The organism is Halobaculum sp. CBA1158 (genome assembly GCF_021431925.1).
GTDB lineage: Archaea > Halobacteriota > Halobacteria > Halobacteriales > Haloferacaceae > Halobaculum.
Genome location: NZ_CP090371.1, coordinates 2,596,689 through 2,706,523 on the forward strand (window position 1 = coordinate 2,596,689; position 109,835 = coordinate 2,706,523).

At 69.7% G+C, this 109,835-nt stretch carries 114 protein-coding genes and 1 tRNA gene (1 of these 115 only partly in view); 38 read left to right on the top strand and 77 right to left on the bottom strand.

The window, feature by feature from the left end; all coding sequences use genetic code 11:
- Nucleotides 1–18: 18 nt before the first annotated feature.
- Together Hbl1158_RS13565 and Hbl1158_RS13570 are read right to left on the bottom strand one after the other, a co-directional pair.
- A complete protein-coding gene (locus Hbl1158_RS13565; protein ID WP_234297783.1) occupies nt 19–204 on the bottom strand; it encodes a hypothetical protein in 186 nt (61 codons plus the stop codon).
- 36 nt (nt 205–240) lie between these two features.
- Nucleotides 241–426, bottom strand: a complete 186-nt coding sequence (locus Hbl1158_RS13570; protein ID WP_234297784.1) for a hypothetical protein — start codon at nt 424–426, stop codon at nt 241–243.
- A gap of 94 nt (nt 427–520) precedes the next feature.
- Between Hbl1158_RS13570 and Hbl1158_RS13575 the strand changes: the two genes are divergently transcribed.
- The gene (locus tag Hbl1158_RS13575) at nt 521–925 is read left to right on the top strand and encodes a hypothetical protein (protein ID WP_234297785.1); all 405 of its coding nucleotides are present in this window, start codon (nt 521–523) and stop codon (nt 923–925) included.
- 57 nt (nt 926–982) lie between these two features.
- On the opposite strand, the gene Hbl1158_RS13580 is transcribed toward Hbl1158_RS13575, so the two are convergent.
- The 5 genes from Hbl1158_RS13580 to Hbl1158_RS13600 form a co-directional block, all read right to left on the bottom strand.
- Nucleotides 983–1,411, bottom strand: coding sequence for a hypothetical protein (locus Hbl1158_RS13580; protein ID WP_234297786.1), 429 nt, complete (start codon nt 1,409–1,411; stop codon nt 983–985).
- Between the two features lie 251 nt (nt 1,412–1,662).
- Entirely contained in the window at nt 1,663–2,670 is a 1,008-nt protein-coding gene (locus Hbl1158_RS13585) for a cytochrome b/b6 domain-containing protein (protein ID WP_234297787.1), read from the bottom strand.
- Nucleotides 2,667–3,110, bottom strand: a complete 444-nt coding sequence (locus Hbl1158_RS13590; protein ID WP_234297788.1) for a hypothetical protein — start codon at nt 3,108–3,110, stop codon at nt 2,667–2,669. Before Hbl1158_RS13590 ends, Hbl1158_RS13585 begins: the two co-directional genes overlap by 4 nt.
- A complete protein-coding gene (locus Hbl1158_RS13595) occupies nt 3,107–3,799 on the bottom strand; it encodes a 4Fe-4S dicluster domain-containing protein (RefSeq protein WP_234297789.1) in 693 nt (230 codons plus the stop codon). Before Hbl1158_RS13595 ends, Hbl1158_RS13590 begins: the two co-directional genes overlap by 4 nt.
- A 6-nt stretch (nt 3,800–3,805) precedes the next feature.
- A complete protein-coding gene (locus Hbl1158_RS13600) occupies nt 3,806–7,030 on the bottom strand; it encodes a molybdopterin-dependent oxidoreductase (RefSeq protein ID WP_234297790.1) in 3,225 nt (1,074 codons plus the stop codon).
- Nucleotides 7,031–7,271: 241 nt separating this feature from the next.
- Between Hbl1158_RS13600 and Hbl1158_RS13605 the strand changes: the two genes are divergently transcribed.
- Nucleotides 7,272–9,422, top strand: coding sequence for a hydrogenase iron-sulfur subunit (locus tag Hbl1158_RS13605; protein WP_234297791.1), 2,151 nt, complete (start codon nt 7,272–7,274; stop codon nt 9,420–9,422).
- A 49-nt stretch (nt 9,423–9,471) separates the two neighbouring features.
- Entirely contained in the window at nt 9,472–10,104 is a 633-nt protein-coding gene (locus tag Hbl1158_RS13610; protein WP_234297792.1) for a molecular chaperone TorD family protein, read from the top strand.
- A gap of 61 nt (nt 10,105–10,165) precedes the next feature.
- On the opposite strand, the gene Hbl1158_RS13615 is transcribed toward Hbl1158_RS13610, so the two are convergent.
- From Hbl1158_RS13615 to Hbl1158_RS13625, 3 genes are read right to left on the bottom strand one after another with little or no spacing between them, the layout of a single operon-like run.
- Entirely contained in the window at nt 10,166–10,459 is a 294-nt protein-coding gene (locus Hbl1158_RS13615) for a hypothetical protein (RefSeq protein WP_234297793.1), read from the bottom strand.
- Nucleotides 10,452–10,772 (bottom strand): hypothetical protein, encoded by a 321-nt coding sequence (locus Hbl1158_RS13620; protein ID WP_234297794.1) that lies wholly within the window; start codon nt 10,770–10,772, stop codon nt 10,452–10,454. Before Hbl1158_RS13620 ends, Hbl1158_RS13615 begins: the two co-directional genes overlap by 8 nt.
- Nucleotides 10,765–10,968 carry a hypothetical protein gene (locus Hbl1158_RS13625; RefSeq protein WP_234297795.1) on the bottom strand — a complete coding sequence of 68 codons (204 nt, stop codon included), beginning with the start codon at nt 10,966–10,968 and terminating at the stop codon, nt 10,765–10,767. Before Hbl1158_RS13625 ends, Hbl1158_RS13620 begins: the two co-directional genes overlap by 8 nt.
- Nucleotides 10,969–11,090: 122 nt before the next feature.
- Here Hbl1158_RS13625 and Hbl1158_RS13630 point away from each other — a divergent pair, with 122 nt between their 5' ends.
- Entirely contained in the window at nt 11,091–12,284 is a 1,194-nt protein-coding gene (locus Hbl1158_RS13630) for a Dyp-type peroxidase (protein ID WP_234297796.1), read from the top strand.
- Nucleotides 12,285–12,346: 62 nt separating this feature from the next.
- Here Hbl1158_RS13630 and Hbl1158_RS13635 read toward each other — a convergent pair whose 3' ends face one another.
- The 7 genes from Hbl1158_RS13635 to Hbl1158_RS13665 form a co-directional block, all read right to left on the bottom strand.
- The gene (locus tag Hbl1158_RS13635) at nt 12,347–12,505 is read right to left on the bottom strand and encodes a hypothetical protein (protein ID WP_234297797.1); all 159 of its coding nucleotides are present in this window, start codon (nt 12,503–12,505) and stop codon (nt 12,347–12,349) included.
- 107 nt (nt 12,506–12,612) lie between these two features.
- Entirely contained in the window at nt 12,613–12,774 is a 162-nt protein-coding gene (locus Hbl1158_RS13640; RefSeq protein ID WP_234297798.1) for a hypothetical protein, read from the bottom strand.
- Nucleotides 12,775–12,892: 118 nt separating this feature from the next.
- Complete coding sequence (locus Hbl1158_RS13645) at nt 12,893–13,240, bottom strand: hypothetical protein (protein WP_234297799.1); 348 nt, start codon at nt 13,238–13,240, stop codon at nt 12,893–12,895.
- Nucleotides 13,240–13,377, bottom strand: coding sequence for a hypothetical protein (locus tag Hbl1158_RS13650; protein WP_234297800.1), 138 nt, complete (start codon nt 13,375–13,377; stop codon nt 13,240–13,242). The genes Hbl1158_RS13645 and Hbl1158_RS13650 overlap by 1 nt, the downstream gene beginning before the upstream one ends.
- Nucleotides 13,378–13,475: 98 nt before the next feature.
- Entirely contained in the window at nt 13,476–13,742 is a 267-nt protein-coding gene (locus tag Hbl1158_RS13655) for a hypothetical protein (RefSeq protein WP_234297801.1), read from the bottom strand.
- Nucleotides 13,743–13,793: 51 nt separating this feature from the next.
- On the bottom strand, nt 13,794–14,744 hold the full coding sequence (locus Hbl1158_RS13660) for a hypothetical protein (RefSeq protein ID WP_234297802.1): 951 nt from the start codon (nt 14,742–14,744) through the stop codon (nt 13,794–13,796).
- A 1-nt stretch (nt 14,745) separates the two neighbouring features.
- Entirely contained in the window at nt 14,746–16,509 is a 1,764-nt protein-coding gene (locus Hbl1158_RS13665) for an aldehyde ferredoxin oxidoreductase C-terminal domain-containing protein (protein ID WP_234297803.1), read from the bottom strand.
- 227 nt (nt 16,510–16,736) lie between these two features.
- Here Hbl1158_RS13665 and Hbl1158_RS13670 point away from each other — a divergent pair, with 227 nt between their 5' ends.
- Nucleotides 16,737–17,408 (top strand): molybdenum cofactor guanylyltransferase, encoded by a 672-nt coding sequence (locus tag Hbl1158_RS13670; protein WP_234297804.1) that lies wholly within the window; start codon nt 16,737–16,739, stop codon nt 17,406–17,408.
- A gap of 3 nt (nt 17,409–17,411) precedes the next feature.
- Here the strand turns inward: Hbl1158_RS13670 and yqeC are convergent, their stop codons facing one another.
- The 5 genes from yqeC to Hbl1158_RS13695 form a co-directional block, all read right to left on the bottom strand.
- Nucleotides 17,412–18,170, bottom strand: coding sequence for a selenium cofactor biosynthesis protein YqeC (yqeC, locus tag Hbl1158_RS13675; RefSeq protein ID WP_234297805.1), 759 nt, complete (start codon nt 18,168–18,170; stop codon nt 17,412–17,414).
- On the bottom strand, nt 18,167–18,637 hold the full coding sequence (locus tag Hbl1158_RS13680; protein WP_234297806.1) for a hypothetical protein: 471 nt from the start codon (nt 18,635–18,637) through the stop codon (nt 18,167–18,169). The genes yqeC and Hbl1158_RS13680 overlap by 4 nt, the downstream gene beginning before the upstream one ends.
- Before the next feature lie 111 nt (nt 18,638–18,748).
- Complete coding sequence (locus Hbl1158_RS13685; RefSeq protein ID WP_234297807.1) at nt 18,749–19,270, bottom strand: redoxin domain-containing protein; 522 nt, start codon at nt 19,268–19,270, stop codon at nt 18,749–18,751.
- A gap of 93 nt (nt 19,271–19,363) precedes the next feature.
- Nucleotides 19,364–20,386, bottom strand: a complete 1,023-nt coding sequence (locus tag Hbl1158_RS13690; protein ID WP_234297808.1) for a PAS domain-containing sensor histidine kinase — start codon at nt 20,384–20,386, stop codon at nt 19,364–19,366.
- Nucleotides 20,387–20,526: 140 nt separating this feature from the next.
- Complete coding sequence (locus Hbl1158_RS13695; protein WP_234297809.1) at nt 20,527–21,204, bottom strand: winged helix-turn-helix domain-containing protein; 678 nt, start codon at nt 21,202–21,204, stop codon at nt 20,527–20,529.
- A 93-nt stretch (nt 21,205–21,297) separates the two neighbouring features.
- Between Hbl1158_RS13695 and Hbl1158_RS13700 the strand changes: the two genes are divergently transcribed.
- Both Hbl1158_RS13700 and Hbl1158_RS13705 read left to right on the top strand, forming a co-directional pair.
- Nucleotides 21,298–22,674 (top strand): response regulator, encoded by a 1,377-nt coding sequence (locus Hbl1158_RS13700; RefSeq protein WP_234297810.1) that lies wholly within the window; start codon nt 21,298–21,300, stop codon nt 22,672–22,674.
- The gene (locus tag Hbl1158_RS13705; protein ID WP_234297811.1) at nt 22,671–22,886 is read left to right on the top strand and encodes a HalOD1 output domain-containing protein; all 216 of its coding nucleotides are present in this window, start codon (nt 22,671–22,673) and stop codon (nt 22,884–22,886) included. Before Hbl1158_RS13700 ends, Hbl1158_RS13705 begins: the two co-directional genes overlap by 4 nt.
- A 199-nt stretch (nt 22,887–23,085) precedes the next feature.
- Here Hbl1158_RS13705 and Hbl1158_RS13710 read toward each other — a convergent pair whose 3' ends face one another.
- Entirely contained in the window at nt 23,086–24,879 is a 1,794-nt protein-coding gene (locus Hbl1158_RS13710) for a hydantoinase B/oxoprolinase family protein (RefSeq protein WP_234297812.1), read from the bottom strand.
- Nucleotides 24,876–26,987, bottom strand: coding sequence for a hydantoinase/oxoprolinase family protein (locus Hbl1158_RS13715; RefSeq protein ID WP_234297813.1), 2,112 nt, complete (start codon nt 26,985–26,987; stop codon nt 24,876–24,878). Before Hbl1158_RS13715 ends, Hbl1158_RS13710 begins: the two co-directional genes overlap by 4 nt.
- A 175-nt stretch (nt 26,988–27,162) precedes the next feature.
- Between Hbl1158_RS13715 and Hbl1158_RS13720 the strand changes: the two genes are divergently transcribed.
- Nucleotides 27,163–28,602 (top strand): amidase family protein, encoded by a 1,440-nt coding sequence (locus Hbl1158_RS13720; protein WP_234297814.1) that lies wholly within the window; start codon nt 27,163–27,165, stop codon nt 28,600–28,602.
- Between the two features lie 15 nt (nt 28,603–28,617).
- On the opposite strand, the gene arcS is transcribed toward Hbl1158_RS13720, so the two are convergent.
- The 6 genes from arcS to Hbl1158_RS13750 all read right to left on the bottom strand — a co-directional run bounded on the left by arcS (nt 28,618) and on the right by Hbl1158_RS13750 (nt 36,009).
- Nucleotides 28,618–30,396: an archaeosine synthase subunit alpha gene (gene arcS, locus Hbl1158_RS13725; RefSeq protein WP_234297815.1), complete on the bottom strand. Its 1,779-nt coding sequence runs from the start codon at nt 30,394–30,396 to the stop codon at nt 28,618–28,620.
- Nucleotides 30,397–30,420: 24 nt separating this feature from the next.
- Nucleotides 30,421–31,944 carry a tRNA guanosine(15) transglycosylase TgtA gene (tgtA, locus tag Hbl1158_RS13730; protein WP_234297816.1) on the bottom strand — a complete coding sequence of 508 codons (1,524 nt, stop codon included), beginning with the start codon at nt 31,942–31,944 and terminating at the stop codon, nt 30,421–30,423.
- Between the two features lie 258 nt (nt 31,945–32,202).
- Nucleotides 32,203–33,042 (bottom strand): type II CAAX endopeptidase family protein, encoded by an 840-nt coding sequence (locus Hbl1158_RS13735; protein WP_234297817.1) that lies wholly within the window; start codon nt 33,040–33,042, stop codon nt 32,203–32,205.
- Between the two features lie 39 nt (nt 33,043–33,081).
- Nucleotides 33,082–33,666, bottom strand: coding sequence for an NUDIX hydrolase (locus Hbl1158_RS13740; protein ID WP_234297818.1), 585 nt, complete (start codon nt 33,664–33,666; stop codon nt 33,082–33,084).
- 237 nt (nt 33,667–33,903) lie between these two features.
- Complete coding sequence (locus Hbl1158_RS13745; RefSeq protein ID WP_234297819.1) at nt 33,904–35,334, bottom strand: arylsulfotransferase family protein; 1,431 nt, start codon at nt 35,332–35,334, stop codon at nt 33,904–33,906.
- 177 nt (nt 35,335–35,511) lie between these two features.
- Nucleotides 35,512–36,009 carry an AAA family ATPase gene (locus tag Hbl1158_RS13750; protein ID WP_234297820.1) on the bottom strand — a complete coding sequence of 166 codons (498 nt, stop codon included), beginning with the start codon at nt 36,007–36,009 and terminating at the stop codon, nt 35,512–35,514.
- A gap of 106 nt (nt 36,010–36,115) precedes the next feature.
- Here Hbl1158_RS13750 and Hbl1158_RS13755 point away from each other — a divergent pair, with 106 nt between their 5' ends.
- Nucleotides 36,116–37,183 carry a hypothetical protein gene (locus Hbl1158_RS13755; protein ID WP_234297821.1) on the top strand — a complete coding sequence of 356 codons (1,068 nt, stop codon included), beginning with the start codon at nt 36,116–36,118 and terminating at the stop codon, nt 37,181–37,183.
- Nucleotides 37,184–37,643: 460 nt separating this feature from the next.
- Here the strand turns inward: Hbl1158_RS13755 and Hbl1158_RS13760 are convergent, their stop codons facing one another.
- The 8 genes from Hbl1158_RS13760 to trmY all read right to left on the bottom strand — a co-directional run bounded on the left by Hbl1158_RS13760 (nt 37,644) and on the right by trmY (nt 42,140).
- Nucleotides 37,644–38,243: a hypothetical protein gene (locus Hbl1158_RS13760; protein WP_234297822.1), complete on the bottom strand. Its 600-nt coding sequence runs from the start codon at nt 38,241–38,243 to the stop codon at nt 37,644–37,646.
- On the bottom strand, nt 38,240–39,568 hold the full coding sequence (locus tag Hbl1158_RS13765) for an AAA family ATPase (RefSeq protein ID WP_234297823.1): 1,329 nt from the start codon (nt 39,566–39,568) through the stop codon (nt 38,240–38,242). Before Hbl1158_RS13765 ends, Hbl1158_RS13760 begins: the two co-directional genes overlap by 4 nt.
- 258 nt (nt 39,569–39,826) lie before the next feature.
- Nucleotides 39,827–40,219, bottom strand: a complete 393-nt coding sequence (locus Hbl1158_RS13770) for a PIN domain-containing protein (RefSeq protein ID WP_234297824.1) — start codon at nt 40,217–40,219, stop codon at nt 39,827–39,829.
- Complete coding sequence (locus tag Hbl1158_RS13775) at nt 40,216–40,413, bottom strand: antitoxin VapB family protein (RefSeq protein WP_073307201.1); 198 nt, start codon at nt 40,411–40,413, stop codon at nt 40,216–40,218. Before Hbl1158_RS13775 ends, Hbl1158_RS13770 begins: the two co-directional genes overlap by 4 nt.
- A 74-nt stretch (nt 40,414–40,487) precedes the next feature.
- The gene (locus Hbl1158_RS13780; protein ID WP_234297825.1) at nt 40,488–40,874 is read right to left on the bottom strand and encodes a PIN domain-containing protein; all 387 of its coding nucleotides are present in this window, start codon (nt 40,872–40,874) and stop codon (nt 40,488–40,490) included.
- Nucleotides 40,871–41,104 carry an antitoxin VapB family protein gene (locus Hbl1158_RS13785; RefSeq protein ID WP_234297826.1) on the bottom strand — a complete coding sequence of 78 codons (234 nt, stop codon included), beginning with the start codon at nt 41,102–41,104 and terminating at the stop codon, nt 40,871–40,873. Before Hbl1158_RS13785 ends, Hbl1158_RS13780 begins: the two co-directional genes overlap by 4 nt.
- A 269-nt stretch (nt 41,105–41,373) precedes the next feature.
- Nucleotides 41,374–41,446, bottom strand: a tRNA-Pro gene (locus tag Hbl1158_RS13790).
- A gap of 103 nt (nt 41,447–41,549) precedes the next feature.
- On the bottom strand, nt 41,550–42,140 hold the full coding sequence (gene trmY / locus Hbl1158_RS13795; RefSeq protein ID WP_234297827.1) for a tRNA (pseudouridine(54)-N(1))-methyltransferase TrmY: 591 nt from the start codon (nt 42,138–42,140) through the stop codon (nt 41,550–41,552).
- Between the two features lie 190 nt (nt 42,141–42,330).
- Here trmY and Hbl1158_RS13800 point away from each other — a divergent pair, with 190 nt between their 5' ends.
- From Hbl1158_RS13800 to Hbl1158_RS13820, 5 genes are all read left to right on the top strand, one after another.
- Nucleotides 42,331–44,031 carry an ABC transporter substrate-binding protein gene (locus tag Hbl1158_RS13800; RefSeq protein ID WP_234297828.1) on the top strand — a complete coding sequence of 567 codons (1,701 nt, stop codon included), beginning with the start codon at nt 42,331–42,333 and terminating at the stop codon, nt 44,029–44,031.
- A 106-nt stretch (nt 44,032–44,137) separates the two neighbouring features.
- Nucleotides 44,138–45,133, top strand: coding sequence for an ABC transporter permease (locus Hbl1158_RS13805; RefSeq protein ID WP_234297829.1), 996 nt, complete (start codon nt 44,138–44,140; stop codon nt 45,131–45,133).
- On the top strand, nt 45,133–46,137 hold the full coding sequence (locus Hbl1158_RS13810) for an ABC transporter permease (protein WP_234297830.1): 1,005 nt from the start codon (nt 45,133–45,135) through the stop codon (nt 46,135–46,137). The genes Hbl1158_RS13805 and Hbl1158_RS13810 overlap by 1 nt, the downstream gene beginning before the upstream one ends.
- The gene (locus tag Hbl1158_RS13815) at nt 46,137–47,294 is read left to right on the top strand and encodes an ABC transporter ATP-binding protein (protein WP_234297831.1); all 1,158 of its coding nucleotides are present in this window, start codon (nt 46,137–46,139) and stop codon (nt 47,292–47,294) included. The genes Hbl1158_RS13810 and Hbl1158_RS13815 overlap by 1 nt, the downstream gene beginning before the upstream one ends.
- On the top strand, nt 47,287–48,591 hold the full coding sequence (locus tag Hbl1158_RS13820; protein ID WP_234297832.1) for an oligopeptide/dipeptide ABC transporter ATP-binding protein: 1,305 nt from the start codon (nt 47,287–47,289) through the stop codon (nt 48,589–48,591). Before Hbl1158_RS13815 ends, Hbl1158_RS13820 begins: the two co-directional genes overlap by 8 nt.
- A gap of 25 nt (nt 48,592–48,616) precedes the next feature.
- Here Hbl1158_RS13820 and Hbl1158_RS13825 read toward each other — a convergent pair whose 3' ends face one another.
- Together Hbl1158_RS13825 and ggt are read right to left on the bottom strand one after the other, a co-directional pair.
- On the bottom strand, nt 48,617–49,108 hold the full coding sequence (locus Hbl1158_RS13825) for a hypothetical protein (protein WP_234297833.1): 492 nt from the start codon (nt 49,106–49,108) through the stop codon (nt 48,617–48,619).
- A gap of 116 nt (nt 49,109–49,224) precedes the next feature.
- Nucleotides 49,225–50,862 carry a gamma-glutamyltransferase gene (gene ggt, locus Hbl1158_RS13830; RefSeq protein ID WP_234297834.1) on the bottom strand — a complete coding sequence of 546 codons (1,638 nt, stop codon included), beginning with the start codon at nt 50,860–50,862 and terminating at the stop codon, nt 49,225–49,227.
- Nucleotides 50,863–51,072: 210 nt separating this feature from the next.
- Between ggt and Hbl1158_RS13835 the strand changes: the two genes are divergently transcribed.
- Complete coding sequence (locus Hbl1158_RS13835; protein ID WP_234297835.1) at nt 51,073–51,801, top strand: helix-turn-helix domain-containing protein; 729 nt, start codon at nt 51,073–51,075, stop codon at nt 51,799–51,801.
- Between the two features lie 17 nt (nt 51,802–51,818).
- Here Hbl1158_RS13835 and Hbl1158_RS13840 read toward each other — a convergent pair whose 3' ends face one another.
- Nucleotides 51,819–53,165, bottom strand: coding sequence for a M28 family metallopeptidase (locus Hbl1158_RS13840; protein WP_234297836.1), 1,347 nt, complete (start codon nt 53,163–53,165; stop codon nt 51,819–51,821).
- Nucleotides 53,166–53,300: 135 nt separating this feature from the next.
- On the opposite strand from Hbl1158_RS13840, the gene Hbl1158_RS13845 reads away from it, so the two are divergent.
- Nucleotides 53,301–53,606: a DUF2250 domain-containing protein gene (locus tag Hbl1158_RS13845; protein ID WP_234297837.1), complete on the top strand. Its 306-nt coding sequence runs from the start codon at nt 53,301–53,303 to the stop codon at nt 53,604–53,606.
- A gap of 97 nt (nt 53,607–53,703) precedes the next feature.
- On the opposite strand, the gene Hbl1158_RS13850 is transcribed toward Hbl1158_RS13845, so the two are convergent.
- Nucleotides 53,704–55,053, bottom strand: coding sequence for an MFS transporter (locus Hbl1158_RS13850; protein ID WP_234297838.1), 1,350 nt, complete (start codon nt 55,051–55,053; stop codon nt 53,704–53,706).
- A 243-nt stretch (nt 55,054–55,296) separates the two neighbouring features.
- Nucleotides 55,297–56,508, bottom strand: a complete 1,212-nt coding sequence (locus Hbl1158_RS13855; RefSeq protein ID WP_234297839.1) for an amidohydrolase family protein — start codon at nt 56,506–56,508, stop codon at nt 55,297–55,299.
- Between the two features lie 195 nt (nt 56,509–56,703).
- Here Hbl1158_RS13855 and Hbl1158_RS13860 point away from each other — a divergent pair, with 195 nt between their 5' ends.
- From Hbl1158_RS13860 to rnhB, 4 genes are all read left to right on the top strand, one after another.
- Nucleotides 56,704–56,901, top strand: coding sequence for a hypothetical protein (locus tag Hbl1158_RS13860; protein ID WP_234297840.1), 198 nt, complete (start codon nt 56,704–56,706; stop codon nt 56,899–56,901).
- A 190-nt stretch (nt 56,902–57,091) separates the two neighbouring features.
- Nucleotides 57,092–57,394: a hypothetical protein gene (locus Hbl1158_RS13865; RefSeq protein ID WP_234297841.1), complete on the top strand. Its 303-nt coding sequence runs from the start codon at nt 57,092–57,094 to the stop codon at nt 57,392–57,394.
- A 74-nt stretch (nt 57,395–57,468) separates the two neighbouring features.
- Complete coding sequence (locus Hbl1158_RS13870) at nt 57,469–58,896, top strand: tRNA pseudouridine(54/55) synthase Pus10 (RefSeq protein WP_234297842.1); 1,428 nt, start codon at nt 57,469–57,471, stop codon at nt 58,894–58,896.
- A 60-nt stretch (nt 58,897–58,956) separates the two neighbouring features.
- Nucleotides 58,957–59,646, top strand: coding sequence for a ribonuclease HII (gene rnhB / locus Hbl1158_RS13875; RefSeq protein ID WP_234297843.1), 690 nt, complete (start codon nt 58,957–58,959; stop codon nt 59,644–59,646).
- Nucleotides 59,647–59,676: 30 nt separating this feature from the next.
- On the opposite strand, the gene Hbl1158_RS17200 is transcribed toward rnhB, so the two are convergent.
- The 4 genes from Hbl1158_RS17200 to secF all read right to left on the bottom strand — a co-directional run bounded on the left by Hbl1158_RS17200 (nt 59,677) and on the right by secF (nt 62,707).
- The gene (locus Hbl1158_RS17200) at nt 59,677–59,808 is read right to left on the bottom strand and encodes a hypothetical protein (RefSeq protein ID WP_255764103.1); all 132 of its coding nucleotides are present in this window, start codon (nt 59,806–59,808) and stop codon (nt 59,677–59,679) included.
- A gap of 58 nt (nt 59,809–59,866) precedes the next feature.
- A complete protein-coding gene (locus Hbl1158_RS13880) occupies nt 59,867–60,187 on the bottom strand; it encodes a hypothetical protein (RefSeq protein ID WP_234297844.1) in 321 nt (106 codons plus the stop codon).
- A gap of 76 nt (nt 60,188–60,263) precedes the next feature.
- Nucleotides 60,264–61,832, bottom strand: coding sequence for a preprotein translocase subunit SecD (locus tag Hbl1158_RS13885; RefSeq protein WP_234297845.1), 1,569 nt, complete (start codon nt 61,830–61,832; stop codon nt 60,264–60,266).
- On the bottom strand, nt 61,829–62,707 hold the full coding sequence (secF, locus tag Hbl1158_RS13890) for a protein translocase subunit SecF (protein WP_234297846.1): 879 nt from the start codon (nt 62,705–62,707) through the stop codon (nt 61,829–61,831). The genes Hbl1158_RS13885 and secF overlap by 4 nt, the downstream gene beginning before the upstream one ends.
- A gap of 425 nt (nt 62,708–63,132) precedes the next feature.
- Here secF and Hbl1158_RS13895 point away from each other — a divergent pair, with 425 nt between their 5' ends.
- From Hbl1158_RS13895 to Hbl1158_RS13905, 3 genes are read left to right on the top strand one after another with little or no spacing between them, the layout of a single operon-like run.
- The gene (locus Hbl1158_RS13895) at nt 63,133–63,444 is read left to right on the top strand and encodes a hypothetical protein (protein WP_234297847.1); all 312 of its coding nucleotides are present in this window, start codon (nt 63,133–63,135) and stop codon (nt 63,442–63,444) included.
- 60 nt (nt 63,445–63,504) lie between these two features.
- Nucleotides 63,505–63,690 (top strand): DUF4177 domain-containing protein, encoded by a 186-nt coding sequence (locus Hbl1158_RS13900; RefSeq protein WP_234297848.1) that lies wholly within the window; start codon nt 63,505–63,507, stop codon nt 63,688–63,690.
- The gene (locus Hbl1158_RS13905; RefSeq protein WP_234297849.1) at nt 63,687–64,757 is read left to right on the top strand and encodes a hypothetical protein; all 1,071 of its coding nucleotides are present in this window, start codon (nt 63,687–63,689) and stop codon (nt 64,755–64,757) included. The genes Hbl1158_RS13900 and Hbl1158_RS13905 overlap by 4 nt, the downstream gene beginning before the upstream one ends.
- A gap of 120 nt (nt 64,758–64,877) precedes the next feature.
- Here Hbl1158_RS13905 and Hbl1158_RS13910 read toward each other — a convergent pair whose 3' ends face one another.
- On the bottom strand, nt 64,878–65,411 hold the full coding sequence (locus Hbl1158_RS13910; protein WP_234299542.1) for a DUF5812 family protein: 534 nt from the start codon (nt 65,409–65,411) through the stop codon (nt 64,878–64,880).
- 184 nt (nt 65,412–65,595) lie between these two features.
- A complete protein-coding gene (locus Hbl1158_RS13915) occupies nt 65,596–66,174 on the bottom strand; it encodes a hypothetical protein (RefSeq protein ID WP_234297850.1) in 579 nt (192 codons plus the stop codon).
- 209 nt (nt 66,175–66,383) lie between these two features.
- On the opposite strand from Hbl1158_RS13915, the gene Hbl1158_RS13920 reads away from it, so the two are divergent.
- A complete protein-coding gene (locus Hbl1158_RS13920; protein WP_234297851.1) occupies nt 66,384–67,670 on the top strand; it encodes a glucose-6-phosphate isomerase in 1,287 nt (428 codons plus the stop codon).
- Nucleotide 67,671: 1 nt separating this feature from the next.
- Nucleotides 67,672–68,415: a CPBP family intramembrane glutamic endopeptidase gene (locus tag Hbl1158_RS13925; protein ID WP_234297852.1), complete on the top strand. Its 744-nt coding sequence runs from the start codon at nt 67,672–67,674 to the stop codon at nt 68,413–68,415.
- Between the two features lie 260 nt (nt 68,416–68,675).
- Here Hbl1158_RS13925 and Hbl1158_RS13930 read toward each other — a convergent pair whose 3' ends face one another.
- Nucleotides 68,676–69,134 carry an NOB1 family endonuclease gene (locus Hbl1158_RS13930; RefSeq protein ID WP_234297853.1) on the bottom strand — a complete coding sequence of 153 codons (459 nt, stop codon included), beginning with the start codon at nt 69,132–69,134 and terminating at the stop codon, nt 68,676–68,678.
- Entirely contained in the window at nt 69,134–69,379 is a 246-nt protein-coding gene (locus Hbl1158_RS13935; protein ID WP_234297854.1) for a PRC-barrel domain-containing protein, read from the bottom strand. The genes Hbl1158_RS13930 and Hbl1158_RS13935 overlap by 1 nt, the downstream gene beginning before the upstream one ends.
- Before the next feature lie 157 nt (nt 69,380–69,536).
- Here Hbl1158_RS13935 and Hbl1158_RS13940 point away from each other — a divergent pair, with 157 nt between their 5' ends.
- Together Hbl1158_RS13940 and infB are read left to right on the top strand one after the other, a co-directional pair.
- Entirely contained in the window at nt 69,537–70,697 is a 1,161-nt protein-coding gene (locus Hbl1158_RS13940) for a HAMP domain-containing sensor histidine kinase (protein ID WP_234297855.1), read from the top strand.
- A 159-nt stretch (nt 70,698–70,856) separates the two neighbouring features.
- Nucleotides 70,857–72,680, top strand: coding sequence for a translation initiation factor IF-2 (gene infB / locus Hbl1158_RS13945; RefSeq protein ID WP_234297856.1), 1,824 nt, complete (start codon nt 70,857–70,859; stop codon nt 72,678–72,680).
- Between the two features lie 116 nt (nt 72,681–72,796).
- Here the strand turns inward: infB and Hbl1158_RS13950 are convergent, their stop codons facing one another.
- From Hbl1158_RS13950 to pepF, 5 genes are all read right to left on the bottom strand, one after another.
- Nucleotides 72,797–73,177 (bottom strand): DUF5811 family protein, encoded by a 381-nt coding sequence (locus tag Hbl1158_RS13950; RefSeq protein ID WP_234297857.1) that lies wholly within the window; start codon nt 73,175–73,177, stop codon nt 72,797–72,799.
- 127 nt (nt 73,178–73,304) lie between these two features.
- Complete coding sequence (locus Hbl1158_RS13955; protein ID WP_234297858.1) at nt 73,305–74,351, bottom strand: DUF4352 domain-containing protein; 1,047 nt, start codon at nt 74,349–74,351, stop codon at nt 73,305–73,307.
- 55 nt (nt 74,352–74,406) lie between these two features.
- On the bottom strand, nt 74,407–74,889 hold the full coding sequence (locus tag Hbl1158_RS13960; protein WP_234297859.1) for a pyruvoyl-dependent arginine decarboxylase: 483 nt from the start codon (nt 74,887–74,889) through the stop codon (nt 74,407–74,409).
- 190 nt (nt 74,890–75,079) lie between these two features.
- The gene (locus Hbl1158_RS13965; RefSeq protein WP_234297860.1) at nt 75,080–76,315 is read right to left on the bottom strand and encodes a proteasome-activating nucleotidase; all 1,236 of its coding nucleotides are present in this window, start codon (nt 76,313–76,315) and stop codon (nt 75,080–75,082) included.
- Between the two features lie 119 nt (nt 76,316–76,434).
- A complete protein-coding gene (gene pepF, locus Hbl1158_RS13970) occupies nt 76,435–78,237 on the bottom strand; it encodes an oligoendopeptidase F (RefSeq protein WP_234297861.1) in 1,803 nt (600 codons plus the stop codon).
- A 356-nt stretch (nt 78,238–78,593) separates the two neighbouring features.
- Between pepF and Hbl1158_RS13975 the strand changes: the two genes are divergently transcribed.
- Complete coding sequence (locus tag Hbl1158_RS13975; RefSeq protein ID WP_234297862.1) at nt 78,594–79,922, top strand: M28 family metallopeptidase; 1,329 nt, start codon at nt 78,594–78,596, stop codon at nt 79,920–79,922.
- Nucleotides 79,923–79,929: 7 nt separating this feature from the next.
- Here Hbl1158_RS13975 and Hbl1158_RS13980 read toward each other — a convergent pair whose 3' ends face one another.
- The 7 genes from Hbl1158_RS13980 to Hbl1158_RS14010 form a co-directional block, all read right to left on the bottom strand.
- Nucleotides 79,930–80,829: a tRNA pseudouridine(38-40) synthase TruA gene (locus Hbl1158_RS13980; protein WP_234297863.1), complete on the bottom strand. Its 900-nt coding sequence runs from the start codon at nt 80,827–80,829 to the stop codon at nt 79,930–79,932.
- Nucleotides 80,829–82,145, bottom strand: a complete 1,317-nt coding sequence (hisS, locus tag Hbl1158_RS13985; protein WP_234297864.1) for a histidine--tRNA ligase — start codon at nt 82,143–82,145, stop codon at nt 80,829–80,831. The genes Hbl1158_RS13980 and hisS overlap by 1 nt, the downstream gene beginning before the upstream one ends.
- Before the next feature lie 74 nt (nt 82,146–82,219).
- A complete protein-coding gene (locus Hbl1158_RS13990; protein WP_234297865.1) occupies nt 82,220–83,110 on the bottom strand; it encodes an EamA family transporter in 891 nt (296 codons plus the stop codon).
- Nucleotides 83,111–83,216: 106 nt separating this feature from the next.
- Nucleotides 83,217–83,807 (bottom strand): alpha hydrolase, encoded by a 591-nt coding sequence (locus tag Hbl1158_RS13995; RefSeq protein ID WP_234297866.1) that lies wholly within the window; start codon nt 83,805–83,807, stop codon nt 83,217–83,219.
- A gap of 7 nt (nt 83,808–83,814) precedes the next feature.
- Complete coding sequence (locus Hbl1158_RS14000) at nt 83,815–84,168, bottom strand: DNA-binding protein (RefSeq protein ID WP_234297867.1); 354 nt, start codon at nt 84,166–84,168, stop codon at nt 83,815–83,817.
- Nucleotides 84,169–84,302: 134 nt separating this feature from the next.
- Nucleotides 84,303–84,758: a 30S ribosomal protein S19e gene (locus tag Hbl1158_RS14005; RefSeq protein ID WP_234297868.1), complete on the bottom strand. Its 456-nt coding sequence runs from the start codon at nt 84,756–84,758 to the stop codon at nt 84,303–84,305.
- A gap of 132 nt (nt 84,759–84,890) precedes the next feature.
- On the bottom strand, nt 84,891–85,919 hold the full coding sequence (locus Hbl1158_RS14010) for a lysylphosphatidylglycerol synthase transmembrane domain-containing protein (RefSeq protein ID WP_234297869.1): 1,029 nt from the start codon (nt 85,917–85,919) through the stop codon (nt 84,891–84,893).
- A 110-nt stretch (nt 85,920–86,029) separates the two neighbouring features.
- Between Hbl1158_RS14010 and thiL the strand changes: the two genes are divergently transcribed.
- The gene (gene thiL, locus Hbl1158_RS14015; RefSeq protein ID WP_234297870.1) at nt 86,030–86,917 is read left to right on the top strand and encodes a thiamine-phosphate kinase; all 888 of its coding nucleotides are present in this window, start codon (nt 86,030–86,032) and stop codon (nt 86,915–86,917) included.
- Nucleotides 86,918–87,052: 135 nt separating this feature from the next.
- Here the strand turns inward: thiL and Hbl1158_RS14020 are convergent, their stop codons facing one another.
- From Hbl1158_RS14020 to Hbl1158_RS14030, 3 genes are all read right to left on the bottom strand, one after another.
- Nucleotides 87,053–88,177: a site-2 protease family protein gene (locus Hbl1158_RS14020; protein ID WP_234297871.1), complete on the bottom strand. Its 1,125-nt coding sequence runs from the start codon at nt 88,175–88,177 to the stop codon at nt 87,053–87,055.
- Nucleotides 88,178–88,325: 148 nt separating this feature from the next.
- Complete coding sequence (locus Hbl1158_RS14025; protein ID WP_234297872.1) at nt 88,326–88,607, bottom strand: hypothetical protein; 282 nt, start codon at nt 88,605–88,607, stop codon at nt 88,326–88,328.
- A gap of 342 nt (nt 88,608–88,949) precedes the next feature.
- Nucleotides 88,950–89,798, bottom strand: coding sequence for a molybdopterin synthase (locus Hbl1158_RS14030; RefSeq protein WP_234297873.1), 849 nt, complete (start codon nt 89,796–89,798; stop codon nt 88,950–88,952).
- 257 nt (nt 89,799–90,055) lie between these two features.
- Here Hbl1158_RS14030 and pyrH point away from each other — a divergent pair, with 257 nt between their 5' ends.
- From pyrH to Hbl1158_RS14045, 3 genes are all read left to right on the top strand, one after another.
- Nucleotides 90,056–90,772: a UMP kinase gene (pyrH, locus tag Hbl1158_RS14035; protein ID WP_234297874.1), complete on the top strand. Its 717-nt coding sequence runs from the start codon at nt 90,056–90,058 to the stop codon at nt 90,770–90,772.
- A complete protein-coding gene (lysS, locus tag Hbl1158_RS14040) occupies nt 90,769–92,448 on the top strand; it encodes a lysine--tRNA ligase (RefSeq protein ID WP_234297875.1) in 1,680 nt (559 codons plus the stop codon). The genes pyrH and lysS overlap by 4 nt, the downstream gene beginning before the upstream one ends.
- A 174-nt stretch (nt 92,449–92,622) precedes the next feature.
- Entirely contained in the window at nt 92,623–93,207 is a 585-nt protein-coding gene (locus tag Hbl1158_RS14045; protein WP_234297876.1) for a PadR family transcriptional regulator, read from the top strand.
- Nucleotides 93,208–93,260: 53 nt separating this feature from the next.
- Here the strand turns inward: Hbl1158_RS14045 and Hbl1158_RS14050 are convergent, their stop codons facing one another.
- Together Hbl1158_RS14050 and Hbl1158_RS14055 are read right to left on the bottom strand one after the other, a co-directional pair.
- Nucleotides 93,261–95,048, bottom strand: coding sequence for a site-2 protease family protein (locus tag Hbl1158_RS14050; RefSeq protein WP_234297877.1), 1,788 nt, complete (start codon nt 95,046–95,048; stop codon nt 93,261–93,263).
- 102 nt (nt 95,049–95,150) lie between these two features.
- A complete protein-coding gene (locus Hbl1158_RS14055; protein WP_234297878.1) occupies nt 95,151–95,675 on the bottom strand; it encodes a GNAT family N-acetyltransferase in 525 nt (174 codons plus the stop codon).
- 120 nt (nt 95,676–95,795) lie between these two features.
- Here Hbl1158_RS14055 and Hbl1158_RS14060 point away from each other — a divergent pair, with 120 nt between their 5' ends.
- Complete coding sequence (locus Hbl1158_RS14060; RefSeq protein WP_234297879.1) at nt 95,796–97,391, top strand: heme-binding protein; 1,596 nt, start codon at nt 95,796–95,798, stop codon at nt 97,389–97,391.
- A gap of 140 nt (nt 97,392–97,531) precedes the next feature.
- Nucleotides 97,532–99,166 carry a GAF domain-containing sensor histidine kinase gene (locus Hbl1158_RS14065; RefSeq protein ID WP_234297880.1) on the top strand — a complete coding sequence of 545 codons (1,635 nt, stop codon included), beginning with the start codon at nt 97,532–97,534 and terminating at the stop codon, nt 99,164–99,166.
- A gap of 132 nt (nt 99,167–99,298) precedes the next feature.
- On the opposite strand, the gene Hbl1158_RS14070 is transcribed toward Hbl1158_RS14065, so the two are convergent.
- Together Hbl1158_RS14070 and Hbl1158_RS14075 are read right to left on the bottom strand one after the other, a co-directional pair.
- Nucleotides 99,299–99,493 carry a hypothetical protein gene (locus Hbl1158_RS14070; RefSeq protein WP_234297881.1) on the bottom strand — a complete coding sequence of 65 codons (195 nt, stop codon included), beginning with the start codon at nt 99,491–99,493 and terminating at the stop codon, nt 99,299–99,301.
- 9 nt (nt 99,494–99,502) lie between these two features.
- Nucleotides 99,503–100,570 (bottom strand): aldo/keto reductase, encoded by a 1,068-nt coding sequence (locus tag Hbl1158_RS14075; protein WP_234297882.1) that lies wholly within the window; start codon nt 100,568–100,570, stop codon nt 99,503–99,505.
- 147 nt (nt 100,571–100,717) lie between these two features.
- Between Hbl1158_RS14075 and Hbl1158_RS14080 the strand changes: the two genes are divergently transcribed.
- Complete coding sequence (locus tag Hbl1158_RS14080) at nt 100,718–101,641, top strand: acyltransferase (RefSeq protein WP_234297883.1); 924 nt, start codon at nt 100,718–100,720, stop codon at nt 101,639–101,641.
- Nucleotides 101,642–101,648: 7 nt separating this feature from the next.
- Here the strand turns inward: Hbl1158_RS14080 and Hbl1158_RS14085 are convergent, their stop codons facing one another.
- The 5 genes from Hbl1158_RS14085 to Hbl1158_RS14105 form a co-directional block, all read right to left on the bottom strand.
- Entirely contained in the window at nt 101,649–102,314 is a 666-nt protein-coding gene (locus Hbl1158_RS14085) for a hypothetical protein (protein ID WP_234297884.1), read from the bottom strand.
- Between the two features lie 44 nt (nt 102,315–102,358).
- Nucleotides 102,359–103,459 (bottom strand): putative sulfate/molybdate transporter, encoded by a 1,101-nt coding sequence (locus tag Hbl1158_RS14090; RefSeq protein ID WP_234297885.1) that lies wholly within the window; start codon nt 103,457–103,459, stop codon nt 102,359–102,361.
- Nucleotides 103,460–103,599: 140 nt separating this feature from the next.
- Nucleotides 103,600–104,364, bottom strand: coding sequence for a phosphate ABC transporter ATP-binding protein (locus Hbl1158_RS14095; RefSeq protein WP_234297886.1), 765 nt, complete (start codon nt 104,362–104,364; stop codon nt 103,600–103,602).
- Nucleotides 104,361–105,080: an ABC transporter permease gene (locus tag Hbl1158_RS14100; RefSeq protein WP_234297887.1), complete on the bottom strand. Its 720-nt coding sequence runs from the start codon at nt 105,078–105,080 to the stop codon at nt 104,361–104,363. The genes Hbl1158_RS14095 and Hbl1158_RS14100 overlap by 4 nt, the downstream gene beginning before the upstream one ends.
- A gap of 2 nt (nt 105,081–105,082) precedes the next feature.
- Nucleotides 105,083–106,042, bottom strand: coding sequence for a substrate-binding domain-containing protein (locus tag Hbl1158_RS14105; protein WP_234297888.1), 960 nt, complete (start codon nt 106,040–106,042; stop codon nt 105,083–105,085).
- 169 nt (nt 106,043–106,211) lie between these two features.
- On the opposite strand from Hbl1158_RS14105, the gene Hbl1158_RS14110 reads away from it, so the two are divergent.
- A complete protein-coding gene (locus tag Hbl1158_RS14110) occupies nt 106,212–106,982 on the top strand; it encodes a TOBE domain-containing protein (protein ID WP_234297889.1) in 771 nt (256 codons plus the stop codon).
- On the opposite strand, the gene Hbl1158_RS14115 is transcribed toward Hbl1158_RS14110, so the two are convergent.
- Nucleotides 106,964–107,842 carry a dihydrodipicolinate synthase family protein gene (locus tag Hbl1158_RS14115; RefSeq protein ID WP_234297890.1) on the bottom strand — a complete coding sequence of 293 codons (879 nt, stop codon included), beginning with the start codon at nt 107,840–107,842 and terminating at the stop codon, nt 106,964–106,966. The genes Hbl1158_RS14110 and Hbl1158_RS14115 overlap by 19 nt on opposite strands.
- 332 nt (nt 107,843–108,174) lie before the next feature.
- On the bottom strand, nt 108,175–108,834 hold the full coding sequence (locus tag Hbl1158_RS14120; protein ID WP_234297891.1) for a TrkA family potassium uptake protein: 660 nt from the start codon (nt 108,832–108,834) through the stop codon (nt 108,175–108,177).
- Nucleotides 108,835–108,964: 130 nt separating this feature from the next.
- On the opposite strand from Hbl1158_RS14120, the gene Hbl1158_RS14125 reads away from it, so the two are divergent.
- Entirely contained in the window at nt 108,965–109,591 is a 627-nt protein-coding gene (locus Hbl1158_RS14125) for a metal-dependent hydrolase (RefSeq protein ID WP_234297892.1), read from the top strand.
- 82 nt (nt 109,592–109,673) lie between these two features.
- On the top strand, nt 109,674–109,835 hold the 5' end (the start) of the coding sequence (locus tag Hbl1158_RS14130; RefSeq protein ID WP_234297893.1) for an ATP-binding protein. It continues 864 nt past the right edge of the window; the window shows 162 of its 1,026 coding nt (coding positions 1–162); the start codon lies at nt 109,674–109,676; its stop codon lies beyond the right edge, outside the window.

Genomic DNA, 109,835 nt, shown 5'->3' on the forward strand with positions numbered 1-109,835 from the left:
GGCCGTCGAGAGACCTCGTTACGGTCCGTCCGAGGACGCCGCCATCGACGATCCGTCGAGAAACGCCGAGAGGTCGCGGGCGCACGACCGACACAGTAGCACCCGGAGGTCGCCGTCGGGCGCGATCCCGTCGATCGCGGCGTACTCGTCGCCCGGGCGGATGCTCGCCCCGCAGCGGTCGCAGTCGTGAGCGCGTCTGAGCACGGTCGCCTCACCGGATGGCCGGGCGACGCCGGACGATCAGATGTACCCCAGCGTGCTCGCCACCAGGCCGATGACGAACAGCGCGACCGCGACCGTCGTCAGTTCCATTCTGATCGTCCCGTCGCTCCCCTCGCCGCTGGCGCGGAGCACGACGACCAGGCCGACGAGCGCGACGATCAACACGACGGCGCTGTACACCGTGTTCAGTAGCGCAGATACCATGCCCCGTGGGTCACACCGACGGCTAATAAACGTCGGTGTCGTCGGCGCTTCCGCGGGAGGAATCTATATCCGGCCGGGACGCCGACGGCGGGGTATGCGAATGGAACTGCGGGTCTGCAAGCACTGTCTCGCCGGCGAGCACGGCAACCCCTCGAAGACGAAGGTCTCCAACGACATGGTGGAGTGCGCCGAGACGGTCCGGGAGTACAAGGACCTCATCGGCCTCGACGCCATCTACATCACGAAGGTCACAGAAGGCGACAGCGGCGCGGCCCAGGCCCTGCCGGCGGTCGTCGCCAGCATCGAGGGCAACCAGATCCAGCTGTCGGACACCCAACTGGTCATGGAGGACGACGACGGCAACATGCTGGTGTACCCTGAGCCGAAGGATATCCTCGAGGTGCTCACGCGCAACGTCGAGCAGGTCAACACCCACACGGACAACGACGTGACCGTCGACCTCAGCGAGGAGGCCCTGAGCCTCGGCGTCGAGGCGTAATCGACTCCGGCCCAGCACGCCCCGGACGCAGCACGCTCCGACCGCTCGAACGGGCGCTCAGACCGGTATCGACACGTCCCGCTTCCCGATCCAGTACTCCCCGGCCGCGAGCGCCGCGTACGCGGGGACGTAGACGGGAGCGAACACGAACACGAAGAGGAACCCCGGGGAGTCGCCCTGTCCCGACCCGATCGGCGGGAACTCAACCAACACGTGCCAGAACAGGAGGATCGCGGCCAACAGCACGGCCGGACTCCTCAGGTTCGCCCGAAGCCACAGGAAGACGGGGACGCCGACCGTCCCGAGGGCGAACGCCGACTGGATCGCGATCGCGTGCCACAGCGTCCCGGAGATCGAGACGCCCGACGACGGGAGCAGGCTGTAGCCGAACACGACGAGCGTGTAGGCGACGCTGACCGCGCTGGCGACGAGGACGGCGCGGACCGTGCGCTGTTGGACCGGCACGCCGCGATGGAGGGCGCGCATGCGTCGTGACTCGTCGGCGAGGTTGTAAGTCTGATCGTCGCCGAGAACGGGGGAACCCCTGTTCGTCGCCGGCAACGGGAGAGCCGTCGCCCGCGATCGCGTGAGTCGAGGAAGAACGCGGTGACGGCGCGAGCACGGACGCGCCGCCGTCGGTCCGAGCCGGCTTCGCCGGCTCGCCGTGTTCGTTGGCGGCGGACCCCGAGGAGTCCGCCGCCGTTACTCCGAGACGCTCGCTTCGCTCGCGTCTCGCCTCAGTCGTCGGATTCGACGTGCCCGCCGTCGGCGGCGGTCGTCGGCTCCGAGGCCTCCTGTTCGAGCTGCTTCTGCCAGCGGACGCGCAGGAGGTTGCCGTACATCTGCAGCACCATGCCCAGCAGCAGCACGAACATCCCGGCGTTGATCCCGACGGTCAGCAGGATGTCCGTCGGACCCCCGCCGATCGCGATGTCGCGCGGCACGGGATAGCCCTCGTCGAACAGGCTACCCAGCAGCACCGAGACGATGCCGATCACCGTCAGCGCGCCGATGACGGTCGACGCCATGTTCCAGGAGGGAGCCAGCTCGAGCCGCTCGATGCCGGTCCCCTCGGCGTCGTCGTCGTGCTGTTCGGGGATCATCGACTTCGGGATGAACGCCTTGACCTCCACCGGGTACAGCGCCGGGTGGAAGCCGTGCTCGAAGATGTGGAACATCACGCCCATCAGCATGATGACGCCCAGCAGGCCGTGGAACGTGACGAACGCCGCGGCGGCGGTCTTCGTCGCCAACAGCCCCATCACGCCGGTCTTCGACCAGATGAGGATCCCCGAGATCGAAAGCAGCGTCAGCTCGATCGCGAAGATGAACACGACGCCCTTCCCGATGTAGGTGAGAAGCGGGATCTCGTCGGCCGTGCCGCCCGCGAACTGGCGGGCGTTCGGGTGGCGCTCGTCCGAGTTCCCCAACAGGAACTGCACGTCCTGGATGAACGCGTCGAAGTCGCTCTTCGACGGCAGGATCTCGCGGAAGTTCCCGCGGCCGGTGTCGGTCGTGATCATCATCAGCATCCAGAAGACGATGAGCGCGAGCAGGCCCGCGCCGGCGACTCGGTGGACCGCGGAGACGCCGGTCGCGCCGCCCATGAGGCCGACCATCCACCACAGTTCGTCGTTGAACATGAGGCTGTAGCCCGAGAAGAACAGGACGAACACGTCCAACGCCAGCAGCGTGTGGAACGTGGTCGTCATCTTGCTGAACTTCCCGTGGTCGAGTTGCGTCATGGGGCCTCACCTCCGTCGGTCGCGGCGTCGCCGTCGGCCTGTCCGTCCGCGTCGCCCGCGACGTGGCCGCCGTCGGCGGCGACGGCGCTCGACTCCGAGTCACCGGGCTGGCGCATCCGCGCGGCGAGCCGGCGGAACGCTCCCCAATGGAGGAACACCATGAACAGGATGAACACGCCCATGATCACGTCGGCCGCGTGCGTGATCGCGATGAGGAAGTCGAGCCAGGCGATCTGGTTCCCGGAGGTCCAGTCGGAGCCGACGCCCGCGTTCGCGCCCTCGGCGACGGGCTGGATGCGGAACAGCTCCTCGTAGAAGATCGCGAAGTCCGACGCCCACCACAGGATCAGCGCCGTCACCGCGACGGCGATCGCGGCGTTGATCGCGATCGCGGCGCGCGGGTACCCCTTCGTCTCCGGGAGGTGGTCGCGGTAGCTCATGCGTTACTCCCCTCGAACTCCTCGGCGTCCTCGCCGAAGATGATATCCATGGCGACGCTGTTGAAGAAGTGATCCGAGCCGCGGTTCTCGAGTTCGTTCGAGATCTCCTCGGCGTCGCCGACCAGCAGCGCGTCGGTCGCGCACTCCTCGGCGCAGGCGGGACCCTTGCCGATGTCCTGGCGCTCCTCGCACATCGTACACTTGTCCATCGTCCCGCCGTTGCCGAACAGCCGCGCGGCACCGTCGTCGGAGCCGGGGAACTGGGGTGCGCCGAACGGACACGCCGACAGGCAGTACTGGCAGCCGACGCAGAGGTTGTCGCGAACGTCGACGAAGCCGTTGTCCTTCTTGATCAGCGAGTCGGTCGGACACACCGACACGCAGGGGGCCTCCTCGCAGTGGTAACACTGCATCGGAATGGCCGTCTCGCCGGGCGAAGAGTCCTCCTGCCCGAGCGCGCCGCCGCTGTTGGTGTTGTACCGCTCCATCGGCTCGGCCGCCTGTCCCTCCAGCATCGTCGAGATGCTGATGCGCTGTTCGTCCCTGGGCACGTCCCACGTGCGTTTGCACGCGACGACGCACCCGCCGCAGTCGATGCAGGCTTCGACATCGGGGAAGATCCGAGCATCGTCGCCGGTGCTCATCACTCCCTGCCCCATCACCTGCTCGCTCGTTTCGTTAGTTGCCATTGGGGATCACTGAACCGTGCTGTTGTCGCGCACGTCGAAGTCCTTCTGCCGGCCGAAGCCGTCGCGGTCCTGCGGGAACTCGTACGACTCGATGTCGACGACGTTCTCCGAGAGGCCGTCCTCCTCGACGGGGCGCATCGACAGCTCCTCGACCACCTCCGGGGTGGCCGGCTGGAGCCGGACCATCGACGCTTTGGTCTCTTGCATCTGCGTCTCCACGTCGTACCCACGGGAGGTGATCGCGTTCACCGGTTCCCCGATGGCGTACGGCACCGTTCCCTCGGGGTAGCGGTCCTCCAGGGACTCGCCCTTGAACATCCCGCCCCAGTGGAACGGGAAGAACGTCTCGCTGTCGTTCGGGCGGTGGGTGACGCGCGCCTTCACGAGGATCGACCCGCGGTCGGTCGTGGACGCGACCACGAGGTCGCCGCCGTCGACGCCCAGCCGCTCGGCCATGTCGGGGTTGATCTCCACGTACATGTGCGGCTGGAGGTCGGCGGTGTGCTTGTTCGAGCGGGTCTCGGAGCCGCCGCCCTGGTGTTCGACCTGGCGGCCGCTCGTCAGGATCGTCCACTCGGCGTCGCCCGACTGTTCGTCGAACGCGCCGGCGTCGGTGAGCCGCTGCATGGACTCCTCCTGGGTGACGCTGTTGTTCTGGTCGAGGCGGTAGAAGTTCCGCTGCTGGCCGTTCGACGGCCACTGTTCGACCAGGTCCGGCCGCGGGCTCTCGATCGGCTCGCGGTGGACGGGCGTCGTGTCGAGGAAGCTCCAGACGACCCCGCGGGCGCGACCGCGCCCGGTCGGCGCGTCCGGCTGCGGGTTGTCGAACTGGCCGTAGAAGTCCATGTCGTAGTCCGCCCAGTCGTACTTCTGGTTCATCGCCTCGGCGGCGTCCGCGACCGACGTGTCCTCGCGGAGCGCGTACTCGTACGGGACCGTCAGCGCGTCCGCGTTCGAGGGGTCGTCCGGCATCGTCGTCGCGAAGCCGGGGTACTGCGGGACGCCCTCGATCGTGCCGTCCCACCACTCCGGTTCGTAGGAGTCACGCAGCAGGCTGAGGCCCTCCTCGCCCTGCTGGTCGTACGTCGTCTGCATCGGGTACGGCTCGTCGGTCGCCATCTCCTCCCACTCCTCGGGGGTGGGCGCTTGCACGCCCCACCGGGTGCGGAAGTCCTGCCCCCCGTCGCGGGGGTCCATGTCGTCGTTCCAGAGGATCGGCGTCCCCGGATGCCCCTCGCCCCAGCACGGCCACGGGAGCATCCAGTACTCGCCGTCGACGGGCGTGCCGGGTGCGTCCGCCTTCGTGTCCTCGGTGGAGAAGGCGTAGTCGTACTCCAGGTGCTGCTGGAGTCGTTCGGGGTCCTGACAGTACCCGATGGTCCGCATGCCGAGGTTGAACTCCCGGATGACGGCCTCGTACGTCGACTTGCCGTTGTACAGGTCCGGACCCGAGCCCCAGTCGAAGTGCTCGCCCATGCCGAGGTGGCCGGCGAGCTCCTGCATGATCTGCAGGTCGGGACGCGAGTTGTGACCCGGCGAGCGAACCGGCTCGGACCACTGGGTCGCGCGGTGGGAGTTCGTCAGCGAGCGGTAGTGCTCGTACTGACTGGAGGCCGCGAGCAGCACGACCTCCGTGTCGGACTGGTCCACGTCGGCCAGCACCGACGCCACCGACGGGAACACGTCCACCACGACCAGCAGGTCGAGGTTCTCGATGGCCTTGCGCTGTTTCTCCATCTCGGAGATGGAGTTGAGCGAGTGCCCCCACACGATCGCCGCCTTCAGCTCGTTCGGCTGGTAGATCGGCGTCTCGTTGAGCCGCTCCTCCTGCGGGAGCGCGGCGTCGAACCAGCGGGCCACCGTCAGGCCCTTCTGGAACATCATCGAGTTCTCCGCCGGGAACGACTCGTCGATCTCGTCGGCGTTCTCGGTGTTCGTGGACTGCCGGACGTACTTCTCCGGCGGCATCTCACCGTACTCCTCGATGAGGTCCTCGAACTCGATGGTGCCGGACGTCTGTGGCGTGCGCGACCAGACGTCACACCAGTACTGCCACGAACCGGGCGAGCCGACCGAGTAGTAGCCCGGCAGGATGTGGCTCGCGACCGCCAGGTCCGTCGCGCCCTGCACGTTCGCGTGCCCGCGCATGACCTGCAGGCCGCCACCCGACTGGGCCGCCGCGCCGGCACCCAGCGAGAGCATCGCGTACGAGCGGATGTTCTGGGTCCCGTTGTTGTGCTGGGTCCCGCCCATCGCCCACTCGATCTGCATCTTCGGCTTATTCTCGACGATGAGGTCCGTCAGCTCCTCGATCTCGTCGGTCGAGAGCCACGTGATGTCCGACACCGTCTCGATGTCGTAGTCGTCGAGGTCGTTCTCGACGTCGGGCCACGCCTGTACGCGACCCTCGAGCATGTCGTCGTCCAGCTCGCCGCGGTCGCGGAGCTGTTTGATGACCCCCATCATGAGGGCCACGTCCGTGCCGGGACGCAGGCGGTAGAAGTAGTCGGCGTGGGCCGCGGTCTTCGTGAACCGCGGCTCGACGACGACGATGTCCCCGCCACGCTTCTGGCCCTCGAGGATGTGCTGCATCGCGATCGGGTGGGCCTCGGCGGGGTTCTGCCCGATTATCAGATTCATATCGAAGTTCCGATAATCGTTGATCGAGTTCGTCATCGCCCCGTAGCCCCACGTGTTCGCGAGGCCGGCGACCGTCGTCGAGTGGCAGATGCGCGCCTGGTGGTCGCAGTTGTTCGTCCCCCACAGCGACGCGAGCTTCCGGAACGCGTACGACTCCTCGTTGGAGTGGTGCGCGCTCCCGAGCCACATCGTGCTGTCGGCACCGTACTCGTCTTTGATCCGGGTCAGCTCGTCCGCGACCGTGGAGTACGCCTCGTCCCACGAGAGCTTCTCCCAGCCGCCGTCGACCTTCCGCATCGGCGACTTCAGCCGCTTCTCGGAGTGCTCCGTCTCGTAGATGCCCGCGCCCTTGGAGCAGAGCGACCCGTTGTTGACCGGGTGGTCCTCCCACGGCTCCATTCCGACGAACGCGTCGCCCTTCTTCTCGCCGTGGAAGCCACAGCCGACCGAACAGTAGTTGCAGATCGTCTTCGTCAGCTCGTTGTGATCTGTGTCTGTCCCGTCCTCTTCCCCGTCGTCGCTCTGCGCAAGCGCCTGTCCGGCGCCGCCGCCACCGAGGGCGACCGCGCCGGCCAACGCGCTCGCCTTCATGAACGACCGCCTGTCTAGGTCCAGGGAAACTGGTTCCGTGCTCATTGTTTCATGTTGACATTCACCACTAGTTGATACGCTATCGTAAACCCACCACGAGATCATTTCCCTTTAATCTTCGCCCCTCACGCGCTTGGAATTTTTTGGAGAGCCTAAACCTACCGGAAAGATCACCCGGAAGTTCGCCGTCGTGCGGTTCACCGACGCAAGGTATATACCCGTGAGGGAGTTGGCTCCGACGATGAACGTCGGGGCATTCGTCTGTTCGTGCGGGGGAACCTGCGACGTGGACCTGGAGTCGGTCCGCGACGGGGTCCGCGACGTCGACGTGGTCGCGTCCTCGGAGCAGTTGTGCCGGGACGCGCTTCCGGCCGTCGACGGACTGATCGACGAGTACGACCTCGACCAGTTGATCGTGGGTGCCTGCGACGACGGCTGTAAGTCGAAGCTGGACGACCTGGTCGAGCGCAAGGGGCTCCACCCGGACGCGGCCGCCTACGTCGACCACCGCGAACGGGCCGGCTGGGTCCACGAGCGCGACGACGCGACCGACAAGACGGCGCGGCTGATCAACGCCCGCCGAACCGGCATCGAGTACGAGGCGGCCACGCGCACAGTCTCCCGGGAGGCCGGCGAGGAGGTCCTCGTCGTCGGCGACGCCGAAACCGCGGCCGCGCTCGCCGACACCGCCGACGTGACCCTGCTCGCGGACGGCGCGGAGTACGCGGACGCCGACGCGGATCTCTCGGACGTGAGCGTCGAGCGCGGCCGCCTCGCCGCCGTCGAAGGGCGGTTCGGCGAGTTCGAGGTGCAGGTGGAGGCGCGCGTCACCGAGGACTGTATCTCCTGTATGAAGTGCGTGAAGGAGGGCCCGGACGGGATGGTGACGCGCCGCCCAGTCGACATCCACCCGGACGCCCCGGAGGGCGAGTGGACCGACTGCTGTCCGACCGACGCGATCGATCTGTCGGGCGTCACGAGCACCCTCGACGCGGATCAGGTCGTGGACCCGGCGGGCACGTCGACCGCACGAGGTGGCCGAATCGGCTACTACACCGGCCCGGTCGACGCCGGCACGATCGCGTCGGTCGAGTCGCTGTTGGGCGGGGTCGAGAAGCCGAAGTACCTCGATCTGGAGATGGACGTGTGCGCCGCGGGCGACTCGGGCCAGCAGGGCTGTACCGCCTGCGTCGACGCCTGTCCCCACGACGCCGTCGACCGTCCCGCCGTCGACGAGGTCGAGTTCGACCTGACCGCCTGCGAGAACTGCGGCGCGTGCACCTCCTCGTGCCCGACGGGCGCGACGTCGCTGCGGGAGCCGTCGAACGAGCGGATCGCCCGCGAGGTCGAGGCGCTGCTCAGCCGCGAGACCGACGAGGGCGGCATCTGGCCGTTCACCGGCGGCGACGACGGCATCGAGACGCCCGTCGTCGCGTTCACCTGCGACGAGCGCGCCGCCGACGCGCTCGACGAGTACGGCCGCCGCGCGGCCGCCGGCGAGGACATCACCTACCCGCCGGTGCTCCCGGTCGAGGTGAACTGCACCGACACCGTCGGCGAGGCGCACGTCATGCACGCGCTCGCCGCCGGCGCGGCCGGCGTCGCCATCGTCGGCTGCGGGGGCTCGTGTCTCCACTCCGGCCCGGACCCGAAGGCCGAACTCGTCGAGCGGCTCAACCGCGCGACGACGGACCTGGGCCTGGGCGAGCGCGTCGGCTTCTTCGCGCCCGACCCCCGCGAACCCGCCGCGTTCGCCGAGGATATCAGCCGGTTCACCGAACTGACGCTGGACCCGACGCCCGTCCCCGAGGGCGAGCATCGTTCGACGGGCGTCGTCCGCGAGGACAAGCCCAACCCCGCGTTCAACAGCCACGACTGGACGCTCGAGTCGGTGCGCCGGATCCTCGAGTTCACCGAGCCCGAGCGCGACACGATCCGGGGGCTGAAGGACTTCGGCGTGATGTCCGTCTCCGACGCCTGCAACCTCACGCCGACGTGTTCGACGCTGTGTCCGACGGACGCCATCCGCCGGACGAACGACGGGAACCTCCAGTTCAACCACGAGGACTGCGTCAACTGCGAGCTCTGCGAGGAGGGCTGTCCCGAGACCGCCATCACGATGGAGCAGGGATTAGACCTCTCACGACTGCCGGAGAACCGGACGGCCGGAGAGGGTGCCGTCGACGCCGACGACCCCCGCTGGGAGACCGTCCACGACGGGGAAATGCTGGAGTGCGCCCGCTGTGGCGACCCGTTCACCTCCGCGGCCTCGGCCGAGCACATCCAGTCGGAGGTCGGCGACCTCGTCGAGGGGATCGCGCCCGACTCCGACCACAGCGTCTTCGAGTACTGCGGCGACTGCCGCGCGCAGTTGCTGTTCGACAACCGATGACCGCCGTCACGTCCGACCCGCCACAGCCGCCACAACTCACACAGACACCATGAGCAACGACGAACTCGCCGTCTACGACGCCCGGATCGAACTGATCGACTTCTGTATCGAGGTGTTCCACGACGCGCCGACCGAGGAGTTCCTCTCGCATCTCCTCTCGGGCGACATGCGCACCCCGGAGGACAGCGTCAACGACCACCTCGACGCCGGCTTCGAGCACGTTCGGGCGTTCGTCGACGCCCACGAGGGCGACGACGTCGAGGAGCTCCACACCGAGCTCCGCCGGAAGTACACCGAGGTGTTCGTCGGCCCGCGCCCGCCGGTCCTCATGCACGAGACACACTACCGTGAGGACACGGAGTTCATCGGCGAGGGCCTCGCAGAAGTCGAGGCCAGCTACGGTGCCGCCGGGTGGACGCCGCCGGAGGAGTACCCCGAAGAGGACGACTTCGTCGCCGTCGAGTTGGCGTTCCTGCGGTGGCTCGTCACCAAGCAGCGCGAGGGACGGGACGAGACGTTCGGCTACGAACGCGTGTTCCTCGACAACCACCTCATGACGTGGGTCGACGACGCCGTCGCCGACATCCGCGAGGAGACGGACGAACCGCTGTTCCTGGCGGCCGCGGAGATCCTGGCGGGCCTCGTCGAGTTCGAGGACGAGATCGTCGCACAGATGGCCTAAGAGGGGTCGGAGTCGGCGCACGACGCGGTTCTCGGTTCTCCGGTCTCGCGCCCGCGCAGCCTCAGTCGTCCGAGGGGCGTCCCGTCGACGCGCCGTTCGAGGCGGCGTCCGACGCGTCCGTCGTGTACACGATCGCGAACCCGCCCAGCACCGACAGACCGGCGAAGGTGACGGCGACGGGGGTGCCGATCGCCATCGCCTGTTCCATCGCGAAGTACGCGCCCCACGTCTTCCGCCCGATCGACTCGGCGGCGATCGCCATCGCCGCGACGCCGGCGACCGACAGGACGAGCCCGAGCACCGACAGCCCCGCGAACGCCCGAGCGAGCCACGCGCCGGAGAGGCGATCAGACATCGTACACCACCCGCGCGCTCAGCGAGACGAGGAGCAGCGGGACCAACAGCGCGAGCAGCCCCCCCATCAGGATGCCCATGTAGCTGATCGTCGACTCGAGGTGGATCGCCCAGTGCCAGGTGCCCTTGACCTCCGCGATGACGGCCACGGTGCCCACCATGAGCAGCGAGAGCGCGAGCAGCGACGCGAGCGTGTACGTGCCGACCCGTACCCAGTACAGCGCGCCGGCGAGTCGGCCCCGCTCGTCGCCGGAGCCGTCGGCGACCTCCCCCGAACGGGTGCCGCCCTCGGCGGGCGCGGTCGGACTACTCATCGACGCCGCCCCCCGACGTGTCGTTGACGCCCCCCGTCGTGCCGCCGACCTCCCCGGCCGCGCCGTCGACGGCGTCCGCCGCGTCGTACGATCGGTACGCGTCGTACGTCGCCAGCGCGAGGACGAGCACGCCGACGCCGAGCACGACGAACGCGGGACCGAGCGCGAGCGGGAGGTTCGCGTGTGTTCCGCCCATGATAGAGGATCGCTCGGTCCGCGGACTCAAAGCGTTTGTGTCGGGACGGCCCGTGCCGCGACGGCCCGTCGGTCGGCGGCGACCGAACGCTTTTGCCCGCGTGAGCCGTGATACGTGTTAGAATGCCGTCCCGACGGAGCATGCTGGGGAGGCTCGCGGTCGCGGCCGGGATCGGCGTCGCCGGCTGTACGACCGGCGCGCCGCCCGGGCTCCCGCTCGACGCCAACCCGCACTCGGTCCCGAGCAGACAGTTCGCGCAGAACGACCGGCTCCGACGCGACGCCGACGGAAACGAGCTCCAGGCGCGCCACAGACGCATCCTCCTGTTGGATCTGAAGCGCGACCCCTCCGGGGAGGCCGCCGAGACCGTCGAGCGCGCGCTCCGGTCCCTCGAGGCGGCGTACGACTGGGCCCCCGACGGACTGTTTCACGCCCTCGCGTGGGGGTCGAAGTACTTCGACGACAACGACGCGCTCGGGCGTGTCCCCATCGAGCACCCCGAGGTCCTCACCCGCACCGACGACGAGGACCTCCAGCGCTTCGACGCGATGCTCGTGCTGGAGTCCGACGTGGAGTCGCACCTCCCGGCCGCCGAGAGCGCGCTGTTCGGGTCGCGCGACGATCTGAACGGCGAACCGGTCGAGCACACGCTGGAGGGCGTGTTCCGCCGCCGCGACCGTCGCACGGGGTTCCTCGGCGAGGGGCTCCCCGCCGAGCACGTCGACGTGGAGGGGCTGGAGGCGGATGCACCGATGTTCTCGGGGTTCTTTTCGGGCCGGGAAGGGTCGCAGGCGAGCGAGGACCGCGTCGCCATCGAGGACGGCCCGCTGGCCGGCGGCACCACAGCGCACCTCTCGCACATCACGTTCGACCTTCCGAACTGGTTCTCCTTCGACGAGGAGAGCCGGATCGGGAAGATGTTCTCGCCCGACTTCACCGGCGAGGACGTGGCGGACCTCGGGACGGACGTGCCGTTCGCCGACGCGGTGCGCGAACACGCTCGCGACCACGGCAGCGTCGGCCACCACGAGAAGGTCGCGCGCGTCCGCCGAGACGGCGAGCCGCTCATGCTCCGACGCGACTTCAACACCGTCGACCACGGCCGGACGGGCGTCCACTTCCTCAGCTACCAGCGCAAGCTCGCGCACTTCCGGCGGACGCGGAAGTCGATGAACGGCTGGTACCTCCGTGACGACCACCCGGACATCACCGACCGCGAGAACAACGGGATCCTCAACTTCATCAGTACCCAGTCGCGGGCAAACTTCGTCGTCCCGCCGCGGGAGAAGCGAGCGTTCCCGCTCACGATCACCTGATCGGCGGGAAAAAAGCGCGAGCGGTGCGACGGGACGGTCCGACGGAGCCGGTCGCTCGGTTGCTACTCGTCGTCCTCGGCGACAGCGCCGTCGATATCGACCTCGCCCTCGCTCTCGCGACGGTTCTCCTCGTGCGGGCCGCTCTCGTACTCCCAGACCTCGTGCCCCTTGTACTCCTCTACTGCGCCCTTCGGTCGCCAGCCGGTGTCCTCCGTTGCCATGTGTCCGGAAACAGGATTCGAGAAGTTAACTGTTGTCCCGATGCGACCTGATACCGCGTCGTCGTGTCGGCCGGTGAACGTGCCGACCGGTCACGTGCGGATCGTTCTCACAGTAGCGCCGGGAGAACCCCCGCGAGGAACGTGAGCGCCGCGACGCCGAGCGCGACGTGCCCGACGATCCCCGCCGCGAGGAGAGCGCCGACGATCGCCTCAGTCTCGATTCCGATCTCGTCCAATCGAGCGAGCGGCTCGGTCGTGGTTGCCGACATCCGTCTTCACCCACGTGATCCTACGGCAGACGGTGAAAAACCGGGGCAGGGTGGTTCCCGACGATCGGGAACCGGCGAAGGCGTTCGCGCGACATCGTGGCCGCGCGGGTGCGGGCCGTCACTCGGTCGGCGGCGCGTTCGGCGGCCGCTCGGCGTCCTCGTCGAGGAACACGTTCGCGAACAGGTCGACGTGCAGTCGCAGCAGCCGTTCGACCGACAGCCCGGACTCCTCGGCCTGCCGCTCGAGAAACGTCTCGAGGTCGTCGCTGGGCGAGAACCGGACGCGCTCGCCGCCGTCCTCGAGTTCGAAGGTGACCTCCGTGCCGCCGGAGACGAGGTGTTCGATCTCCAACAGCGCCTGTTCGACCTTCACCTCCAGCGCCCGCTCGTCCTCCATCATGCGCTGGTCGGCCCACTCACCCGCGGCCTCGCGGAGGCGGTCGCTCGGCTCGAAGGAGACGGCCATCAGAACGACACCCCCTCGCCCTCGAACGCGGGTTCCCACTCGGTCACGACCTCACACACCGGACACTCCCGTCGCACGTCGCCGGAGACGGGACCGATTCGGGTCATCGTTCCGCAGTCGACGCACTCGTACTGCATGGGCGGGTACAGGGTATCCCGGCTGTTAGCCTTGTCCCTCGCGGCGACGCGGCGGCGGTTCCCGCCTCGTCACGGGATCGGTTCCGCTCGACGGGCACTCACTCCTCGGGCGGCCAGGCCTCCGGGCTGGGGTCGGACTCGCCGAGTTCGCCCAGGAGGACGAACAGCAGCGCCACGAACGCGACGAGCACGGCCACGCCGACGAGGCCGCCGACGGCGTTGGTCCCGACGTACGAGCCGTCGAACGCCCAGATGTTCTCGCTGAGGGCGAACGCCTGGACGGCGTGGTAGCCGGCCCACAGCGCGAACGCGGTCGCCATGGTTGTCAGCACCCAGCTTTGCGAAACGGCGGTTCGAAGTCCCATAGGGGTATCACGCACGGCCCGCGTCAAAAATGTACCTGCGATCCCGTGCGGTCAGTCACCGTCGCCGTCGACGGTGTCGTCGGCGTCGCCGTCGGCAGTCGACTCCGGCGCGTCGGCGTCCGCGTCGTCGACATCGTCGGCGAGCGCCCAGCCCGAGGCCTCCGCGGCCTCCGCCAGCGGAACGAACTCCCACCCGGCTCGCTCGGCCCACGCGCGCTCACCGTTCGACTCGACGCCGACCAGCACCATCCGGTCGGCGTAGAACATCGAGTTCGGACCGACCTCCTCCAGGCGCTCGCCCGGGCCGGTGCCGGTCCCGTTGAAGAAGTCCAGGTCCAGCTTGTTGTCGCGTTGGAACTTGTTGATCACGTGAGCGTCCACGTCGCCGACGATGCCGACGTAGTCGGTCCACGTCTCGGCGTCGGCCAGGGCGGCGTGGAGGTTCGCGAGCGACCGGATCGCGGCGTACGACACCGCCATCGTCATCTCGCTTTTTGTCTCGCCGTGCGGGCCGGTCGCCTCCGGCTGCTCTTGGGTCTCGGACTCGCGCGCGTCGGCGGGGACGCCGCCCCCGCCCCCGCCCTCGCGGGGAATACCGACGGGCCTGTCGTCGTCGGCGTACGGGACCCGCGGCGTCGACGACTCCAGGTCCGCGCCGAGGTCGTCGTCGTACTCCGGCGGGTCGGGTTCGTCCGCGCCCAGCTCGTCGGCGCGGGCCGCGCCCGAACGCCAGCCGTCTGTGCCGGCGTCGCTGCCGGCGGTGTCGGCGGTGTCGGCGGTGTCGGCGGCATCGATGGCATCAGCGGCGTCGGCGGCGGTATCGCCAACCGAGTCGGCGTCCTCGCCGGCGTCGAGGTCGTCGCGCTCGGAGTCGTCGGGAGTTCCGTCGGCGTCGAGGTCGTCGCTCTCGGAGTCGTCGCCCCAGAACCAGTCGCCGCGGTTCGGTCGCTCCTCGTCGTCGGGCTGTACGTCCAGTTCGTCGAGGTCGATCTTGTCGGGCATGTCAGTCGTCGGCCCGTGAGGGCTCGGGGTGTCCGTCGAGCACGTCGGTCGGCAGGTCCAGCGATCGGCACCGCTCGGGCGTCGGGAGGCCGTCGTCGTCCCACTCGCGGGCGGCGTAGTAGGCGTCGAGCAGGCGCGCGAACGCCGCGGGGTCGACGGCGCGGCCCGCCGCGGGGGCGTCGCCCTCGGGCAGCGGGTCGGCGAACCGCGGCGGGAGCTCGTCGTCCGCGCGGTCGAACCCCTCGCGGGCGTTGAACAGCCGCACGAGCGTCCAGATCCGCTCTCCGGTACGGGCGAGGTCGTCGTGGGCGACGCCGAGCGCGTCGAGCCACTCCGCGCCCAGATCGCCCCACAGCGTCTCGCCGGCGAAGTCGTCGACGACGAGGCTCCACAGCACAGCGCGGGCGTTCTGCGCGCCCACGACGGCGGCGACCCGGCGGGCGGTGTCCCAGTCCTCGCGGAACACCTCCTCCTCGATGGGTCGCGCGCGGCGGTGACAGCCGCCGCGGTCGCTGGTCGCGTACGCGAGCGCCATCCCGAGCGCGCCGCGGGGGTCGTAGGCGGGCAGCTCCATCGACTTCACCGTCGGCACGAGGTCGTCGCCGCCGCGACGCTCGGCGGCGGCGTCGACGCCCTCCGCGAGCGCGTCCGCGAGCGCGTCGCCGTCCGCCCGGCGGGCGATCCGCTCGATCAGCCCGCGCGCGCCGTCCTCGTCGCCGAAGTCGAACTCGACCTCGTCGGCGCGCACGGCCCACGCGACGGCGTTGCCGGCGGTGATCACGTCGACGCCGAGGCGGTCGCACGCCTCGCCCAGCGCCGCGACCGCGTCGAAGTCGTCCATCCCCAGCCCCGCGCCGAGCGTCATCGGGGCGGCCCCGCGGGGCACCGTCTCGCCGTCGTCGGTCTCCACGCGGAAGCCGCCGGGCACGTCGTCTTCGGGGTGCTCGCGCCCGTCGGCGGCCTCGGCGGCCGCCTCGATCCCGATACCGTCGACCGCGGCGGCCGTGTCGCGCCAGCCGTTCGCGGGCAACACGCCCACCTCGGCGGCGAAGTCGATCGACTCCAGCGTCTCGCCGGCGGTCTGCCACCTGCCGGCGTCGTCGTCCGCGAACGCCGCCTCGTACTCCTCGTGGAGGTCGGCGAGCGCGTCGGGCACGGCCGGCGGGTCGCCGCGGGCGACGACCGCCTTGAGGTTCTTCGAGCCCATCACCGCCCCCGCGCCGCCGCGGCCGGCGTGGTGGTCGCCGGCGTCGGAGGCGATCGTCGCGTACGCGACCCCCGACTCGCCGGCGGGGCCGACGCACGCGACCGCCGCGTCGGGGTACGCCTCCGCGGTGGCGACGGTGTCAGCGTCCGCGAGGTCGCCCGCCGGTTCGAGTCGGGGGTCGCCGTCGCCGACGACCAGCGCCGTCGGCTCCTCGGCCGCGCCGGTCACGAGCACGCCGAGACAGTCGGCCAGCGAGCCCGCGAGCCGGTCGGGGAACGTCCCCCCGGAGTAGGAGTCGAGGAACGCCCCCGTCAGCGGGGACTTCGTCACCGCGGCGTATCTCGACTCGCCGGGGAGCGCCCCCGACAGCGGACCGAGCATGAACCCGAGGAGGTTCTCGGGACCGCGCGGGTCGGCCCCGGGCGACAGCTCCTCGTACAGGTACCGCGCGCCGAGTCCCTTTCCGCCGAGATAGCGGCGACGCCACTCCGCGGGGATCGGTTCGAACGCGACGGTCCCGGCCGAGAGGTCGACGCGGAGTACCCGGGTCCGTGTCATCGTCACCGTGGAAACGGTCGACGCCGATAAGGGTTTGCCAGGGGGCGAGTCGCGCTGGCTCGCCGGCTGGTTGACTCGCTGACGCGACGGCCGCGGGCGTCTCGGCATCCCGGCGTCCCGGCGTCTCGACCGGCTCGAGCGTGGCTGTTCCCGTCGTCTGTCCGAGTCCGCTGTCCGGCGACGACCGCCCCGCAGGCGTTTTCACCCGCGGCGATCCACCTCCGGGCGTGACACGCTACGCCGCCGTCGTCGCCGGCGGGCGGTCGACCCGCTTCGGCGACCGCGACAAGGCCGTCGCCGACCTGGCCGGCACGCCGATGATCCGCCGCGTCGCCGACCGCCTCGCGGACGCGACCGACCGACTGGTCGTCAACTGCCGGGCCGACCAGCGGGCGGCCATCGAGGAGGCGATGGTCGGCTATCCGAACCCCGTCCGCTACGCCGAGGACCCCGACCCGGACGAGGGACCGATGGCCGGGATACGGACCGCGCTTCGCGGGGTGGAGCGATGGGCCGGCGACGGGGACGGCGACGGCGACGCGGCCGGCGCGGACGCCGCCGCCTTCGTCGTCGCCTGCGACATGCCGTTCGTCGACCCGGCACTCGTCGGTGCCCTGTTCGACCGACTCGAGGAGGGGTACGACGCGGCGGTCCCTCGCGTCGACGGCGAGTGGTTCCAGACGACCCACGCGGCCTACCGCGCGGGACCGATGGCCGACGCCTGCGACGCCGCACTCGCCAGGGGCGACCGGAAGATCATCGCGCCGCTGTTCGACCTCGAGTACGCGGTGCTCGACGACGACGCGTTGGCGGACCTCGGCGTCGACGACCGGAGCTTCGAGAACCTCAACACCCGCGAGGAGTTCGAGGCGGCCGCGGAGACGTTCGCGTCCCGGTAGCTCCTAGGCCTCGATCACGTCGACGACGCGCTCCTTCCCGAGCGCCGCGAGCACCACCCGGTCGATCCGACCGGCGTCGTCGGCCGCGAACGCCGCCGCCGCGATCTCGCGGGCGACCGCCTCGTCGTCGGCGTCGTCGACCTTGTTCACGAGCGCGACCGCCTCGGCGTCAGCGGGCACGCCCTTCAGCCCCCCCTCGTGGGAGGCGAGCACCCGACCGACCGCCTCGGCGGTCACCCGGTCGCCCTCGTCGATGCCCGCGATCGCGGCGACGCGCTCGGGTCGGTGCACCCGCGCGTCGGTCAGCGGTTCGCCGACGACGTGCGCGGAGGCGACGGGGACGACCGCGTCGGCGCTTGCGGGGACCTGCGGCTCGCGGTCGTCGGGCGCTTTGAACTCGCGCATCCGCGCGCCGTCGGCCTTCACGAGCACCGGGCCGTCGTGGGCGTCGGCGACCTCGGCGACGCCCGACAGATCGTAGCCGAGATAGCGGTCGTCGCGCTCGCGTTCGGGGACGAGTCCGAGCGGCCAGTCGACCCCGAGGTCGGCGTCCGCGGCGTGGCGCTCCAGCGCGGCGACCGGGTCGGCGTCGACGGCGACGCGCGCGACGTGGTCGTCGAAGATCGGGATGCGCACCGTCGCCGTGACGACCGCGCGGTCGAGCCGGTTCGCGAGCGCGTACAGCGTCGTCTTCTTGCCGCCCGCGCCGACGACGCAGACGAGTCCCTCCGTCGGGAGGGCGTCCTCGGGGTCGATGGTCATACCCGGTCGTTCGTCGCGGACGCCGAGTAGCTTGCGCCCCGGGCCGCCGAGACGGCCGCGCCGGCGACGCCGCCGGCGACGAACGGCACCGTCCGCTCGACGACGCCCGCGACCGCCACCCCGACCGGCCCGACGCTCCCGTCCGGGACGAGCAGGCCGAACAGCACCGTCGCGACGGCGAACGCCACGAGGCCGACGCCGGCGAACACGGCCGCGGCGCGCGCGACCGCCGCGGTCGCGTCGCCGCCGGTCTCCGCGGTCGCCCCGGCGGCGGCGGCGACGGCGACCGAGACGAGCGTCGAGACGGCTCCCGCCGCCGATATCAGCCAGACCGTGGCCGACGAGATGCCGACGAGCGTCGGGACCAACGCCGGTGCCATGCCGGCGACGCCGGCGACGACCGCGGCCGCCAGCGCGAACGCGATCTGTCGGCCGAGGCTCCCGGCGTCGTGCGTACTGGAGGGCATCGTCGGGGGCTCTCGGCCGCGGGTAACAAAGCTTCCGCCGGCGCGTCGCCGCCGCCGACACCGCCGACAGCGACGCCAGGAGCGACGATACCGGGGACGACGCCGCCGCGATTACTCGGAGCCGACCGCCGACGCCACCGCCGCCTCCACCTCGTCGGTGTCGGGGAACGTCAGCGGCTCGGTCGCGTGCCAGGTGTAGGTCACCGTGCCGTCGGGGGCGACCACGAACACCGCGCGGTTCGCGATCCCGCGCATGATCGACTCCTCGCGCCTGACGCCGAACTCCGCGATCACGTCGTTGTTGAACCCCGACACGAGCGGGTACCCGATGTCGTACTCGTCGATGAACGCCAGTAGCGACCACGGCGAGTCGACGCTGACGCCGTACAGCGGCGCGTCGGTGTCGGCCAGATCCGCCTTCCAGTCGCGGAGTTCACACAGCTCCCGGGTGCAGGTGCGCGAGTAGATCCCGGGGTAGAACGCGAGCACGACCGGTCCGTCGGCGAGGGCGTCCGAAAGCGAGAACTCGCTCACGTCGTCGCTCGTGTAGCTGCCGCGCTCCGTCTCTCGCGCCGCGTCGGGTGTCGCCATTGGGGCCGTGACCTCGGGTGCCTCGTCTCCTTCCTCGAGCATTACCCGCGTGGTGTGCCGGCGGCGGCAAAGTCCTTCGTGCCGCGGCGGGTCAGTTGTCTCCCGCTCGTCCCGGCCGTATCGCGTGCTCTCGAGTCACTCCTCCGTCAGACGAATGCGGGGGATCTTCAGTACCACGGCCGTCCCGGTCGGGTCGTTCTCCTCGAAGGAGACGGACCCCCCGAGCGACTCGGTACACTGTTTGATGAGCCAGAGCCCGAGTCCCTGTCCGTGCTCCACGTCGGAATTCTGTCCCTCGAGCGCCCGCAGTTCGACCTCCGGGATCCCCGGCCCGTTGTCGACGACCCGGACGATCACGTACGACCCGCTGTGGTCCGTCGTCGCGATCACTCGAACGACGGGATCGTCGGCGTCGTTGTGCTCGAGCGCGTTACTCAGCGTGTGTTCGAGCGCGAGTCGGAACCCCTCGTCGACGCTTACCGGAATCCCGTCCTCAAGCTCGGTCTCGATGGAAGCGTCGGGATACTCCTCGCTGATCTCCTCCGTAACGTCCATCAGCAGTTCGGCCGCGTTCGTCCGGTACCGCTCGGTCGCGTCCTGCTCCACGAGGCGTTCGAGGTTCTCGACCGACTCGCTGAACCCCCCGACCCGCTCGGCCGTCCGCCGTATCACCTCGATTTGCCTCTCGTGATCGTCACTCTCGATGGCCCGTTCCAGGTTCGAGGCGTGCCCCCGAATGACGTTCATGTCGTTCCGGAGGTTGTGCCGGAGGACGCGATAGAGCAACTGGAGACGACGGTCCTGCGCCTTGTACCTCGTCAGGTCACGGATCTCTGCGAGCACGCCGCCGCCCGACAGCTCCGACGGGCTCAACATCGCCAAGACCCAGCGGTGCTCCCCGTTCGCCCGCCGGATCTGCCACTCGAAGGAAACGCTCTCTCCGTCCGCTGCCCGTTCCAACTGACGCCGGACCTCCGCGGCCGAACTGTTCGCCTCCCCCGAGACGAGCGTTTCGAGCGTGTAGTCCCCGATGTCCTCGGTGGAGTACCCGAGAAACCGTTCAGCCGCGGCGTTCTGATCGAACGGACTCCCGTCCGCATCGAACAGGAGGACACTTTCCTCTAGGTCTTCGAACGCCGGCGGGAGGCCCCCAGTCATCGATGAAGTCTACACGGCGATCTCACATGAATATTTGGTACTAGAGTGGTACGGGATATCGAACTAGAGTGGTACGAAACATCGAACGAACGCGGACGTGTCGGCCGGTCGATCCGGGACGAGCGATCTCCGTCTCTCGGTTATTCCGCGGTTTCGAACTCCGATACGACTGATTCGGCGAATTCGGGGACGAGCACGTCGTGGTCGTTGTCGAAGGAGACGAAGAGTCGAAGTCCCTCAGAGACGACGATGCTCAGCACGGTGAAGTCGTCGAAGTGGAGGACCTCCGACCAGCAGTCGTGTCTCGGCACATCGAACTCGCCCAACGAGTGATCCAGGACGATAGTCCGAAGCCCCTCCTCGAACTCCTCGTCGGAGTACCTCGACAGGACGTCGGGGTCAGCGTGTACCAGCTTGATCTCCTCACCGTCGTACACGCCGACGACGCGTAATCGGTCGTCGAACTCTCCCCGTATGAGTTCGAGGACGGACCGCATCGTCGGGTCGGTCGGCTCCTCGATGGACCACTCGACGGTTCGGAGCTGGTCCTCCAACTCGGGCCACGCCTCTTCGCCCTTCTCCGTGAGCCCGTAGTACCTGCCGACGGTCCGTCCCTCCGGCACCAGCAGTTCGACTACTCCCCGCTCCTGGAGTTCCGAGAGGGCGCGAGAGACGTGCGGTCGAGGGTTGTCTACGCTCTCGGCGATGTCCGTCGGGGTCGCCTTTCCCGCCTCTGCGAGGTGTTTCAGTACATTAATCCGATATTTAGAACTATTAATATAGGATGTTGTAGAATTGCTATCATTTGAATCGCCCATTTTGCCAGTTTATGTCAGCGCGACGGTTGAAAGTGGCGAGGAGTACCATTCTCGTACCAAAAGGTTATCAAACCGACTCTGGATCACACGGCCATGAACGAGGGTTCGGGCGAACGGACTATCCACGTCCTTCAGGTCGATGACGAACCTCGGTTCAGCGAACTCGTGGAAGCGTACTTGGAGCGGTTGGACGAACCGTTCGAGGTGTCATCGGAGACCGATCCCCGAAAGGCGGTCGAGACGATAGCGGACGAACCCGTGGACTGTGTCGTCAGCGACTACGAGATGCTGCCGATGGACGGCATCGCCTTCCTCGAAGTCATCCGCGAGGAGTACCCGAATCTCCCGTTCGTCCTGTTTACCGGGAAGGGAAGCGAGGAGGTCGCCTCGGAGGTGACCCAGTTCACCGCCACCGAGTACCTCCAGAAGGGCGGGAGCGATGCGTACAAACTCCTCGCGAACCGCGTGCAGAACCTCGTCGACCGCCATCGGTCCGAACGGCGAGCGAAGATCGCCCGGGACCGTCTCATCCAACTGTACGAACAGACGGACGGGTTCTACACCCTCGACGAGGACTGGACGATCACGTATTGGAACCAGCAGATCTCGGACCGGACGGGGCACTCCCCAGAGGAGGTCATCGGGCAGGAGTTCTGGGACGTCTTCCCCCAGGCCGCCGAGACGTGCGTGTACGACCGGTTCCGGGAAGCGAGAGAGACCGGCGAGCGGGTGGAGTTCGAGGTCGAGTTCGAACAACGCGGCTACTGGGCGGAGATCCGCATTCATCCGGTCGACTCCCTCCTGTTCGTCCACTCTCGGGACATCACCGACAAGAGGGAGCAACAGCAGGAGTTACAGTACCGGAACGAGCTACTGGAGTCGTTCGCGAGCACCGTCTCCCACGACCTTCGGAACCCGCTCAGTATCGCCGAGGGAAACCTCCAGTTGGCACAGGAGACGGGGGATTTCCAACACCTCGAGCAGGTTGCACAGGCGCACAACCGGATGCGGAACCTCATCGACGAGTTGCTTCACGTCGCTCGCGGGGACGAACTAGATCGCTCGGAGGTCTCGCTGGCGGACATCGCCGACCGGGCCTGGGAGACGGTTTCCTCGGAGGAGACCGACCTCGTCGTGGGCGACGACGCGACGTTCGAGGCGTACGAGAGCCAGTTGCGGCGGCTCTTCGAGAACCTGTTCTGGAACGCGATCGACCACGGCGAGGCGGCGACGGTCCGGGTCGGGACGATGGCTGACGGCTTCTACGTGGAGGACGACGGGGTCGGCATCCCGCCCGACCATCGCGAGGCGGTGTTCGAGTCCGGATTTTCGACGGCGGAAGAGGGCCCGGGCTACGGACTGTCCATCGTGCGGGGGATCGTGGACATGCACGACTGGGAGATCGTCGTCACGGACGCCGACGGCGGCGGCGCGCGGTTCGAGGTCACCGGCGTCGATACCGCGCGATGACCCGGGACGACCTGCTCTATGAGATCGTCTCGTCGGTCGCCGACCGGGACGGACGAGCGATCCGGGAGTTGCCCCTGCTGGGCGAGCAGATCGACGTGGAGGCGGTGCAGGCGGCGGTCGAATCCGGAGTCGACCGGGTCGAGTTCGAGTACCTCGACTACCGGGTCGTCGTCCGGGACGGGGACGTGGAACTGCGGGAGCAGACCGAGTGACGTTCCAACGAGGTAAATCCATCCCGCCATGGTAGTCCGGGGTTCTGTCGACGATAGCGGACGGGAGTGAACGGTACCGCTTCGACAGTCCGACCGCGGAAGCCCCGTTTCACCCCACCCGCATCCGGACGAGGAGTGTCATCCGTAGTCGGATGGGTTCGCCCCGACAGCCCACTCGAACACGACCCGCGCCGGCGGGTCAGTCGTCGTCGGTCGCCGTGTCGTCGTCGGCTACCTCGTAGCCGTACCGCTCGCGCGCGGCGTCCGGGGTCAGCTTCCCGAGGCCGAGATCCCGTTCGACGGCCGCTGCGTCGCGGTCGGCGGGGTCGCCGTAGCCGCCGCCCCCGGGAGTGCGAACGCTGACGACTGTGCCCGCCGGCAGGTCGCGGGTGTGTTTCGCGGGCAGTTTCTCGATCTCGTCGCCCGCGTCATCCACCAGGTATGCGGCACCGTTCGCGCCCTCGCCGCCGCCGGCGAGGCCGTACGGGCGCGACTCGTGGCGCTCGGCGAGCAGGCTGAGCCGGGCGGTGTGGTCGCGGACGCGGACATCGCGACGGAGGCCGAGGCCGCCGCGGTGTTCGCCCGCGCCGCCGGAGTCAGGCCGGAGTTCGTACCGTTCGATCCGGAGCGGGTAGGCCGTCTCCAGCACCTCCGCGGGGGTGTTCAGCGTGTTGCTCATGTGGACGTGGACCCCGTCCATGCCGTCGCCGCCGGCGCGGCCGCCGAAGCCGCCCCCCTGCGTCTCGTAGAACGCGTACGGCGTCGGCTCCTCCTCCCGAGGGTCCGTCCCGCCGAGCGTGACGTTGTTCATCGTCCCCTGGCCCGCGGCCGCGACCGCGTCGGGGGCGGCCGTCGCGAGCGCGCCGAGCACCGCGTCGGTGACGCGCTGGCTGGTCTCCAGGTTGCCGCCGACCACGGCGGCGGGCGGCCGCGGGTTCACGATGGTCCCCTCGGGCGCGACGATCTCGATCGGGCGATAGCAGCCGTGGTTCGGCGGGATGTCCGGGTCGGTGACGCAGCGGACGGCGTAGTACGTCGCCGACGCGGTGACGGCGAGCACGGCGTTGATCGGCCCCTCGGTCTGCTCGGCCGTCCCGGTGAAGTCGACGGTCACCTCGTCGCCGTCGACGGTGAGCGCGACCTCGATCGCGAGGTCCTCGGTGCCGCGGCCGTCGTCGTCGAGCGCGTCGGCGAACTCGTAGGTGCCGTCCGGCACCGCGGCGATCTCGGCGCGCATCCGGCGCTCGGAGTAGTTCTTGATCTCCTCTAAGGCCGGCTCCAGATCCGCGCCGTGTTCGGCCGCGAGCTCGCGGAACCGCCGTCGGCCGGTCGCGTTCGCGGCCACCTGCGCGCGGAGGTCGCCGCGGCGCTCCTCCGGAGTCCTGACGTTGGCGAGGATCATCGACAGCACGTCCTCGCGCACCTCGCCCTCCGGCGTGCCGTCGTCGGCGACCTCCCCGGTCCCTTCCTCGAACTTCACCGGCGGGATGCGCAGGCCCTCCTGGTAGATCTCGGTTGAATCAGCTGCCACCGAGCCGGCCGTGGAGCCGCCGATGTCGGCGTGGTGCGCGCGGTTGGCGGCGAAGGCGATCACCTCGTCGCCTGCGGCGTCGTGTATCGGCGTCACCAGCGTCAGGTCCGGGAGGTGTGCGCCGCCCCGGAACGGGTCGTTGAGGAGGACGGAGTCGCCGGGCGAGAGCGTCTCCGCCGGGAACGCCTCGACCGCGGCGGCGACGGAGTACGGCATCGCGCCGAGGTGGACCGGCATCGTCTCCGCCTGCGCGATCATCTCGCCCGCGGCGTCGAACAGCGCCGTCGAGCAGTCGCGCCGCTCCTTGATGTTCGGCGAGTAGCCCGTCCGCACCAGGGTCGCGTTCATCTCCTCGGCGACCGCCTCGCAGCCGTTGCGGATCACCTCGAGGGTGACCGAGTCGACCGCGGTCCCGGAGCCGTCGGCGTCGCCGCCGGCGGCGCTCTCGCCTCGGTCGGTCATTCGCCCGCACCCCCGGTCTCGACGACGAGGTTCGCGTCGCCGTCGACGCGGGCGCGCTGGTCCGGGTGGACGACGACCGTGCTCTCGCTCCCCTCGACGACCGCCGGCCCGTCGACCGTCGCGTCCGTGGGGAGCCGGCCGCGGTCGTACACCGGCGTGTCGCGGGCGGTGCCGGCGTCGTCGCGGTTGCCGTCGGCAGCACCGCCGTCGCCGCCGGCGGTCGGGAAGCCGACCCGCCGCGTCTCCCGGATCGCGTCGTCCGGGTCGCCGGCGCGGTCCTCGGCGGCCAGGTCCGGCGGCTCGACCAGCCCGCGCGCTCGCAGTCGCACCGTGACCAGCTCCACCGGCTCCCCCGGCGAGGCGTGGCCGTACCGGCGCTCGTGTGCCGCGTGGAAGCGCTCGCCGACGGCGTCGAGTGCCTCGCCGTCGACCGCGCCCTCGACGGGCACGGAGAGGTCGAACGACTGCCCGGCGTACCGCAGGTCGAGCGTGCGCTCGAAGGCCATCTCGTCGTCCGTGCGACCGGCGTCGCGCAGTTCCGTCCGGCCCTCCGCCTCGAACGACTCGTAGGCGTCACGGAGGGCCGCAGGATCCACGTCGTCCAGCCGGCGCACCATCGAAGTCGAGTAGTCGTACACCACGTCGCTGATGAGCAGCCCCAGCGCCGAGAGGACGCCCGCGGCACGCGGGACGATCACCTCGGGAACGTCCAGCGCCTCCGCGAGGGCGGTCGCGTGCAGCGGCCCCGCGCCGCCGAAGGCGACGAGCGCGAACTCGCGGGGGTCGTAGCCGCGCTCGACGCTGACGACGCGAAGCGCCCGGCGCATGTTCGCGTTCGCGACCCTGAGCACGCCGCGGGCCGCCGCCGCCGTCGCGTCGGGGTCGCCGGCGACGGCCTCCGCCAGCGGGGCGAACGCGTCGCGGACGGCGTCGGCGTCGCGGCCGAGCGCGTCCGGGAGGAACCCCGAGGGGTCGATCCGGCCGAGCACGAGATGGGCGTCGGTGACGGTCGGCTCGGTCCCGCCGCGGTTGTAGCAGACGGGTCCCGGCTCGGCTCCCGCCGAGCGCGGCCCGACCCGGAGTGCACCCCCCGTGTCGACGTAGCCGATGGAGCCGCCGCCCGCGCCGACGGTGTGGATGTCCACGGTCGGCACCGAGACGGGGTAGTCGCCCACCTCGGTGTCGGTCGTCACGAGCGGGTCGCCGTCGCGGACGAGGCTCACGTCGCAGGAGGTGCCGCCCATGTCCATCGTGATCAGGTCGTCGACGCCGCGGCGGCCGGCGACGTGGGTCGCGCCGCGCACGCCCGCCGCCGGCCCCGAGAGGAGGGTGTCGACCGGGCGCTCGCGGGCGGCGTCGCTCGCCATCAGCCCGCCGTTCGACCCCATCACCCGCAGCGGCACGTCGATCCCGAAGTCGCCGACGGCCGCCGACAGGGAGCCGAGGTACGCGTCCATCACGGGCTTGAGCGCGGCGTTCATCGCGGTCGTGAGGGTGCGCTCGTACTCGCGGATCTCCGGGAGCACCTCCGAGGAGAGCGAGACGCTGGCGTCGACGCCCTCCTCGCGGAGGATCTCGCGGACGCGACGCTCGTGGTCCGGGTGCTCGAAGGAGAAGAGGAGGGAGACGGCGAGGCTCTCCACCCCCGACTCGCGGAGGTCGCCGGCGAGGTCGCGGACGACGTCCTCGTCGAGGTCGCGGACGATCGCTCCGCGCTCGTCCACCCGTTCGGGCACCTCGAAGCGGCGGTCGCGGGGCACCACCGGTTCGGGCTTGGTCGCGTCGAAGTCGTAGATGTCGGGGCGCGTCTGGCGGCCGATCTCGACTGCGTCGCGAAAGCCCTCAGTCGTCAGGAGGGCCGTGTCGGCCCACTCGCCCTCCAGCACGGCGTTCGTCGCGACGGTCGTCCCGTGGCCGAGGAACTCGACCGAGTCGAGCGGCGCGTCGAGGCCGTGCAGGCCGGTGACGACGCCCTCGTCGGGGGACTCCGGGGTCGACGGCGTCTTGTCGACGCGGACGCGGCCGTCGCGGACCGTCACGAGGTCCGTGAACGTGCCGCCCACGTCGACGCCGACGCGCGTGCCCGTCGGCGTGTGGTCGTCGGTCATACCCGAGGGTACGGGGGGACGGTTGTATGCGTTCGCCTCCCGGACGACCGATCGACGCGCTCCCGGTCGGGCGGCCGCCAGGAGCCGGAGCGATACTGGCCCGTGGTCGGAGCGATACTGGCCCGTGGTCGGAGCGATACTGATACGTCGGTGTGTCCGTACGGTCACACGTCACATGGTCGACGAACGCCACGTCGAGATCGCGGCCGATCGCCTGGGAGTCGCACTCGACGCGACGGAGATCGCGAGCTACGCCGCCGACGCGAGCGACGCCGCCGCGATGGCCGGCTCGTTCGAACCGGCGACGGACGACCGCGAGCCCCGCGAGTACGCCGCCGGCGACGACGAGTACAACGCCTTCCGCTATCGCGTCGACGGCGAGAGAGGCGACGGACCGCTGGCGGACCTTCGCGTCGCCGTGAAGGACAACATGGCCGTCGCGGGGGTGCCGATGACCTGCGGATCCGCCGGCGTCGACTTCACCCCGGAGTACGACGCGACCGTGGTCCGACGGCTCGACGCGGCGGGCGCGCGGCTCCTCGGCACCACCAACATGGACGAGTTCGCGCTGACGACGACCGGCGAGACGTGCGCGCACGGGCCGACGAGGAATCCGGCGACCGACGACGGCGTCCCGGGCGGCTCCTCCAGCGGCAGCGGGGCGGCCGTCGCGGCGGACCTCGCTGACGCCGCGCTGGGGAGCGACACGGGCGGAAGTATCCGGATCCCCGCCTCCTACTGCGGCGTGGTCGGCCTGAAGCCGACTCACCGGACGGTCCCGCGGTTCGGCTTCGGCGACCTCGCGCCGTCGCTCGACCACGTCGGACCCCTCGCGTCGTCCGTGTCGACGGCGTTTCGGGTGTACGACGCGATCGCGGGACCGGACCCGCGCGACCTCTCCTCGCGCGCGGCCCGCCCGACGGCCGACACCCGCGAGGCGGTCGGCAACCCGGTCGACGGGCTGACCGTCGGCGTCGTCGACGAGGCGATGGCCGGTGCCGACGACGGCGTCCGAGACCGGGTGACTGCGGCGCTCGAGGAACTGGCGGCCGACGGCGTCGAGACGACCCGCGTGTCCCTCCCGCGCTTCGACGAGATGGCGGCGGTCGTCGTCGCGGTCGCGAACTGCGAGTTCGCCTCGTTGCTGGCGAACCGCGGCCTCGTCCGGGGGAGCGGCACCGGCTACGCGGACCCGTGGCGGGCGGCGGCGGCGGACCTCGACTGGGACGCGCTGGGCGAGGGCGTCGTCGACAGCGCGGTCACCTTCGAGGCGCTGTACGAGGCCACCGAGGGCCGGGCGTACGTCGGCGCACAGAACGTCCGTACTCGGTTCACCGAGGCGGTCGACCGGGCCCTCGAGGACGTCGACGCGCTGGCGCTGCCGACGACGAGGACGACGGCCCCGGACTTCGGGCAGGTGACCACCACCGAGGACGTGATGGACACGATCGCCCACACCGGCCCGTTCAACCTCGCCGGCACCCCCGCGCTGTCGGTTCCGGCGGGGGCCGTCGACGGCCGACCGGTCGGACTCCAGCTCGTCGCCGACTGGTTCGACGAGCCGACCCTCGCGCGCCTCGGGGCGAGCCTCGAGTCGGAGTCCGAACTCGAGTAGGGGTCCGAGCCCGCGTCAGCGCTCCTCGCTGTGGCGCACGTCCACCGCGATCCCGCGGGTCGACGAACGCATCTCCGCGCCGTGCATCTCGGCGCGGCCGACGGCGAACGCCCGCGGTCCCTCGACGACGACCTCGTCGCCGACGCGGACCTCGTCGTCCGCGTCGACGACGCCCGGCGCGAGGACGCTCCCCTGCGGGACGAACGAGTCGATCTCGACGGTCTTGGTCGGGGCGTCGCTCTCGACCCAGCGGCGCGCGCCCGCGAGGGTGAACGCCAGCGCGCCGTAGGTGGGCACCATCGTCGCCAGCAGCTCCTCGTCGTCGTCGCGGACCTGGAGCTTCGGATACCGCGAGCGCGTGTTCAGCTCGTCGAAGAGGTCGTCGCCCGCGCCGTCGCCGAGCATGTAGTCGGCGATGGCGCGGACGGTGTTGTGCTGGCGCTCGCGCTTGGTGTACTTCAGCTCCCCGTCGAGAGCGGACATGAGGTTCGCGATTGACTCGGTCGTCGTCGGGTGATCCTCGACGGTGTACTCGAAGGGCACGTCGACCGCCGCCGCGACGCGCTCGCAGATGTCCCGGTAGCCGTCCTCGGGAACGTGCGCGATGACTCGGGGGTAGTCGTTGCGCTCCAGATACCGCCGCAACACCTCGGCGACGAACTCCTTCTCGTCTTCGGACCACCGGCCGGTCACGACGGTGTCGTAGTGCTGGGCCGGGTAGGTGAGTTCGAGTTCTTGGGGAACGACGCCGATCGGCGAGGTCATCGACGCGAGGTGCGCGCGGAACTGAATCGCGTCGTGGAACTGGCCGTGGCTCTGGCTCTCGGAGTACGGCTTGCGCGCCGAGCACGGCACAAGCACGAGGGGGTTGCGGAAGCGGTTCACGTAGCGCTCGCTCACGCGCTCGGCGAAGCGCTGGATCTCCGGGCGGCGGATCGTGTCGCTCGTCGCCGCCGCCAGCTCGTTGTTGCGGGCGACCGGCGCGCGTTCCTCGACGTAGGCGTACTGCTGGTCCAGCTCCCGGAACGCGGCGGTGAGCCACTGCTCGTGGCGGGCCTGCCCCTCGACGTAGTCGCGCAGGCGACCCTCGCGGATCCGCCGCCGGACGCGACGCAGTTCCGCCTCGAGGGCGTTGCCGTTGTGCGCCTCGCAGGCGGCGCGGTCGAACTCCTCGCGCGGCACCTGACAGGCGGGACACGAGCACGGGAGTTCGTCCAGGTCCTCCAGGAAGCGTTCGCCCTCGTCGGTGAGGTACTTCCCCTGGCTCCCCTTCACCCGCGCCCGCTTCGCGTCGACGAGGTCGACGCCGGCGTACACGAGCGTCGCGACGTTCAGCGGGGTGGCGACCCCCGAGAGGTAGAGAGCCGTGTCGGCGGGCACCGACCCGCGCACGTCGATCACGGCCTCGGCGAACGCCGATGCGTGACCGACGACCCCCTGCGCGTTCGAGAGCGCGTACGCGTCCACGTCCGCCTCGGCGGCCCCGCCGGCGGCCGGCGCGTCGCTCGTGATCACGGCGGCCGTCGGGCCGTCGACGGCGGCGGCCGCCTCGGCGTAGTCGGGGGCGAAGCCGTCGACCACCTCCTCGCGCGTGCCCGCCGGGTACGCGCGGTGCGGCAGGATCGTGAGGACGGAGGCGTCGCCCTCGGGCACGTCGCGGTCGGCGTTCCACAGCGACCCGGCGTCGCAGACCACGTCGTCCGCGAGCGCCGGAGTCGCGAGGGGCGAATCGAGGCGAAGCTCCCCGAGTCGGGCGGCCCCGTCCCGCTCGTGGACCTCGAAGTAGTCGGTCATGGCCCGAGGTGTGCGGCGCGGGCGTTATTCGCTTTCGCTTCGTGACTCAACCGGATCGGGGCCTTCGCCGCCGGCGCTCGCGTGGAGATCTTCCAGCGTCACCGACTCGGGGATCACCGCGAGCGCATCGGCTCCCCAGCCCTCGTGGGCGAGCGTCACGCGTGTCTCGGGGTTCGCCTCGACGAGCGCGCGGACTCCCTGGGCCGCGGCGCGCTCGGCGGCCGCGTCCGTGCGGTCGGGAACCTCTGCGGTCAGCGGATACGTCTCCGAGAGCGCCCGGGGGAACGGCCCGAACGGCGGGACGACGCGCCAGACCTCCTCGTAGTCGTGGTCGGAGGGTTCGCCGTACTCCGAGCACAGCAGGCTGTCGGGCACGTCGAGGCGCGCGATCCGGTCGTGGTGGCGGCGTACTTCCGGTCGCCGGGCCGACTCGTGAGAGACGCCGAAGAAGGTGCCCGTAGAGGCGCTGTCGACGCGCTCCAGTCGGTCGGCGTGCTCCAGCAGGGCGCGGTAGCCGTCGGTCATCGCGGGGTGGCCGCGGGCGCGCTTCTCGACGAGTTCGAGCAGGTCGCCGTCGCGGATCGCCTGCTTCACGCGCCGGAGTTCCTCGAAGGTGACGTGGAGGTTGTGCTCGGCGAGCAGGGACTCCCGCTCGTCGCTTGCGGCCGCACGCAACGCCTCGGGCGTGTGCTCGTGACAGATGGGACACGAACACGGGAGGTACTCGAGGTCTTCCAGCTGCTCGGTGCCCGAGACCGTGAGGTAGCGGCCGTCGCGGGCCATCAGCGCGTAGGCGGCCGAGTCGAACAGGTCACAGCCGAGCGCGACCGCCAGCGCGAACATCATCGGGTGGCCCGCGCCGAACAGGTGGACCGGGCAGTCCTCGCTCAGCCCGCGCTTGGCGGCGGCGACGGCGTCGACCATGTCGTCGTAGCGGTAGCCGTTCATCATCGGCACGACCGCGCCGACGGGGAACACGTCCAGATCCGTCGCGGCGGCCTCCCGTCCGGCCCGCTCACGCAGGTCCGGGTAGGTGCTGCCCTGAACCGGGGCGTTGACGAGCATGTCGCCGGTGTCGACGGCCTCGGCGTCCGCGAGCGCCTGCCGGGTCACGTCCAGGTCCGATTCGGCCCGCTCGCGGCTCGCGTCCGGCGGGGTGGGGATGTCGACCGGGGTGCCCACGTCGCTGCCGATGTCGCGCTGGAACTCCAGGATCTCCGTCGTCGTGGTGTCGATCTCGCCGTACTCGGCCAGTTGGAAGCTCCCCGAGTCGGTCATGATCGCGCCGTCGAAGCCGAGCAGCTCGTGAAGCCCCTCCGAGAGCGCGCGCTCGTGGAGGTCCTCGGTCGTGCGGATGATGTAGGAGTTGGTGATCAGCATGTCCGCGCCGAACTCCGACCGGAGGCGGCCCGGGTCGATCGTCTCGATGTTGGGGTTGATCACAGGGAGCAGCGCCGGCGTCTCGACGGTGACGCCCGCGCGTGGGACCTCAAGCCGGCCGATCCTGCCGGCGGCGTCGTGGTCCCGGATCTCGAAGTGCTCGCGCATGGCCGGGCTTCCCGGGGCGCGCGAGTAAGGGTGTCGCTCGGCGGCGGACCGGCGACGACGCTGGCGAGCGATCCCGGAACCGTGGGTGGCGAACGGACGACACGCGATCCGATACCGGTCGGGCTCGGAGCGACCGGGCTCCGCGAGGCGGGCGTGTCGTCGCGTCGCGGCACGCCCCGCGGCCGATCAGGACACGGTGCGCCGGAGTGGATCCGGCATCGGATAAGAGGGTTCGGACGGGGAGGGGATCGGCAGCAGTCAGCCGAGGGGGAGCGCGATCGCGACGTCCACGAGCGCGCCGGTCGTCCCGGTCCCGCCGCCTCCGCCCTCGGCGTCGACGCCGGGGCCGTACGCCACGACCACGTACAGGAGGCCGAACAGGACCGCGTCGTACGCGCCGTGAAGCAGCGACGGGACGACGAGGTTGTCGGTGTACTCGTAGGTGACGCCGAAGACGAGGGTGATGACCGTCAGCGAGCCGACCGTGACGAGTCGCGCGGCCGGCGCGCCCGAGAGCGCGACGTAGTGGACGGCCCCGAAGATGGCGCTGGCGATCGGGATCGCGACCCGCGCCGGGAACGCCTCCCGGAGGCGGTTCTGGACGACGCCCCGAAAGAGGATCTCCTCGCCCGGTCCGATGAAGACGAACGCCGCGGGGATCAACAGCAGCAGGACCTCCGGGTTCTCCGCGCCGAGTTCCGCCGTCTGGTTCGGCGCGCCCTCCGCGCCGACCGCGAGCAGGATCGATCCGACCCCGAACAGCAGGACGAACGACCCGACGAACCCCGCGACCGTGATCGCAAGGTCGCGCAGCGACGGGATCGAGAACAGCGACAGCGGCGAGCGCCCGCGACGCAGGAGGTAGATCGACGCCAGCCCGCCGAAGGAGATCCCCTGGACGAACACGAGCGAGAGCGCGACCTGTGCCAGCGGCGACACCGAGAAGCCCGCCAGCACGACCGCGAGGAACACGAGGTTCACCACGGCCGCCGCGACGACGACGCCGGCGAGCCCGAGCCCGACCGCCGCCAACACCGCCTGCGCTCGCGGGTCCAGTCCGTGATACCACGCTCGGACCCGGCCAACTGACTCGGCCATTACGCCCGATCAGTCCCCCACGGTCAAATGCCTACCGTGCTACGGTCGGTCAGATCTCCGCCGCGCCTCGTACATCGCCACGCCCTGCACGGCGCGACCGTCGCGGACCTCGCCGGCGAGCACGGCGTCGCGGAACGCCGCGTAGTCGGTCCTGACGGGACGGATGCTCTCGTTGAAGTCGAGGTCCTGTCCCTCCGCGAGCGCACACCCGCGGGCGAGGAAGTAGTGGTGTACGGAGTTCGCGAAGCCGTTCGTCGGCTCGGCGGCGTGGAGTCGCTCGACCGTCTCCGCCTCGTGGCCGGTCTCCTCGCGCAGTTCCCGCCGGGCCGCGGCCGCGAGGTCCGCGTCGTCCGACTCGACGCCGCCGGCCGGCAGCCCGCGGTTCACCCGGCCGACGGCCTGTCGCCACTCCTCGACGAGGACGACCGTCTCGCCGCCGTCGGCGAACGCGAGCACGACCACAGTCTCCGGCTCGTCGACGTAGTGGAACTCGGTCTCGGTGTCGTCCGGGAGGCGCACCTCGTCGCGGCGCACGTCGAAGCCGGGACACGAGTAGTCGACGTCCGAGTCGAGCGTCTCCCACGCGAGGCCCTCGGCGTCGGATCGGTCGTCGGGGTTGGGCATGGACCACGGTGGTCTCGCGGTCGCAAGAAGGTGGGCGATCGGCGTCCGCGTCGTCGCCGCGTCGTCGCCGCGTCGTCGCCGCGTCGTTGCCGAACCGCGCCGACGATGCACCGGCACCGGCGACCGCGACGCCGACGGCGACGGCTACAGCATCGGCGACGGCTACAGCATCGGCGACGGCTACAGCATCGGCGACGGCAACGAATGTGCACCGCGACGGCGACGCGGGACGCGAGATCAGTCGTCGTCCTCGTCGTCGCCGCCGTCGCCGCCGTCGCCGCCGTCGCCGTCGCGGAGGCGGTCTCCGAGGGCGACGCCCCCGCCGCCGAGTACGAGCGCCGCGGAGACGAGCGTGAGCCCCACCTGCGTCTCGCCGAACCACACCGGAGCCCACGGCGCGGCCGCCCGAACCCCGACGACGAGCGTCGAGAGCACCGGCAGACCCGACCCCGTCGCGGTCGCGTCGACCGTGCCGCCGGCGGTCGCCGTCGGGAGGTCGCGCTCGGTGCCCTGGTACTCGCGGGGGACGCGGTCGGCCTCGTAGGGGATGCGGTCGGTCGGGAACCGCCAGACCGTGGTGCCGTTCTCGTCGACCTCGACGACCCGCTTGTTCAGCGTGTCCGTGATCAGCGTGTGGCCGTTCGAGAGTCGGTCGGCGTCGCGGGGCCAGTGCAGCGAACTCCCGTCGACGGCGGTGAGCGTCCAGGCGACCTCCCACTCGCCGTCGGCCGTGCGGTGAAGCTCGACGACGCGGTCGTTGTCGGAGTCCGCCACGAGCACCGCGGCGTCCTCGGAGACGTGACGGTCGCCCGGTTCGCCCTCGATGGAGCCGGCGATCCACTGGGGGTTGTGCTGGTGGTCGAGTACCTCGGGGTCGCCACAGCGGATGTCCTCGTCGCCGTCGGTGTCGCGGAGTTGGTCGCCGCGCACCTGACAGGAGTCGTCGGAGGATCCCTCCTCGTCGGCGTTGATCACCTCGATGACCTCGCTGCCGCCGTCGTCGAGGCGCTCGACGAGCACCAACTGGTTGGCGTTGCGGACGGACACGAGGAATACGTCCTCCTCGATCCGGTCGATGTCGTTGATGTGGAGCCAGTCGGTCCGCGTGGGATCCTCCGGTTCGTCGTACAGCTCTGAGGCGTTCCACGTCCACGTCACCTCGCCGTCCTCGACGACCAGGATCCGCTCGGCGTCCATGTCGGTCATGGCGTAGCCGCCGTCGGGCAACGGCTCGGCGTCGTGGATCTCGCTGTTCGACTCGGTGCGCACGGGGAAGCCGTACTCCTCGACGACGGTCGGCCCGCCGTCGGCGTCGGGGTCGATCAGCCGGATCCCGGTGTGCGTGCACGGCGACTCGTAGGGGCCGCAGTCCTCGTAGCCGCCGTCCATGAAGCCGGCGAGCACGCGCCCGTCGGGCAGTCGCTGCACGTCGAAGTAGCTGTCCGCCGACGCCTCGCGCCACTCCACGTCGGTCCCGTTCACCAGGTAGGCGCTTCCGTGCTCGTGCCACCCCGTGCCGCCGCCCTGCGAGCCGACGAGCGTCTGGCGAGCGTCGCCGTCGCCGCCCGGCGTGGCTCCGCGGTCGGGGGCGACCGCCGCGCTCCCAGCGACGGTCAGCCCGAACAGGAGGACGCCCGCGAGAACCAGCCCGGCCGCACGCGTGTTCATTGACGAACGGTCCCGGTGACCGAGCAAAAGCCTTCGGTCTTCCCGGATTCCGGGACGCGGATCCGACGCCCGCGCGGCACCGAGACGGCGTCGCGCTCCGCCGCGATACGGCGCACCGTGACGGGATCCTCGTTTCGGGATCGCCGGCGGCGGTCGACCCGGTGGTCGCCCGCGGCGTCAGAACAGTTCCTGGACCCGAGACATCGTCGCGTCGAGGTCGCCGGAGTTGTCGACGACGACGGGGTCGTCGACGGGCTCGAACTCCTCGCGGAGGAGGTCGTACACCCGCACGTCGGCGTCGGAGGCGTCGCCCTCGCGTTCCCGGAGGCGCTCCTTCGCGACCCGCTCCTCGCAGGCGACCCGCAGCAGGTCGAACGGGACGCCGTTCCGGTCGGCGACCTCCCGCGCCCGGTTCCGGCGCGAGGCCCGGCGGAACGTCCCGTCGAGCACGACCGCGTGGCCCGCCGCGAGGGCGTCGTCGGCCCGCGCGAGCAGTTCCTCGTACGTGCGGCGCGACTCGGTGCTCGTGTACTCGGGGTCGGAGAACAGTTCCTTGCGAACCACGTCCGTCCGGAGGAGGTCGGCGTCGAGGCGCTCGGCGGCCGCCTCGGCGACGGTGGTCTTACCCGCGCCGGGAAGTCCGCAGACGGTGACGAGCCGCGCTGTGTTCGTCATCGAGTTCGGGTCGAGGTGAGTCGACGGCGGGTGTAATGTCCGTCGGTTCGCGGCGGCCGCGATACGGCCCGACTAACGAACCGCCCGGGCGGCGATCGGACTCGAGATGACCGACCACCCAGAGGACGCGTCGACGCCGACCAGACGCCGGGTCCTCTCGACGCTCGCGGGCGCTGGCGGCGCACTCGCCGTCGGTCCGGCCGTGAGCGACCGCGTCAGCGCCGCCGACGGAACGTCGGACGCCTCCTACCACATCGAACAGGACGGGACCTGCGCGGCGGTGCGGCCGATCCGCGGGCCCGAGACCGTCGAGGCGTTCTACGAGTACGAGTTGCCTCGGCGGTTCGTCAGCGACCGCAACGGCGCGGTCGCCGGCGAGGATAACCGCTACGACTCCGCCGGCACCGACGACCTCCAGCGCGCCGACACCAGTCTCCTGTTCCTGTATGCGGGCCCCAACGGCCTCAGCCTCGTCGCGATCCACGGCGGCGCGAACAGCGCCGACGGCGGGTCGGTGACGCTCACCTTCCGGGGCCTCCCCGCCGACGGCGACTGGGCCGTCCGCGACGACCAGTACGACGGGGCGAGCAACTACGACGTGTGGGACCTCGACGACGAGCGCGACCGCATCAGTTGGACGTGGACCGGCACCCGGACCGACGGGGGCGCGTTCCGGCCGCTCGGCGACTCCTTCGACGTGACCGTCGAGCCGGCGTTCAACGAGGCCGCCGACCTGTACGGCGAGTTCTACGACGGCACCGTCACCGAGTGGGTGTTCCTCTCGGCGACCGACGGCGAGCCCGAGGCGATCCCGCTCTCGCGCGAGGCGGTCCTCCGGATCGCGGTCGGCGCGTGCGGCGGGGACGCGGTCGGAGACGACGACGATGACCGCGACAATGAGGACGATGAAGACGATGACGACGGACCGGCCGGCGATGGGGACGACGACGATGACGATGATGATGGCGATGACGAGGGTGACGACGATGAGGACGAGGAGGACGACGACGATGATGACGAGGACGATGAGGACGACGATGACGACGACGTTGATGACCGCGGGCCGCCCGATGACGCAGGGCCACCGGATGACGCCGGCCCGCCCGACGATGCGGGACCGCCGGACGACGCCGGACCCCCGGGAGGTGACGGGCCGCCCGGCCAGGGCGGCTGAGTGAATCGCCGGGGGTCACGATCCGCTAGGAGGTCCGGGAGGCGCTGGACGAGGGGCGCGAGGTCGTCGTTCGACTGCGAGGCGCTCGTGACGACCGGCGTGGATGCAGTACCTCGATGACAAATCCTTGAACGGCTCGCTGGGGAGGGCCACGCTCCTGCATGGGTGATCCCGTCGGATACCGACTATCAGCGTGCACACGTCGCGCGTCGGTGTCGCGTGCTCGCCGAGGCGGAGTTCCTCGGATGAAAGGAACGCGAGGGCTATGCGGACGAGTGGTACATCACTAGCTGGGGCTTGCTCTATCTCGCCGGGGAACTGGACGCCGATCTGCGTCGGCTCGATCCCGGAATGCGGCCGGGTGGACGGGTTCGGTCCGGCTAGTACGCGGGATTTAGATAGCTATTGTTCAAACCGAGGTCTTTGAAGCGCCATTTTAGGAGATCATCGGTAGTGAGGATTAGAAAATTGCTCGTGTAATTGGCTTTCTGACTCTCTCATCTCCGGCGAGTTCAACCAATTTTTCGTTCTTGGATTCCCTACTATCATCCTCACCGATGCCAGCGATGTCTTCGAGATCAGAGGGAAATGCTATCAGAGTGAAATTTTTAGATGGGCTACCATCTATGTGAATATTATGTACTTGTTTGTGGATATATGTTAGCCTCTCAATTCTACTATTCGGTTCTATCTTTATGCTTCGCGAAGTATTTTTCCCGCGCAATATATCATTTATGTCAGATATAATATCGGATACCGTTCTACTATCCAAATCTACCAAGAGATAGATCTCTGGATCGTAGGTTGTAAAGTATCGAGTTAGATCCGCAAAACACCTTTTTAGGTTGGGTATTCCACCCTCTGACTTCAACAAAACGTCATATGGGCAGAATCTTCCGCCAAAGCTTCGCAATTTCTCAGATTCTTCAGGAACAGTCGCATCCGCAGGCTGGCTTTCGATATCGTACCTATCGACTTCTAGTTGATTCGCATACTCGGAGATTGACGCTTCTAGAAATTCAGTATCGTTGATCCCTTCGGTGAGAATTACCTTACTCATAATCCCCTAAGATCTAATCTAAGTTCGTTTAGCTGACGCTGAGCCTCTTGATAGGAATAGCTTTCAGTTACTGGAGGATTCATTTGCAGTAGACAGAAGTTCTCAAGTAGATACTTATGTTCTTCTTGGAATATATCTTCATTGAATATAGTCCTGATAAGATCTAAGCTGTGAGTAGTGAGAAATATCTGAACGTTCTCATCCATAATTATCTTAAGGATTCGGTGTACGAACTCTGCAATGTACCCTGGGTGTAGGTGGTTCTCACCCTCCTCAATCAGTAGAACATTTCCACTATTACGGGTGTTTGAAAGCGCCCACAGCAACCCCATTATCGCATGGAATCCGGATCCCATGAAGCTGAATGGTACCTGGTATTTGTCTCCCCTGGACTCGAAAACTAACTGGTCAAAGGAAAGCGTGTCAAGATTCTTGACAATATTGTTGTTCTTGATATATTCTTCAATGTTACTGAGGCGAACAGCAGCTTCCTCCTTGTTCATATCGATGTTTTCTGGATCCAATGACAGGGATTGTCCAATGTGTTGGATTCCATCTATCGACGTCGGTTCATCTCCGACAAATCTTCCCTTTCCAAAGCGAGGTATAAGTACGTCCTTGATAGCCGAGAGAAGACGTGCCTCCTCAATGTTCTGTTCTGGTAGCTTATCAGATTCTACAATTTGATTTCTAATTCTATTTGCGCCTTTCTTCGCGACTGATTCGGTGTAGTTGGAGTAGAACTCTCCTAAGTAGATATATTCGTATTCTACACCGTCTACAGTAAGTATTATACAGCTTTCCTCGGCCTTCCGAGCCACAGATTCCGAATTACTTGTGACGAGGTCTTTTATTGTATCAATTATAATTTCACCCAGTACGTTCGACTCATCTTCAATATCTAATGTTTGTCCGGCAAAACGATCCACAAAATATCTAGAATCTGGACTATTCTCCACAATGTCAAGTACAGATGAGATGAAAATCTCAGTTACTCGGTCTGGTTCTGGCTTCTTTATTTCTAGTGCACGAGTTTTTGTTCGTGCCACGTTTCCATCACCGTCAAAATCCCTTAGCGACAATTGGGTACCTTTTTGATATTCGCAGGAGAGAACAGCCTTCTCGGACTTTGCGTTTACTAATTTTCCGACAAGATCATCGTATTGCTTGATCTTGGATGGATTGAATAACAGATCTATTGCTTCCAAGACTGATGTCTTGCCAGAGTTGTTCCTACCGGTGATAAGGGTGAGATTGTTTGGCTGAAATTCTAGTTCTTCGACAGCTTTGAACCCCGTGATAGATACGTTCCGAAGATACGTCATTACCAGTAAGTAGCTTAACTGGATACTCGGAAGGGGCGTACAAAAACGCTCGGTTAGCGTAACGCCCTATGAAAAATCCTCCAGCATCTAATTCGCTATTGTGTACTGGACTACAGTCCTGCGCGCAGTGGCCCAACGTATCCCCGCTTCCACGCCGTAACTCGTTATCAAGCTGTTTAACGACGAAATATTGGACACTACCGTGAACGCAGGTTCGGAGGAGGAGGCTTGGCAGAGTGTCTCCATAGATGCTGCCCGTTACTCGCGCAGGTTCGTCACGGTGAGGTACGACTCCAACACCTCCGTCTGGAAGTCGCTATCAGCGACGACGAGGTGGTCACCGGTCGAGCGTGCCGTCGCGGCGATAAGGAGATCACGGGCGGCCATGCGCTGTCCGTCGTCGAGGAGCTGATCCTGAAGCCGGGCCGCTTCGAGCGAGAGCGCCTCCGTCAGATCGAGTGCGGTGACACCGCCGAAGTCCTCGCGAGCAGCCGCCACGTCCGTCGATTCCGCACCCAGTTTTCCCTCCAATACCTCGTACACACAGACCGTCGATGTGAGATACGGCCCGCCTTGATCCTCGACGAACGCAACCGTCTCGTCGACGCCGGCGAGCATGTCGATGATGACCGAGGAGTCGAGGAACGTCACCGCTCGAAACTCTCCCGCGAGCGGTCGACCGCGTCACGCGCACGCTCGGCTTCCTCGTCGGACCACGCACCGACGTTGATCGGCTCCTCGTTGTTCGCGAGCCGATCGAGAAACTCGTCCCACGTCTCGTCGTCGCGTTTCAACTTCGACAGCTTCCGCTTCGTCTCGTCGGTCACTCGGATGCTGGTACTCATGCGTATGCGTACTGCATACATAGTGGAGAACGTTTCGGGACCTGTCCTACTAGTGGATCGCGAGGAGAGGTCGTTCAGTAAGCTTCGACGGGTACCCCGTGGCGTTCGAAATCGTCGACGTTCCGTGTAACGACTGCATCGCCTTCCACTTCGGCGGTTGCCGCGATCACCGCGTCACCCTTCTTTCGCTTGTACTTCGAGGGGTCCAAACGGCCGATCATCCGACCTGCTTCCTCGGCAATTTGCTGATCCATATCCACCCGTGGGACACCGCGCAGGATCCGACGTATCTCACGGGCTTCCTCCGTCCCTGTGTACGCTTCGATGCCGATGTACAGTTCCAGCAGAGTCATCGTAGAGAGTTTCAATACAGCACCGTTCGCCTCCAACTCGTCCAGTTTCTCGTGTGCCTCCGGCAGATCGGCCATCAGGTCGAGAATAAACGCGGTATCGAGGATCATTCGAATCGCTCGGCGACCGCTTCGACCTCCTCGGCGTCGTCGTCCTCGGCCGCCTCGACGTTCTCGCGCATCGTCTCGACGGTATCGCTGTCGAGGATTCCCCCGAGGTCCCGCAGCGACGGTCCGCCGATCAGCCGCTCGATTGCTTCCGAGAAGGTCTCGTCGTCGCGTTTGTGGGCCTCGATCCGATTGTATACGTCCTCCTCCAGCCGAACTGGTTTCGTACTCATGCGTATACGTTCGTATACAGCAACTTTGAATCTTCCGCCGAAATGGACGGACACGGCTCGACGAGATCGCCGGTCGTTCGTCCGTTCGACTGAGAGACTGCTACATATAAATCGTTCAACTATTCGTGTCGAACTCATCCCCGATCCGAGACCACCCACCGCAGTAGTCGCGAAGTAGTGGATCGCCAGCGTCGCCGACGCCTATGTCGACCACCTCACAGAGCGGAAGCTACCTGTCACGTACCCATCCAAGCCGAATGCGGGAGAAGTGGGCCGGCACGAATTTGAATCGTGGTTACGGCCACCCGAAGGCCGAAGGATACCAAGCTACCCCACCGGCCCGCATGTGAGCGCAGGCGAGCCGTTCTGTTAAGGCTTCCGAACGGCGGTCGCAACCCCGTCGCGCCGGTCGATCCGCCGGGATCACTCGCGCCCGGCGATCGACTCAGTAGCGCTCGTAGCCGTCGGTGTCGAGGTAGTTGTTCGCCACCGCGATCGCGTGGTCCGCGTGGATCGCCTCCGGCCCGAGTCGGACGCGCCGGTCCGCGTGCTCGGCGAGCAGGTCCGCCTCCGCGGCCGTGAAGTCGTGGTGATCCGAGAGCACGAAGATCGGATCCGCCGGCGGCGACGCCTCGGCGACGGGGTCGCCGTCCTCGTGGAGGTGGACGACCGTTCCGTCGAGCGAATCGAGCGTCTCCGCGAGGCCCATCCGATAGAGTTCGACGCCGGGGGACACCTCGGCGGGCATGTGGCCGATGGCGTCCTCGCGGGCGTCGAGCGCGTCGCGTACCCGCGCGGCGGTGGTGCGCTCGTCCGGGTGAAGCCCGCGGGCGGTCGCACCCGAGAAGCGGACGGTGTACTCGTCGCCGAGAACGAGGTGGACGCGGCTGTCCTCGCGGATGCCGTGCGAGAGGAACAAGCCGGCGTTCACGCAGCGACACAGCAGATCCAGCCGTCCGGCTCCGCCCGCGAGGTCGTCGAGGCTGAACTCGGGCGTCGTGGGGGCGTCGTGACCGCTGACGACGAACTGGCGCATACGCACCCGCCGAGGTGACTCCTGTTTGCGGTTTCGATCCGGCGACGCCCCGGCGTGGCGATAGTCGAACCCTACCAGTAAAATTGGCGACAGTATAATCCACCGATAGCCGAAAGTGCGACCGCAGTAACAACAATTATATATAGAACTATGAGCGAACGGATGGTATCCCACGGTGGGTAGACGAACCATGACAAACGACGACATCAAGCGTGTGTTCGACCGTATGGACCGCCGGACGTTCCTGAGCGGTACCGGGGCCGCGGGCGTCGCGGCCGTGTCCGGCTGTATCGGCGGCGGCGACGACGGCAGCGACGGGACCGACAGCGGCTCCGACGACGGCAGCGACGGGACCGACAGCGGCTCCGACGACGGCGACTCCGGGGGATCGAGCGGCGGCACGCTCAACCTCGCGCTCGTCAAGAGCCCGCTGGAGTTCGACCCGATCGTGCTCAACGACGTTCCGTCCGACCAGGTCGCCTCACAGATCTTCGAGGGGCTGTACACGTACGACGAGAGCACAGGCGTCGTCCCCGAGCTCGCGACCGGCGAGCCGGAAGTCAGCGACGACGGCACCACCTACACGGTGACGATGACGACGGACGCGACGTTCTCGAACGGCGACCCCGTCACCCCCGAGGACGTGAAGTACAGCTTCGAGGCCCCGGTCGACGAGGAGACCGAGAACGCCTCGGAGTTCAACATGATCGACTCCATCGAAACGGAGGGCGACGACACGCTCGTGTTCAACCTCTCGTACCCGTACGGGCCGTTCATGAACACGCTCGCGGCGGGTCGGATCGTCCCGATGTCCGTCCGCGAGGAGGACAAGGAGGCGTTCAACACGGAGAACCCCGTGGGCTCCGGTCCGTTCGTCTTCGACAGCTGGCAGGAGGGCGACTACGTGGACCTCGTGCGCAACGAGGACTACTGGGGCGAGCCGATGGCGAACCTCGAGACGGTCCACTACACGCCGATCACGGAGGCGACGACCCGCGTCACCACGCTTCAGAACGGCGAGAACGACGTGATCGAGGAGATCCCGCCGAAGCTGTACTCGACGGTCCGCGGGATCGACGACGCGAGCATCGACGAGGTGCCCGGAATCGGCTACTTCTACCTCGCGTTCAACTGCAACGAGGGTCCGACCGCGGACCCCATGGTCCGCGAGGCGATCGACTACTGCTTCTCGATGGACACCGCAGTCGAGCAGTACGTCGAGCCGACCGGCGTCCGGCAGTACGCGCCGACGCCCGCGTCGATCACCGAGGAGTGGGGCTTCCCGATCGACGAGTGGGAGCAGATCCCCCACGACAAGAACATCGACGAGGCGACCGCGCTGTTCGACGAGGCCGGCGTCTCGATGGACTACAACTGGAAGATCATCGTCCCGCCGGACGACAAGCGCGAACAGATCGGAGTCTCCGTCTCGAACGGCCTCAAGGAGGCCGGGTTCAGCAACGTCGAGGTCCAGCGGCTCGACTGGGGTGCGTTCCTCGAGGCGTACGTCACGGGGAACGAGGACGACTACAACATGTACACGCTCGGCTGGTCCGGTACGCCCGACCCCGACGCGTTCACCTACTACATGTTCGGTCGCACCGACGACACGCTCGGCGTGACGAACGGGACCTACTACGGCGAGAACAGCGAGAGCGGCATCGAGGCCACCGAGAAGATCGTGGAGGCTCGCCAGTCCGCCGACCGCGAGGAGCGCAAGCAGCTGTACACGGAAGCGATCACTACGATCCTCGAGGATCGCGCGCACCTGCCCGCGTACAACCTCAAGAACAGCTTCGGCGTCAAGGAGTACGTCAACGACTTCACGTCGCACCCGGTGGACTCGTTCCACCTGGTGACCGACCACAACAACGTCTTCGTTGACAAGTAACTCACACGCTGAAATGGGCGAAAACCGACACGAGCGGTCGTAACGACCGCTTCCGCGAAGTTATATACACCCGTGGGAAACCAGGTCACACATCAGTAGGGACACTATGGGACGTGCACAGTATACGATCCGACGAATCCTGCAGGCGGTGCCTGTGCTGCTCGGGGTCGTCACGATCACGTATTTCCTGATGGAGGCGATGCCGGGCGACCCGGTGAGCATCATGCTCGGGCCGTCGCCCAGCGCCCAACAGGCCGCCGCCATCAGAGCGAAGTACGGACTCGACCAGCCGCTGTGGCTCCGCTATCTGAACTACCTCTGGGACGTGATACAGCTCGATCTGGGTACGAGTCTGTACTACGAGGTCCCCGTCACCCAGAAGATCATGGAGCGGCTGCCGGTGACGGTGCTGCTGCTCGTATCGAGCTTCACGTTCGCCATCGTGACGTCGATCCCGCTGGGGATCATCTCGGCCAAGCGGCGCAACAAGCCGACCGACCACGTCGCTCGGGTCGTGGCGCTGCTGGGCGTTTCAACGCCCTCCTTCTGGATCGGCCTGGTCCTCATCATCCTGTTCGCCTACCAGGTCAGTTGGTTCCCCGCGACGAACCTCGTCCTCCCGTGGGCGTCGCCCGCGGAGGTGGGCGTCGACAGTCAGTTCGACGTGCTCGTCACGTCGCTGCACCACCTCGTGTTGCCGACGATATCGCTCGGCACGCTCCAGATGGCGGCGCTCACGCGGATCGAGCGCTCCTCGATGCTGGAGGTGCTCGGCGAGGAGTACGTCAAGCTCGCGCGAGCCTACGGCGTCAAGGAGACGACGATCCTCCGCAAGCACGCCTTCCGTAACGCACAGCTCCCGCTCATCACGCTGTTGGGGCTCCAACTCACCAGCGCCATCGGCGGAGCGGTGCTGACCGAGACCGTCTTCTCCATCAACGGGATGGGGACGCTCATCATCACCGCGATCAACAACCAGGACTTCGCGCTGGTCGTCGGCACGACGCTCGTGCTCGGCTTGGTGTTCGTCGTCGGGGTCATCGTCACCGACCTCTCGTACGCGTACATCGACCCGCGAGTCACCTTCGAGGACGCAGACTGATGGCGACGACAACCGGATCCGACACGGACTCGCGAACCGAGAGCGAATCACAGCCCGTCGACTCCGATCCCGAACAGCCCGCCGCGAACGTCGGGTGGCGCTACACCGTCTCACAGGTCCGTCGCGACCCGACGGCGCTCGCGGGACTGGGGATCATCGGAGTCGCGACGCTCGTCGCGGTCATCGCGTTCTTCGATCAGACCGTCCTCCCGATACTCGGGGTGGAACAGTACGCCATCGCGCAGGCCGTGTGGCTGAGTCCCAACGCCGAGGTCGCCCCTCAGCTGCTCCCGCCGGCGTGGACGACCAACGTCTTCGGCGAGGGGACGTGGGCCCACCCGCTGGGCACCGACGACCGCGGGCGCGACATCCTCGCGCGGGTGTTCTACGGCACGCGCATCGCCATGTCCGTCGGCGTCATCGCGACGACCATCGCGCTGGTGGTCGGGATGCTCGTCGGGTCGGTCGCGGGCTACTACGGCGGTCGCATCGACGACGTGCTGATGCGCGCCGTCGAGACGCTGTACGCCATCCCGTTCCTCGTGCTCGTCATCGTGTTCATGGTCGCGTTCGGTCGCAACCTCACGTTCGCGATGATCGGCGTCGGGATCGCCAACATCCCGACGTTCGCCCGGCTCATCCGCTCGCGGGTGCTGTCGGTGCGCGAAGAGGACTACATCGAGGCGGCGCGAGCGGCCGGCGTGCGCGACCGTAACATCATCTTCAGACACGTCATTCCGAACAGCTTCGCGCCCGTTCTGGTACAGGCGACCCTGCAGATCGGCGTGGCGATCCTCATCGTCGCCGGGCTGTCGTTCCTCGGCTTCGGCGCACAGCCGCCCACGCCGTCGTGGGGACAGATGCTCTCGCAGTCGCGCGACTACATGCTGCCCGACCCGTGGTTCAGCATCTGGCCCGGGATGGCGATCCTCATCACCGTGGTCGGCTTCAACCTGCTCGGCGACGGGCTCCGCGACGCGCTCGACCCCCGTATCAACAACTGATGTCCGAACCACTACTCACAGTCGAGAACCTGAAGACCCAGTTCTTCACCGAGGAAGGCACCGTCCGCGCGGTCGACGGCGTGAGCTTCGAGGTCAACGAGGGCGAACTCGTCGGCCTCGTCGGCGAGTCCGGTGCCGGGAAGTCGGTCGCCGCCCAGTCGATCATGCGGCTCGTCGAGGAGCCGGGGCGGATCGTCGACGGCACCGTCACGTTCGACGGGGAGAAGCTGGTCGACATCGTGGAGACCCCCGACGGCCGGATGGAACAGTCCGACGAGATGCTCTCGAACCGGGAGATGCGCGAGCGGATCCGCGGCCGCGAGATCGCGATCGTCTTTCAGGACCCCATGGAGTCGCTCAACCCCGTGTTCAAGGTGGGCGCTCAGCTCCGAGAGTTCATCGAGTTGAACCGAGAGGTGGGCGAGTCGGAGGCGAAGACGATCGCCGTCGACATGCTCCGGGAGGTCGGTATCCCCGAACCCGAGACTCGCTACGACGACTACCCCCACGAGTTCTCCGGGGGGATGCGCCAGCGCGTGCTGATCGCGATGGCGCTGGCGTGTGAGCCGCGGCTCATCATCGCCGACGAGCCGACGACCGCGCTCGACGTGACCGTCGAGGGGCAGATCCTCGATCTGGTCAGCGACCTCCAAGAGCGGTACGACACGGCGTTCCTGTGGGTCACCCACGACATGGGCGTCGTCGCGGAGATCTGCGACCGGGTGAACGTCATGTACCTCGGCGAGGTCATCGAGGAGACCGAGGTGGACGACCTGTTCCACGACACGAAACATCCGTACACCGAGGCGCTGCTGCGGTCGATGCCCCGACCCGACCGATCGGTCGAGTCGCTCGACCCGATCAAGGGGGTGATGCCGGAGGCGATCAACCCGCCCTCCGGCTGCCGGTTCCACACGCGCTGCCCGGAGGCCCGGGAGGCGTGCAAGGAGTTCCACCCGGAGTACCAGGACGTGAGCGACGCCGGCGAGGCACCGCACTCCGTGTCGTGTATCAAATACGAGCGCGTCGGCTACGAGGACAGCGCCCCGCTTCAGACGGAGGCGACCGACGCCTTCGCCGGCGGACTCGCCGACATGCGGGGCGACGACGACGGTCGGGACCCCGCCGGCGTCCCCGGGGGTGAGGCCGATGAGTGAGGCCGACGGGACCGGCGCGCTCGACACCGGATCCGGCGGGACCGACGACGACACGATCCTCAGCGTCCAGGGGCTGACGAAGCACTTCAGCCAGTCCGACGGAATGCTGTCGGCGCTGTTCGACGAGCCGCCCGTGCGTGCCGTCGAAGACGTGAGCTTCGACGTGAAACGCGGCGAGACGCTCGGGCTGGTCGGCGAGTCCGGCTGCGGGAAGTCGACGCTCGCGCGCACCATCCTCCGACTCGTCGATCCCACGGACGGCGCGGTGTACTTCGAGGGCGACAACCTCGCGGAGCTGTCGGGGTCGGACCTCCGCGAGCGCCGCCGCGACCTGCAGATGATCTTCCAGGACCCGCAGTCGAGCCTGGACCCGCGGATGAAGGTCGGCCCCATCGTCGAGGAGCCGATGAAGGCCCACGGGCTGTACAAGGGCGAACGCGAGGAACGCGCCCGCGAGCTGCTGGAGAAGGTCGGCCTCGACCCGCACCACTACAACCGCTACCCGCACCAGTTCTCCGGCGGGCAACGCCAGCGGATCAACCTCGCGCGGGCGCTGTCGGTGAACCCGGACTTCATCGTCTGCGACGAGCCGGTGTCGGCGCTCGACGTGTCGATCCAGGCGCAGGTGCTCAACACGATGCAGGAGCTGCAAGACGAGTTCGGCCTCACCTACCTGTTCATCGCCCACGACCTCAGCGTGATCCGGCACATCTCCGACCGCGTCGCCGTGATGTACCTCGGTCAGCTGGTCGAGCTCGCGGAGACCGAGGAGCTGTTCGAACACCCCAAACATCCGTACACCGAGGCGCTGCTCGAGTCCATTCCTGTTCCAGACCCCCGCGTGTCGGGCACTCGGAGCGTGCTGGAGGGGGACGTTCCGTCGCCGATCGAGCCGCCGTCGGGGTGTCGCTTCCGGACGCGGTGTCCGAAGCTCATCCAGCCCGACGAGTTCTCGATGGACGCGGACTCGTGGGCGGCCGTCCGGGCGTTCACCCGCGCTGTGAAGCGTCGGTCCTTCGAGGCGACCGACCGCGCCGCCGTCCGCGCGGAGTTCTTCCCCGACGGAACCCCCGGCGGGAGCGCGGGGTCGACCGTCGACGCCGCCATCGATCGAGTCCTCGACGACGAGTGGGACGACGCGACCGATCAGCTCATCTCCACGTTCGCGGAGACGAGCATCTGTGCGACGGAGAAGCCGTCGTACTCGGTCGAGTCCGAGGTCGGCGACGGCGAGCACTTCGCCGCCTGTCACCTCCACCGTGAGGGCGTTGAGGGCCCCGCGCTCGCCGACGACTGATCGGGGCGGTCATCGGCGAGAGCGGTCACTCCACGCGGATCGTGGTCCGCGATTCGGGCCGCTCTCGCTCGGTCGCGACGAACGCGCGGATCTCGTGGTCGCCGCGTGACAGCGGCGTCGACCTGTTCCTCCGTCCCTCCTGACGGGTCACGCGTCCGTCCCAGGTCCACTCGTGGGTCTTGCGCTCGCGGGCGCGAAACGTGAGCACGCCCGAGCCGCCGGGGTCGCGGCGGGGCTCCTCAGTAGCCTCCAGCGCGCCGTCGACCTCCCACCCCCACAGCCGGCGGGAGGGCGTCGATACGGCGATCGGGACGGGGAGTCGGTTTCGGATCTCGACCCGAAGCGAGACGGGATCGCCGGGCGCGTACACCGCCCGGTCGGTCTCGACGGAGACCGAGACTCCGCGCGTGACCACCGACGAGGGGAGGAGGGCGGCGACTGCCGCACCGAGATAGTCGCGCGTCTCGTCGAAGCCGAGGCGGTCGCGGTCGTCGTGGCTCCGCGGCGACTGCGGCACGGACGCCGGAAGGGTCGACGAGCGAATGAGGGTGTCGGTTCGGCCGGCAGTAGAGTGAAGACGGGAACAGGGAGATCCGTCGCGGCCGCGTCCCCGGAGGCGACCGGCTTCGGGGCTCAGTACCCCTGCGCGTTACCGTCCTTCCGTGGCTCGGTGGCCGCCGAGAGGACGCCGTCGGCGCTGCGGACGATCTGCGCGCCGCCGAACAGCGCCGGCGGGAGCGTCTTCACGTCGTGGCCCTTACGAACCAGCTTCGAGGCGGTGTTGCCGTCGAACTGCGGCTCCAGCGCGAGGCTCCCCTCCTCCCGGTAGCGCCAGCGCGGGCGGTCGAGCGCCGCCTGCAGCGGGAGGTCGTAGTCGACGACGTTCGAGATCACCTGCACGTGCCCCTGCGGCTGCATGTACCCGCCCATGACGCCGAAGGCGGCCCAGTCGTCCGTCGCGTCGTCGTCGGGGGCGAAGTCCGCGAGCGCCGGGATCAGGGTGTGGAACGGGCGCTTTCCCGGCTCCAGCGAGTTCGGGTGGTCGGGGTCCAGCGAGAACGACGACCCGCGGTTCTGGAGCGCGATGCCGGTGTCGCCGGCGACGAGTCCGGAGCCGAAGCCGGCGAACCGGGAGTTGATGAACGAGACGACGTTGCCCTCGTCGTCGGCGACGCACAGGAGCACGGTGTCAGCGTCCTCGGCGTTCGCCTCGGGGACGCCGAACGTCACGTCGTCGTTGCACTCCTCGCCTATCTCCTCGGCGCGGTTCGCGGCCCACTCCTTCGACCCGAGCGGCGGGTGGTCCTCGAACTCCGGGTCGGTGATGTAGCGGTGGCCGTCGTGGAACGCGAGCTTCAGCGCCTCCGAGAAGTAGTGGACGCGCTCGGGGGAGTCGTAGTCGTGCTCGCCCGCGCCGATCGCCTCGGCGACGTTCAGCGCCTCCAGCGCGATGAGCCCCTGGTTGTTCGGCGGGAGCTCGTACACCTCCGTCCCGTTGTAGGTGGTCGAGACGGGATCGGGGAACTCCGGTTCGAAGTCCGCGAGGTCGTCGACCGTGAGGAAGCCGCCCTGGTCTTGGACCTCCCCCGCGATCTGTTCTGCGATCTCGCCCTCGTACACCACGTCCGCCCCCTCCTCCGCGATCCGGCGCATCGACTCGCCCAGTTTCGGGAGCGTCACGTGCTGGCCCACGTCGGGGGCCTCGCCGTCGAACAGGAACGCCTCGCGGGCGTTGTCGGTCTCGAACAGTTCCTCGCCGTGTTGCCACTGTGCGGAGACGACCTCCGACACCGGGTAGCCCTCGGTCGCGTACCGGATCGCCGGCTGCAGCAGTTCCGAGAGCGACTCCTCGCCGAACCGCTCGGCGGTGACCTCCCACCCGCGGGCGGTCCCCGGAACCGTCACCGCGTGCGGGCCGGTCCCGGGCATCTCCGCGTCCGCGGGGTCAACGCCCTCCTCGTCGGCGACCGCCTCGCGGACGGCATCGATCGTCGCGTCCGCGGGCGCGGGCCCGCACGAGCGCATCGCGCCGACCTCGCCGTCGGCTGTGCGGTAGAGCGCGAACACGTCGCCGCCGAGCCCCGTCGACGTGGGTTCGACGACGTTCAGCGCCGCCGCGGTGGCGACGGCCGCGTCGAAGGCGTTGCCTCCGTCCTCCAGCACGGATATTCCCGCCTGCGAGGCGAGCGGCTGGCTGGTCGCCACGACGCCGCGCTGGCCGTACACCGTCGACCGTCTGGATCCGAACTGATCGACATCCGGTTCGTCCATGCGATCGATACGTCCACACGTGACCCAAAACGTGAACCCAAACATATCCGGTGTGTCGGCGGCGGCACGCCCGATCGCCCGCGGCGGCAACCCGGACCGCCGACCCGCCGGCCACGATCGAACGACGGCGGCAGGACGGGGGTTTGATACGCCTCGGACGGGCGTGCACCCCGAGCGAACGTTCATATGCGATGTCGTTCACGGTATGGCATGGCAGCCGACGAGGACGGTGCGGGACCGATCCGTCCGATGCGGGAGGTCACCCTGAAGATCCGCCACGCCGGTCAACCGGAGACAGTCGCCTCCGAGCGGTACCCGGAGGTGACGATGCGCTCGGTGTCGTCGATGACGGGACGCAGCGACGAGCGCAAGCGGATCGTGGAGATCACCGGCGATCCCGACGACGTGGAGGGGTTCATCGAGGTGTACGCCGGGTGCGACCCCGTCGACGCCGCCGAGCCGATCAGCCCGCTGGGCGAGCCGCGGGTGTTCGTCGCGCTGACGATACGGGTACCCGAGTGGGACAGCATCGCAGAGCTGTTCGCGGATCACGGCGTCCACCACCGGACGGGGACCGTGATCGCCGGCGGCTGGGAGCGGTGGACGCTGTATCTCGACGCCGACACCGACCTCTCGACGGTCATCGACGCCATCGAAGACCGCGGGAACGACGTGAAACTCCTCCGGCAGGTGGAGATGGACGAGATCAGCGCGAGCGCGCGGTTTGAGGCCGCCGGCGCGCTCCACGACCTCACGCGTCGCCAGCGCGAGGCGCTCGCGGCGGCGATCCGCGCGGGCTACTACGGCCACGAGAAGGACGCCGGCGTCGAGGACATCGCCGCCGAACTCGACATCGGGACGACGACCGCGTGGGAGCACCTCGCGCGAGCCGAGGGGAAGGTGATGAACGACCTCGGCGACTTCCTCGGCGAAGAGTAGTCGAGCGACCGGGCGGCTCAGCCGTCGTCGTAGGGCCAGCGCCCGCCCATCCGAAGCTCCTGTTCGTACCCCTCGTCGATCGCCTCGCGCATCTCGGCGCGACTCCGTCCGGGCGTCTCGACGCCGTCGGCGGCGAGGCGGACGACCGCCTCCGCGACCTGGAGTCCGACCTCGCGCAGGTCCCGGGGGTCGAGTTTGTCCAGCGTGTCCGCGTGGGTGTGTCCCCACCCGCGCCCCGACTGCTCGGAGGTGGTCGAGGTCATCACGGCGGGGACGCCCTCCTGGACGAACGCCCACTGGTCGCCGTGCGGGGAGATGGTGTCGTCCGTCGACAGCGTCGCCGCCAGGTCGTCGGTCGTCGCCTCGAACGCGGCGGCGACCGACTCGAAGCCGTTGGTGCCGAGTCGGAGGTTCCGGGAGCTACACGCGCCGTCGAGGTTGACGACGCACTTCGTGTCGTCCAGGTCGGTCGTCTCCGCGCAGTGATATGCGCCCCACAGCCCGATCTCTTCGGAGCCGAACGTGACCAGTCGAACCCGGGTGTCGAGGTCCACGTCGTCGCGGGCGAGCAGGCGACCCACCTCCGCGACGAGCGCCGAGCCCGCGCCGTTGTCGTTGGCCCCGTCGGCGATGTCGTGGGCGTCGACGTGGGCGGTGACGAGCACGTGCTCGTCGGTGTCGGGGCCGACCGCCGCCTCGACGTTCACCGAGGTCGTCGGCTCGTTCCGACACTCGACGGAGACGGTCGCCTCACAGCCCTCCTCGGCGTAGCGCGCGAGGCGCTCGCCGACCTCACGGGAGACGCCGACTGCCGGGATCGGCCCGGGGCGCTCGTGGTAGCCGACCTCGCCGGTCGGCGGCACCGACCCCTCGATGTGGTTGCGGAAGACGAACGCGCTCGCGCCGTGATCGGCGGCGTTGACGTACTTCTCCATCCGGTGGATCCAGCGGTCGGCCTCCTCGGGAGTCGCCGACGACGCCATCGCGATCGCTCCCTCGAGTTCGTCGGCCTTTGCCTCGAACGCCTCGTAGCCGCCGTCGCCCACGTCGACGACGCGGCCCGTCACCTCGCCGGCGGGACACCCCGGCAGCGCGAGCACGTCCTGTTGTCCGTCGTGGACCCGCTCGTGGGGCTCGTGGACCGTCAGCGACGACGACCCGCGCCACCATCCCGGGATCTCGAACTCCTCGAGCCGGGCGTTTCGAGCGCCCCCCTCCTCGAGGGCGTCGCGGACGACCGCCGCGCCCTCCCGCTCGCCCGCCTGACCCGCCATTCGACTCCCCACGTCCACGAGGTCGGTGAGCACGTCCCACGAGAAGTCGCTCGTGCGCGCGTCGCCGACGGCCGCGTTCGACAGTCGCATAGCCCGGAGTTCGCCGCGGCCGCCTTGAGTCCCAGGGTATCGGTCGGGTGCGCCGACGGACGGCGTCGGGGGGATGCCGGTGGACGCCGCCGGCGACGACAGGTTCATGTACCGTGGTAACTAATGACATAGAAGATGCCCGAGCCAACGAGCCTCTCGGACGCCGACGAGCGAGTGCTACGCCACCTGAGCGGGACGGGCGTGGACTACCCCGCGCTCGTCGCCGCCAACACCGGTCTCCACATCCCGCTCGTGGAGCGTCGGCTGGCGACCATGGAGGAGCGCGGGTTCGTCGAGGCGGCCACGGGCGAGCGGATCTACCGGATCACCGACGCCGGAACCGCGGCGCTCTCGGACGGCTCCCCCACCGCGACCGAGGAGCGCGTCGTCGAGGAGTCCCCCACGGCCGCCGACGGCGGCGAGCCGATCGACCTGGAGTGACCCGCACTCGGGTCCGGTCCCCGCGGTCGGATCGTCCTCCCCGATCGGTCGGTCCCCGCCGCCGAGATTGCTTCCCCGCTCGATCGGCCCCGACCGGTCAGTCGTCGGCCGTCGCGGCCTCGACGGCGGCGGCGGAGTCGTCGCGCAGCGTCGTCGCCGCGATGACGATGGCGACGAGCACGAGGCCGGCGCAGGCGAGGTACTCCCCGGAGAGCCCGATCCGAGCGGCCAGCGGGAGCGCCACCAGCGGCCCGAGCGTCGAGCCCAGGTCGCCGAAGACGTTGTAGACGCCGCCGAGTTTGCCCACGTCGCCGTCGGGGGCGATGTCGCCCAGGTACGCCAGAAGCGGCGGTCCCGCGAGGCCCGCGCCCGCGCCGACCAGACCGACGCCGACGAGCACGCCCCGTGCGGTCGGCACGAGCGCCGCGAGCGCGAAGCCGGCGGCGAACACCCCCAGCCCCGGAACGACGGTCGTCGTCCGGCCGAGGCTGTCCGAGAGGCGGCCGACCGCGAGGTTCGACGCCGACAGCGCCAGCACCGACACCGCCATCACGACCCCGCTGGTCCCGGTGCCGGCGAAGCCGCCCAGCGAGATGTCGTTCGCCTCGGTGTACAGCACGACCGTCGACAGCAGGACGCCGGCGTAGAGGAACCGGATCGTGAAGTTGACCGCGCCGACCGCGCCGATCCGCGGGTCCGCGCGCACCAGCGTCGGCACGTCGCGGAGGCGGCTCTTCTCGCCCACGTCCGGCGAGACGTTCGGGAGCACCCGGTAGGCGACGGCGGCCGCGAACAGCCCCGCGACCCCCGCGACGGCGAACGCCTCGGCGTAGCCGTACAGTTCGGTGACGATCCCACCGAGGATCAGCCCCGTCGGGAACCCGAGGCTCTGTCCGCCCCGCATGTACCCGACCCACCGGCCCCGGTTCGCCGCGGTGGTCACGTGCGTCACCGTGGAGAACGCCCCGACGAACACGAACGCCGAGCCGATCCCCCACGCCGCCCGCGAGACGAGAAACACGGCGGACGACGGGATCCCGAGCGGGGGACTCAGCCCGACGAGGTAGCCGAACGGGACCAGCCCCTGGACGGCGAACCCCGCGATCATCGGCCGGCGCGTCCCCATCCGGTCGAGCACGCTCCCCGCCGGCGTCGACATGAGCAGGCGCGTGAACCGGTTGATCGAGAGGATCACCCCGACGAGAAGCGGCGCGATCCCGAGCACCGACCCCAGCGCGGGGATCGTCGGGAACGCGACGCCGCCGCCCATCCCGCCGAAGAACACGCCGGCGACGAGGCTGAGGACGACGGTGCGGACCTCCGACTCCGAGTACGCGGGGGCGGAATCGGCGTCGTCGGTCCCAGAACCTGACTCGACGGCATCGATCTCGCGATCAGATTCGACGGCGTCGGTCCCGGGGTCGGGCGTGTCGGATGCGTCGGTCACGTCGGGGGGACTCCAGTCGAAGGCGGGGGCGACCGTGACAGTCGACGATCGGCAGTCGGTCGAAACCTGGTCGAAAGCGCCGACATGGGGCGCTGGACTCGCGTCCCGCTCGTACTCACGGGACGCTTCGCTTGACCGCGCTCCTGCTCGCGGGTCGCAGGGGCCCCCGGTCGCTCCGCGGTCTCCCTTCGCGGGACTCGCTCCGCTCGCGTTCCCGAGGCCCCCGCTTCGCTCCGGCCTCGCTCACCACGCGTACTCCTCTCTCGGGTCCACGTCGTCGCGCTCGCGGTCGAACACGACCTCGCCGTCGACCACGACGTACTGACTCCGCGTCCCCATCTCGTGGAACGGGCCGTCCCAGACGACGAGGTCGCCGTCGGTCCCCTCGGCGAGGTCGCCGACGCGGTCGCGGATCCCGAGGATCTCCGCGGGGTTGGTCGTCACGGCGTCGAGCGCGTTCGCCTCGGGGAACCCCTCGCGGACCGCCAGCCCGACGCACACGTCGAGGTGCTGTTGGGGGAGCACGGGCGCGTCCGTCTGGATGGCGACCGTGACGCCCGCCTCGTGGAGGATCGCCGGCGTCTCGAAGGTGATGTTGCGGAGCTCGTACTTCGAGGCCGAGGAGAACGACGGGCCGACGATCGCGGGCACGTCGCGCTCGGCGAACTCCTCGGCGATCACGTGGCCCTCCGTCGCGTGTTCGATCGAGAGCCGGTCGATGCCGAACTCCTCGGCGATGCGGAACACCGTCGCGATGTCGTCCGAGCGGTGGGCGTGCACCCGCAGCGGGAGGTCTCCCTCGAGGACGCGCGCGAGGTTCTCCCGACCCAGATCCCGCTCGAACGGCTCGTCGTTCTCGCGGGCGTGCTCGCGCGCCTCGAGGTAGTCCTCCGTCGCCATGAACTCCTCGCGCAGCGTCGCGGCGACGCCCGGGCGCGTCGAGGGCTGACGGCCCTCGCGCTCGCCGTGGAAGCGCTTGGGGTTCTCGCCCATCGCGGCCTTCATGCCGTCTTCCGCGATCAGCATCCGGTCGGCGACTGTGCCGTACGTCTTCATCGAACAGATGATCCCGCCGATCACGTTGCCCGAACCCATCCGCGCGGAGACCGTGGTGACGCCGTTCTGGAACGCCCCCTTCAGCTCCTCGTCGCGGGGATGGAAGCCGTCGAGCGCGTTGACGTGCGGCGTCGTCGCGCTCGTCCCCTCGTTGAAGTCGCCGTCCTCGGGCTCCGCCCACTCGGCCATCCCGGCGTGGCTGTGGGCGTCGATCAGGCCCGGAGTGACCTCCATCCCCGTCGCGTCGACCTCGGTCGCGTCCGCGGGCGCGTCGACCTCGCCGACGGCGGCGATCTCGCCGTCGACGACGAGCACGTTGCCCTCGATCGTTCCCCGCTCGGTCTGCGTGTGCACGGTCCCGCCGCGAACCACGACCGCGTCGCCGTCTGCGTCGCTCATTGCACCGCGGTTGGCGGAGCGCTCGGAAAGTATTTCGGTTCGAAACGGACGGTCGGGCCCGTCCGGCGTCCGGCGGATCGTCGTGACGGGATCCCAGCGGTTCACGTAGCCGTATGAGACGTGGTACCACCCCTGAGCAACAGTTAAGAATTCCCCCCGTAACGTGTGAACCACGACGAGAGTCGGAGGACCCCGATGACCGATCACATCACCGTCACCGCTCGGCCGCCGCTCGGCACCGGCGGGTACGCGTGGTGGTCGGCCTCCGACGCAGTCGCCCCGTCCCGTGCCGCGTTCGCCGCCCCGACGGCGACCGCGAACGGGACCGGCGACGGCGTCGGAACGGGGTATGCCGCCTCCGCGCTCGTACCGTCCGCCTCAGTCGCCGCGTGACGCGGCGACGGTGCGCCGGGTCGACCCGGGCGGAGGCGGACGCCACCACGTTCTGCATACCGCTCAGGTCGTCGCTCACCGTCGTCGACAGTCGCGCGGCCGACCCGCTCCCCCGGGCCGGCCCGCTCGCGCGTTCGAGTCGCGCAGGGAGTCTATGTCGGTCCACCGACATCGACTGGCCGACGCCAGCATGACGATCAGCGTGTCCCGATCGGCCCCCGGCGACCTCGCCGAGGGTGCCGAAACGAAGCTCCGCCGCGCCGACGCCGTCGAGGCGGTGGAGTCGCTCGACATCCGGGCGATCAGCCCCGGCCTCAACGACCTCACGGTCGAGGCCGAGACGACGGTCGCACTCGCGGCCGACGCCGGCGACGAACGCGAGGCCGTCGCCGCCGCGCTCGCCGAGCGGTTCGGCGTGAGCGACGTGGCGGTCGCGGCCGTCCGCTCGGTCCCCCCTGACGCCGCAGAGCACGCCGCCGTCGCCGGCGAGTAACGGCGCGGGGCGACTTCGCACCGTCGCCGCGACGCGACCGAAAGGGCCTACCGCCCGCCGCGACGAGACCGGGTATGACCGACTCCGACGCGCCCGCCGACGCCGGCGGCGACGACGCCGGTTCCACCGAGGGGGGCGGCGTCCCCAACGTTCTCGACGCCGCCCGCGACCTCCTGGCGACCGGCCCGCTGTGTGACCACTGCCTGGGCCGCCCGTTCGCCGAGCGCTCGTTCGGCCTCGGCAACCACGAGCGCGGCCGCGGCCTCCGCGTCGCCGTCGCGCTCGCGGACGACGCGGACTACGAACCCGGGGACGCCGGCGACTGCTGGGTGTGCGAGGGCGTCTTCGAGCGCCTCGACGAGTTCGCCGAGCGCGCCGCCGACGCCGTCGCCGACTACGAGTTCGCCACCTACCAGGTCGGCACCCGGGTGCCGCCGCTGGCCGAGGAGAACGACCGTCTCCTGCGCGAGGACGCCGGGATGGACCCCGATGCGGGCGAGCCGCTGCGCAAGGAACTCAACAGGGAGGTCGGCAAGCGCGTCGGGCGGGTCACCGGCACCGAGGTCGACTTCGACCGCCCGCACGTCCAGTTCCTCCTCGACGTGGACGCCGACCGCGTCGAGGCGACCGTCAACTCCGCGCACGTGTACGGCCGCTACCGGAAGCTGGAGCGGGACATCCCCCAGACGGAGTGGCCATGCTCGGACTGCCGCGGCTCGGGCCGGCAGGGCCGCGAGCCGTGTGACACCTGCGACGGCTCCGGGTATCTGTACCCCGAGAGCGTCGAGCAGTTGACCGCCCCCGTCGTCGAGGAGGTCATGGAGGGCGTCGACTCCACCTTCCATGGCGCGGGCCGCGAGGACGTGGACGCGCTGATGCTCGGTACCGGCCGCCCGTTCGTGATCGAGGTGGACGAACCGCGCCGCCGCGAGGTCGACGTCGAGCGTCTGGAGGCCGACATCAACGCTTTCGCCGACGGAAAGGTCGAGGTCGAGGGGCTCCGACGCTGCGCTCACGACATGGTCGAGCGGGTGAAGGAACTCGACGCGACCAAGCGCTACCGCGCGAGCGTCGAGTTCGCGGACGACGTGGCTGACGAGGACCTGGCCGACGCCGTCGACGCCCTCGACGGCGCGACGATCGAACAGTACACCCCCAACCGCGTCGACCACCGCCGCGCCGCGAAGACCCGCACCCGCGTCGCCCACGAGGTGACCGCCGACCGCGAGGACGCGCGCCACGCGACAGTCGAGGTCCACGGCGCGGGCGGCCTCTACATCAAGGAGCTGATCTCCGGCGACGAGGGGCGGACCGAACCCAGCCTCGCGGGCCTGCTCGGCGTCGACGCCGCGGTGACGGCGCTGGACGTGCTCGTCGTCGAGGGGCGCGACGAGCCGTTCGAGGACTCCGGCTTCTTCCTGAAGGACGGTCGCGCGGACGGCGACGGCGGCGAAGCCGGCGGCGACGACGACAGCGACGACGGGAACGGAGACGAGGAGTAGCCTGCCGACCGGCCCGACCGCGAACCGCACGCTTTTGACCGCGCTCGCCGACCGACAGCCATGCTCGGCGCGGACGAGGCGGGGAAGGGGCCGGTGCTGGGACCGATGGTCGCCGCCGCGGTCCGCGCCGATCCGGGGGCGATCCCCGACGCGGTCGACGACTCGAAGCGGCTCTCGTCGGGCAGGCGCGAGGAGCTCGACGCCGCCCTCCGCGGCGACGACCGCGTCGCGGTCGGCGTCGCCGTCGTGTCCGTCGAACGCATCGACGACCCCGCTACGGACATGAACGCCCTCACCGTCGCGGGGCAGGCGGAGGCGCTCGCCCGTGTCGCCGCCGACGGCGACCGCGCGGTCGTCGACGCCGGCGACGTGGACGAGGACCGATTCGCCCGCCGGGTCGCCGACGCGGTCGCGGACGGCGGTCGCGATGGGGACGCGGGGAACGAGGGCGGCGTCGCAGTCGACGTGACCGCCGAACACGGGGCCGACGAGTCGTACCCCGTCGTCGCCGCCGCGAGCGTGATCGCGAAGGTGGAACGCGACCGGATCGTCGCCGAGTTGGACGCGACCTACCGCGACCGCGGCTACGACGGCGTCGGCAGCGGCTACCCCTCGGACCCGACGACGCGGGCGTTCCTGCGGGAGTACGTCGACAGAGAGGGCGACGTGCCGGGGTGCGCACGCCGCTCGTGGAGCACCTGCGACGACGTGCTCGCGGCCGCCGAGCAGTCGGCGTTGGGGGAGTTCTGATCCGAACCCGATACGGGACGAATTGTCGCCTCAGTCCGGTCTGATATCGAGGTTCAGCGCTCGGTTCCGTGATCGCCTACGGCCTGCTTCGATGGCGGTTTCGAGGTCGTCGACCGCTCCCTTCCAGATCCCGGCGACGGATAGCCACGACCGCTCTTTCATATCAGTCGAGTGACGGTGCATCGACAAATAGATCGGGTCGGATTGAACTGCCGTTCGGTCACCGGAACGGCGGCAGCCGCCAGCCGTAGGCGACGAGCGCGGCCGCGGCGAGCAGGCTCGCGACCGCGAGGATCGGGAGCGGAACGCCGGCGTCCGCGAGCGCCGAGAGGGCGATTCCCGACACCGGAAGCAACACGAGGACCCCCACGAACGCCCCGGCGAGGAGAGTCCACACGGAACCGCTGCGGCGGTCGCGGGCGTCGAGTTCCTCGCGGACGACGCGGCGGACGATGCGCTCGACGTCGGCCTCGGTGAGCGGTTCCTCGTCGGCGTCGGAACGGTGGTCCAGTTCTGACCGGTCGGCGGACTCGGAGGGCACACGCGTCGGGTCACACGAACGGGAGAAAAACGTTCGCCGTGTCGGGACGGGCCGGGTCAGAGGGCCCGGGACGGGTTCAGCGGTCCGTCAGCAGCGCGCGGAGGATGTCGCCGTAGGCGGGCCGGGTGATGAGCACCCCGACGAGCACGCCGAGGATCGTGAAGATGGCGAAGCCCTGGAGGTCGCCCAGCGAGAGGAACGCCAGCGGCGACATGGCGACGATGGTCGTCGCGGCGGCCGCGCCGATGACCCAGAACGCCTTGCGGAAGCGTGACTGGAACACCTTCCGGGAGTTCACGTCGCCCTGGGCCATCACCTCGTCGGCGATGATCACCAGGTCGTCGACCCCGGTCCCGATGACGGCGATGAATCCCGCGATGACCGACAGGTCCAGCGGGTACCTGATGAACGCTGCGAACCCGAGGAGGACGACCACCTCGGACAGCGCCGTCACCACCATCGGCGCGGCGACCTTCGGGTCGCCGTAGCGGAGGAAGACGACGCCGGCGACCGTGAACACCGCGAGCACGCCGATGATCAGCGAGTCGCGCTTGAAGTCGTCACCCTGGGCGGCGCTGATGGAGGTCGCGCTTCCCTCGTCGAGCGCGAGGCCGGCCGGGAGCGCGCCGGCGCGCAGGTCGACCGAGACCTGCTGTGCGCGCTCGAAGGAGCCCGTGACGAGGATGAACTGCGGGTCCTCGGCCCACTCGCCGTCCTGCATCGACTGCGCGAGGTTGGGGTTCATTCCGAACGAGGAGACGACCTGTCCGTCGCGAATGACCAGGATACACGGGTCGGTGGTGTCCGGCCCGTTCTCCTGGCCGTACGTGCACTCGGTGCCGCCCTGCCCGGCGACGCCGGTCTCGACGAACAGCCGCTGGACGCGCTCGGCCTCGCTTTGCTGGACGGAGACGGGGACATTCGGACCGGGGCCCTGCTCGCCCTGCTGTGCGGTGCCGACCGTCTGGAAGTCCTCCTGCCGGATGACTGTCGTGTTCACGTACTCGGTCGTGTTGTTCCGGGTGACCTGGTGGTACGCCGCGATCTGGACGGTCCCGCGGGAGTTGACGAGCTCGATCACCTCGCTGCGGTCGTCGTTGGGCACCTCGATGAGGACGAAGTTCTCCCCGCCTATCGTCTGGACCGTCCGAACGCTTCCGCCGGAGAGTCCGGCGGCGTTGATCTTCGAGGTCAACACGTCGACTGTGTCCTCGCGGGTCGTCTCCGTGACGCCGTCGCGGACGGTGTCGTACTCGTAGCCGGCGTCGTCGAGTGCGGCCGAAAGCCCCTCCTGGGTGCCGTTCTCGGCCACCAGCTCGACGGTGCCGCTGGTGTTCGTCTGGTACCTGGCGATCACGTCGGAGCTGTCGGCGTCCGGTAGCTCGTCTGCGACCGCGCGCTCCACGTCGGCGGTGCTTTGCTCGCCGAACTGCACCTCCTCGGCGGTGACGCCGTGAAGCGGCGCGCGAACCCGCGTGCCGCCGGACAGCTGTAGCCCGTACTGGATGTTCGTCGCCGTCTCCTGGGCGGCCGGTCCCTCCTGGGGCTCGAACGCCGGGGCGAACAGGAACAGCGACGAGAGCACGAGCATGAACGCCAGCAGGACGACCCGCCAGTTGCCCTTGATCGTCTCCCACGCGCTCATCGCGCCACCCCCTCGAACTGGTACCAGCGAAGCAGCGACACGTTCAGCAGGTACGTGTTCATCAGGTCCGCAGCCAGCCCGAACACCAGGATGGTGCCGATGCTCGCGAGCAGCCCGATGCTGAAGATCGACGCGACGATCGCCATCACGGCCATCGCCGCCAGCGACGTGAGCGTCATCGTGACGCCGGTGCGCATCGCGCGGTACGTCGACTCGTAGAAGTCGCCCGAACGACGGAGTACGCTGTTGTTCAACAGGATGTCGGAGTCGACGGAGTAGCCGATGAGCATCAACAGCGCCGCCACGGTCCCCAGGGAGAGTTCGATCCCGAGGAGGTTCATCAGCGCCACCGGGATGACGATGTCCGAGAACGCCGAGACGACGACGGCGACGCTCGGCACGAACGTCCGGAACAGCGCGAACACGAGCGCCGCCATGCCCGCGAACGCGACGCCCACGCCCAACAGCGCGAGCTGTTGGGTGTCGGCCCCGAAGTTCGCCGACACGGAGTCGATCGACCGGATATCGAAACCGGCGTCATCGGCCTGCGCCTCCAGTTCGTCGGTACTCGCCTCCGACGATTGGAACGTCACGACGTACACGTCACCCGCCCCGACCCGCTGAACGCTGTCCGGTGTCGCCGTGAACGCCGAACGGATGTCCTCGCGTGCCTGTGCGTCGTTCGGGGCGTCGACGGCGATGCGAAGCTCCGTCCCGCCCGTGAAGTCGAGTCCGGGGTCGACCGGCGCGCCCGTGACGGCGTAGGAGCCGCCGATGACGAGGAGGGCCGCGGCCAACACCGCCAGCGGGATCGCCGCGAGCTGCCGGTTACTGTACCGGGTGTAATCGACCTCCGGTACCTCGAATCGAGCCATGGGTTTCGCTCCCCCCGCGCCCCGAATAAGCCTTCTTCTTCGCCGCTATCGACGTTTCAGCCGGATCCGTCGACCGCGACACCGATCCCGGTCGATCCGCGGTCCCGTGTCCGCGTCAGCTTTCCGGCCGTCCGCAGTCCGTTCGAGGTCCATCTCCGGTCGCGTTCTCCGGTCACCTGCGGTCGCGTTCTCCGGTCACCATCGGCGCTCGATGCGGGCACACGCCGTCCCCGGTCTCCGATCAGTACAGTGAATTCCGCGATATAAAAGCGGCCGGCCGCCGGGTGAGACGTCACCGACCCGACCGCGACTCGAGTCGGAGCGCATCCGTATCCCGTCGATCCGTCTCGGAACGCCCGGTCCGACCGACAGCCAGCGAACACACGGGCGACAGGTCGATGTGGCGGCGGTACCTCATCAGAGATATGAGCAGCGAGGCGGCGCGCGTGGTGCTCTCGTTCCCCGACGGACTGAGCGAGTGGGGCCGCGACCAGATCCGAACGGACCGGTACCGTGGCTACCTCCGGCGGATGCTCGACGAACCGACCGTCGGCGACGAGCGCGAGGAGTTCGTCGACGTGGGCTGTTGCGGCGACTCCCTCGATCTCACGTTTCGCGTGGAGGCCGTCGATGGCGGCCCGCGCGTGAGCGAGGAGACCGCCGTCGAGTTGGTCGAGCGATCCGGCGACGTGGACGGCGGGTGGCGCGTGCAGTCGGCAGCGGGACCGACGGAGTAGTCCGATTCCCGGCGCTTCGACCGACGTAGGGACTTTCATACCCGCCATCGATGTGCGCACATGGCATCCGAGACGTGGGAATACGAAACGTTACAGCCGCCACGCGGGGCGACTCAGAAGGAGGCGGTCGATCCGAAGGCCGAGCTGAACGAGCTCGGCGAGGAGGGGTGGGAGCTCGTCGACACCGTCGACTACGTCGGCGGCGGGACGAAGTACCTCGTGCTCAAGCGGCCCGCCGAGCGATGAGCGTCGAACCCGACGCCGAGGTCGACGCCGACGCGGGCACCGACACGGAGATCGAGACCTCGGGGGACACCGACATCTCCACGGCGAACACGATGCGCGAGCGGGCCGACGAGAGCCGGATCAAGCTGTGGGTGTTACTCAAGGCGAACAGGCTGCTCATCGCCGGCGTGCTCGGGCTGGCGGTCTTCCTCGCGCTGGTCGGGGTCGGGACGATGGCCGGGATCGCCGGGAACCTCGAGTCCGGGGACACGAAGGGGACGATCTTCTCGACGTTGCTGGGGGCGATCATCACCGGCACCACGCTGGTTGTCACGATCAGTCAACTGGTCGTCTCTCAGGAGAACGGACCGCTCGGGGACCAGCACGAACGCATGAGCAACACGATGGACGTGCGCGAGTACGTCGGCGACCTGTACGACGGGCCGACGCCGGTCGACCCCTCCGCGTTCCTCCGGCGGCTGGTCGAGGAGACCGGGCGTCGGGCGGAGGCGCTGCGCAACTCCGTCGCCGACAGCGACGACGACGACCTCCGCGCGGAGGTCGACGAGTTCACCGAGAGCCTCACGGGGAACGCGGAGACGGTGAGCGACCGCCTCGACGGCGCGACGTTCGGCAGCTTCGGGGTGGTGTTCGCCGCGCTGGACTTCAACTACGGCTGGAAGATCTTCCAGGTCGAGCGGATCGGACACGACCACGCGGACGCGATCGACCCCGACACCGAACGCCTCCTATCGGATCTGCGGACGGCCCTCTCGATGTACGGCCCCGCACGCGAACACATCAAGACGCTCTACTTCCAGTGGGCGCTCGTCGACCTCTCGCAGCTCATCCTCTACGCCGCGCTGCCGGCTCTCGTCGTCGCCGGGGCCACGCTCGCGTTCTTTGGGAGCGGACCCGTTCCCGGCGAAACCCTGGGAGTCGCGAACGTGCTCTGGCTGGTCGCCGCCGGGTTCACCGTCTCGGTGCTCCCGTTCCTCATCCTCGTGTCGTATATCGCGCGGATCGCCACCGTCGCCAAGCGGACGCTCGCGATCGGGCCGCTCATCCTCCGCGGGTCGCAGCGGTAGGCACGACCCGATCTGCCGCGGTCGACCGATTCGATATCGCGTTAAAAGGTTTATCTCTGGAGTGACAGGACTCGGGTTCGGACCGGTCGTTCGCGCCGGAGAAGTCGGACGGGGGCCGTTTCAGGGCATATACCGCACGACGACGACGCCCGGGGCCGATCGGATCTCGACGCGATTCACGCCGAGCCTCGCGGCCCGCGAGCGCGCGGCGTCGTCGTCCGCGAGCACGTCGGCGACCGCCTCGTCGGTCTCGCCCTCCGGGACGGTGATGACGTGGAGTTCCCCGTCGCCGGCGCGGTCGGTGCGGGTGAGTTCGCCGACGGCTTGGTCGTCGGCGAGGTCGAGCGACTGTCGCGTCGGTCGCTCCTCGCTCTCTTCGACGGGGACGTAGCGGCTCTCGTGGACTTCGATCAGCTGCCAGGAGACGTTCATCGGTGGGTCGGGCGCGACGACGCCCTCGACGACCTCGCCCTCGTCGACGCCGGGGTTCGACGAGAGCGCGTGCACCTGTCCCGAGTCCACGTCGCGCAGGACCGCGGAGTCCTCGTCGGCGTGGGTGACGACGAAGACGCCGTCCTTCTCGCCGGTCGCGGTGTCGGCGGGCCCGGCGTCGTCGGGGCCGGCTCGGTCGAGCGCGTCGCGGATCGCGTCCATCTCGGAGGCGTCGGGGTCGCGGTCGGTCATGGCAGTCGGTACGAGAGGGAGGCTTTTCCCGGTTTCGTGCGTCGCGAGGTCGAGCGGTGCGAGGTTGGCCGGTGCGAGGCCGACTGCGAGCGGGAGGACCGGCCCGCGATCGAAGCGAGCCCTCGACTGCGGCGGGACCGCGCAGGCGACGCCGCTACCGGCGGAGTCGGTGAACCGCCGGGACCGCGCAGGCGACGACCGCGGGGATCACGAGCCCGGCAATCCGCGGGAGCGCGTACAGCAGTTCCACCGCGGGCGCGAACGCGCCGGCGGGCGTCGGCCGGGCGGTCGTCTCGCCGTCGAGGACGAACGTCTCGGGCAGCGCGGCGACCATACCGACGTACAGCGACAGGATGAACAGGTAGCCGGCGATCGCGAGCCCCGCGTCGTACCCGGGGCGGCGGGCGATCCCGCGGCGGTGCGAGCGCGCGACCAGCAGGACCGGCGAGACGATGGGCACGACCGCGCCGAGCGCGACGACGACGTAGAACGCCCGGACGACCGAGAAGCGCGCCTGCGCGGTCGCGCCGAAGAGCGTGACGAGCGCGAGGAGGAACAGCACTCCCAACAGGGCGGCCGCGAGCCCGCCGAACACGACGAACGACTTGAACGTCAGCGAGCCGCTGGCGCGGAAGGCGTACGGGAACGCCCCGAACAGCCCGCGGTATCCGCCCTCGGCGTCGGTGACCCCGGCCCGGTCGTCCGCGACTCGAGAGCCCTCGGCGTCGGTCATCGGCGGGCGTTGGACCGCGTCGGGGTTAAGCCCCCCGTCACCGGTTCCGTCGCGGGCGCGGACGGCCGGCGAGAGCGCGACCGGGACGGGAGCCGCGACCGCGACGGGAGCCGCGACCGCGACGGGAGCCGCGACCGCGACACCGACGGCGACGCCGGACGCTCCCGGCGGACGGCAGGGTTTTGCCGACGGGGACCACCGGATCCCGCATGAACGTCGACATCGGCGGCGCGCTCGACGGGGACCTCGGATTGGACCGGGCGTCCCTCGACGCGCTAGACGAGCGCGTCGCCGACGCACACGACCGCATCGAGCGCGGACGCGACGACGCCGAACACGGCTACGCCGCGTTGAACCTCCCCGAGACGTGCGACCCCGACTCGATCCGCCGGGTCGCCGACGGCTTCGACCCGAATCACCTGCTCACGGTCGGCATCGGCGGGAGCGCGCTGGGGGCGGCGACGCTCACCGACGCGCTGGGGACCGGCGTCGACTGCCGCTACCTCGACAACGTCGACCCCGTCTGGGTCGAGGCGATCCTGGACGAGGTGGACCTCTCCTCGACCGTCGTCAACGTCGTCTCGCGGTCGGGAACGACCGCCGAGACGCTGTCGAACTTCCTCGTCGTCCGCGAGGCGATGGAGACGGCGGGCGTCGACTGGACCGAGCGCACGGTCGTCACGACCGGCGAGGCGGGCAACCTCGCGGCGATGGCCGACGAACGCGACTTACCGCGGCTGGCCGTGCCCGAGGGCGTGCCCGGGCGGTTCTCCGCGCTGTCGACGGTCGGCCTGTTCGCGGCGGCGCTGGCGGACGTGGACCTGGACGCCGTCCTCGCGGGCGCGGCCGAGGAGGCCGACCGGCTCGCGGGGTCGCTGTTCGAGTCGCCCGCTTACGCCTACGGCGCGACGACGTACGCGCTGGCCGAGCGCGGCGCGGCGACGAACGCCGTGATGCCGTACGCCGAGTCGCTGGAGCGGTTCGCCGAGTGGTTCGCCCAGCTGTGGGCGGAATCGCTCGGGAAGGACGGTCGCGGACAGACGCCCGCTCGCGCCCTCGGCGCGACCGACCAGCACAGCCAACTCCAACTGTACCGCGCCGGACCGGCCGACAAGCTGGTGACGCTTGTGCGACCGCGGGAGACCGACGGCGAGTGCGCGATCCCCGAGACGGACCTGGAGGGGCTGTCGTACCTCGGCGGATCCTCGCTGGACGCGCTGCTGGACGCGGAGTTCCGCGCGACCGAGGCGAGCCTCGCGGCCGCCGGCCGCGAGACCGTCCGTGTGGAGATCGACCGCGTCGACGCGCGCGGCCTCGGCGAACTGCTGTACGGCATGGAGGCCGCCTGCGTGCTGTACGGCGAACTCGCCGGTGTCTCGACGTTCACCCAGCCGGCCGTCGAGTGGGGAAAGAAGGCCGCGCGCGGACTGCTCGGCGGCGGCGACTTCTCGGAGGCGGACGCCGTCGGCGACCGACGGAGCCTCGAGGTGAACTGAGGTGAGCACCGAACTCGGCCTCCCCGAGGAGGGGATCGAGGCGCGGGCGGTGGTCGTACGGGGCGGACAGGCGCTGTTGGCGATGCTCTCGGCGGTCGTCGCCGGATCGGTGCTCACGCCGACGTTCGAGTCCGCCGGGACCGCGCTGGGGTTCGCCGCCGACTCCGCGACGGTGGCAGTGTTCGGTACCGCCGGCAACGCCGTCGGACTCACAGCCGCGGGCCTGTTGTTCCTGCTGTACGCCGGGGACCTCGATATCCTCCGGTTCCGGATGCCGACGCGCCGGGAAGCGCTCGTCGCCGTCGCCGGGGCCGCCGGGCTCACGGTCGCGGGGTACGCGATCCTCTACGGCTTCGCGGCCCTCGGGCTCACCCCGAGCACGAACCGCGCGCTGGAGAACCCGCCGGCGTACTTCCTCGCCATGATCCCGCTGTCGTTCGTCACCGTCGCCGTCGCCGAGGAGGTCGTCTTCCGCGGCGTCGTCCAGGGCGAACTGCGTCGCGCGCTCGGCCCGGCCGGGGCGGTCGCCGGGGCGTCGCTGCTGTTCGGCACGCTCCACTACCTCGCCGGCGTCGGCACCCCGACCCAACGGGCCGTCTACGTCGCCGTCGCGGCGACGCTCAGCCTCGGGCTGGGAGCCCTCTACGAGTACACGGACAACCTCGTCGTTCCGATCGTCGTCCACGGCGCGTACAACGCGGTGCAGTACGTGATCCAGTACCTCTCTGCGACCGGGGGCGCGTAGGCGACGACGGGCGTTCCGGGAAACCGGGTGATCGGCGGGAGGGATACCAGTCGACGATCGACCGAGATCCCCTGCAGGGTTGCGGTCCTGTTTCGATCCGAGAGATCAGAGAAACCGCACGACTCCGACGCGAATCGGAGACTTGGGACGCGACGAGTCGTGGGCGACGCAGTCGCGCTCTCCGAGTCTCGGCCGCCGGGTCGCCGGCGGCGTAGTCGCGGTCGTCGGGTCGCGGACCGCGCAGCCACGGACGGCGTCGCCTACGCCGGATTCTTCCGGGAGAGGTCGCTCCCGCAGACCGGACAGCGGTCCCGGTTCTCGTCGAACGTCCGTCCGCAGCCGACGCATTGGAACCGCCACTCGCGTTCGTCGTCGATGCCGTCGCGGGCGATGACGTGAACGGGAACGTCCATGCGCTGGGCGACGTTCTGCATCGCGTAGTCGTCGGTGACGAGCGTCGCGTCCAGTTCGAACGCGGCCGCGAGCAGTCGGACGTCCGTGTCGGACAGCTCCGCCAGGTCGCCGGTCTCGCCGGCGGCGCGTCGAACCCGACCGACGGCCCCCTCGTCGGGGACATGGATGTGCATTCCGGCACCCTCCTCGGCGTCGAATCGGAGCGCGGTCTCGCTGGTGAGTTCGGACTGCACGGCCGGGATCGAGGCGGTTCGGTCGTCGCTGTCGTAGCCGTGGATGAACGCCGACGAGTCGAGGACTTCCATCACGTGGAGACGACGATGTAGTCCTTCACCGCCTGTACCGTGCTCACCGGGACGTGAAAGCGTCCCGCCTCGTCGCGGTCGAACGGCACCTGCGCGGGCGAGAGCTCCTCGTTGGGCGTGACGAGCAGGTCCGACAGCGACCCCGTCTTCAGGTCCATCGTGATGTTGTACAGCATGCCGAGTTCGGTGCCGTCGGAGCCCATGACGGCTTTTCCCGAGAGGTTCTCGGCGAGGATGTCTGCCATACCCACGACCACAGACGCGACGGTCATAAACGCCACGCTGGCGTCCGTCCGACCGGCCCGACGGGGCGACGGCGTCGCCGGAGTCGAAAATACCGTATCGGGTACGGTGAACAGATCCCACAGATATATCGACCGACGGGGGTACACACGGTCACAGATGGGTAGGCCAGACCCGCCGGATGGCGGGACGTCGAGTCGACGAACGCTCCCGCTACCGTCGCTTATCTCGGCCGGCGGCGGACTCCTCCTGCTGGTGGCGATCGCGCAGGGGGTCCGCGCGTTCACTACGGGGGAGGAAGCGCTGGTCGTGCTGCTGGATTTCGTGTTCGTCGCCGCCCCCGCCGTGGCCTTCGTGTACACCGGCCTGTGGATGCCGCGATCGGCGATCGCCAGGACTCGGTATCCGCGTATCCTCGCGTGGTCGTTCGGCGGGATCGCGGTCATGTACGGCTTCATCCTGTTGCGCGACGTGCATCCCGGCGTCAGCGCCGAGTGGACGGTCGGGACGCAGGCGATCGCGTTGACGATCGGCTCGATCGGGGGGTTGCTGATCGGCGTCGAGGAGACGAAGGCGACGATACGCACCGAACAACTGGAGGAACGCACGCGCGAACTCGAGGCGAACGAGCGGGAGCTCACCCGCCACAACGAGCAGCTGGAACGCTTCGCGAGCGTGATCTCTCACGACCTCCGCAACCCGCTGAACGTCGCGCAGGGTCACCTCGCGCTGGCCCGCGAGGAGCGCGACGACGAGCGCCTGCGGACCGTCGCGGACGCACACGACCGGATGGAGGCGCTGATCGAGGACGTGCTGGAGCTCGCGCGCCAGGGCGAGGGGATCAGCGACACCGAGCCGGTCGGGCTCGCGGGGCTTGCGGACCGCTGCTGGGAGACGGTGGCGACCGCCGAGGCGACGCTGTCGGTCGAGACGGCCGCGACCGTCCGGGCCGACTCCGACCGCCTGCGGCAACTCCTCGAGAACCTGTTCGGGAACGCCATCGAGCACGGCGGCTCCAACGTGACCGTGACCGTCGGCGCGATCGAGGGTGACAGCGGCGACGGCGACAGTAACGGCGACAGCGACAGCGACGGCGACGGCTTCTACGTCGCCGACGACGGGCCCGGGATCCCCGAAGGCGTCCGGGAATCGGTGTTCGAGAGCGGCTACTCGACCGACGACGACGGGACCGGGTTCGGCCTCGCGATCGTCGCGGAGATCGTCGGGGCCCACGGGTGGGAGATCCGCGCGACCGAGAGCGCCGAGGGCGGGGCCCGCTTCGAGATCACCGGCGTCACGGTCGACGCTGACGGCGAGTAGCCGGCGACGGCGACGACGACGGACCGACCCGCCCGCGACGGACTGGCCCGCCGGCGACGCCGCGTCGCGTCCGGCGGTCGACGGAGTCGAAGCCCTTACTTCGCGTCCGCGGTTCGGTACCCACAGGAACCGTTCTTCGCCGCAGAGAGGGATTCAGCCATGTCAGACACCAACTCGGACGCCGACGCATCGACCGACGCCGGCCCGCTTCGCACGCCGATCGTGGCGGTGCTGGGCCACGTCGACCACGGAAAGACCACGCTGCTCGACCGCATCCGCGGCTCCGCCGTCCAGGAGGGCGAGGCCGGCGCGATCACCCAGCACATCGGGGCGACCGCGGTCCCGCTCGACACCATCTCGGAGATGGCCGGCTCGCTGGTCGATCCGACGGACTTCGACCTGCCCGGGCTGCTGTTCATCGACACGCCGGGACACCACTCCTTTTCGACGCTCCGGTCCCGAGGCGGCGCGCTGGCGGACATCGCCGTGCTCGTCGTCGACGTGAACGACGGCTTCCAGCCACAGACCGAGGAGGCGATCAACATCCTCAAGCGCACCGGCACGCCGTTCGTCGTCGCCGCCAACAAAGTCGACACGACGCCCGGGTGGAATCCGCAGGACGGAGAGCCGATCCAGCGGTCGCTGGAGGCGCAGTCAGACCGCGCTGAAGACCGGCTCAACGAGAACCTCTACGAGCTGATCGGCGATCTCTCGGAGGCGGGCTTCTCCGCGGACTTCTACTGGCGCGTCCAGGACTTCCGCTCGAACATCGGCGTCGTGCCGGTGTCGGCGCTGACGAGCGAGGGGATCCCGGACCTCCTCACCGTCCTCATGGGCCTGTCCCAGCGGTACATGAAAGAGGACATGTCCGTCGACGTGAGCGGCCCCGGCGTCGGGACGGTGTTGGAGGTGAAAGACGAGCGCGGCTTCGGCGCGACGCTGGACGTGGTGCTGTACGACGGGGTCGTCCGCGAGGGCGACACGATCGTCGTCGGCGGCCGCGACGAGCCGATCGTCACCGAGGTCCGCGCCCTGTTGCAGCCCCGTCCGAACGCCGAGATCCGCGCCGAGAAGCAGTTCGAGCGCGTCGAGGAGGTCCGCGCGGCGGCGGGCGTGAAGATCGCCGCGCCCGACCTCGACGACGCGATGTCGGGCGCGCCGGTCCGGGTCGTCCGCGGCGACGACGAGGCGGCGCTGGAGGCGGTCAAACGCGAGGTTCGTGAGGAACTCGCCAAGATCGAGGTCGACACCGCCGAGGACGGCGTCGTCGTCAAGGCCGACACCCTCGGCAGCCTGGAGGCGATGGCCAACGCCCTCGACGAGGCCGAGGTGCCGATCCTCCGGGCCGAGGTCGGCGACATCGCCCCGCGGGACGTGACGGTGGCCGAGACGGCAAAGGAGTCCAAACACCAGGTGATCCTCGGGTTCAACGTCGACGTACTGCCCGACGCCGAGGAGGCGCTGGAGCACAGCGACGTGCGCCTGTTCGCCGACGACGTGATCTACCAGCTCGTCGAGGAGTACGACGAGCACGTCGCCGACCTGGAGCGCGCCCAACAGGAGAACGTCCTCGAGAAGATCACGAGACCGGCGCGCTTCCGGATCCTCGAGGACCACACCTTCCGGCAGAACGACCCGGCGGTCGTCGGCGTCGAGGTCGTCTCCGGAACCGTCCAGAACAACCGTTCGGTCGCGAAGTTCGAGGGGAGCGAGCCGAACCGCGTCGGCACCCTCTCGGGCATCCAACACCAGGGCGACGACGTGGAGTCGGCGCAGGCGGGCGAGCGCGTCTCCGTCGCCATCGACGGCCCCACGGTGGGTCGCCAGATCGAGGAGGGCGACGAGCTGTGGATCGAGTTGCCCGAGAAGCACGCGAAGATCCTCGAACAGGAACTCGCCTCGGAGATCCGCGCCGACGAGATCGAGGCACTAAAGGCGTATCTGGAGAAGCGTCGGAAGACGGACCCGTTCTGGGGGAAGTAGCTCCCGATCTGACGCGCGTACTGCGGTCTGAGGTTTCGATAGCGTCCAACTGAAACCGCATGACTGCGAGGGAAATCGGAGGAATTGGCCGGGCTATCGAAGCCGAAGCGCCGCGACTACCGCGCGGTCGGTTCGAGGTCGTCGCCGACGGCGGACATGACCTGGGCGGCGGCGCTGGCGGCGAGGCCACGGGCGACCTCCTCGCGGTCCTCGGCGTCGAGGCCGGACTCGACGTCCTCGATGTCGGGCGCGAAGCCCGCCGAGACGGGGTGGCCCACCGGCGGTCGGACGGCGACGGTGGCCTCGGGGCCGCCGGAGCCGTAGGAGAGTTCGGAGCCGACGGCGTAGCCGTCGGGTAGGTACGACTCTGTGCGCGTGACGATGTTGGCGACGGCGCGCCGGAGCGCGTCCTTCTGGTCGGTCGTGAGGTCGACCTCCTCGGGCCGACCCGCGTCGACGACGCCGGGTGCCCCCGCGTAGGGGTTGTTGCCGTTCATCAGATACGCCCTCGCTTGGCGGCTTTCGTTCATAAAGCCGTCGGCGGTGGTGAACTGGACGCGGATAGAGGGGTGCAGACGAGCGCCGACCGGCCGACCGAGCCGGGACGACTCGGCCGAGTCGCGGTCACCGAAGCTTCCAGACGCGCTTGGCCGGATCGGGAAGCTCCGAGGCCCCGAGGTAGGATCCGGGTCCGAACCGGAAGTAGAAGTACAGCGGGGAGGCGTCGCTCGGAACCTCGTACGCGAACGTGTACGCGTGTTCGCCCGGTTCGAGCGACATCGTGGCGGTCAGCCGGCGATCGTTCTCGTAGAACGACTGTCGCGGGGAGTGGCGCGAGCGGCCGTCGGCGAACTTGATCCCCCAGCGGGTACCCAACACCTCGATCGTCTCGTCACGCTCGTTGACGAGGGTCGCGTCGACGAGGACGAACTCGTTGCCCTCGCCCGCCTGCCTGTCGAAGGCGGTTCTGGAGAACTCGACGGAGTCGACCGTGGCGGCGAGGCCGTACCCGCCGGATCTCACCCGCTCGCCGATCTCCGGATGTGACCGATCGAACTCCTGTCGAAGCGTCGGCCCGTCGGTCGTCGAGTCGAGCGCGACCTCCGCGGTCTCGACGCCGCCGAAGTGGTCGGGATCGAGATCGAATCGAGCCGTCAAAGTGGCGTCGGTCGGCACCTCGTAGATCTGTCTGGCCCGTTCGACCTCTCCCGGGACGAGGACGGCCGCGAGCGGGCGGTTCTCGATCCCGCCGAACTTCGAGTCGTACGTCTCGCCCGTCCCGTCGACGAGCCTCGGGGAGTGTGTGTGGAACGCGTACCGTGGCGAGTCGCTGGCGTTCGCGACGGCGAACCGGAGGGTGAGGAACTCGTTGACCTCGCCGGGTTGGGTGCCGTCGAAGGAGTCCGCGCGGTCGATCGACTCGACGACGAGTCGGAGGTTCCGGCCGCGGACGAGTCCGCCGACGGCCGTCTCGACCGTGGACTCGACCTCGATCGGTTCGTCCGTCGGCGAGGCCGTGTCGGCGTCGGTCGGTGACCCGTCCGTCGCGGTGTCTGCGTCTGTCGCGGTGTCTGCGTTCGTGCCGCTGTCCGAGCTCCCGCCGGACGAACAGCCGGCGAAGGAAGTCGCCGTCGCCGCAGCGCCGATCGAGAGGAACGTTCGCCTCCGCATACCCCACCGATGTACACCGACTTGACAAGTAAGTTGCCCCGTGCGGGCCGACCAGTCAGGCGATCGGCTCGCCCTCGCCGTAGGCGGCGACGACGACGGCGGCGACGAACGCCCCCTCGTCGGTCTCGACGGTGGCGACGCGCGTCTCCTCGTCGTCGAAGGTCCACTCGCGGAGGTCCCGGCCCGCGGCCAGCCCCTCGCGGACGGTCTCGCGGACGGCGTCGGCGTCGGTGCCCTCGGCCTCGTAGAACAGCCCCGGGCCCGGGCCGGTCGCCCAGCCCAGACACGCGGTGACGGCGTCCGTGTCGTGGGCGTCGGCGGGCGTCGCCGACGCGTGCGCCTGGACGACCGTCAGGCGGTCGCCCGGCGACCCCAGGTCCGGGACGGTCTCGACGGACCTGACGGTCGCGTCGGCGGGGACGACCGACGAGACGACGACGAGGTTGAAGTCGCCGACCCCGGCGTCGGCGAGGGCGGCGTCGTAGGCGGCCAGCTCGGTGGGCCCGCGGCCGACGCCGGCGGCGACGTGGATCTCCATGTCGGAGAACGCGCGGGAGGCCGAAAGTGCGTGTCGGATCGCGGTCGCGGCCGGGGGACCACCGCGTCGGTGCGACGGTGCGACGCCGGGTCGACGGTCGGTTCCGGGCGCGCCGACGGTCAGTTCCGGGGTCGCAGTCGCTGGCGAACGCGAGCGGATCGAAAGGACGCGCCGCGGGTCGGAGCCGTCGTCAGTACTGGTAGCGACCGAACTCGCCGTCGTTGAACACGGGGCCCTCGTCGTCGGTCTCGACCTTCTCGCGGGCCCGGTCGAAGTCCTCGCGGCGGACGGTCGTGCGCTCGTCGCGGATGGCGAACATTCCCGCCTCCGTGGCGAGCGCGGCGATGTCCGCGCCCGAGTAGTCCTCGAGTTGGAGCGCGAGGTCGGCGAACTCCACGTCGTCGGCGACGTTCATGTCTTCGGTGTGGATCTCGAGGACGCGCTCGCGACCCTCGGGCCCGGGCTTCGGCACCTCGATGAGTCGGTCGAACCGACCCGGACGGAGGATCGCCTCGTCGAGCATGTCGAAGCGGTTGGTGGCGGCCATGATGCGCACCTCCCCGCGGTCGTCGAAGCCGTCCATCTCCGAGAGCAGCTGCATCATCGTGCGCTGGACCTCCGCGTCGCCGGAGGTCTTCGAGTCGGTCCGCTTGGCGGCGACGGCGTCGATCTCGTCGATGAAGATCACGGCGGGCTCGCGCTCGTTGGCGAGTTCGAACAGGTCACGCACCAGCCGCGCGCCCTCGCCGATGAACTTCCGGACGAGCTCGGAGCCGGCCATCTTGATGAAGGTGGCGTCGGTCTCGTTGGCGACGGCCTTCGCGAGCATCGTCTTGCCCGTCCCGGGCGGCCCGTGCAGCAGGACGCCGCTGGGCGGCTGGATGCCCACCTCGCGGAACTGTTCGGCGTTGACGAGCGGGTCCTCGACGGCCTCGCGGACGTCCCTGACCTGGTCGTCGATGCCGCCGATGTCGGCGTACTCCACCTCGGGGGAGGCGTCGACCTCCATCGCCTGCGCCCGGGCGTCGGTCTCGTCGTCGAGCACCGTCTGGACGCTGAAGGAGTCGTTGATCGCGACGCGGTCGCCCGCCTCCAGTTCGTCGTCGAGGCGAGAGGACAGCTCCGTGAGCACCTCCTGGTTGTTGCCGTGCTGTTTGATCACCGCGCCGTCCTCGGTGAGCTCCTCGACGGTAGCGATGTACAGCGATGAGGTCTTCAGCGTCTCGTTGCGCCGCTTGAGCTCGTCGACTTCCTCGCGGAGCTCGGTACGGCGGCCCTGGGCCTGTTCGAGGCGGTCGTCCAGCTCGTCGTTGACGCGGACGATCCGCTCGAAGTGCTTGCGCAACGCCTCCAGGCGTTCCCCGTCGCTCATGTCGGGGTCGAGATCGAGGCGGGGGCGGTCTGGAAGGGACGGACTCCGAGACATCTCTTGGTCACGGTTAGCGTCGGCCGTTAATGTGGCTTTGGGTCCCGGGGGCGTTCGCCCCTCGTTCGGCCGACCCGACGTGAGGCCGATCGCGGCGACTCCCGCGAACGGTCGCCGGGTTACAGTTCCAGCAGGGACTCGGCCTCGTCGAGGTAATCGTCGTAGACGGCGATGGCCGAGTCGATGGGCTCGCTGTCGGTCATATCGATGCCGGCGATCTCGAGCACGTCGATCGGGTACTCCGAGCCGCCCGCTCGCAGGGCCGCGCGGTACTCCTCGGCGGCGACCTCACCCTCGTCCTCGATGCGGTCGACGATCGCCGCGGCCGCCGAGATGCCCGTCGAGTACTGGTAGACGTAGAAGTTGTAGTAGAAGTGCGGGATCCGCATCCACTCGCGGCGGATGTGCTCGTCCACGTTCGCGTCGACGTGGCCGTAGAACTCCGCCTTCAGGTCGCCGTACAGTTCGTCGAAGACGTCGGGCGTCAGCGGCTTGCCGGCCTCGTCGTGCTCGTGGATCGCCTGCTCGAAGGCCGCGAACATCGTCTGGCGGAAGAGGGTCGAGCGGAAGCGTTCGAGGTACTGGTCGAGCGCGTGGACCCGAAGCTCGTCGGAGTCGGCGTTCTCGAGCAGGTGCCTCGTGAGGAGCGTCTCGTTGACCGTGGAAGCGACCTCGGCGACGAAGATCTCGTAATCAGCGTACTGCCACGGCTGGGCGTCCTTCGCCAACTCGGAGTGCATAGAGTGACCCAGTTCGTGAGCCAGCGTGTACATCGAGGACACGTCGTCCTGGTAGTTCATCATGATGAACGGCTGGGTGTCGTAGGTGCCCGCAGAGTACGCGCCCGAGCGCTTCCCGCGGTTCTCGTACACGTCGACCCAGCGCGACTCCAGCCCCTCGGCCATGCGCTGCTGGTACTCCTCGCCGAGCGGCGCGACCGCCTCGACCACGTGCTCTTTGGCCTCCTCGTAGCTGATCTCGGGGCCCTCGTCGCCCGTCAGCGACATGTACAGGTCCCACATTTCGAGCGTGTCCACGTCCAGCGCCCGCCGCTTCAGGTCGGCGTGGCGGCCCAGCGAGTCGAGGTTGTCGCGGACGGTGTCGACGAGCGTGTCGTACACCTCGACGGGGACGTTCGGGCCGTTCAGGGCAGCCTCACGAGCCGAATCGTAGTTGCGCGCCTCGGCCATCTTCACGTCCTTCTTGACGCTCTTGGCGAGCGTCGTGCCGACGGTGTTGCGGACGGTCTCCCACTCCGAGTAGAACTCCTCGTGGACGCGTTGGCGGAACTCGCGGTCCGGCTTCTGGAGCAGCGTCGTGAAGTTGCCCTGGGAGATCTCGACGTCGTCGCCTGCGGGGTCCTCCACCGTCGGGAACGTCATGTCCGCGTCCGACAGCATCGAGTACGCCTCGCTCGCGGCTCCGGTGACCTCGCTCAGGTCCGCGAGCAGCTCCTCCACCTCCGCCGAGCGCGTGTGCGGCTTCATCCGGAGCACGTCGTCGAGGAAGTGCTCGTACTCGGCGAGCGCCGGCTCCTCGTCGATCAGCTCTTCCACGTCGCTCCAGTCGAGTTCCTGGAGTTCGGGTTCGAGATAGCTGGACGCGCTCGACGCCTCCGCCGACAGCGCCTGCGCCTTCGAGGACATCGCCTGATACTCCTGGTCGCGGGTGTCCTCGTTCGAACGAAGCCGGGCGTACGAGGTCACCTTCGACACCTCGCGGAACACCGCCTCGTAGGTGTCGAGCAGCTCGCGCAGCGTCGCCGCGCTCTCGGTCGCGCGACCCTCGTACGCGCGGAGGTCGTCGAGGCGCTCCTCACACTCCTCGTACGCCTCCTCCCACGCCCCGTCGTCGGCGTAGATGGAGTCGATGCTCCACTTGTACTCCGCGTCGATCTCGGATCGCTCGGGAACCGAACTCATGTACGGGTCTCGCCCGTGCGCGGTGGTAAGTCTTGCCAAGCAGACCCGGCAGAATCGCCCGCAAGCGCCCCGTTAGTGGCGCTTTCGGTGGACCAGGCGAAACGAGCGTCTCGCCGGGGGCCGCCGACGGCCGCGGCCGACTGAGCCCCGCGTCGGCGAGCCACCCGTACGGCGACTCGCGGGGAACACGTTCGTACCGGCGTATCGACGCCAACGGGGATACCCACCCGGCACCTCTATAAATCAAATAGCGCGATATAGAATGCCCGCTATCGCACGGGAATCGCTCGGTTCGACAGACTGCACGAGGGACGCTCACCCGCGGACTTTTGCCGCCGCTGGCCGATCCCGTCGGCATGGATCTCGACGACGACATCGCCGCGGCGGTCGGTCGCGCCTGGACCGACACCACGCCGTGGGAGTTCATCACCGATCTGACGGCGCTTGGCGGTCGGATGGGCGCGAGCGAGGGCGAGGCGCGGGCAGCCGACCTCGTCGCCGCCGCGTTCGAGGAGATCGGACTCGACCGCGTCCGGAGACAGCCGTTCGACGCGACCGAGTGGCGACGCGGCGAGACGACGCTGCGGCTCACCGCGCCCGCCGATCGCACGTTCGACGCCATCGCGCTGCCGTACAGCCCCGCGGGCGAGGCGTCGGGCGAACTCGTCGACGTGGGATACGGTACACCGGCGGAGATCGACGAGACGGACGTGGACGGGAAGATCGCCGTCGCCTCGACGACGACGCCGGGCGACTCGCGGTTCGTCCACCGGATGGAGAAGTTCGGCACCGCCGCCGAGGCGGGCGCGGAGGCGTTCGTCTTCGTCAACCACGTGCCCGGACAGCTGCCGCCGACCGGGTCGCTCACCTTCGGCGAGGAGGCGGCGATCCCGGCGGTCGGCGTGAGCGCGGAGACGGGCGCGTGGCTCACCGAGTACGCCAGCGAGGGCGGGGAGGCCGACCTGTCGGTCGACGCCGAGACCGTGCAGGGGGAGTCACAGAACGTCCTCGCGCGGACGGGTCCCGAGACCGACGAGTCCGTGCTCGTGGTCGCACACTACGACGGCCACGACATCGCGGAGGGCGCGCTTGACAACGGCTGCGGGATCGCGACGCTGCTGGCGACCGCGCGGGTGCTCGCCGCCGCCGACCCCGACATCGGCGTCCGGTTCGCCGCCGTCGGCTGCGAGGAGACGGGGCTGCTCGGCTCCGAACACCTCGCGGCGACGACCGACCTGGACGGAGTGAAGGCCGTCGTCAACCTCGACGGAGCCGGCCGGTTTCGCGACCTCGTCGCGATGACGCACACCTCCGAGGCGACCGCCGGGGTCGCCGATCGCGTGAGCGACGAGACGCGACATCCGATCGAGGTGCGCGAGGAGCCGCACCCGTTCTCCGACCAGTGGCCGTTCGTCCGCCGGGGCGTGCCCGCGCTGCAGTTACACTCCGACTCCGGCGAGCGCGGGCGGGGATGGGGTCACACCCACGCCGACACCCGCGACAAGGTGGACGACCGGTGCATCCGCGAACACGGTGCGCTGGCGGCGCTGTCGATCCGGGAACTGGCCGACGAGTCGACCGAGGTGCCGTCGCTCGACGAGTACGAACTGGAGGCGGCGTTCCGGGAGGCCGACTTCGAGCCGGGGATGAAGGCCGCTGGGCTGTGGCCCGAGGATTGGGCGTGAGCGCTCGTCACTCAGACGCCGCGGCGAGCACGTCGTCGAACACCCGGACGCGGGCCAGCGCGTCGACGCGACGCTCGGAGAACACCTCGCGGAGCGTCGCAACCGCCACGGGGTCGGGCTCGAACGCGACGCCCGGATAGGAGACGTCCGCGAGCACGAGCGGGTCCGGGGCCGCGGCCGCGACGCCGCGGGGCCCCGAGACTGGTTCGTCCCCGAGCACCTCGGCGATCCGGTCGAGGTCGGCGTCGCCGACGGCGACGCCCCTGACGACCGTCGCGATCCGGCGAACGCACTCGCGGGGGAAGCCGCCGGCGGCCACCGTGAGCGTGAGGAACTCGTCGCCGGCGCGGTCATCAGCGTCGCCTTCGACCCGATCACCGACGCGGTCGCCGGCGGCCGCGTCGTCGGACGCGACCGACACCGACAGATCGCGGCGCGTGTTCGGCCCGCGCGGGTCGCTCGTGAGGTTGTGCACGTCGTGCTCGCCCGACAGCGCCGCGGCGGCGTCGCGGGCGCGGTCGCGGTCGGCCTCGGGCGCGTGGAGGTGATACCGGTACGTCCGGCGGGCCGCGTCGTGGGTCGCGTGGAACTCCGGGTGTACGTCCGCGCTGGCCCACACCCGAACGCCCGCGGGGAGTTCGCTGGAGAAGGCGCGTGGCGTGAGCCAGTCGGGCGCGTCGAACGCGACCGTCTGGCGCACCGCGGAGACGCCGCGGTCGGTGCGGCCGGCGGCGGCGTAGCCGGGCGGGGTGTCACGGCCGCCGCCGCCCGCGTCGCGGTCGACCACGTCCAGAGCCGCAAGCGCGTCCAGGAGCGCGTCCTCGGCGGTCGGCACGTCGGGCTGGCGCTGGAAGCCGAAGAAGGGCCGGCCGTCGTAGGCGACGCGGTACGCCCGACGGGTCGCCATTACGCGAAGTCGTCGAACGTCGGTCGGTCGAGTTCGCCCGGGAACTCGTCGACGGGCGCGGTCGTCTGGTCGCCGGAGGCCATGTCCTTCACCGTCACCTCGTCGTTCGCGAGGTCCTGCTCGCCGGCGACGACGACCGTCTCGGCGTTGATCGAGTCGGCGTAGTTGAGCTGCGCGCCGAAGCTCCGGCCTGAGACGTCCGTCTCGACGACGTGACCCCGGGCCCGGAGGTCGCGGGCGATCCGTGCGGCGACGGGACGGGTGTCGCCGACCTGGAGGACGTAGTAGTCCGTCGAGACGGCGGCCTCGGGGGCGACGCCGGCGCGCTCGAGGAGGAGGCCGAGCGTGGCGTGCCCGGGCGCGACGCCGACGGCGGGGGTGGGCTGGCCGCCGAACTCCTCGATGAGGTCGTCGTAGCGGCCGCCGCCGAACACGGAGCGGCCGACCTCGCCGGTCGCGTCGAAGCACTCGAACACCGCGCCGGTGTAGTAGTCGAGCCCGCGAGCGGTTCGCAACGAGAGGTCGCAGTACTCGCCGACCCCGAAGTCGTCGGCCGCCGCGAGCACCGCGCGGAGGTTGTCGACGGCCTCGGCGAGCTCCTCGCTGGCGGGCGCGAAGTCGGCGAGTTCCCCGAGGTTCGCGGGGTCGTCGACGCCGAGGAGGTCGTCGAACTCCCGGGCCTGGTCGTACGCGAGACCGGCGTCGTGCAGCAGGTCGAGATACTCGTTCTCGTCGACCTTCTCGGACTTGTCGACCGCGCGGATCGCCGCCGTCACGTCCACGTCCGCCTCGAACGACCGCAGCAGCGATCCGAGGATGTCGCGGTGGCTGACGCGGAACTCGAAGTCGTCGCCCGCGAGGCCCAGTTCCCGCAGCGCGTCGGCGGCGGTCGCGAGCACCTCGGCGTCGGCCGCCGGCTCCGACGAGCCGAAGACGTCGATGTTCGTCTGGTGGAACTCCCGGAAGCGGCCCTGCTGGACCGCCTCGTAGCGCCAGAACGGTCGCGTCGATACCCACTTCACGGGCTTGGACAGCTCCTGGGCCTTCGCGGCGTACATCCGCGCCACCGTCGGGGTGAGCTCCGGCGCGAGCGTCACGTGGCGGCCGCCGTGGTCCTCGAAGGCGTACAGCTCGTCGACGATGTCGTCGCCGGACTTGTCGGTCCACATCTCCGCCGGCTCCAGTCGCGGCGTGTCGATCTCGCGGAAGCCGTACCGCCGGGCGACCGACTCCAGCGTGTCGGTCACCTCCCGGCGGACGGCCATCTCGGGGGGGTAGAAATCGCGGAACCCCTTCAGGCGCTCGTAGGTGGGCATTACCGACCATGTATCGCGTCCGGGAGTTTAACCCCGTGGTTCCGCTCGGGGGCACCGCGGGTCGACGGGGGCGGTCACACCGCCAGCAGGCCGACGCCGACGACCGCGAGCGCGGCGGCGACGAGGCGGGTCCCGAGCCGTCGTTCGCCGAGGAGCACCCCGCCGAGCAGGACGGCGACGACCGCCTGCGTGTTCACGACCGGCGAGGCGACGCTGGCCGGGAGCAGCGAGAAGGCGACCGAGGTGAGGTGTTCGGCCGTCGCGACGAGGAGGCCGAGCGCGATGAACGTCGTCGCCGGCGGTGTCGCCCGGTCGCCCGGCCAGTCGCGGGCGGCCAACGGGAGGAGGACGAGTAGGACGCCGCCGAGCACGACCACGACCAGCGCCTCCGGCGGCAGTCCCACGCCGTCGAGGACGGCCCGCTTGGACACGTCGCCGACGGCGTACGCGCCCGCCGACAGCAACGCCAACTGGGCGGGCCGGACCGTCACCGCCCGTCGGAGCGGCTCGGTCGGGTCGCCGCCGCGGTAGTTGGCGACGTACACCGCGACCGTGACGACGGCGATGCCGACGAACGCCAGCGCCGGGAGGTCGGCACCGAGCAGCAACAACTCCAGGGGAAGCACGAACGCGGGGACGACCTTGTTGATCGGCGTGACGTACGACACCTCGCCGAGCGCGAGCGCGTTCACGAACAGGACGAATCCGACGCCGACGCCCAGCACCGACCCCACGAGCGCGAGCGACCCGCCGAGGCCCAGCGTCGCCGGCGTTGGCACGTCACCCGGAGAGAGCCGCGACAGCGCGACCGGCGCGTACCACGCCAGCGCGCAGGCGTTCACGAGGACGGTGAGCACCGTCGCGGGAACGCCGGCGACGTAGCGCTTCAGCGCGAACAGATAGACGCCCCACAGCACCGCGGCCGCGACGGCGACGGCGATGCCGGGGGCGACGAGTGCGGACACGCTGACCGCTCGGCGGTCGGGGGTGAAAACGCCGCGGATGTGCGCCGTCGAGCGCCGTCCCTCGGCCGCGGTCCGCCGGCCGTCTCAGCACAGTCCGACGGCCGTCTCAACGCGTCCCGCGCACGTACGTCTGTTCGTGTTCGGGGAACACCTCGCGGACGGCGTCGTCGCCCGCCTCCTCTCGGAGGAGCGCGCGGAGTTCGCCCTCGTAGTCGGCCTTGGGCACCTCCTCGGAGGGACCCGACTCCACGTCGAGGGTGGCGTCGACGAGGCGGTCGACCGCGCCGCGGCCGAACCCGGAGAGCGGGGAGATGTAGTCGATCTCGTGGCGGTCCTCCAGGCTCTGGGCGAACGCGCGCGAGACGCTCGGAACGCGATCGTCGCGGCGGGTGCCGTCGGCGACGGCGTCAACGTCGCGCTCGGCGACCGACTCCAGGGCGTGCTCGTGGACGAGTTGGATGCCGTTGCGGGGGAAGCCGTCCTCGCGCATCGTCTCGACGGCCTCGCGAGCCACTTCGGGGTCGAGTTCGTTGGTGTCGAACGGGAATCCCAGCGCCTCGGCCGCCTCGCGGGCGTGCTCGTGGTCGTCGGTGACGCCGAAGTGCGTCGTCACCAGCGTCACGTCGTAGAAGCGATCGAGGACGAGCGCGGCGAGCGAGGAGTCCTTCCCGCCGCTGTAACACAGTGCCAGTTCCACGCGTGCGTCAGCGACGACGGATGTCGAAGCTCTTCTGGTCGGGCTGCAGCTCCCGCAGCAGCTCCTTCATCTGGTCCTCGTCGATGCGGCCGTTCACGCGACCGCTCTTCGCCAGCGCCGTCACCTGCTGTTTCACCTTCGCGGCGAACTCGGGCTTGCTCATCTCGACGGCGTTGAGCCGCTGGCGCGCGCCGTCGGTGAGGTGCTGCTTGAGCAGCGCCTCCTGCTGGCGCTCGGCCTGCTCCTGGGCGGCCTGCTGTGCCTCTTGATCCTGCCCCTGTCCCTGGGCCTGCTCCTGGAGCTCCTGCATCTTCTGCTCGCGCAGTTCCTCTAGTCGCTCGTCGTCGGGTGTGTCGCCCATGTCGGATGGAAGTTGCCCGCGAGCGCTCAAAACGATTGTGGGTGGGCGCGCTCGGGGCTCGCGGGGGCGGTCCGACGCGGACGGAGAGAACGGCGAGAACGGTCGACCGAACGGTCGGACGGCCGGACGGCCGCTCAGGCGTAGCGTTCCAGCTCGGGACGGTCGAGCTCCTCGAGCACGTCGCCGGCGACATCGTCGAGGAACGCGCGCCCGTCGTCGGTGATGCGGCGGCCCTCGCCCTGTGCGGTCTCGACGAAGCCCTCCTCCTCGAGCTGCTGGAGCGCGACGCGGATGATCTTCCGGGAGCCGCCCTCGTGCTCGGGCGGGCGGACGATGTACCGGTTCGAGCCGCGCTTCGCGCCGCCGTACTCGGTGGCGAGGCGCTCGACGCCGACGGGTCCGTTGTCGGCGACCTTCCGCAGCAGCGAGGCGGCGCGACGGAACCAGAAGTCCTCCTGCTGGGGGGGAAGCTCGCGGTCCTGGCCGGACTTGACGAACTGCACCCACTCCGGCTGCTCGATGCGATCCTCCAGTCGAGCGGCGACCTCGTCGATGAGGTCCTCCGCCGGGACGTCGTAGAGGGTAACCATACGGCCGAATTCACCGTCGTTCCGTTTAAAGTCGTCGTATCACCGTCGCGGGTGTCATCCGTCCCCGGGGACCTGCAGTCGCGGACGCCGCGGCTCGCGGCCGTCGCGGCTCGCGGGCGTCGCGGCCCGTCCTCAGCTGACGCTGTCGGCTCCGATCACGCTCACGACGGTTCCACCGATGATCACCGGAACCCAGTAGACGGCACCGCGATAGATGACGACAGCGCCCAGCGCCGCCGACGCCGAGATGGACACCGACGGGAGCGCCGCGAGCACGGCGACGAGCACCGCCTCGATGCCGCCCGTACCGCCCGGCAACGGCGTGACGCCCGCGATCGCGCCCATCGGCACGACGAACAGCATCGCCGAGAACGGGACGGGCTGGCCGATCGCCAGGAACGCGAGATACAGCGCGACCATCTGGAGCACCCAGCCGAGCGTCGAGGCCCCCAGCGAGACGGCGATCCCGGTTCGGTCGCCCGCGACGCGCTCGATCGCGCCGAAGAAGTGACCGATGCGCGACTCGACGGCCGCCTCGGTCGGCGCTGAGAACACGGGCAGGAGGCGGGCGACCCGACGGATCGCCGGGACGAAGACGGCGATAGCGCGGTGTTCGAGCGCGTAGCGGTTGCGCCACCCGAGGTAGACGATCGCAGGGACGAGGAGCGCGAGCGCGACGACGACGCCGGTCGCGAACTGGAGACGGGTACCGAACGTCGTCTCGGTGGCGAAGTACGCCGCGCCGACGAGCGCGAGCGTGATGGAGGGAACGAAGTTGAGCGTGTCGACGCTGGCGATGGCGGCCAGCCCGCGCTCGTACTCGGTGTCCGCCACCGTCGCGATGAGCAGCGCGGTGATCGGCTCGCCTCCGGCCTGTCCGAACGGCGTGACGTTGTTGGAGAACATCGCGCCGCTGAACACGAGGAACGACCGCACGACCGAGAGCCGAATCCCGAGCACCCCGAGCACGGTTCTGAGCGCGACGGACCAGGCGACGAGCCAGCCGAGGGTCGCGAGCACGACGAACCCGACCATCTCGAGGGAGGCCCCCCGAAGCACGTCGAGGAGGTCGCCGACGCCGACGAGATACAGGAGTCCGCCGAGGACCGCGAACGCGCCGAGGAACCCGAGGACGGTAGCGCGTAGCTGGTCCGAGTCCATGCGCCGACGGTGGGTCGGCGAGCGCTTCAAGCCTCCGAACCGCGAGTGGGCCGACGGACTGCCGTCCGGAAGGGAAACACCGTTGTCGCCGGCGGGAGAACGATCCGACGATGGACGAACGCGAGGCGCTCGCGCGGCTGGCGGCGACGCTCCCGGCCGCCGGCGACGACTGCGCGGTCGTCGGCGACCGCGTGCTCACGACGGACATGCTCCACGAGGCCACGGACTTCCCCGCCGGCGTCGACCGCTACACCGCCGGCTGGCGCTCGGTCGCCGCCTCGCTGTCGGACGTGGCCGCGATGGGTGCCGACGCCGAGGCGGCCGTCGCCGCCTACGGCGCGCCGACGTTCGACCCCGACGAGGTCGCCGACTTCGTCCGCGGCGCGCGCGACGCGTGCGCGGCGGTCGACGCCGAGTACGTCGGCGGCGACCTCGACGAGCACGGGGAGTTCACGGTCGCGACGACCGCGCTCGGGGCCACGACCGACCCGGTCCGTCGGGGGGGCGCGCGCCGCGGCGACGCCGTCTGCGTCACGGGGACGTTCGGCCGGAGCGCCGCCGCCCTCCGGGCGTTCGAGGCCGGCGACGCCGAGCGCGGGAACGAGCTGTTTCGGTTCACCCCCCGCGTCGCCGCCGGCGTCGCGCTCCGCCCGTACGCGACGGCGATGATGGACTCCAGCGACGGGCTCGCGCGCTCGCTGCACCAGCTCGTCGAGGCGAGCGACGTGAGCGACCTCGGGATGGACATCACCGAGTCGTACGTTCCCGTCGACGACGCGGTGCGGGAGGAGTTCGACGACCCCGAGGAGCGCCGAGAGGCGGCGCTGTTCTTCGGCGAGGACTTCGAGCTGGTGTTCACGCTCCCGAGCGACGCCGTCGAGGACGCCCGCGAAGCCTCGCCGACGCCGATCTCGGTGATCGGAAACGTGACGTGGGACGGGATCAGGATCGACGGCGAGCCCCTCCCCGACCGCGGCTACGGACACGGCGGCGGCTGAGTCGCCGCCGGCGGCCGCGTTGGGCCGGCGGCTGCGTCGGTCGGCGGGAACTACGCAATCACCGCGACGATGGTCCGATCGCGGGCGACGACGACCCGACCGCGGGCGACGACGACCCGACCGCGGACGACGACCTCACGACGACACTTGGATCGGGACCAGCAGGAAACACAGCAGTCCCAGTCCGAAGGTGATCAGGCCGACGGCCATCCGTCCGGGGTCGATCGCGGAGTCGTCGATCGGGTCCGCCGGACCGCGGTAGGCGATGAACGCCGAGAACAGCCCCCAGAAGGCCCACAGACCGACCGAGTCGTTGATCCCGCGGTTCTGGACGAAGTAGAGGTACCCCGCGAGGCCGAACAGGACGAACGGCACCAGCGCGGCGACCGTCTCCTGGCGCTCGCCGACCATCGCGCGGACGATGTGTCCACCGTCGAGTTGGCCGACCGGGAGGAGGTTGAGGACGGTGAAGAACATCCCGACCCACGCGCCCATGATCACCGGATGGGCGGTCTGTCCTCGGCCGTACTCGGTGGGTTGGCCGATCGCGTCGGCGATCAGTTCGAGCAACAGCGGCGTTCGGAACTCGATGTACTGGCCGGCGGTGACCTGCTCGGGAGCCGGGAACGGTCCGAGCGAGAGCCCGACGACGGTGACGACGACCGTCGCCGCGAGCCCCGCGAGCGGTCCCGCGACGCCGATGTCGAACAGCGCCTCGCGGTCGGGCATCTGGCCGCGCATACGGATGATCGCGCCCATCGTCCCGAACGGGACGACGAACGGGATGACGTACGGCAGCGACACGTCGACGCCGTGGCGGCGACCCATGACGTAGTGACCCAGTTCGTGGGTCAACAGCACCCCGAGCACGGCGGCGGTGAAGGGCCACGCCTCCAGCATCGCGAGGGGGTTCGCCCGGATCGCCTCAAACGGAACGCGGTACCAGGCGGTCGCCCCGACGAACAGGGTCGACAGTACGGTCGCGAGGAGCAGTCCGAGGTTGACCCAGGGGATCCCGTCAAGTCCGTTCGAGAACGGGCGGGCGACGACCACGTCGAGTCCGGTGTCGGTCTGGACCACCTGTACCTCGTACCCCCTCTCGCGGAACGCGGGCCAGATGCGCCGGGTCAACTCGCGCTCGCTCACGTCGCTCACGCCGTAATAGAGGACGCGATCGCCGTCCGTTCGAACCTCCGAGCAATGGAAGACGGCGTCGAGTTCGGGGGGACGCGGATGCTCCTCGGAAACCGCCTCACTCATCATCGCTCGTTCGGGACGTATCGGCATAAGTCCTCGGCGACGGAGAGGGTCCGCTGCGACGGTCGCCTCGGACCGTCACACGCAGAAAGCGACGCGGGGACCGACGCGGGGGCGCGGGGACCGCGAGTGCGCAGCCGCGTGTCGGGACTCAGTTCGTCGGCTCGATGCGCCACGTGGTCGCGGAGGTGTACGACCACTTCTCGATCGACAGGCCGCAGGCGGTGTCCTTGAGCTTCACCATCAGCGCGCCGATCTCCTTGGGCGAGAGGCCGACCTCGTCGGCGATGAACTTGCTCTTGAAGTAGAGGTCGCCGTCCTCTGCCTTCTCGCGCAGGAACGCCGCGAGGCGCTCCTCCTTGGAAGGCTCCTCGCTGGAGGGGTCGTCACTCGAGACGCGGTCGGTGTCGGAGGGTTGCACGGTTGCGCTCATTGTGTCACCTCGACTCGGTCTACGGAGTCGGGAGGGGATATAAAGTCCAGTCCGTTGACGGGGATTCGGCTCCGTTCAGGTCGATTCCCGGAGTAAAACGGACGGCACGGACGTTTCACGACTCTTCGTGAAGCAGTTAGAACGTTTATACTCGATTCTGAGAGCGTTTTCCGGATCGATGACGCCGTCGTTCGATTCGTCGCGTATGACAATCATTTCGCCGATCTAGTGGAGAATTATTCCGGCAGCCGTCAAGCGCGCGCTCGACAGCGGACGAAACGGCACCGAAAACGGCCGAGGAAGTGGTAGGGAGCTGATGCGTCTGGCGCGGTCGCCGCGGCGTCACTCGGAGCGCTCGTGGACCCAGAACTCCTCGGACTCGGTGGTCTCCTTTTTGAATATGGGGACCTCGTCCTTGAGCCGGTCGATACCGTCCTCGACGGTCCGGAACGCCTCCCTCCGGTGGCCCGCGAGCACGACGACGAAGACGATGTCCTCGCCGTCGACGATCGTGCCGACGCGGTGGTGCATCCGCACGTCGAAGACCCCCTCGCGTTCCTCGAGTTCGCGCTCGATGCGGGCCATGCGGTCGGCGGCGACCCCCTCGTACTTCTCGAAGGTGAGCGCCTCCGTCCGGTCGTCGTCGGGGGAGTCGCGCGCTCGAACGCGACCGGTGAACGTCGCGATCGCGCCCGAGCGGTCGGCCCCCTCGGCGGCCTTCGACGCCGCGACGAGCGACTCCAAGGTGACGTACGGGTCCGCGTCGCGGACGCGGTCGGCCAGGTCGGCCGGATCGAGGTCGGCCGCGTCGTCGACGCGCTCGATCACGTCGCCGGGGATGGCCTCGTCGCCGACGACGACCGTCGGGAGCCGGAGCCGCGAGACCCCCGCGAGGAGCGCGTAGTCGTGGGCGGGCGCGAGTCGGTCGAGCAGGTCGTCGACGCCGCCGTCGGTCCCCGCGCCGGTCCACGTCCCGTCGGAGTCGATCCGGTAGGCCGAGTCGGCGTCGGTGTCGTCGAGGCGGGCGTCGGCTCCGGCGTCGACGGCGACCCCGCCGTCGGCCTCGACGGCGTCGTCGACCGACTCGTCGCGGTCCTCGGATCGGACCGTGGCGACCCGACCGTCGAGGCGCGCCGCGAGCGGGGCGAGGAGGTCGGCCGTTCCCGGACCGACCAGCGAGAGCGTGCGCATGTGTGAGAGAGGGGAAGCGAGCGGCTTAGACCTTCGGCTCGTTCACCGGCGACCGCGACCCGGAACCGGGGATCGTCGTCCGCAGGCCGCGACGGCGACAGCGGGACCGCACCGCGACCGCGACGGCGACCCGGCCGCAACGCGATCGCGACAGCGCCGCGACCGCGACAGCGACAGCACCGCGACCGCGACAGCGACCGCACCGCGACGGGTCCGCTCCGGGAGCCTTAAGAGCGAAACGGGGGTAGGCGGGAGCAATGAGAGTAGTGCTGTCGCTCGGCGGGAGCGTCCTCGCGCCGGAGCTCGACGCCGAACGGGTGGCGACGTACGCGGACGCCGTCGAGCGGCTGGTGGGGGACGGATGCGAGCTCGGGATCGTCGTCGGCGGCGGCGGCGTCGCTCGGGAGTACATCGGGGCGGCCCGAGACCTCGACGCCAACGAGGTCCAACTCGACCAGCTCGGTATCGACGTGACGCGGGTGAACGCCCGGCTGCTGATCACGGCGCTCGGCTCCTCGGTCGACCCGTCGCCGGCCCACGACTACGACGAGGCGGCCGACGCCATCCGCCGCGGCGACGTGTCCGTGATGGGCGGCGTCACGCCGGGGCAGACGACCGACGCCGTCGCGGCGGCCCTGGGCGAGTACGTCGACGCGGACCTCCTCGTGTACGCCACCGGCGCGGACGGGATCTACGACGCCGACCCGAACGTCGACGAGACCGCAGAGCAGTTCGCCGAGATGACCCCCGAGGAGCTCGTCGAGGTTATCGTCCCGATGAGCCGGGACGCGGGCGCGTCCGCCCCGGTCGACCTGCTGGCGGCGAAGCTGATCCAGCGCGCCGGGATGCGGACGATCGTGCTCGACGGTCACGACCCCGAGGCGGTCGAGAACGCGGTACTGTACGGCGAACACACCGGAACGGACGTGGTTCCCGCCGGCGGGGAGGAGCCGTCGTACTGGGCGCAGCGATGAGCGCCGACGACCGGAGCCCCGACATCGATCCGCACGCCGTCGGGGGGCGCGGCGGCGACGGGGAAGCCGACGGGCACCGCGCCTTCTGGGCCGACGAGGTCGCCGACGAGGTGGAGGCGCGCGACCCCGACGAGCCGATCGTGATCAAGGGCGGGGTCTCGCCCTCCGGCATCGCCCACATCGGCAACTTCAACGAGATCATCCGCGGGTACTTCGTCGCCGAGGTGCTGCGCGAGCGCGGTCACGAGGTCCGGCAGGTGTTCACCAGCGACGACAAGGACGCCCTCCGGAAGCTCCCCCGGAAGCTCGCGGACACCGACGGCGACATCGTCGAACTGGGCGACGTGAACGCCGGCGCGCTCGGGGAGAACCTCGGGACGCCGTACACGGACATCCCGGACCCGTTCGAGGACGGCCACGACTCCTACGCCGCCCACTTCGCGGCCCTCCTGGCGGCCGACGCCGAGGCGCTCGGGATCCCCGTCGAGATGGTGTCGAACACCGACCTGTACGCCGACGGCGACTTCGACGACGTGGTCGAGCGCGTGCTCCGCAACGCCGACGCGGCCCGGGAGACGCTCGGCCAGTACCAGGACACGGTCGACGAGGACTACGTCCCGTTCATGCCCCAGTGTTCCGAGTGCGGCATGCTCACTCAGGACGTTGGCGAGGTCGACGTGGACGCTCGCGAGGTCCGGTACCGCTGCTCGGGCATCGAGGCCGGCGACCGATTCATGGACGGCTGCGGCCACGAGGGCGTCGCGTCCTTCCGCGAAGGGAAGCTCCCGTGGCGCTTCGAGTGGCCCGCCCAATGGGAGGTGCTCGGGGTCGACTTCGAGCCGTTCGGGAAGGACCACGCCGAGGGCTCGTGGCCCAGCGGCGTCGACATCGCGCGGAACGTGCTCGGAAACGAGCCGCCGGTACCGATGGTGTACGAGTGGTTCACGCTCAACGGCGAGTCGCTCTCCTCCTCGGAGGGACACGTCGTCACCGTCAAGGAGGTGCTCGATCTCATCGAGCCGGAGGTGCTTCGCTACTTCTTCGCGCGGAACCCGAAGAAGGCGAAGGACTTCGACGTCGAGCGGCTGGACCAGCTCGTCAACGAGTTCGACCGCTTCGAGCGCGCGTACTTCGGCGAGGAGGAGGCCGACGAGCGCTTCGCCGCGGTCGCCGAGCGGGCGTACCCGTTCGTCGTCGACGAGGTGCGCGAGGGGCGCGTCCGCCTGCCGTACACCTTCGCCGCCGTGCTGGGCATGGTCGACGACCGGGAGTTCCGGGTCCAACTGGCGAGAGACGAGGGACACTTCACCGACGAGACGCCCGAGTGGGCCATCGAGGACGCCCTCGACCGCGTCGAGCGCGCGCGTCGGTGGGCCGAGCGCTGCGACAACGAGTACAACTACCGCCTCCAGTCGGAGCTGCCCGAGCACGAGTTCGACGCGACCGTCGAGGACGCGCTCGACGACCTGGCCGACTTCGTCGAGGCGGGACACGACGGCGAGGAGATCCAAGGCGAGATCTACGAGACGGCCCGCCGGCACGACGTTGACGTGGGCGACTTCTTCTCGGCCGGCTACCGGCTGTTCTTCGACGAGACGCAGGGGCCCCGGCTGGGTGAGTTCCTCGGCGAACTCGAGCGCGAGTTCGTCGTCGCCCGCCTGCGCCGAGAGGCGTAGGGAGCCGCTGCGGCGTCGCCGGCGCTGTTCCGTCGCTTCGATGTGGTGTCGTCGCTGCGGCGTCGCCGGCGCTGTCCCGTCGATCCGAGATCGGCCGCGAGACGAACTTACCAGTCAGTCAATCGGGTTTCCCGGACCGAAACTCTTAGTGACCGACACCGGAAACGTCGGGTGATGCGGAAGAGCGGCCCGCCGCGTGGCCTCATCTCGTACATCGTGCTCGAACTCCTCGAGGAGAAGCCGCGGTACGGCTACGAGATCCTCAAGGAGATCACCGACATCAGCGGCGGGCATTGGGAACCGTCCTACGGCTCCGTCTATCCCATCCTCTACAAGTTCGAAGAGGAGGGGTACGCCGAACGGATCGAACGCGAGGACGAACCCGACCGGAAGTACTTCGCGCTCACCGACGAGGGTCACGAGCACCTCGCCGAGAAGCGTCGCGAGGTCGGCGGGAAGGCCCGCGACTTCGCGGACGTGATCCTGGGTTTCTATCACATGTACGTCGCGTTCGCGACCGACGGGCGCTTCGATGTCGACCCCTCGGACGACGACTGGTGCTTCGACGACGAGTACTCCGCGTGGATCGCAGAGCAGGTGATCCGCCACCACGAGCGCGACTTCGGTGAGTTCGAGCGCATCTCCGACAGCCCCGATGAGTTCCACGCGCGACGGGGCGACGCGGACGCCGGCGACGACGCAGAAGAGCGCCCCGGGGAACCGGAGGCGGCCCCCGATGGCGGCGCGCGCGACGCCTGAAGGCCGGTCGGGGCGATCCGGACGGCGCGGACGTCTTTCTCACCCCGAACCGCTCACAGCACCTGCGAGGCGAACATGACGACCAGCAGCGCTGCCAGCATCGTGAGCCCGATCGAGGTGGTGAGCGTCGTCACCAGTCGGTCGCGGTTCGCGACCGGGAGCCGGGAGACGACTCCCTCGGCCCCCATGCGGAGGATCCGTCCGCCGTCGAGCGGGTAGCCGGGGATGCAGTTGAAGATCCCCAGTTGGATGTTGATCCAGCCGGTCCAAAAGAGGACGTTCGCGAGGAGGAACACCGGCCCCTCGCCGAGGACCGCGAGCGGTCCGGTCACCTCGTAGAAGCCCGCGAAGTCGCCGTAAAAGCCCGCGAAGTTGTACGGGAGCGCCGGGGTGACGATGCTCGCGAGCGGGAGCAACAGCGCGGCGTACACGAGGCCCAGCGCCGACCCGGTGATGCCGCCGAGCCCGGGCGGGGGCGCGCCCGACCCGCCCAGCAGCGCGAGGTACGACTCCGCCGGGTACCGCTGGACGCCGAGGTCGTCGACGACGACGCCGGAGACGCCGCGGGCGACGGCGACCCCGATCAGGGGGTCCTCGTCGGTGCCGCCGAGGCGCACGTCGACCTCGCGGAACTCCCCGTCGGCGTACACCCGCAGGGTGACCGTGTCGCCCGCGTCGTAGGCGTCACCCGAGAGCGTTCGGTCGAGGTCGTCGTACTCCAGGATGCGCTCGCCGTCGATCTCGGTGATCGTGAGCGATCCCGAGAGGTCCGTCTGGTTGGCGAGCGCCCCGTTCGCGGAGACGTTCGAGACGTACGCGCCCAGCGGGGCGACCGTCTCCCCGTCGCTGGTCTCGACGCGCGCCAATTGGTGCTCGCGGGCGACCTCGCGGAACTGCGCGACCGTCCGGACCTCCGTGCCGTTGACCGCGGTGACCCGGACGGCGTCGCCCTCGGGGTCGATCGAGACGCCGAGGGGGTTCCCATCGGTCGCGCCGACGGCCGTGACCTCCCTGTCGACGGTGACGGTTTCGCCGCCCGCGAGCGTCACCTCGATCGACGGGTCGGTCGCGTTCGCGATCGCGGCGTCGAAGGCGTCGGCGTCGGCGACGGACGCCCCGTCGACGGCGGTGATACGGTCGCCGCCCTCGATCCCGGCCTCGGCTGCGGGCGCGCCCGAGTACGCGCCGCCGACAGCGAGGCCGGCGGCCGGAGCGATCGAGGCGACCACCGGACCGAACAGCAGCGCGAACGCGATCGCGGTGACGGCGAAGTTGTTGGTGACGCCGGCGGCGAACATCCGACTGCGCGCGCCGCGATCGGCGTTCGCCTGGCTCTCCTCGTCGGGTTCGACGAACGCGCCGACGGGGATCAGGGTGAGCAGGACGACGCCCATGGAGTCGATGTCGATGTCCTCGACCCGGCACAGCAGGCCGTGGCCCCCCTCGTGGACCACGAGCGCGATCAGCAGTCCGAGGACGATCTCGGGGGCGACCGCCAGCGGGAGGAAGTCGTTGACGCCGGGGATGATGAGGAAGTTCGAGGGCTGGTTCGCCTGCGTCTGGACGGGGTTCTGCAGGGTCGCCAGCGCCGAGAACACCAGGAATCCGAACATCCCGACCATCACGACGACGGCGATGCCGACGCCGACGTTGCTCCAGGCGCGCCAGAACCGCCTGGGGGTCGACAGCCAGTTGAGGAACGCGCGACCGCGGCCGGTGTGGATCGTCGTCAGCGGACCCTGGACGCGGACGCCGTTCGGGAGGTAGCCCCGCGACGCGAGCGTCATCATCGCGAACGAGTACGCGAGGGCTCCCACGAGGACCCACAGGAGCGTATTCATTATCGGTTTCAAGCCGCGAGCGCTCAAATGGGTTCGGGTCGGCGGTCGCGAACCGCGACAGCGCGGTGGTCGCGAACCGCGACAGCGACGGGGTCGATCCCCTCACAGCCGGCGTTCGAGCACGGGCGCGTCGAACGGTCGGTGGTCGAGTTCCTGGAGGCCGATCCGCTCGTAGCCGCGGTCGGCGTACCAGTCGAGCAGGAACGGGTGGTCGCTGAACGATCGGAGGCGAACCCGGTCGCCGCCGCGATTCGCGACGACGCCCTCGGCGTGATCGAGCAGGGCCGCGCCGATCCCCGTGCGCTGCTGTTCGGGCGCGACCGCGAGGCGACACACCTCCGGGCAGGGCCAGTCGTCGCGCTCGCGGAGTTGGACCGCGCCGACGATATCGCCGTCACGGCCGGCGTCGCCTGCATCCCCAGCGTCGGTCCGGTGGGCGTGTCCGCGGGCGCGGGTCGCGACCCAGCACTCGCGCTCGGCGAGCCAGCCTCGAACGGCGTCCGCGTCGGCGTCGGCCGCGCTGCTCGGGAACCCGGCGTCGGCGAGGCGGCCGTAGGCGGCGCGATACAGCGCCGCGAGCGCAGGCGCGTCGGCCGACTCGGCCGGCCGGATCGCGGGGTCGGTCACGGCCGGGACTGCGGCGCTGGCGGGCAAGAGGGGATCGGTCGCGGCAGCACGCCGAGGGGAGACGACCCGGCGGCGCGACGCTGACGTAAGCCCCAAGCCCCCCGCGTCCGAACGTCGCGTATGGCGAATCCCCCACGAACGGAGGAGGGCTGGTACGCGCTCCACGACTTCCGGTCGATCGACTGGGACGCGTGGCGCGCGGCCCCCGACCGCGAGCGCGAACTGGCCGTCGAGGAGGGCGTCGCGTACCTCGAGGAGCACGAGCGCGTCGCCGACGCGGAGGCGGGTGCCTCGGCGGCGTTCTCGGTGCTGGGCCACAAGGCCGACCTCATGATCGTCCACTTCCGGCCGACGCTGGACGCGCTGTCGGCGGCCGAACGGCGCTTCGAGTCGACGGCGCTGGCCGACTTCACCGAGCAGCCGACCTCCTACGTCTCGGTGACTGAGGTGTCCGACTACGTCTCGGAGTCGTACTTCGACGACGACGACGAGGAGACCGACGAGGGGATCAGACGCTACATCGAGGGGAAGCTGAAGCCGGAGATCCCGGACACGGAGTACGTCTCCTTCTACCCGATGAATCGCAAGCGCGAGGTCGGACAGAACTGGTACTCGCTGCCGTACGAGGAGCGCGCCGACCTCCTGTCGGCCCACGGCGAGATCGGCCGCGAGTACGCCGGGAAGATCAAACAGGTGATCGCCTCCTCGGTCGGCCTCGACGACTACGAGTGGGGCGTCACCCTCTTCGGCGGCGACCCGGCGGACATCAAGGACATCGTCTACGAGATGCGCTTCGACGAGGCGAGCGCGGAGTACGGCGAGTTCGGCCCGTTCTACATCGGCCGACGCTTCCCGCCGACGGACCTCGGCGCGTATCTCGACGGCGAGCAGGTGCCGACGAGCGAGCACGACGCCGGTAGCCATCACGGTGACGACGCCGGGTCCGGTGATCCCCACGGCGAGGGTGGTCACCACGGCGATCACGGCGGGAGCGGCCACGGCGGCGACGAACACGGCGGCAGCCACCACGGCGGCGACGGAGACGGCAGCAGCCACCACGACGGCGGCGACGGAGACGGCGGCAGCCACCACGGCGACGACGACGGTCACGGCGACAGCGCCGGCGACGAGGAGGAGAGCATCCGCGCCGAACTGGAAGACCTGGACATCTACGCCGGCCAGCCCCACGGCGAGGACGTGTTCGCGACTGTGCTGTACTCGGAGGCCGACCCCGACGAGCTGTTCGAGGAGGTCGAGGGCCTGCGGGGCAACTTCGAGCACTACGGCACGCACGTGAAGACCGCAGTCTACACCGGGACGGAGACCGACCGGGCCGCGGTCGTGAGCATCTGGGACACCGCGAGCGCCGCCGAGACGGCCGCGGGGTTCCTCTCGGAGCTTCCGGGAATCGTCGAGCGCGCCGGCGAGGAGTCAGGGTTCGGAACGATGGGGATGTTCTACACCGTCAAGTCCGAGCACCGCGAGGACTTCGTCGAGAAGTTCGACGTCGTCGGCGACGTGCTCGCCGACATGGACGGCCACCACGAGACGGACCTGATGGTGAACCGCGAGGACGAGAACGACATGTTCATCGCGAGCCAGTGGGCCTCCCGAGAGGACGCGATGGGCTTCTTCCGCTCGGACGACTTCCGCGACACAGTCTCGTGGGGGCGGGACGTGCTCGCCGACCGGCCGCGTCACGTGTTCCTCGCGTGATCGGGTCGCAGACGCCGTGACGGATCGGCGTCGGAGCTCCGGGCGGAATCGGGGAACGTCGACCCGACGACCCGCGTCGGAGTATCCGATCTGATTCTCCTGGATCGGGATTTATATCGGGGCGACGGGTACGTTCGATAATGACGGCCGATGGGGCCGGGAACGCCGCCACCGGGAGCGTCGAGCGACTCCGGGCGGTGTCCGCGGCGACCCGGGACCTGATGACGGCGACGACGCGCGAGGCGCTGTGTTCGGTCGTCGTCGAGGTGAGCGTCGGCGTTCTCGGCTACGACCTGACCGGCGTCCACCTCCGCGGCGACGACGGGGTGGGGCTGGAACCGGCGGCGTACCCCGACGCGGTCCGGCGAGAGTTCGACGACGAGCCGCCGACGTACACCCCCGGCGACCGGGTGTACGGCGTGTTCGATCGCGGGGAGCCGCTCCGCCTCGGCGACGCGGGCGACGACCCCGGCGGCGTCGTGGTTCCGATCCCGGATCACGGCGTGCTCATCGCCGGCACGGACGCGGCGGTCGAGGCCGGGACCGAAACGCCGCCGGCGTCGATCGAGCCGGTCGAGTTGCTCGCGGACAACGCGGCGGTCGCGCTCGACCGGCTGAAGCGCGAGGAGCGGCTGAACGGCCTCCACGGGGCGACCCGGGAGCTGATGACGGCGCGCGACACGGCGGCCGTGGCCGCCACCGCGACGAACACGGCCCACGAGGTGCTCGGGCTCCGGACGAACGCCGTATGTCTCCGGTCGACCGACGGGGAGCGACTCGTCCCGGTGAGCGTGACCAGCGAGGCGCGCGAGCGCTTCGGCGACGTGCCCGACCTCACCCCCGACAGCGTCGCGTGGGAGGTGTACGAGCGCGGCGAGCTCGCGCGGTACGACAGCGCCGAGCGGGCGGGAAGCGTCGCGGATCCGGGGACGGCGATCGAGAGCGAACTGGTGTTGCCCCTGGGCGACCACGGCGTCTTTCTGGCCGGGAGCACGCGCCCCGACGAGTTCGGCGACCGGGACGTGACGCTCGCGCGGGTGTTCGCGGACAACGTGGAAGCGGCGCTCGGGCGCGCCGACCGCGAGGCGGTCTCGCGGCAGCGCGAGCGCGAACTCGCCAGACAGAACGAGCGCCTCGACGAGTTCGCGAGCGTCGTGAGCCACGACCTCAGAAACCCGCTCAACGTCGCACAGGGGAGGCTCGAGCTCCTCGGCGACGACTGCGACAGCCCGCACATCTCCCACATCGCGGAGGCGCACGACCGCATGGAGACGCTCATCGACGACCTGCTCGCGCTGGCGCGCACCGGTCAGTCGATGGGCGACACCGAGGCGGTGGCGCTGGCCTCGACCGTCGAGACCGTCTGGGAGACCGTCGACGGCGGCGAGGACCTCACCGTCGCCGACGACGTTGGACACGTCGAGGCCGACCCCTCGCGACTGCGAGAGCTGTTCGAGAACCTCCTGCGCAACGCCGTCGAACACGGCGGGGACGACGTACGCGTCCGCGTCGGCCGCTTCGAGGACCCCGACGGTGACGCCGGCGTCTACGTCGCCGACGACGGGCCCGGGATCGCTCCCGAACGCCGGGACCGGGTGTTCGAGCGCGGCCACACGAGCACCGACGACGGCACGGGCTTCGGCCTCGCGATCGTCGCGGAGGTGGTCCGCGCCCACGGCTGGGACGTGCGCGCGACCGACGCCGAGACCGGCGGGGCGCGCTTCGAGATCGTCCTCGACAGCGACGGCGAGCGCGACGACTCCGCCGGCGACTGAGCCGACGCAAGCGACACGACAGGGGTGCGGAGTGAAAGTGAACAACCCACAGATCGGGGGCGCGCTGTCGTGCGTTTTGGAGGCGAACCGAAGGGGTCGCGATCGGGTGGCGATCGGGGACGGGCCGCCCGGTCAGCGCCGGCGGAGGTAGCCGGCGACTCCGAACAGGCCGCCGAGCATCGTGAGCGCCGCCCAGCGTCGGCCGGACACGTCGCGGCCGGCGGCGTCGCGGTGGACCAGCGCCGCGAGGACGGCGTGGACGACGAGCGTCACGGCCGCGAGTCGACCCAGCCGGCGGGCGTACCTGCTCGCGCGGTCGTCGGTCACGACACCACCTCAGTCGGCGGGCTCCTCGAGCGGGAGGACGCCGGCGTCGCGGAGGTCCGCGCCGTCGACGGACGTGCGGAAGTCCTCCGGGTTCATGCCGTCGTCGCGGTCGATCCCGAAGTTCTCGGCGTACAGTTCGTCCACGCGCTCGCGCTCCTCGTCGCTGAGGCGGGGCGTGTCGGGCGCGGCCGCCCACTCGTCGATGTCGTCGAGCGAGCGGAAGGTGGGCACGACGCTGGCGACCTCCTCGTCGTCGAGGAGGTACTGGATCGACGCCTGGCCCATCGTGCGCTCGCCGTTTCGCTCGAGGAACTCGATCGCGTCGACCTTCTCCCAGCCGGTCTCGAACCACGCGTCCGGGCGGTGCGCGCGGTGGTCGCCCTTGCCGAGTTCGGTGTCCGGGCGCACCTGCTTGTTCAGCAGGCCCGAGGAGTGCGGGACGCGCGCGATGAGGCTCGTGTCGGCACCCTCCTCGCGGATGGTGTTCAGGAAGTGGCGGCCGGGCGTCTGCTCGAGGAGGTTGTAGACGGTCTGGACCGCGTCGAAGTCGAGTTCGATCGCGCGGTCGCCCTCGGCGAGCCAGCCGATCGACGGGCCGAGCGCCCAGCCGAGCGCGTCGTACAGCCCCTCCTCGCGCATGGCGTACAGCTCCTCGAGCGCCTCGTCGGTCACCTCGTCGACGTTCGCGTTGTGGAGGAACAGCACGTCGAGGTACTCCATGTCGAGGCGCTCGAGGCTGCCCTCGACGGCGTCGCGGAGATACTCCGGCGAGAGGTCCTTCGGGATCTCGCCGTGGCCGGCCTGCGCGTTGTTGTAGAAGTCGTAGCCGACCTTCGTCGAGACGGTGACCTCCTCGCGGCGTTCGCCGAGCGCCTCGCCGATCAGTTCCTCGGAGCGCCCGTGGCCGTACACGTCGCCGGTGTCGAAGAACGTGATCCCCTCGTCCAGCGCGTGCTGGACCATGTCGATCGCGTCCCCGTCCGAGCGGTCGCCCCACCAGTCGGTGCCGACGACCCACGCGCCGAAGGCCACCTCGCTCACTTCGACCCCCGAGTCGCCGAGTTCTCGGTACTGCATGCGCCGGAGTTGGGGCTACCGGCACTTATCGAACCCGGTTGCTCGGACGCTCTCGGTGCCCGGCCTCGGCATGCGGCAAGGCCGTCGGGTTGTCGTGGGGTACGCACATCCGAACCCATTTGTCCCGCGACGGCGAAGCGATCTGGTATGACCAAGCGTCACGTGTCGCTCCCGGCTGAGGCTGAGGAGGGAGTCGCGGCCTTCATCGAGCGGGTGGACGAGCGGCTCTCCTCGGAGGAGGACACCTGCGAGGTCGTCCGCGACACGCTCGTCGACCTGTTCGGCGACCGGGACGCCTACGAGCGGTGGCAGGGCGGCGGCGACGTGACGCCCGCCGAGCGCGTCCGACTCCAGGGGTACGACCCGTGCAACGCCACCCTGGAGTCGGAGTACTACGCCGAGAAGGACGAGGAGCGGTTCACGCGCTCGAAGCACCTCCAGTGGCTGTGGCGGCAGTTCGACGCGACGCCGATGGCCGACAACATCGCGTTCGCGCTGCGCTTCCGGCAGATGCTCGCGAACCACCTGTTCGCCGACGCCGGTGACGGCCTCCGGCTGTTCAAGGGGATCACCTTCACCTACGGCCACAACATCGAGATCGGCGACAACACCGTCGTCCACGACGACGTGCACCTCGACGACCGCGGGAAGCTGACGATCGGCGACCGCGTCTCGATCTCCGATTCGGCGCACGTGTACAGCCACGACCACGACGTGAACGACCAGACCGCCATCGAGAACTTCCACACGATCATCGACGACGACGCGCGCGTCACCTACGACGCGATGGTCCGCGCCGGCTGTCGGATCGGGAAGAACGCCGTCGTCGGCGCGAAGTCGACCGTCCAGGGCGACGTGCCCGACCACCACATCGTCGCGGGGTCGCCCGCCCGCGACATCCGGGTGAAACCCGGGTGGGAGTCCGTCGCCGAGCCGGTCGGCGAGAAGCTACCGAACCGCGCGGACGAGCGCCGAATCGAGTTCGACCTCCCGGACGACCTCGACGCGTTCGACGAGTTCGGCCGCGACCTCACGCCGCCGGACGACGTGGAACCGCCCGAGGCGGAGTAGCCGACGGTCACGCCCGCGGGTCCCGATCCGGGCCCGGATACGCTCCCTCACACGCTTCCGGATACAGCGATTCGGCGTCGAACAGCGTCGCGAACGCCCGCGGCTCGCGGACGCTCACCGGGAAGCGGTCGTTCAGTCCCGCGCCGGTGCCGGCGGCGGTGAGGCGGTCGTCGGACGAGAGCACGTGCATCGCGCCGCCGCGGTACGCCGACGCCAGCGCCGGGTGGTCGCCCGCGGGGTGAGCGACCGGCTCGCGCCACGCCTCAGTGCGCTCGCGCCAGTCGGCCGCGAGATCGGAGTCGGCGAGCGCGGCGATCACCGTCTCCGCGTCGGCGACGAGGTCGTCGCTGGCGACGAGCGTCGTCCACGAGTGGCCCCGGAGGCCGTCCAGCGCCGCTCGGGGGTCGCCGCCGACGAGCAGGTCCGCCGCGAGCACGTCCGCGTCGGCGACGACGCGGGCCGGCGAGGGGTCGTCGCTCGGCGGATCCGGAGCAGGCCCGTCGCTTGCGCGGTCGCTCGCGTCGGCCCGACCGTCGCTCGCGTCGCCGACGGCGGCCCCGCGGTCGTCACGGCCGGACCCAGGGTCGCGTCGCTCCGCGAGCGTCGACCGGATCGCCGCCTCGTCGACGCCGAACGCCTCCGCCCGATCGAACAGCGCGGCCCACGTCTCCATACCCAATCGAGGATCCGCGGGAGGAAAAGCGGTCCCGTCGCGCCTCAGGCGGCCGGCAGCCGCCGCCGGGCCGCGTCGACGCCGACGCCGACGAGGAACGCCGCGCCGACGTTCCACAGGAGGCCGACGCAGCCGACGACCGCCACCAGCGCGAGCGCCCGACGGCCGTCCACGTCGACCGCGCGGCGGCCCAGGTGGCCCGCGACGACGACGAGCAACACGCCGAGCACGGCCATCGGGAACGCGGCGACGACGCCCGCGAACGGGACGGCCGCGAGGTAGAGCCCCCCGAGCACGAGGTTCGCGCCGCCGGTTCGCGCGCCGAAGGCGTGCTTGCCCGCGAGGCCGCCCGAGCCGTGACACATCGGGATCCCGCCCAGCGGGATCGCCGAGAGACACATCGCGCCCATGCTCCCCGAGAGCCGGTCGGCCGACACGTCGGCGTCGAACAGATCCGACAGGAGGAGGCTCGTCGCGACGGCGGCGTTGCCGACGGTCATCGCGAGTTGCCCCGTCGTCGCCGACAGCGCGTTCGTCGTGACCGCGGGCGCGCCGGCCGGGAAGAGCGCGAGCGCGGGGAGGTCGGCGGCGGGAACCCCCGCGTCGGCGACCGCGAGCGCGAGGCCGACGCCCAGCACCGCCAGCGCCGCGCCCCGGCGAAAGCCCGCGACTGCGACGACGACCGCGACGCCGGCGGCGACGACCGCGAGCGCCGGGTCCGCCAGCCCCAAATCGATCCCCGAGCGGACGAGCACCAGCGCGACGGCCAGTTGGATCCCGCGGATCACGGGCTCGCTCACGTACCGCTGGACCCGTCCGAGCGCCCCGGTCGCCGCCGCCGCGAGGAGGACGACGCCCGCGAGCAAGCCGGCGGCGACGTACTCGCCGGCGGTGACCGTGCCGGCCAGCGCCAGCCCCGCCAGCGCCTTCATCGGCTCCACCGAGAGGGGGAGCCCGTAGGCGAGCCCCCACACGACCTGAAAGACGCCGAAGAACAGCAGCGCGTGCGCCAGCGAGACCGGCGTCAGCGCCGCCAGCCCCACGACTATCGGGAGGACCGTAACCGAATCCCCCAACGCGCCGGTCCACTCGCCGGCGTCGAACCGGAGCCCGTATTTCGCGTCGAGTCGCTCCGAGATCGCCACGAATCAGGGTTGGAAGCCTCGTACTTGAGGCTGTCCGGAAACCGAACACGACTCACCCGAACGTGTTCGGTAACCACGAGTAGTTACTCCGGGCGAGGAGAGAGACGGGGCGGGGAGAGCGCGCGGAGCGCACTCGAGCCTCAGTACACCAGTTCCCCGGAGATGAACTTCCGGGTGCGCTCGTCGGCCGGGTTCTCGAAGATCGTCTCCGTGGGTCCGATCTCGGTGAAGCCGTCGCCCAGCAGCACGCCGACGCGGTCGGCGATCCGCTCGGCCTGGTGCATGTCGTGGGTCGCGACGACGACCCCGATGCCGCGGTCGCGAGCCTCCCCGATCGCGTCCTCGATCAGCCCCGTGTTGCGCGGGTCGAGATCGGAGGTCGGCTCGTCGAGCAGGAGGTACTCCGGCTCGTACGCCAGCGCCCGCGCGAACGAGACCCGCTGGGCCTCGCCCCCCGACAGCGATCCGGCCTCCTGGTCGAGTTTGCCGTTCAGGCCGACGACGTCGACGGCCTCCTCGACGGCCGCCGGCGGCGCGGTTGACCCGACGAGCGAGCGGAGTTGGTCCCGGATTCGCTCGTCCCACGACTGCCGAACCCGGAGGCCGTACTCCACGTTGCGGGCGACTGTGGCGTCGAACAGGCTCGCGTCTTGGAACACCATGCCGACGCGTCGCCGCAGCGCCAGTCGCCGCTCCTCGTCGGCGTCCCAGGCCGCGTCGCCGTCGAGTTCGACGGTCCCGTCGTCGGGACGGAGGAACAGCGCGAGGACCCGCAGCAGGGTCGTCTTCCCGACGCCGGAGGGGCCGATGACCCCCACGACCTCGCCCGGTTCGACCGACAGGGAGGCGTCCTCGACGACGGTCTCGCCGTCGTAGGCGTGAGAGACGTTCGACAGCCGGATCATCGGTTCACCGCCCCCGTGTCACCCAGGCGGACGACGATGGCGTTGACCGTCAACACGACCACCACGAGGACCGCCCCGATCACCATCGCCGTCTCGTAGCGGCCCTGTCGAGCCTCCAGTTGGATCGCGGTCGTCAGCGTTCGCGTCTTCGAGATGCCGTCGGCGCTGGTGATGTTCCCGCCGACGATGAGCACCGACCCGACCTCGCTGATCGCGCGGCCGAACCCGGCGAGCACGGCGGTCGCGATGCCGTAGCGCGCCTCCTTGATTACGACGAGCGCCGTGTCGAGGCGCGTGCCGCCGAGGACGCGGGCGGCGTCCCGGACGTTGTCGCTCACGCCGGTGATGGCGGCGAGGCTGATCGCCGTGATCGGCGGCGTCGCGAGCACGAACTGCGACATGATCATCGCCTCCTTGGTGAAGATGAGATCGAGCGCCCCGAGGGGTCCCTGGTTCGAGACGGCAAACAGCACGAGCAGGCCAACGACGACGCTGGGAAACCCCATCCCCGTGTTGATCACCGACTTCACGAACTGCTTGCCGGGGAAGTCGGTGAACCCCATCACGAGCGCGAGCGGGATGCTGAACAGCGTACTCAGCGTCACCGCGATGAGACTCACGTACAGCGAGACGTAGATGATGCTCGAGACGTACCCCTCCTCGAACGGGAACCCGGCGACCGCCGGGACGAGCTGTGCGACCGGATCGAGCGGCATGGTCACCCGTCGGTGGAGTTGCTACTCCAGCCTTCCGGAACGTACTGCTGGAAGTCGGGGTCCTCGGAGACCGCCCTCGGGAAGAACAGCTGCTCCCCGTTGACCTGGTACTCCGAGATCGCCTCCTGCGTTTCGGGACTGGTGATCCAGCCGATGTACGCCATCGAGAGGTCGTAGTTGGCGTTGTCGTGGACGCCGGGGTTGACCGCCATGATCCCGTACGGGTTCGCGAGGATCTCCGGGCCCCCTCCGATGGGACCCTGCACCAGGATCGTGAGGTCGATCTCCGAGCGCTGGGAGATGAACGTCCCGCGGTCCGAGAGCGTGTACCCGTCCTGCTGGTTGGCGACGTTCAGCGCCTCCCCCATCCCCGTACCGGTCTCCTGGTACCAGTCGCCGCCCGGCTCGGTGCCGGCGGCCTCCCAGAGGTTGAGCTCCTTCGTGTGGGTCCCGGAGTTGTCGCCGCGGGAGACGAACGTCGCCTCCGCCTCGGCGATCGCCGTCAGCGCCTCCGTCGCCGAGTCCATCCCCTGGATCCCGGCGGGGTCGCTCTCGGGGCCGACGATCACGAAGTCGTTGAACATCAGGTCGCGACGGTTGACCCCGTAGCCGTTGCGCAGGAACTCGTCCTCCAGCCCGCGGGCGTGGACCATCACCACGTCCGAGTCGCCGTTGCGCGCCGACTCGAGGGCCGCGCCCGTCCCCTGCGCGACCGCGTCGACGGTCACGCCGTACATCTCCTCGAAGTCCGGGTGGATCGCGTCGAGCAGCCCCGTGTCGTACGTGCTCGTCGTCGTCGTGAGCGTCAGCGTCTCGCCGGAGACGCCCGCCTGGTTCTCCTCTTGGCCGCCGGTGATACCCGAACAGCCCGCGAGCGCGCCCGTGACGCCGGTCCCGGCCGCCGCCAGGAACGCCCGCCTGCTGGTCGATCGCTCGCGTCCGTCGTTCCGTTGTTTCGACATAGAAACAACGATCGACCACGGTGGTATATAACTGTTGCAATCAGTTACTATTTCTCGGATATCCGCCGTCTCGGAATCGATTCCAGTTTCGATCCGCGACAGCGCGCTCGCGGGGAAAGAGAGACGGCGCGCGCAACGGTTTTCCGACGGGTCGCCGAACCGATCGGCGATGGGAACGAACGACGCGGGCGCGGGCGAGGGGTCCGCCGGCGACGACGGCGCGGCGGGGTTCGCGGCGAGCCTGGTCGCCGACGGCGTGACCTTCGACGGGCGCGACGCGGCGCTGTTGGGGGCCGTCGACGCCGCCGGCTCGGTCAGCGGTGCCGCCGCCGACCTGGGTCGCTCGCGGGCACGGGCGCTCTCGCGCCTGGAGACGCTCGAGGCGGCCTTCGGCGACCTCGTGGAGCGCCGCCGCGGCGGTGCCGACGGCGGGGGAAGCGAGCTGACGCCGGGAGCACGGGCGCTGCTCGCGCGCTTCGAGCGACTGACGGCGGCGCTTGCGGGCACCGCGGGCGCGGCGGAGTCGGTGTTCGCGGGGACTGTCTCCGGGCGCGACGGCGAGCTCGCGGCGGTGGAGACAGACGCGGGAGCGCTTCGCGCGCTGGCGGTCGGCGACCCGGAGGCGACGCCGGGCGACCGCGTGGAGGTCGCCGTGCGCGCCGACGCCGTGACCCTCCACGACCCGGCGGGCACGCCGGCGGCGGACGCGACGAGCGCCCGAAACAGACTGCGCGGGACCGCGACGGCCGTCGACCGCGGCGACGCCGTCGTGGACGTGCGCGTCGACGTCGGCGCGGGCGAGCCGGTGTGTGCGCTCGTGACCGTCGACAGCGCCGACCGGCTCGGCCTGCGCGAGGGCGGCGAGGTCGTCGCGTCGTTCAAGGCGACGGCGACGCGGGCGACGGTCGCGGGCGCGGAGACTCAGTCGTCGAGCAGGTGACCGACGGCCGCCAGTCGCTCGTCCAGCGCCGCCTCGGCGTCGCTCTCGGGCGGGCGGTGCGGCGACCGGGCGTTGCCGGCGGGCGCGCCGCGTTCGCGCATCGCGTACTTCAGCCCGGGGATCCCGTACTCGGCGGTGACCGCGTGGTTCAGGTCAGCGAGCGCGGCGGTCAGCTCCCGGGCGCGCTCGGCGTCGCCGGCGGCGTGGGCGTCGTAGATCGCGCTCGCGCCCTCCGGGGCGATGTTTGCGAGCGCGAGCACGCCCCCGGAGCCGCCGGCCGCGAGCGCCTGCCCGAACACGCCCCCGGCACCGACCATGAGGTCGAAGTCGGCGTCGGCGGTGCGCTCGCGGATGCGCTGGAACGCCGAGATGTCGCCCGAGGAGTCCTTCATGCCGGCGACGTTCGAGTGCTGGGCGAGGTCGCCGACGGTTTCGGGGTCGAGGCTCGCGTCGGTGTAGGGGGGCACCGAGTAGAGGTACACCGGGATCGGCGACTCGTCGGCGACCTCGCGGTAGTACGCCGCCAGCGTCTCCTGGTCGTGGTCGTAGTAGAACGGCGTGACCACGAGCGCGGCGTCCGCGCCCGCGTCGGCGGCCGCCTCCGTCGCCGCCAGCGTCTCGCGCTTCCCGGGGCTACCCGTGCCCGCGAGCACCGGCACCGAGGCCGCCTCGGCGACGACCTCGACGACCCGCGTGCGCTCGTCGGCGGTCATGAGTTCGGCCTCGCTGTTCGACCCGCACGGGACGAGGAAGTCGACGCCGCGGGCCTCGACCCACTCGACCAGATCGCGAAGCGCCGACTCGTCGAGGTCGCCGTCGGCGTCGAACGGCGTGACGAGCGGCGGTCCGGTTCCCTGCATGGACGGCCGATGGGCGGCGGGTGTCAAGAGCGTTGGCTCACCGGCCAGCCGCGACCGCGGTCGGAGCGAGTCACACGCCCGTCGGACGCGTGACCGCCGTCTGACGAGGATTTATTCCCGACCCGCGACAGCACCGAGTGGGCGCGAGAACACCCGACCCCTCGACCGTCGCGACGAGGTCGCTCGCCTCGGCGGTCCGTTTCGAGCGCCCGGCACACCCACCCCTCTCGACGCGCGCCGCGGACCCGCGCACCCCCATCGGTCCGCCGGGGTCGCGTTCGACCCCGCCGTTCCCCCGTTCGACAGCCGCGCTCGCGGCCGTCGCTCGCCGCTCAGGCGGCCCCGAGCAGCGCTCCTCGCACGTCGGCGACGCGCTCCGTTTCCGCGAGCACCGCGAGCCGGTCGCCGGGCTCGACCGTCGTACCGGGCAACGGCACGGTGAGCGGCTCGCGCTCGCGGCCGTGGGCGTACACCCGGCCGCCCTCGACCGAGAGTTCGTGCACGCGCGTGCCGACGATAGGCGCGTCCTCGTCGACCGAGACGGTGACGAGCTGGAGCCGCTCGGTGAGGTCGCCGATCGCGTTGAAATCTCCCCCGAGCATCGCGGTCTTCGCGCCGGCCGCGCCGAGGCGCTCGGGGTAGATCACCTCGTCGACGTTGCGCTCGTACTCGTCGTACACGTCGGCGCTGAACTCCTCGGAGATCCGCATGACCGTCCGGCAGTCGCCCGCGTCCCGCGCGATCGTGCAGATCTCGAAGTTGCGCGCCGGGTCGCCGGTGATCGCGCCGACGCCGTCCGCCTCGGCGACGCCCGCCTCCGCCAGCACCGCGGCGTCGGTGCCGTCGCCCTCGACGACAGTCAGCCCGCGCTCGCGGGCGCGCTCGACCTTCGTGTGGTCGTCGTCGACGACGACCACGTCGTGGCCCTCCTCGTCGAGCACCCGCGCGGTCCGCGATCCGACCCGACCGTAGCCGACGATGACGATCCGCATAGCGTGTCATGCTACGCCATACCATATATCGCTGTCGCCCGTCGGGTCACACCGGTGCCGCCCGCGACGCCCCGTCGTGTGAGCGCACGGCTCGCGGCCGATTTTTGTCCGGCGAGCGCGTAGCCGGGGCATGATGGCGACGACGCACGTCCTCGCGGGCGTGCTGGTGGGGGTGGGCCTGCACGCGGTCGCGCCCGGAGCCGGGGCGGGGCCGACGGCGACGACGACGGTGCTCGCCGGCGGGTTGGGCGGTCTCGCGCCCGACTTCGACCTGCTCGGGGAGCACCGGAAGGACCTCCACTTTCCCGCCTACGGGAGCCTCGCGGCGCTGCTGGCCGTCGTCGTCGCGGTCGCGGTACCCGCGCCGGCGACGCTGGCGGCCGCGGCGTTCCTCCTCGCGGCGGCGCTGCACGCCGTGAGCGACGCCGTCGGCGGCGACCTGGAACTTCGACCCTGGGAGGCGACCGGCGACCGGGCGGTGTACGAGCACCTCCGCGGCCGGTGGCACGGGCCTCATCGGTGGGTCCGGTACGACGGCGCGCCCGAGGACTTCCTGCTCGGCGTCGCGCTGGCGATCCCCGCGCTGGCGACGCTCTCGGGGCCGGGACGGGCGGTCGTGGCGGCGCTGCTCGTCGTCTCGGCGGTGTACGCGCTCGTCCGTCGTCGGCTGGTGGACGCCGGCGAGCGCGCCGTGGGCGCGCTCCCGGAGTCCGTGCTCGCGGCCGTCCCCGAGACGGTCATCGAGGACCTCAGGTGACGGGCCCGGCGACCCCCGACGGGGACGCTCACGTGGGTCCGTCAGTCGGTAGCCTGATACCCGGACGAACCCGAGTTACGGTATGACACCCCTCGCATCGTCGCTAACGACGGCGGGGATCGCCGCGCTCCCCATGGAGGTGGCTGTCGTCGCCGAGGACGGGACGATCGTCCTGGTGAACGACGCGTGGCGTCGGTTCGCCGACGAGAACCACGGCGTACACCCCGACTACTGGGTCGGCGAG

Bases quoted from the DNA above. Each gene is read 5' to 3' on its own strand.
- Hbl1158_RS13570 (WP_234297784.1), bottom strand. From the start codon at position 426: ATGGTATCTGCGCTACTGAACACGGTGTACAGCGCCGTCGTGTTGATC.
- Hbl1158_RS13575 (WP_234297785.1), top strand. From the start codon at position 521: ATGCGAATGGAACTGCGGGTCTGCAAGCACTGTCTCGCCGGCGAGCAC.
- Hbl1158_RS13580 (WP_234297786.1), bottom strand. From the start codon at position 1,411: ATGCGCGCCCTCCATCGCGGCGTGCCGGTCCAACAGCGCACGGTCCGC.
- Hbl1158_RS13585 (WP_234297787.1), bottom strand. From the start codon at position 2,670: ATGACGCAACTCGACCACGGGAAGTTCAGCAAGATGACGACCACGTTC.
- Hbl1158_RS13590 (WP_234297788.1), bottom strand. From the start codon at position 3,110: ATGAGCTACCGCGACCACCTCCCGGAGACGAAGGGGTACCCGCGCGCC.
- Hbl1158_RS13595 (WP_234297789.1), bottom strand. From the start codon at position 3,799: ATGGCAACTAACGAAACGAGCGAGCAGGTGATGGGGCAGGGAGTGATG.
- Hbl1158_RS13600 (WP_234297790.1), bottom strand. From the start codon at position 7,030: ATGAAGGCGAGCGCGTTGGCCGGCGCGGTCGCCCTCGGTGGCGGCGGC.
- Hbl1158_RS13605 (WP_234297791.1), top strand. From the start codon at position 7,272: ATGAACGTCGGGGCATTCGTCTGTTCGTGCGGGGGAACCTGCGACGTG.
- Hbl1158_RS13610 (WP_234297792.1), top strand. From the start codon at position 9,472: ATGAGCAACGACGAACTCGCCGTCTACGACGCCCGGATCGAACTGATC.
- Hbl1158_RS13615 (WP_234297793.1), bottom strand. From the start codon at position 10,459: ATGTCTGATCGCCTCTCCGGCGCGTGGCTCGCTCGGGCGTTCGCGGGG.
- Hbl1158_RS13620 (WP_234297794.1), bottom strand. From the start codon at position 10,772: ATGAGTAGTCCGACCGCGCCCGCCGAGGGCGGCACCCGTTCGGGGGAG.
- Hbl1158_RS13625 (WP_234297795.1), bottom strand. From the start codon at position 10,968: ATGGGCGGAACACACGCGAACCTCCCGCTCGCGCTCGGTCCCGCGTTC.
- Hbl1158_RS13630 (WP_234297796.1), top strand. From the start codon at position 11,091: ATGCCGTCCCGACGGAGCATGCTGGGGAGGCTCGCGGTCGCGGCCGGG.
- Hbl1158_RS13635 (WP_234297797.1), bottom strand. From the start codon at position 12,505: ATGGCAACGGAGGACACCGGCTGGCGACCGAAGGGCGCAGTAGAGGAG.
- Hbl1158_RS13640 (WP_234297798.1), bottom strand. From the start codon at position 12,774: ATGTCGGCAACCACGACCGAGCCGCTCGCTCGATTGGACGAGATCGGA.
- Hbl1158_RS13645 (WP_234297799.1), bottom strand. From the start codon at position 13,240: ATGGCCGTCTCCTTCGAGCCGAGCGACCGCCTCCGCGAGGCCGCGGGT.
- Hbl1158_RS13650 (WP_234297800.1), bottom strand. From the start codon at position 13,377: ATGCAGTACGAGTGCGTCGACTGCGGAACGATGACCCGAATCGGTCCC.
- Hbl1158_RS13655 (WP_234297801.1), bottom strand. From the start codon at position 13,742: ATGGGACTTCGAACCGCCGTTTCGCAAAGCTGGGTGCTGACAACCATG.
- Hbl1158_RS13660 (WP_234297802.1), bottom strand. From the start codon at position 14,744: ATGCCCGACAAGATCGACCTCGACGAACTGGACGTACAGCCCGACGAC.
- Hbl1158_RS13665 (WP_234297803.1), bottom strand. From the start codon at position 16,509: ATGACACGGACCCGGGTACTCCGCGTCGACCTCTCGGCCGGGACCGTC.
- yqeC (WP_234297805.1), bottom strand. From the start codon at position 18,170: ATGACCATCGACCCCGAGGACGCCCTCCCGACGGAGGGACTCGTCTGC.
- Hbl1158_RS13680 (WP_234297806.1), bottom strand. From the start codon at position 18,637: ATGCCCTCCAGTACGCACGACGCCGGGAGCCTCGGCCGACAGATCGCG.
- Hbl1158_RS13685 (WP_234297807.1), bottom strand. From the start codon at position 19,270: ATGCTCGAGGAAGGAGACGAGGCACCCGAGGTCACGGCCCCAATGGCG.
- Hbl1158_RS13690 (WP_234297808.1), bottom strand. From the start codon at position 20,386: ATGACTGGGGGCCTCCCGCCGGCGTTCGAAGACCTAGAGGAAAGTGTC.
- Hbl1158_RS13695 (WP_234297809.1), bottom strand. From the start codon at position 21,204: ATGGGCGATTCAAATGATAGCAATTCTACAACATCCTATATTAATAGT.
- Hbl1158_RS13700 (WP_234297810.1), top strand. From the start codon at position 21,298: ATGAACGAGGGTTCGGGCGAACGGACTATCCACGTCCTTCAGGTCGAT.
- Hbl1158_RS13705 (WP_234297811.1), top strand. From the start codon at position 22,671: ATGACCCGGGACGACCTGCTCTATGAGATCGTCTCGTCGGTCGCCGAC.
- Hbl1158_RS13710 (WP_234297812.1), bottom strand. From the start codon at position 24,879: ATGACCGACCGAGGCGAGAGCGCCGCCGGCGGCGACGCCGACGGCTCC.
- Hbl1158_RS13715 (WP_234297813.1), bottom strand. From the start codon at position 26,987: ATGACCGACGACCACACGCCGACGGGCACGCGCGTCGGCGTCGACGTG.
- Hbl1158_RS13720 (WP_234297814.1), top strand. From the start codon at position 27,163: ATGGTCGACGAACGCCACGTCGAGATCGCGGCCGATCGCCTGGGAGTC.
- arcS (WP_234297815.1), bottom strand. From the start codon at position 30,396: ATGACCGACTACTTCGAGGTCCACGAGCGGGACGGGGCCGCCCGACTC.
- tgtA (WP_234297816.1), bottom strand. From the start codon at position 31,944: ATGCGCGAGCACTTCGAGATCCGGGACCACGACGCCGCCGGCAGGATC.
- Hbl1158_RS13735 (WP_234297817.1), bottom strand. From the start codon at position 33,042: ATGGCCGAGTCAGTTGGCCGGGTCCGAGCGTGGTATCACGGACTGGAC.
- Hbl1158_RS13740 (WP_234297818.1), bottom strand. From the start codon at position 33,666: ATGCCCAACCCCGACGACCGATCCGACGCCGAGGGCCTCGCGTGGGAG.
- Hbl1158_RS13745 (WP_234297819.1), bottom strand. From the start codon at position 35,334: ATGAACACGCGTGCGGCCGGGCTGGTTCTCGCGGGCGTCCTCCTGTTC.
- Hbl1158_RS13750 (WP_234297820.1), bottom strand. From the start codon at position 36,009: ATGACGAACACAGCGCGGCTCGTCACCGTCTGCGGACTTCCCGGCGCG.
- Hbl1158_RS13755 (WP_234297821.1), top strand. From the start codon at position 36,116: ATGACCGACCACCCAGAGGACGCGTCGACGCCGACCAGACGCCGGGTC.
- Hbl1158_RS13760 (WP_234297822.1), bottom strand. From the start codon at position 38,243: ATGAGTAAGGTAATTCTCACCGAAGGGATCAACGATACTGAATTTCTA.
- Hbl1158_RS13765 (WP_234297823.1), bottom strand. From the start codon at position 39,568: ATGACGTATCTTCGGAACGTATCTATCACGGGGTTCAAAGCTGTCGAA.
- Hbl1158_RS13775 (WP_073307201.1), bottom strand. From the start codon at position 40,413: ATGAGTACCAGCATCCGAGTGACCGACGAGACGAAGCGGAAGCTGTCG.
- Hbl1158_RS13780 (WP_234297825.1), bottom strand. From the start codon at position 40,874: ATGATCCTCGATACCGCGTTTATTCTCGACCTGATGGCCGATCTGCCG.
- Hbl1158_RS13785 (WP_234297826.1), bottom strand. From the start codon at position 41,104: ATGAGTACGAAACCAGTTCGGCTGGAGGAGGACGTATACAATCGGATC.
- trmY (WP_234297827.1), bottom strand. From the start codon at position 42,140: ATGCGCCAGTTCGTCGTCAGCGGTCACGACGCCCCCACGACGCCCGAG.
- Hbl1158_RS13800 (WP_234297828.1), top strand. From the start codon at position 42,331: ATGACAAACGACGACATCAAGCGTGTGTTCGACCGTATGGACCGCCGG.
- Hbl1158_RS13805 (WP_234297829.1), top strand. From the start codon at position 44,138: ATGGGACGTGCACAGTATACGATCCGACGAATCCTGCAGGCGGTGCCT.
- Hbl1158_RS13810 (WP_234297830.1), top strand. From the start codon at position 45,133: ATGGCGACGACAACCGGATCCGACACGGACTCGCGAACCGAGAGCGAA.
- Hbl1158_RS13815 (WP_234297831.1), top strand. From the start codon at position 46,137: ATGTCCGAACCACTACTCACAGTCGAGAACCTGAAGACCCAGTTCTTC.
- Hbl1158_RS13820 (WP_234297832.1), top strand. From the start codon at position 47,287: ATGAGTGAGGCCGACGGGACCGGCGCGCTCGACACCGGATCCGGCGGG.
- ggt (WP_234297834.1), bottom strand. From the start codon at position 50,862: ATGGACGAACCGGATGTCGATCAGTTCGGATCCAGACGGTCGACGGTG.
- Hbl1158_RS13835 (WP_234297835.1), top strand. From the start codon at position 51,073: ATGGCAGCCGACGAGGACGGTGCGGGACCGATCCGTCCGATGCGGGAG.
- Hbl1158_RS13840 (WP_234297836.1), bottom strand. From the start codon at position 53,165: ATGCGACTGTCGAACGCGGCCGTCGGCGACGCGCGCACGAGCGACTTC.
- Hbl1158_RS13845 (WP_234297837.1), top strand. From the start codon at position 53,301: ATGCCCGAGCCAACGAGCCTCTCGGACGCCGACGAGCGAGTGCTACGC.
- Hbl1158_RS13855 (WP_234297839.1), bottom strand. From the start codon at position 56,508: ATGAGCGACGCAGACGGCGACGCGGTCGTGGTTCGCGGCGGGACCGTG.
- Hbl1158_RS13860 (WP_234297840.1), top strand. From the start codon at position 56,704: ATGACCGATCACATCACCGTCACCGCTCGGCCGCCGCTCGGCACCGGC.
- Hbl1158_RS13865 (WP_234297841.1), top strand. From the start codon at position 57,092: ATGACGATCAGCGTGTCCCGATCGGCCCCCGGCGACCTCGCCGAGGGT.
- Hbl1158_RS13870 (WP_234297842.1), top strand. From the start codon at position 57,469: ATGACCGACTCCGACGCGCCCGCCGACGCCGGCGGCGACGACGCCGGT.
- rnhB (WP_234297843.1), top strand. From the start codon at position 58,957: ATGCTCGGCGCGGACGAGGCGGGGAAGGGGCCGGTGCTGGGACCGATG.
- Hbl1158_RS17200 (WP_255764103.1), bottom strand. From the start codon at position 59,808: ATGAAAGAGCGGTCGTGGCTATCCGTCGCCGGGATCTGGAAGGGAGCG.
- Hbl1158_RS13885 (WP_234297845.1), bottom strand. From the start codon at position 61,832: ATGAGCGCGTGGGAGACGATCAAGGGCAACTGGCGGGTCGTCCTGCTG.
- secF (WP_234297846.1), bottom strand. From the start codon at position 62,707: ATGGCTCGATTCGAGGTACCGGAGGTCGATTACACCCGGTACAGTAAC.
- Hbl1158_RS13895 (WP_234297847.1), top strand. From the start codon at position 63,133: ATGAGCAGCGAGGCGGCGCGCGTGGTGCTCTCGTTCCCCGACGGACTG.
- Hbl1158_RS13900 (WP_234297848.1), top strand. From the start codon at position 63,505: ATGGCATCCGAGACGTGGGAATACGAAACGTTACAGCCGCCACGCGGG.
- Hbl1158_RS13905 (WP_234297849.1), top strand. From the start codon at position 63,687: ATGAGCGTCGAACCCGACGCCGAGGTCGACGCCGACGCGGGCACCGAC.
- Hbl1158_RS13910 (WP_234299542.1), bottom strand. From the start codon at position 65,411: ATGGACGCGATCCGCGACGCGCTCGACCGAGCCGGCCCCGACGACGCC.
- Hbl1158_RS13915 (WP_234297850.1), bottom strand. From the start codon at position 66,174: ATGACCGACGCCGAGGGCTCTCGAGTCGCGGACGACCGGGCCGGGGTC.
- Hbl1158_RS13920 (WP_234297851.1), top strand. From the start codon at position 66,384: ATGAACGTCGACATCGGCGGCGCGCTCGACGGGGACCTCGGATTGGAC.
- Hbl1158_RS13930 (WP_234297853.1), bottom strand. From the start codon at position 69,134: ATGGAAGTCCTCGACTCGTCGGCGTTCATCCACGGCTACGACAGCGAC.
- Hbl1158_RS13935 (WP_234297854.1), bottom strand. From the start codon at position 69,379: ATGGCAGACATCCTCGCCGAGAACCTCTCGGGAAAAGCCGTCATGGGC.
- Hbl1158_RS13940 (WP_234297855.1), top strand. From the start codon at position 69,537: ATGGGTAGGCCAGACCCGCCGGATGGCGGGACGTCGAGTCGACGAACG.
- infB (WP_234297856.1), top strand. From the start codon at position 70,857: ATGTCAGACACCAACTCGGACGCCGACGCATCGACCGACGCCGGCCCG.
- Hbl1158_RS13950 (WP_234297857.1), bottom strand. From the start codon at position 73,177: ATGAACGGCAACAACCCCTACGCGGGGGCACCCGGCGTCGTCGACGCG.
- Hbl1158_RS13955 (WP_234297858.1), bottom strand. From the start codon at position 74,351: ATGCGGAGGCGAACGTTCCTCTCGATCGGCGCTGCGGCGACGGCGACT.
- Hbl1158_RS13960 (WP_234297859.1), bottom strand. From the start codon at position 74,889: ATGGAGATCCACGTCGCCGCCGGCGTCGGCCGCGGGCCCACCGAGCTG.
- Hbl1158_RS13965 (WP_234297860.1), bottom strand. From the start codon at position 76,315: ATGTCTCGGAGTCCGTCCCTTCCAGACCGCCCCCGCCTCGATCTCGAC.
- pepF (WP_234297861.1), bottom strand. From the start codon at position 78,237: ATGAGTTCGGTTCCCGAGCGATCCGAGATCGACGCGGAGTACAAGTGG.
- Hbl1158_RS13975 (WP_234297862.1), top strand. From the start codon at position 78,594: ATGGATCTCGACGACGACATCGCCGCGGCGGTCGGTCGCGCCTGGACC.
- Hbl1158_RS13980 (WP_234297863.1), bottom strand. From the start codon at position 80,829: ATGGCGACCCGTCGGGCGTACCGCGTCGCCTACGACGGCCGGCCCTTC.
- hisS (WP_234297864.1), bottom strand. From the start codon at position 82,145: ATGCCCACCTACGAGCGCCTGAAGGGGTTCCGCGATTTCTACCCCCCC.
- Hbl1158_RS14000 (WP_234297867.1), bottom strand. From the start codon at position 84,168: ATGGGCGACACACCCGACGACGAGCGACTAGAGGAACTGCGCGAGCAG.
- Hbl1158_RS14005 (WP_234297868.1), bottom strand. From the start codon at position 84,758: ATGGTTACCCTCTACGACGTCCCGGCGGAGGACCTCATCGACGAGGTC.
- Hbl1158_RS14010 (WP_234297869.1), bottom strand. From the start codon at position 85,919: ATGGACTCGGACCAGCTACGCGCTACCGTCCTCGGGTTCCTCGGCGCG.
- thiL (WP_234297870.1), top strand. From the start codon at position 86,030: ATGGACGAACGCGAGGCGCTCGCGCGGCTGGCGGCGACGCTCCCGGCC.
- Hbl1158_RS14020 (WP_234297871.1), bottom strand. From the start codon at position 88,177: ATGAGTGAGGCGGTTTCCGAGGAGCATCCGCGTCCCCCCGAACTCGAC.
- Hbl1158_RS14025 (WP_234297872.1), bottom strand. From the start codon at position 88,607: ATGAGCGCAACCGTGCAACCCTCCGACACCGACCGCGTCTCGAGTGAC.
- Hbl1158_RS14030 (WP_234297873.1), bottom strand. From the start codon at position 89,798: ATGCGCACGCTCTCGCTGGTCGGTCCGGGAACGGCCGACCTCCTCGCC.
- pyrH (WP_234297874.1), top strand. From the start codon at position 90,056: ATGAGAGTAGTGCTGTCGCTCGGCGGGAGCGTCCTCGCGCCGGAGCTC.
- lysS (WP_234297875.1), top strand. From the start codon at position 90,769: ATGAGCGCCGACGACCGGAGCCCCGACATCGATCCGCACGCCGTCGGG.
- Hbl1158_RS14045 (WP_234297876.1), top strand. From the start codon at position 92,623: ATGCGGAAGAGCGGCCCGCCGCGTGGCCTCATCTCGTACATCGTGCTC.
- Hbl1158_RS14050 (WP_234297877.1), bottom strand. From the start codon at position 95,048: ATGAATACGCTCCTGTGGGTCCTCGTGGGAGCCCTCGCGTACTCGTTC.
- Hbl1158_RS14060 (WP_234297879.1), top strand. From the start codon at position 95,796: ATGGCGAATCCCCCACGAACGGAGGAGGGCTGGTACGCGCTCCACGAC.
- Hbl1158_RS14065 (WP_234297880.1), top strand. From the start codon at position 97,532: ATGACGGCCGATGGGGCCGGGAACGCCGCCACCGGGAGCGTCGAGCGA.
- Hbl1158_RS14075 (WP_234297882.1), bottom strand. From the start codon at position 100,570: ATGCAGTACCGAGAACTCGGCGACTCGGGGGTCGAAGTGAGCGAGGTG.
- Hbl1158_RS14080 (WP_234297883.1), top strand. From the start codon at position 100,718: ATGACCAAGCGTCACGTGTCGCTCCCGGCTGAGGCTGAGGAGGGAGTC.
- Hbl1158_RS14085 (WP_234297884.1), bottom strand. From the start codon at position 102,314: ATGGAGACGTGGGCCGCGCTGTTCGATCGGGCGGAGGCGTTCGGCGTC.
- Hbl1158_RS14095 (WP_234297886.1), bottom strand. From the start codon at position 104,364: ATGATCCGGCTGTCGAACGTCTCTCACGCCTACGACGGCGAGACCGTC.
- Hbl1158_RS14100 (WP_234297887.1), bottom strand. From the start codon at position 105,080: ATGCCGCTCGATCCGGTCGCACAGCTCGTCCCGGCGGTCGCCGGGTTC.
- Hbl1158_RS14105 (WP_234297888.1), bottom strand. From the start codon at position 106,042: ATGTCGAAACAACGGAACGACGGACGCGAGCGATCGACCAGCAGGCGG.
- Hbl1158_RS14110 (WP_234297889.1), top strand. From the start codon at position 106,212: ATGGGAACGAACGACGCGGGCGCGGGCGAGGGGTCCGCCGGCGACGAC.
- Hbl1158_RS14115 (WP_234297890.1), bottom strand. From the start codon at position 107,842: ATGCAGGGAACCGGACCGCCGCTCGTCACGCCGTTCGACGCCGACGGC.
- Hbl1158_RS14120 (WP_234297891.1), bottom strand. From the start codon at position 108,834: ATGCGGATCGTCATCGTCGGCTACGGTCGGGTCGGATCGCGGACCGCG.
- Hbl1158_RS14125 (WP_234297892.1), top strand. From the start codon at position 108,965: ATGATGGCGACGACGCACGTCCTCGCGGGCGTGCTGGTGGGGGTGGGC.